Source organism: Pseudomonas sp. HMSC067G02 (genome assembly GCF_001813485.1).
In the GTDB taxonomy this organism is placed as follows: domain Bacteria; phylum Pseudomonadota; class Gammaproteobacteria; order Pseudomonadales; family Pseudomonadaceae; genus Pseudomonas; species Pseudomonas aeruginosa.
This window is the reverse complement of sequence record NZ_KV812728.1, coordinates 54,693-167,148: the sequence shown is the minus strand read 5'-3', so window position 1 is coordinate 167,148 and position 112,456 is coordinate 54,693. Positions and strand designations below refer to the sequence as shown.

The window sequence follows — 112,456 nt, the reverse complement described above, 5'->3', positions numbered from 1 at the left end:
AGGTGTCGGCGCACTCGGAGCCGGAACCGGTGAAGAACACGTGGTTCAGTTCGCCTGGCAGCAACCCGGCGATCTTCTCGGCCAACTGGAAGGACAGCGGATGGCCGTACTGGAAGCCCGGCGAGTAGTCGAGGGTACCGAGCTGGCGAGCCACCGCCTCCTGGATTTCCTTGCGCGAGTGGCCGGCGCCGCAGGTCCACAGGCCGGACAGGCTGTCGTAGACCTTGCGGCCCTTGTCGTCGGTCAGCCAGCTGCCTTCGGCGGCGACGATGATCCGCGGGTCCTTCTGGAAGTTGCGGTTGGCGGAGAAGGGCATCCAGTGGGCGCGCAGGTTGAGTTCGCTGGAAACCGGCGGGGCCACGTTGAGCGGCTGGTTCATCGTTCGATCCTCGGGCTTTCTTGTTGGAAGGTTCCGCGCACGCGGCGGCGGAGCGTTGGGATCAAGCTTGGCCCTGACGAAAGGTTAGATAAAGCTTATTCTTCTCACGTTTAGTTTCGACTGGGTAAAACAATAATGGCCAAATCCCGCAACCCGTCGCTCGGCCAGGTCAGCGATTTCGATATCCGCCTGCTGCGCATCTTCAAGACCATCGTCGAGTGCGGCAGTTTCTCCGCCGCCGAGAGCACTCTCGGCCTCAGCCGCTCGGCGATCAGCCTGCACATGGGCGACCTGGAGAAGCGCCTGGGCATGCGCCTGTGCCAGCGCGGCCGCGCCGGCTTCGCCCTGACCGACGAGGGCCGCGAGGTCTATCGCGCGACCCAGACCCTGCTGGCGGCGCTGGAGGGGTTCCGCGCCGAGGTCAACGACCTGCACCAGCACCTGCGCGGCGAACTCAACATCGGCATCATCAACAACCTGGTGACCCTGCCGCAGATGCGCATCACCCACGCCCTCAGCGCGCTCAAGGGGCAGGGACCGCAGGTGCGGATCAACATCGGCATGACCACCCCCAACGAGATCGAACTGGGCGTGCTCGACGGTCACCTGCATGTCGGCGTGGTGCCGTTGATCAGTCCGCTGTCGGGGCTCGAGTACCTGCCGCTGTATGACGAGCACGCGCAGCTCTATTGCAGCCGCGGCCACGCACTGTTCGAACGCGCCGACGGCGATATCGCGGTGGACGAGGTGCTCGCCGCGGACGCCGTGGCGCCCAGCTACCGCCTGCCCGCCGAAGCCCAGGCGCGCCACCAGGAGCTGAACAACAGTGCCAGCGCCTCGGACCGCGAGGGCATGGCGTTCCTGATCCTGACCGGCAACTTCATCGGCTACCTGCCGTCGCACTACGCCGCCGACTGGGTCGCCGCCGGGATGCTGCGGCCCCTGCTGCCGGAGCGTTTCCACTACGCCATCGCGCTGACCATCGTGACCCGCAAGGGACGCCGGCCGAACCTGGTGCTGGAACGGTTCCTGGAGGCGGTGGCGGTGTCGTGAGGGCGCGGATGGAGTGACGCGAGCTTCGGCTGCCCGCCGAACGGCGCCTTTTCTCTACGGCGCGAGGAGGTGGCATGCAGCGACGGGCCGAGCCAACGCGGGAAAGAGGCTCTCACCCCTTCGCATGGCGCCGCTCCCCCATCACCCAGGTCTCCGCCACCGCGCGGTCGTCGCCCAGGGTGTTCAGCACGAACAGGGTATCGGCCAGGCCGCGCGCATGCTCCATGCGCTGGGCGATCATCGGCGTGGCGGCCAGGTCGAGAGCGACGAAGTCGGCCTCGCGGCCGGGCAGGAAGTTACCGACCAGGCCGTCCAGGTCGAGCGCCCTGGCGCCGCCGAGGGTGGCCAGGTAGAGCGCCTGGAACGGATCGAGGCTGGTGCCGCGCAATTGCTGGATCTTGTAGGCGTCGGCGAGGTTGGCCAGCAGCGACAGGCTGGTGCCGCCGCCGACGTCGCTGCCGATGCCGACGCGGATGCCGTATTGCTGGGCGCGGCCAAGGTCGAACAGGCCGGAGCCGATGAACAGGTTGGAACTGGGACAGTGCGCCAGCGCTGCGTTCTTGTGCGCCAGGCAGCGGCATTCGCGTTCGGAGAGATGGATGCCATGGGCGAACACGCTGCGTTCGCCGACCAGGCCGGCGCGATGATAGACGTCCAGGTAGTCCTGCGCCTGGGGAAACAGCTCGCCGACCCAGGCGACTTCCTTGAGGTTCTCCGAAAGATGGGTGTGCAGGTAGACGCCGGGATACTCGTCCAGCAGGCGCGCCGCCGCGGCCAGTTGCTCGGGCGAGGAGGTCGGCGCGAAGCGCGGGGTGACCGCGTATTGCAGGCGCCCGTTGCCGTGCCAGCGCTCGATCAGCGCGCGGCTCTCGGCGTAGCCACTGGCCGCGGTATCGCACAGCGCCGGCGGCGCGTTGCGGTCCATCAGAACCTTGCCGGCGATCATCCGCAGGCGGCGCTTCTGCGCGGCCTGGAAGAATGCCTCGGCGGATACCGCATGGACCGTGCCGAACACCAGCGCGGTAGTGGTGCCGTGGCGCAGCAGTTCGTCGAGGAACAGCTCGGCCTGGGCGGCGGCGTAGCCGGCATCGGCAAAGCGCTGCTCGGCGGGAAAGGTGTGGGTTTCCAGCCAGTCCAGCAGTTGGGTGCCGTAGGAGGCGATCACTCCGAGTTGCGGGTAATGCACATGGCAGTCGACGAAGCCGGGCAGCAGCAGGCGCTGCGGATGTTCCTCCAGCGGCAGGTCGGCGGGCAGTTGCGGCAGCAGGTAGGCTGCGTGATCGAGCGCGCGCACGTGGCCGTGTTCGATCCACAGCAGGCCGTCCTCGAAATACTCCCAGGCCTTGTCGCCGAGCTTCGCCGGGTCGCCGAGGAAATGCAGGATCCGCCCGCGATGGGCTGAACTGCTCATCGCGCTCCCGCCGTGGTCGGAGTGCAGGATAAGTGGGGGGACGAAGTTGCCAGCAGGTACTGCATCGTTCATCTCCTCTGCTGCCGGAACGGCGCTTTCGCCTCTTTAGTCCGGGAAATCGACGGAAATATCCCGTCTTTGGCGCGTGATCTCGCTTCCGCCATTATGCACTGTGCGCATGCTGTGGATAAGTCTGTGTGTAGCGCGTGTGCGGAAAGATTGCACGAGCCATTGCGGAATGTGCCCATCTGGCTTCCGGCAGGCGATCCGCGGAAAGCGTTCCGGCACCTTGAATCCGCCGTGCGAAATGCCCGGTCGGCAACTGGCGCTTCTGTGGGTTTGTCTGTGGAAAAGCTGTTCGCATTCCCCGTTGAAAAAATGCCTTCGGCGGTCGGGGGAAAGGCATTGGACGGAGCCGCAGGATTTCTCCCGGTTGGCGAAAGAGCCAGGGAAAAGGTGCTGTGGAATGCGCCACGACGGTGCATCGCGAAACTGTGGACAGCGGATCCACCCATAGCGCCGCCGAGCATGCTTCCGTCGATCGCCGCGGACTTTACTGGAAAGCCGGAAAGCCCAGTATCCATGGGCATCATGGTGTCTAAAGGGGAAGTCCTGGAGACATTTTCACGGGCATTCCCGTTCCGCGGGTTTCCTGTGGAAAAGCTGTTGGCAAACTATGCCGGAAGCGGGCCGCCGGGGCTGCCCCAGGGATTCGGCCGAGCCATGGCTTGGCCGGGAGAGGTCGTTCTGCCGGGTTCCTCCGAACGGCTGTCGATATCTTGTGGATAAAGCTGTTGGCAAAGTGTTGGAAAAAATGCCTTGCCAGGTCGTGCTCATGACCTGCCGGGTTGGCTGTTTTCTGTCCAGCGCCGATGTTGCGAAAATTGCCGGGACGGTCGGCGCGGGAGGCTTCCCAAGGTCCCGGATGGGCTCCCGACACGCTGTGGATAACTCTGTGAGCAAGGTGGTGATGACTGTTTTGCGACAAATGCTCACGCGGGTGCGCCGCAGGGTTGCCCGCAAATGTGCCGCGGCGTCCCAGGCGTGCCCCGGCTTGGTGCCGCTCGGCGCGGCAGCCTGGCCCGTGGCTCCCGGCGCAAGCCGCGTTCCAGGGCTTTCCTGACCTCCTGGCCAGGTATTTGCACCGGCCGCGGCATCGTCGAGCAACCGACCGGGTCCGCCATGTCCGCACCTTCCTCCTTCGCGCCGCCGCGCCTCGAACTGCGCGGGATCAGCAAGCGCTATCCGGGTTGCCTGGCCAACGACCGCATCGACCTGTGCATCGACGCCGGCGAGATCCACGCCCTGCTCGGTGAGAACGGCGCCGGCAAGAGCACGCTGATGAAGATCATCTACGGCGTGACCCGTCCCGATGCCGGCGAGATCCGCTGGCAGGGCGAGCCGGTGCAGGTGCGCGACCCGGCTCGCGCCCGGGCGCTGGGGATCGGCATGGTGTTCCAGCATTTCTCCCTGTTCGAGACGCTCAGCGTGGCGGAGAACATCGCGCTCGCCCTCGGCGCCGAGGCGGGCAGCCCGCGCCGGTTGGAGGCGCGTATTCGCGAGGTGTCGCAGCGCTACGGCATGCCGCTGGAGCCTCGCCGGCTGGTCCATGGGCTGTCCATCGGCGAGCGCCAGCGGGTGGAAATCGTGCGCTGCCTGATGCAGGACATCCGCCTGCTGATCCTTGACGAGCCGACCTCGGTGCTGACCCCGCGCGAGGCCGAGGATCTCTTCGTCACCCTGCGCCGTCTTGCGGAGGAGGGCTGCAGTGTCCTCTTCATCAGCCACAAGCTGGCCGAGGTCCGTGCGCTCTGCCAGCGCGCCACGGTGCTGCGCGGCGGACGGGTGGCCGGACAGTGCGTGCCGGCGCAATGTTCCGATCTCGAGCTGGCGCGGCTGATGGTGGGCGACGCCGAGGGCCTGGCGGCGGAGTATCCGAAGGTCACCGGCGGCGCGCCTTTCCTCCAGGTGCGCGACCTGCACTGGCGCAACCCGGACCCCTTCGGCGTGTCCTTCGCCGGCCTCGACCTGGAGGTGCGCAGCGGCGAGATCCTCGGTATCGCCGGGGTCGCCGGCAACGGCCAGGACGAGTTGCTTGCCCTGCTCAGCGGCGAAGTGCGCCTGCCGCGCGCCCAGGCCGAGCGCATCCGCCTCGGCGGCTGCGCCGGCGCGCACCTGGCGCCGGATGCGCGGCGCCGCGCCGGCCAGGCCTTCGTGCCCGCCGAGCGGCTGGGGCACGGCGCGGTGCCGGAGATGAGCCTGGCGGACAATGCGCTGCTCACCGCCTTCCAGCAGGGCCTGGTGAGGCGCGGGTTGGTCCGGCGGCGCAAGGTGCTGGCGCTGGCCGAGGAGATCATCCGCCGTTTCGCCGTGAAGGCCCCGGGTGCCGGGGCGCCGGCACGCAGCCTTTCCGGCGGCAACCTGCAGAAGTTCATCCTCGGCCGCGAGATCCTCCAGGCCCCGCGCCTGCTGGTGGCGGCGCATCCCACCTGGGGCGTGGACGTCGGCGCGGCGGCGCTGATCCACCGCGCGCTGATCGCCTTGCGCGATACCGGTACGGCGATCCTGGTGGTCTCCGAGGACCTCGACGAGCTGTTCCTGCTCAGCGACCGCATCGCCGCGCTGTGTTCGGGTCGGCTGTGCCCGGCGGTCGCCACCGCGAGCGCTTCGCCGCAGCAGGTCGGCGGCTGGATGGCCGGTCAATTCGAGGCGCCGGCGGCGGTCGCCGGCGCCGTTGCCCAAGGGAGCCTGTGATGCTGTTGTCCCTGGAACCGCGCGGCCGGCAGTCGCGCTGGATGCTGCTGGCCTCTCCGCTGCTGGCGGGGTTGCTGACCCTGGTCTGCGGCGCGCTGCTGTTCGCCTGTCTCGGCCACGATCCCTGGCAGACCCTGCATACCGTGCTGGTACAGCCGCTCAGCGACCTCTATGGGCTCGGCGAGCTGCTGGTCAAGGCCATGCCGATCCTGCTCTGTGCCCTCGGCCTGGCACTGGCCTACCAGGCGCGCGTGTGGAACATCGGCGCGGAGGGCCAGTTGCTGGTCGGCGCCCTGGCCGGCAGCGCGGTGGCGATCCAGTTGCTCGACTGGCAGAGCCGCTGGGCGCTGGCCTGGGTGCTGCTCGCCGGCACCGCTGCCGGGGCGCTCTGGGCCGGGTTCGCCGCCTGGCTGCGAACGCGCTTCAACGCCAACGAGATCCTGACCACCATCATGCTCAACTACATCGCGCTGAACCTGCTGCTGTACGGCGTGCACGGGCCGTTGAAGGACCCGGATGGCTTCAACTTCCCGCAGTCGGCGCTGTTCGGCGAGGCCAGCCGCCTGCCGGTGCTGTTCGAGGACAGCCGGGTGCACCTTGGCGCATTGTTCGGCCTGCTGGCGCTGGCGGCGGTCTGGGTGCTGGCGCAGCGCAGCTTCCTCGGTTTCCAGGTCCGCGTGCTCGGCCTCGACCGCCGCGCCGCCGGTTTCGTCGGTTTCCGCGAGAAGCGCCTGGTCTGGTTCGTGCTGCTGTTCTCCGGCGCGCTGGCAGGCCTGGCCGGCGTCTGCGAGGTCGCCGGGCCGATCGGCCAACTGGTGCCGCAGGTCTCGCCGGGCTACGGCTATGCGGCGATCACCGTGGCCTTCCTCGGCCGTCTCAATCCCTTCGGCATCCTCTGCGCCAGCCTGCTGATGGCGTTGCTCTACCTCGGCGGCGAGGCCGCGCAGATGAGCCTCAACCTGCCGTTGGCGCTGACCGGGCTGTTCCAGGGGATGATGCTGTTCTTCCTCCTCGCCTGCGACGTGCTGATCCTCTACCGCCCACGTTTGCACGGACGCTGGCGCAAGCGCCCGGCGCTGCGCGACGCCCTGGCCTGAGCCGAACCGCCGAGGAACCACGATGGATATCGATCTGCTCGACAACCTGCTGTTCGCCATGGTCCGCACCGGTACTCCGCTGCTGCTGGTGGCGCTGGGCGAACTGGTCTGCGAGAGAAGCGGAGTGCTCAACCTGGGCCAGGAGGGGATGATGCTGTTCGGCGCGGTGATCGGCTTCATGGTCGCCTTCTCCAGCGGCAGCCTGTGGCTCGGCGTGCTCCTCGCGGTGCTCGCCGGCATGCTGCTGGCGGCGCTGTTCGCCGGGGTCGCCCTGTACCTGAACGCCAACCAGGTGGCCTGCGGCCTGGCGCTGACCATCTTCGGCGTCGGCCTGTCGTCGTTCGTCGGCGCCGCCTGGGTCGGCAAGCCGCTGCAAGGGTTCGCCCCGCTGGCGCTGCCGGTGCTGGGCGAGTTGCCGCTGCTCGGGCGCATGCTGTTCGCCCAGGACGCGCTGGTCTACCTGAGCCTGGCGCTGTTCGCCGCGGTCGCCTGGATGCTCCTGCGCAGCCGCGCCGGGCTGGTTCTCCAGGCGGTCGGCGAGAACCCCGACGCGGCCAGCGCGATGGGCCTACCGGTGCTGCGCGTGCGCACCCTGGCGGTGCTCTTCGGCGGCGCCATGGCCGGCCTGGCCGGTGCCTACCTGTCGCTGGCCTACACGCCGATGTGGGCGGAGAACATGACCGCCGGACGTGGCTGGATCGCCCTGGCGCTGGTGGTCTTCGCCAGTTGGCGGGTGTTCCGCGTGCTGCTCGGTGCCTGGTTGTTCGGCCTGGCCAGCATCCTGCACCTGGTGGCCCAGGGGATCGGGCTGTCGATTCCGGCCAACCTGCTGGCGATGCTGCCCTATGCGGCGACCATCCTGGTGCTGGTCCTGCTCTCCCGCGATGCCCTGCGCACCCGGCTGTATGCCCCGGTTTCCCTGGGCCAGCCGTGGAAGGCCGGGCACTGACGAGGGCAGGTTCTTCGATTAGTTGTTTTAACTATTTATATATTCTTCGATAGATTTAGATAATTTCACTGATGGCCTAAATCAATGGGGCATTTTTGCCGAACCCCGTTAAGATTCTCCCAGTCGATTTGAAACACCCCATTCAACTGAGAGAGGAACGACTGATGTCCCTGATCAACACTCAAGTCCAACCGTTCAAGGTCAACGCTTTCCACAACGGCAAGTTCATCGAGGTGACCGAGGAATCCCTGAAGGGCAAGTGGTCGGTCCTGATCTTCATGCCGGCTGCCTTCACCTTCAACTGCCCGACCGAGATCGAAGACGCCGCCAACAACTACGGCGAGTTCCAGAAAGCCGGTGCCGAGGTCTACATCGTGACCACCGACACCCACTTCTCGCACAAGGTCTGGCACGAAACCTCCCCGGCCGTCGGCAAGGCCCAGTTCCCGCTGATCGGCGACCCGACCCACCAGCTGACCAACGCCTTCGGCGTGCACATCCCGGAAGAAGGCCTGGCCCTGCGCGGTACCTTCGTGATCAACCCGGAAGGCGTGATCAAGACCGTCGAGATCCACTCCAACGAGATCGCTCGTGACGTCGGCGAGACCGTACGCAAGCTGAAGGCCGCCCAGTACACCGCCGCTCACCCGGGCGAAGTCTGCCCGGCCAAGTGGAAGGAAGGCGAGAAGACCCTCGCTCCGTCCCTGGACCTGGTCGGCAAGATCTAAGACCGCGCCGGCGGCATTCGCCGCCAGCCTCTCCGGCGGACGATCCCTCGCGGATCGTCCACCCTTCACCCAGCCAACGCGCCGTGCAGGGCGGATGTCCCATCCGCCGGGGATACGTTTGCCCGAATTTCGAGGAGCTGAACCATGTTGGACGCCAATCTTAAAACCCAGTTGAAGGCCTACCTGGAAAAGGTCAGCCAGCCGTTCGAGATCGTCGCGTCCCTCGATGACAGCGACAAATCCCGCGAGCTGCTGGGCCTGCTGCAAGACATCGTCGGCCTGACCGACAAGATCACCCTGAAGACCGACGGCAGCGATGCGCGCAAACCGTCGTTCTCGCTGAACCGCCCCGGTGCGGACATCGGCCTGCGCTTCGCCGGTATCCCCATGGGCCACGAATTCACCTCGCTGGTGCTGGCCTTGCTGCAGGTAGGCGGCCACCCCTCCAAGCTCGACGCGGACGTGATCGAGCAGGTCAAGGGCATCGAGGGCACCTTCGAGTTCGAAACCTACTTCTCGCTGTCCTGCCAGAACTGCCCGGACGTGGTCCAGGCGCTGAACCTGATGGCCGTGCTCAACCCGAACATCCGTCACGTCGCCATCGACGGCGCGCTGTTCCAGGATGAGGTCGAGACGCGCCAGATCATGTCGGTGCCGAGCATCTACCTCAACGGCGAAGTCTTCGGCCAGGGCCGCATGGGCGTGGAAGAGATCCTCGCCAAGATCGACACCGGCGCCGCCGCCCGCGACGCCGAGAAGCTGACCGCCCGCGACGCCTTCGACGTACTGGTGGTCGGCGGTGGTCCGGCCGGCGCCGCGGCGGCGATCTACGCCGCGCGCAAGGGCATTCGCACCGGCGTCGCCGCCGAGCGCTTCGGCGGCCAGGTGCTGGACACCATGGCCATCGAGAACTTCATCTCGGTGCAGGAGACCGAAGGGCCGAAGCTGGCGCGGGCGCTGGAAGAGCACGTGCGTCACTACGAGGTCGACATCATGAACCTGCAGCGCGCCAGCAAGCTGGTTCCGGCGAAGAACACCGGCGAGTTGCACGAGGTGCAGTTCGAGAGCGGCGGCAGCCTCAAGGCCAAGACCCTGATCCTCGCCACCGGCGCTCGCTGGCGCGAAATGGGCGTGCCCGGCGAGCAGGAGTACAAGGCCAAGGGCGTGTGCTTCTGCCCGCACTGCGACGGCCCGCTGTTCAAGGGCAAGCGCGTGGCGGTGATCGGCGGCGGCAACTCTGGCGTCGAGGCGGCCATCGACCTGGCCGGCATCGTCGCCCATGTGACCCTGCTGGAATTCGACAGCAAGTTGCGCGCCGATGCCGTGCTGCAACGCAAGCTCTACAGCCTGCCGAACGTCGAGGTGATCACCAGTGCCCTGACCAGCGAAGTGAAGGGCGACGGCCAGAAGGTCACCGGCCTGGTGTACAAGGACCGCAACTCCGAGGAGTTCAAGTCGATCGAGCTGGAAGGCATCTTCGTGCAGATCGGCCTGCTGCCCAACACCGAGTGGCTCAAGGGCAGCGTCGAGCTGTCGCCGCGTGGCGAGATCATCGTCGACGCCCGTGGCGAGACCTCGCTGCCCGGCATCTTCGCCGCCGGCGACGTGACCACGGTGCCGTACAAGCAGATCGTGATCGCCGTGGGCGAGGGCGCCAAGGCTTCGCTGAGCGCCTTCGACCACCTGATCCGGACCTCCGCGCCGGAGTGACCCGGCCAGCGACCGTCGAACCAGGGACGCCCGGAGCGCGAAAGCGCCCCGGGCGTTTTCGTTGGCGCGACCGCCCGCCTCAGGCCGGGATATCCAGGTTCGCGTGGCCCGGCGCGGCGGCCGCCTCGGCGTAGACCTTCTCGTCCTCCTCGATCACCCGCGAGGCCGGCCCCACCAGCAACGGGTCGGGCTCATGGGCGATGCGCCGGTCCTTGTCCGGGTAGTCCAGCGCGTGCAGGAAGTGGCGGATGCAGTTGAGTCGTGCGCGCTTCTTGTCGTCGGACTTGATGACCGTCCACGGCGCGTCGGCGGTGTCGGTATGGAAGAACATCGCCTGCTTGGCGGCGGTGTAGTCGTCCCATTTGTCCAGAGACTTGATGTCGATGGGCGACAGCTTCCAGTGCTTGAGCGGATCGTCGCGGCGCGAGATGAAGCGCCGCAGTTGCTCCTCGCGGCTCACCGAGAACCAGTACTTGAACAGCAGGATGCCGCTGTTGCTCAGCATGCGCTCCAGCTCGGGGGCCTGGCGCATGAACTCCAGGTATTGCAGTGGCGAACAGAAGCCCATGACCCGCTCGACGCCGGCGCGGTTGTACCAGGAGCGGTCGAAGAAGACCATCTCGCCGGCGGTGGGCAGGTGCTGGATGTAGCGCTGGAAATACCACTGGCCCTGCTCCTGGGAGGAGGGTTTCTCCAGGGCTACGATCCGCGCGCCGCGCGGGTTCAGGTGCTCCATGAAGCGCTTGATGGTACCGCCCTTGCCGGCGGCGTCGCGGCCTTCGAACAGGACCACCACGCGCTGGCCGGTCTCCTTCACCCAGCTCTGCACCTTGAGCAGTTCGATCTGCAGGTCGTGCTTGGCTTTCTCGTACTCGTTACGGCGCATCCGCGTGTGATAGGGATAGTTCGCCGGCAGGCTCGCCGAGGTGCTGTCCTCGCTGCTGCCGTGGGGCGCGCTGGCGACCTGCAGGGCCACCGGCTTCTGGCTGATCGCCTGGATCTCCTCGCGGGCTTTCTGCGCCGGGCTGGCCACCCGCGGGCGGCGGGTCGCCGGCTTGCGTGGGGCGCGGCGGGCGGCTGGCCGGGCCGGCTTGGCCGGCTGCGCGGCGGGTTGCTCGGGGGAGGGGGGAGTGACAGTGGGTTCTTCGCTCATGCGGGGCTCCTTCCGTTCTACGTTTTCAGCTATGCAGTCCCCCACTCTATGCCCCTGCCGGAGGTCGTCCGTTGACCCCCATCAAACCGCGCCCGGCTGCCGCCGGGAGGAAAGCCTTACACCTCTCCGACAATCCCTTGTAGGATATCGCCACGCGCGCGGCGTCCCGTCGCCCCGCGGACCTGGATCAGCAGACAGGGTGAACACTGAGCTGGCTCTCATCAACCGAGGGCCGGCAGCGTTCGCGCCGGCCCGCCGATCCGACGAAGGTCCGCACATGTCCCGCACCTGGATTCGCAACCCCCTCGCCATCTTCACCGCCAACGGTCTCGATGCCGCCGGCGGCCTGGTCGTCGAAGACGGCCGCATCGTCGAGCTGCTCGGCGCCGGCCAGCAGCCCGCGCAGCCCTGCGCCAGCCAGTTCGACGCCAGCCGGCACGTGGTCTTGCCGGGACTCATCAACACCCATCACCACTTCTACCAGACCCTTACCCGCGCCTGGGCGCCGGTGGTCAACCAGCCGCTGTTCCCCTGGCTGAAGACCCTCTATCCGGTCTGGGCGCGGCTGACCCCGGAGAAGCTCGAACTGGCCACCAAGGTGGCGCTGGCCGAGCTGCTGCTGTCCGGCTGCACCACTGCCGCCGACCACCACTACCTGTTCCCCGGCGGCCTCGAACAGGCCATCGACGTGCAGGCCGGGGTGGTCGAGGAACTGGGCATGCGCGCCATGCTCACCCGCGGCTCGATGAGCCTCGGCGAGAAGGACGGCGGCTTGCCGCCGCAGCAGACGGTGCAGGAAGCCGAGACCATCCTCGCCGACAGCGAGCGACTGATCGCTCGCTACCACCAGCGCGGCGAAGGCGCCCGGGTGCAGATCGCCCTGGCGCCCTGCTCGCCGTTCTCGGTGACTCCGGAGATCATGCGCGCCAGCGCCGAACTGGCGGCGCTCCACGACGTACGCCTGCACACCCACCTGGCGGAGACCCTCGACGAGGAAGACTTCTGCCTGCAGCGCTTCGGCCTGCGCACCGTGGACTACCTGGACAGCGTCGGCTGGCTCGGCCCGCGCACCTGGCTGGCCCACGGCATCCACTTCAACGCCGAGGAGATCCGTCGTCTCGGCGAGGCCGGCACCGGTATCTGCCACTGCCCGAGTTCGAACATGCGCCTGGCCTCGGGCATCTGCCCGACCGTGGAGCTGGAGGCGGCCGGCGCGCCGATCGGCCTGGGGGTCGATGGCTCGGCTTCCAACGACGCCTCGAACATGATCCTCGAGGCGCGCCAGGCACTCTACCTGCAACGCCTGCGCTACGGCGCCGAGCGGATCACCCCGGAACTCGCCTTGGGCTGGGCCACCCGTGGCTCGGCACGCCTGCTCGGACGCAGCGACATCGGCGAGCTGGCCCCCGGCAAGCAGGCCGACCTGGCCTTGTTCAAGCTCGACGAGCTGCGCTTCTCGGGGAGCCACGACCCGCTCTCGGCGCTGCTGCTGTGCGCTGCCGACCGTGCCGACCGGGTAATGATCGGCGGCGCCTGGCGAGTGGTCGACGGTGCCGTGGAAGGGCTCGACCTGGCCGCCCTGATCGCCCGCCACCGCGAGGCGGCGAGCGCCCTGATCGCCGGGTGAGGCGGGCGCCGACGGAGGAAGCGCCAGGCTTCCTCTGTCGGTTCGCATAGGTCGGCGCCTGGCCTGCAACCGGCTAGACTTCGGCATCCCCCACCAGGAGCCGACCATGTCCCGCGCCGCCCGCCCCCGCAATCGCTTTTGCAGCCTTCTGCTAGGACTCTCCCTGCTGATGCCCGCCAGCCTTCCTCTGTCCGCTGCCGAAACGGCGGCGGCGCAATCGCCGCGGACCCTGATCATCGACACCGACCCGGGCGCCGACGACGTGATCGCCCTGCTGTTCGCCATGGCCTCGCCGAAGGAGCTGAAGATCCAGGCGCTGACCACCGTCGCCGGCAACGTGCCGCTGGAAAAGACCGCGCGCAACGCCCGGCTGGCCCGCGAGTGGGGCAAGCGCCCGGATATCCCGGTCTACGCCGGCGCCCCGCGGCCGCTGCTGCGCACGCCGATCTACGCCGCCGACGTACACGGCAGCGAAGGCATCACCGGCGTCGAGGTGCATGAGCCGAAGCAGCCGCTGGCCGAAGGCAACGCGGTGGACTACCTGATCCGTACCCTGCGCGCGGCGCCGGAGAAGAGCGTGACCCTGGCCATGCTCGGCCCGGAGACCAACCTCGCGCTGGCCCTGACCCAGGCCCCGGACATCGTCAAGGGCATCCGCGAGATCGTGATCATGGGCGGCGCCCACTTCAACGGCGGCAACATCACCCCGGCCGCCGAATTCAATATCTTCGCCGACCCCCACGCGGCGGAAATCGTGCTCAAGAGCGGGGCGCCGATCACCATGCTGCCGCTCGACGTGACCCACAAGATCCTCACCAGCCCCGAGCGCATCGCCAAGCTGCGCAACCTCGGCAACCGAGCCGGCAAGACCGTCGCCGATATCCTCGACGCCTACGTCCAGTACGACATCAAGTACTACGGCCTGAAGGGCGGCCCGGTGCACGACGCCACGGTGGTCGCCTACCTGCTCAAGCCCTCGCTGTTCAAGGGCAAGCGGATCAACGTGCAGGTCGACAGCCGCGAGGGCATCACCTTCGGCCAGACCGTGGCCGACTGGTACGGCGGCCTCAAGCAGCCGGCCAACGTCGAGTGGATCAACGAGGGCGATGCCCAGGGGTTCTTCGACCTGCTCACCGAGCGTATCGCCCGCCTGCCCTGAGCGGGCTTCCCGCGGCGCCCGGCGTGGGCGCCGTGCTCAGAACGCGTAGCCGACGTTGAAGTAGTGGCCGATCCCGCTGGAGTCGGTGCGGCGTCCGTCCAGTTGCTCGCCGTCGCGCCACTGGGTCATGTTGCGGTAGACCTTGGCGCCGTAGCCGAACTTCCAGTGTTCGGTGTGATACCAGAGCCCGAGGTAGGCCTGGAAGCCGTTATCGGTACGGTATTCGCGCTCGAAGGCATCGTCCTTGTCGGGCAGCTTCGAGCCGAACTCGTAGTCGAAGAAGCCCTGGAAGGCGATGAAGCGCTTGCCGCCGAACTGCGCCAGCGGCTTGAACCAGTTCATGTGGGCGACGTAGCCGTCCCAGGCGTTCTCGTTGGACGCGCCGTAGTTCTTGTCGATGTAGCGCGCGTAGAGATTGAGCCCCACCGTACCCAGCCAGGGCAGCTCGGTGTTGGTGCCGATGCCCGACCACAGCACGTTCAGCCCCGGTCCCTGGCGCGCGTCGGCGTAGTAGTAGTCGAAGGCGACGAACCATTCGCGGATCGGGCCGATGGAGAAGTCGCGGCCGAGCAGGCGGTCGATGGAGAGACGCGGCTCGATGTCGACGAACCAGTTCTCGCCGTCGGGTACGTCCGAGCTGGCGTCGTCGAAGAGGTTCTTGTAGTCGATGTAGCCGTACAGGTCGAGCACCCCCTTGCGGCCGCCGAACTCCCATTCCAGGTAGCTGTCGTCGGTCAGGTAGGGGCCGCCGCGCTGGTTGAACGCGCGGTAGACGTGCAGGTTGTTCCAGAGCCCTTCGCGGGCGGCGTTCTCGTCGTTGTTTTCGGCGCCGAAGGCGGCGGCCGCGCACAGCGGGGCGGCACAGCACAGCAGGGCTTTGCGCATGGGAAGTCCTTGCCTGGAGTGGGACGGGTCGGACTCAGCCGCGGGATTGCCCGGCGAGTTGCCGGAGAGCCTGCTCGGCGTCGCCGACGACGATCCTGCCGGGCACCGCCAGCATCAGGTTGAGCGGCAGGCCGAACTCTTCCAGGGCCATGCCGTCGCGGTCGCGGGTCGGATCCTCGCCGACCAGCTCCGGGGCGTGCCGGCGGATCCGCTCGGCGTAGCTGCCGGCGTCGTCGACGTAGCCATAGACCGGCTTGCCGAGAGCGGTGGCGTAGCCGACCTCGAAGGCGGTGCCGCTGTCCGGCTCGGCGCCGCGGAAGAAGTTCAGGTTGGCCAGCACCGCGTCGGCGCGTTCGATCAGGCCGATGTTGGCGCGGTAGATCCAGGCCGCCTGTTCGCGCGGCTCGGCGAGCTGTTTCGGCAGCGCGTTGTCCAGCGGGTAGAGGCCTTCGAAGCCGTAGCGTGCGCACAGTGCCTTGAGCGCTTCGCCGTGGGCGACGGCGTCGGCGCGGAACACGTCGGGACCGGCCAGATAGAGTTTCCGCGGTCTGGCCGCGGCGCGTACGCCCGGCAGGCTGCCGAGCAGGGCGCCGGCGGGCAGCAGCAGGGCCGCCAGGCGCAAGAAGGTACGACGGCTGCTGGAACCGTTGGATCGGCTCATCGGATGCTCCCCCCAGGATGCCGGACGCCCCGCGCGGGGGCCGTTGTTGTCCGGGGATTATGGGCAGCAAGCGACATGCCAGGCGGCGCCTACCTGTCAGCAGATAGGCGGCGGCTCGCGTGCTTCTTCCGGCGCTCGGCGCGGGCGCTTCAGGCGTTCCCGCCGAGTTCCTCGGCGAGGCGTCGCAGGGCCTCGCGCGGGCCGCCGGCGACCAGCCGCGAAGGCACCGCCAGCATCAGGTTCAATGGCAGGCCGAAACCCTCCAGTTGCCAACCGTCGCGGTCCTCGCCGGGGTGCTCGCCGAGCCATTCCGGCGCCAGCCGGGCGAGGCGCTCGGCGTAGGCGCCGGCATCGCTGAGGTAGGCATATACCGGCTTGCCCAGGGCCAGGGCGTAACCCACTTCGAAGGCGGTGCCGCTGTCCGGCTCGCTGCCGCGGAACGGTTCGAGGTTGGCCAGCACGCAGTCGGCGCGCTCGATCAGGCCGACATTGGCGCGGTAGATCCAGGCGGCCTGTGCGGCTGGCTCGCGGATGTCGGCGGGCAGGGCGTGGTCGAGCGGGTAGAGGCCGAGGAAACCGAACTCGGCGCAGAGCGCCTTGAGGGTTTCGCCATGGGCTTCGGCGTCGGGGCGGAAGACGTCCGGCCCGGCCAGGTAGATCGCGGTCATCGCGTGCGTGCCTTGTTACGGAAAGCCAGCGCCCATGGTAGCGCCATCGTGGCGGCGCCGGCATGCACCAAGCGATGGCGCGCTGCACCGTCCTGCAGCCGCGCCGGCATGGCGCGGCACGCAGAAGCGCGGGCTTGAGCGGAGTTGTCCGGGTGGTCAGGTAATTGCATCGGCGGGCGGGCTGAACGCGAAGCCACGCCCGATGGCCAACCCTGCACTCACCGGAGCACGCCCATCCATGAAACACCGTCGCACGCAATCCCGCATGTCCGTCCTGCGCCGCCTTGCCGTCGTCCTCGGCCTCGGCGCCTGCGCTCTCGCCGCCGAGGCCGCCGAACCGCTGAAGATCGGCTTCGTCTATGTCGGCCCGGTCGGCGACCACGGCTGGACCTACCAGCACGAGCTGGGCCGCCGCGAACTGGTGGAGCACTTCGGCGACAAGGTGAAGACCAGCTTCGTCGAGAACGTCGCCGAGGGCGCCGACGCCGAGCGGGTCATCCGCAACCTGGCGAAAGACGGCTACGGCCTGGTCTTCACCACCTCCTTCGGCTACATGAACCCCACCGCCAAGGTGGCCCGGCAGTTTCCCAAGGTGACCTTCGAGCACGCCACCGGCTACAAGCGTGACAGGAACCTCGGCACCTACCTGTCGCGCTCCTACGAGGGACGCTACGTCGGCGGCTTCCTCGCGGCGAAGATGACCCGCAGCCACAAGATCGGCTACATCGCCTCGTTTCCGATTCCCGAGGTGATCCGCGACATCAACGCGATCCAGCTGGCGCTGGACAAATACGACCCGCAGGCCGAACTCAAGGTGATGTGGGTGAGCACCTGGTTCGATCCGGGCAAGGAGGCCGACGCGGCCAACGCGCTGATCGACCAGGGCGTCGACGTGGTGTTCCAGCACACCGATAGCCCGGCGCCGATCCAGGCCGCCGAGCGTCGCGGGGTGTACGCCGTGGGCTACGCCTCGGACATGCAGCACTTCGGTCCGAAGACCGTGCTCACCTCGATCGTCAACGACTGGGGCCCGCACTATATCCGCTCGGCCCAGGCGGTGATGGACGGCACCTGGAAATCCGAGGACTTCTGGGGCGGCTTGGCCGAGAGTACGGTGGTCCTGCCGCTGAACCAGGAGGTGCTGCCGGCGCCGGTGCGGGAAGAGGCGGGCAGGCTGATCGAGTCGATCCGCAGCGGAGCCTTCCACCCCTTCACCGGGCCGATCCGCGACCAGTCCGGCAAGGAGCGTTTCGCCGCCGGCGTCAGCGCGACCAATGCCGACCTGGCGTCGATGAACTATTACGTGGAAGGCATCAAGGCCGACCTGCCGAAGTGAGCCCTGGCCTTGTATGGAAAAAGTCGCCGAGCGCAGGCACTTTCCGTACAGGGCCCATCGAGGAGAGCGCGATTGGACCGTCTACCCATCATCGACATCGCCCCGCTCTACGGCGCCGACCGTGGCGCCTGGAACGACGTGGCGCGGCGGATCGACCAGGCCTGCCGCGAGTGGGGCTTCTTCTACATCGCCGGACACCCGTTGCCGGCCGCGCGCTTCGAAGCCCTGTTGGCGGCGGCGCGGGAGTTCTTCGCGCTGCCCGTCGAAGAGAAGCTGAAGATCGATATCACCCGTAGCCGCAACCATCGCGGCTATGGCGCGATCGCCACCGAGCAGCTCGACCCGGCGTTGCCCAGCGACTTCAAGGAGACCTTCGACATGGCCCTGCACCTGCCGGCGGAGCATCCCGACGTGCGCGCCGGCAAGTCCTTCTACGGGCCCAACCGACACCCCGACCTGCCCGGTTGGGAGGCCCTGCTGGAAGGACACTATGCCGACATGCTGGCGCTGGCCCGTACCGTGCTGCGCGCCCTGGCCATCGCCCTGGGGATCGAGGAGGACTTCTTCGACCGCCGCTTCGAGCAGCCGGTCAGCGTATTCCGCCTGATCCACTATCCGCCGGCCGCCGCCCGGCAGAGCGCCGACCAGCCCGGCGCCGGCGCGCACACCGACTACGGCTGCGTGACCCTGCTCTACCAGGACGCCGCCGGTGGCCTGCAAGTGCAGAACCGCCAGGGCGAATGGATCGACGCGCCGCCCATCGACGGCACCTTCGTGGTCAACATCGGCGACATGATGGCGCGCTGGAGCAACGACCGTTACCGCTCGACCCCGCACCGGGTGATCAGCCCGCGCGGGGTGCATCGCTACTCCATGCCGTTCTTCGCCGAACCGCACATGGACACCGAGATCCGCTGCCTGCCGGGCTGCTTCGACGCGGACAACCCGCCGAAGTATCCGCCGACCACCTGTGGCGAGTGGCTGACCTCGCGCTTCGCGCAGACCTATGCCTATCGGCGCGGCGAAACGGCCTGAGCCGCCCGTCGCGCGCGGGAGCGGCTCGCGGGTTTCCCTCGGGCCTGACTCCCGGGACAGGTTAAACTTGCCGGCAAAGACCAGCCTGATCGAGAACCCACCCCATGTACGAATGGCTCAACGCCTTGCCCAAGGCCGAACTGCACCTGCACCTGGAAGGTACCCTGGAGCCGGAGCTGCTGTTCGCCCTCGCCGAGCGCAACCGCATCGCCCTGCCCTGGAACGACGTCGAGACCCTGCGCAAGGCCTACGCCTTCAACAACCTGCAGGAATTCCTCGACCTCTACTACGCCGGCGCCGACGTGCTGCGCACCGAGCAGGACTTCTACGACCTGACCTGGGCCTACCTGCAGAAGTGCAAGGCGCAGAACGTCGTCCACGTCGAGCCGTTCTTCGACCCGCAGACCCACACCGATCGCGGCATTCCCTTCGAGGTGGTGCTCGCCGGCATCCGCGCCGCGCTGCAGGACGGCGAGAAGCTGCTGGGCATCCGCCATGGGCTGATCCTCAGCTTCCTCCGCCACCTCAGCGAGGAACAGGCGCAGAAAACCCTCGACCAGGCGCTGCCGTTCCGCGACGCCTTCATCGCCGTCGGCCTCGACAGCTCGGAAGTCGGGCATCCGCCGAGCAAGTTCCAGCGGGTCTTCGACCGCGCCCGCAGCGAAGGCTTCCTCACCGTCGCCCATGCCGGCGAAGAGGGGCCGCCCGAGTACATCTGGGAAGCCCTCGACCTGCTCAAGGTCGAGCGCATCGACCACGGCGTGCGCGCCTTCGAGGACGAGCGGCTGATGCGGCGGCTGATCGACGAACAGATCCCGCTGACCGTCTGCCCGCTGTCCAACACCAAGCTCTGCGTGTTCGACGACATGAGCCAGCACACCATCCTCGACATGCTCGAACGCGGCGTGAAGGTGACGGTGAACTCCGATGACCCGGCCTACTTCGGCGGCTATGTCACCGAGAACTTCCATGCCTTGCAGCAGAGCCTGGGAATGACCGAGGAGCAGGCCAGGCGCCTGGCGCAGAACAGCCTGGATGCGCGCCTGGTGAAGTGAGGGGCGGCGCGCCGGGCAACCCGGCGCGCGACCCGCAAGGCGTTTCGTCGTCGCCGGCTTCTCGGTATTGATGATAAGAATTATCATTTGCGGGCTGCTCAGCATTCCCATGGCGCCGCCCCGGCGCCGGCTTTCGTGCAGCCGTCCCTCACCGATGCCCGACCGCGACCTACCCTCCGGCCCGCGCCCGGATGCCTTGCCGGCAGACGGCGAGGCGGCGCGCCGCGCGGATCTGCTCAAGGCCTTCCTGGCCCAGCGCCAGCGCATGGAAAGCCTGGTCAGCCGCTGGGTCGGCTGCCGGGCGACCGCCGCCGACCTGGTCCAGGAACTGTTCCTGCGCTTCTGGCGGCGCCCGGCCGCCCCGGTGGAGGAGCTTGGCAGCTACCTCCTGCGCAGCGCGCGCAACCTGGCCATCGATCACTTGCGTGGCGAAGGATCGCGGCAGCGGCAACTGGACGACTGGCTGCCGGAGCAGCGCCAGGGCGAGCCGGTCGGTCCCGAGCAGGCGCTCGAGGCCGGCGACCAGTGGCGCCGGGTCGAGGCCGCCTTGCGCGGCCTGCCCGAGCGGACCCGGCGGATTTTCCTGCTCAATCGCATCCACGGCCGCACCTACGCGGAGATCGCCCAGGCCATGCAGCTTTCCCAAAGCGCCGTGGAAAAACATATGATGCGCGCCCTCGACGCCTGCAAGGCGAGCCTGGCCGGCCCGGCCGGCGAGCAGGCAAGGAGCGCCCAGCCATGACCCGACCCGATAGCGACGCCGCGCCCTACGATCCCGTCCTCGAGCAGACCGCCCAGGCCTGGCTGGTGCGCCTGCGCGGTACGCCGGATGCGGCGACCCGGCGGGCCTTCGAGGACTGGCTGGCGCAGCGGCCGGCGCATGCCGAGGCCTATGCCCGCGCCGAGGCGCTCTGGCGCCTGACGGAAATACCGGCGAGCCGCCTGGCCATCGAAGAGGCCGATGCCCTGGAAGCCTACCTGCGGCCGCGCCGAGCGTCGCGCAACCCGCGGCGCTGGGCCTACCCGCTGGCCAGCGTCGCCTGCCTGCTGGCGATGCTCTGGCTGGGCGGCTGGTGGCAGCCCGGCGACTGGCTGCAGGACTGGCGTGCCGACTATGTCGCCGCGCCGGGACAGGTCGCCGAATGGAAGCTGGCCGATGGCTCCTACCTGAGCCTGGACGCCGGCAGCGCGGTGCGCGTGCGTATCGACGGCGGCCAGCGGCGGGTCGAACTGCTGCGCGGCGCCGCCGCGTTGCGGGTGAAGCGCGACACGCTGCCATTCGTGGTCGAGGCCGGCGAAGGCCGGGCGCGGGTACTGGGCACCGAGTTCGAGGTCCGTCGCGGCGCCGGGGAGACCCGCGTCACCGTGCTGCAAGGGCGGGTCGCGGTGAGCGCCGGCACGGGCGCGGGCGCCGCCGAGGAAGTGCTGGGCGCCGGCCAGCAGGTCGGCTTCGCCGACGGCAGGCTGGGCCGGACCGTGGCCATCGACGCCGCCGCCGCGCTGGCCTGGCGCCAGGGCTGGCTGAGCTTCTACCGGCGGCCGCTGGCGGAAGTGCTCGACGAACTCGCTCGCTACTACCCCGGACGCATTCTCCTGCTCGACGACGCGCTCGGCCGCCAGCCGGTCAGCGGCAGCTTCCGCAGCGACGATCCCGAAGCCGCGCTGAAGTCGCTGCAGGCGGTGCTCGGCTATCGCCAGCAGATCCTGTTCGGACGCCTGGTGGTGATTCGCTGACGGCGGCCCCGCTCCGTTTGGCCGCAGGAATCTTTCCCGGCGAAGAATTTTTTTGCGCTGGGGGGTGAGGTAAATCCGGCGCCGCTTCGTGTAGTGCTCATGACCGCGATTGATTCGCATTAGAAAAGCGACCGACACGAGCAACCCATGACCCCCTTCCCGCGCTTCGCCCTGCGTACTCTCCCCGCCCTGTTCCTCAGCCTCGGCTGTCTCGCCGCCACCGTGCAGGCCGCCGAGGCGGTTCGCTACCGCTTCAGCCAGGCTGCCGCGCCGCTGGCACAGGCGCTCAACGCGTTCAGCCGGGCCAGCGGGCAGACGCTGCTCTACACCGCCGAGCTGCCGCCGCAGGCGACCGCCCCGGCATTGCACGGTTCGCTGGACGCGGAGGAGGCGCTGCAACGCCTGCTGCAGGGCAGCGGCCTGCGCGCGCGGCGGATCGACGAGCGCACCCTGACCCTGGAACCGATCCCCGCCAGCGGCGCGCTCGACCTCGATGCCACGACGGTGTCCGCCGCCGCCCCGGCGCAGGGCTACCGGCCGGCGGCCAACGCCTCGATCAGTCGCGGCGATGCGCCGCTACTGGAAATCCCCCAGGCGATCAGCGTGGTCCCGGCACAGGCGCTGCAGGACCAGCGCCCGCGCAACCTTGACGACGCGCTGGGCAACATCAGCGGCATCACCCAGGCCAACACCCTCGGCGGTACCCAGGACGCGGTGATGAAACGCGGCTTCGGCGACAACCGCGACGGCTCGATCATGCGCGACGGCATGCCCTCGGTGCAGGGCCGCAATTTCACCGCCACCGCCGACCACGTCGAGGTGCTGAAGGGGCCTGCATCCCTGCTCTATGGCATCCAGGACCCGGGCGGGGTGGTCAACGTGGTGAGCAAGAAGCCGCAACTGCAACAAGCCAACGCCCTGACCCTGCGTGGCTCGGCCTACGCCCACGGGCGCAACGGCAGCGGCGGCCAGCTCGACTCCACCGGCCCGCTGGGCGACAGCGGACTGGCCTACCGGATGATCCTCGATCATGAGGACGAGGATTACTGGCGCGACTTCGGCAAGAGTCGCGAGACGCTGGTGGCGCCCTCGCTGGCCTGGTACGGCGAGGACACGACGGTCAACCTGAGCTACGAGCACCGCGAGTTCACCACGCCGTTCGACCGTGGCACGGCCATCGACCCGCGTACCAACCGCCCGCTGGACATCCCGCGCAGCCGGCGCCTGGACGAGCCCTTCAACATCACCGAGGGCCGTTCCGAGCTGACCCGCCTGGATCTCGAACGGCAGCTCGACGACACCTGGAAGGCCCACTTCGGCTACGGCTACAGTCGCGAGACCTACGACGACAACCAGGCCCGGGTGATGGCCGTGAATGCCGACGGCACCCTGACCCGGCGCATGGACGGCACCCACGGCGCGGTCAGCAGCGACAGCTTCGCCACCCTCGGCCTGAGCGGAACGCTGCAACTGGCCGGGATGCAACATGACCTGCAATTCGGCATGGACCACGAGAAGCGCAAGATCTTCCGCGCCGACCTGCTGCGCGACAGCAAGACCAGCCGCTTCGACTACCTCGACCCGGTCTATGGCCAGGTGGTGCCGTCGACCCGGGTGGTCGCCGGCGACAGCGACCAGACCGACAAGCTGCGCAGCGACTCGCTGTATTTCCAGGACTCGATCCACCTGGACGAACGCTGGATCCTGGTCGGCGGCGCGCGCTACCAGATCTACGACCAGCTCGCCGGGCGCGGCCGGCCGTTCAACGCCAACACCGATATCAACGGGCAGAAATGGGTGCCGCGCGGCGGCCTGGTCTACCGCCTGAGCGACGAGGTTTCGCTGTACGGCAGCTACACGCGCTCGTTCAAGCCGAACTCGACCATCGCCCCGCTGAGCACCGGCGAGACCATCGATTCGGCGATCCTGCCGGAGGAGGCGACCTCCTGGGAGCTGGGCGCCAAGCTGGATCTGCCGGGGCGTCTCAGCGGCACCCTGGCGCTGTTCGACATCCGTAAGAAGAACGTGCTGGTCAACGAACTCGACGGTGCCGGCAACAGCAGCGTGCGCGCCGCCGGCCGGGTCCGCTCGCGCGGCCTGGAGCTGGACCTCACCGGCCAGCTCAGCGAACGCTGGAGCCTGATCGGCAGCTACGCCTGGCTCGCCGCGGAAGTCACCGAGGACCCGACCCTGGAGGGCAAGCGCCTGCAGAACGTGGCGCGCAACACCGCGTCGCTGTCGGCGGTCTACGAACTCGGCCAGCTCTTCGGCGGCGACCGCCTGCGCCTGGGCGGCGGCGCGCGCTACGTCGGCAAGCGCCCGGGCGACCCGGCCAATTCCTTCGACCTGCCGTCCTACACCGTGGCCGATGCCTTCGCCAGCTACGACACCCGCTTCGGCGGACACGGCGTGAAGTTCCAGCTCAACGTGAAGAACCTGTTCGACCGCACCTACTACCCGTCCAGTGCCAATCGCCTGTACGTGGCGATGGGCGAGCCTCGGCAGTTCCAGCTGTCGACGACGGTGGAGTTCTGAGTCGGCGCTCGTTCCTGGCGGGGTTCCTGGCGTCCTCCTGGACGATGGGAGGCCTCTCCCGCCCTCTGGCCAGGCAGGGAGAAGGGCCGCCGCGGTGCTGCCCGGCGCAGGATCGGTGAATCGTTCCGTTCGACGATGCTCCATCCAGTGCCTTCTCCCTTCAGGGAGAGGGACGCGGAGCAGCGCCAGGGCGCGATCTCATCGCACGCCACCTCGTCCCCAACCTGCCCGTTGGGTACCATGCCCGCACCACTCGCCGCCACGGCCACCCCATGAACCTCGACAACCGCATCAAGTTCCGCCACCTCGCCTGCTTCCTCGAAGTCGCCCGCCAGCGCAGCTTCGCCAAGGCGGCGGACGCCGTGGCGGTGTCGCAGCCGGCGATCTCCAAGACCCTCAAGGAACTGGAGGAAATCCTCGGCGCGCGGCTGTTCGAACGGAGCAAGGCCGGCGCCGAGCTGACCGAGGCGGGGGTGACCTTCCTGCGCTATGCCGGCCCCTGCGTGCAGGCCCTGCGCGACGGGGTGAACACCCTGCGCGGCCACGAGGCGCAGGTCGAGACGGTGCGGGTCGGCGTGCTGTCGACGGTGGAGAGCCTGGTGGTGCCCGAGGTGATCCGGCGCCTGCACCGGCGCCACGGTGCGCTGGTGGTCAGCGTCGCCACCGGCCCCAGCGCCTACCTGCTGGCGCAACTGAAGGTCGGCGAGCTGGACCTGGTGGTCGGGCGGATGACCGATAGCCCGGACATCCAGGGCCTGACCTTCGAGCACCTGTACAGCGAGTCGATGATGCTGGTGGTGCGTCCCGGCCACCCCTTGCTCGCCGCGCCCCTCGGCGACCTGCAGCGGCTGGCCGAATTCCCACTGGTGCTGCCGCTGGCCGGCACCACCATCCGCCGCCACGCCGACAGCCTGTTCGTGCAATGGGGCATCCCGCTCGCCGGACAGCGCCTGGAAACCCTCTCGCCGACCCTCAGCCGCAGCTATGTGTTGCGCAGCGAGGCGATCTGGGTGGCGCCGCGCGATGCCGTGCGCCTGGACGTCGGCAATGGCGAGCTGGCCGAGCTGGACCTGGGTATCCGCGAACCGGGCGGTTCGGTCGGGCTGTGCCACAACGCGGCCTTGCCGTTGCCACTGGGGGCGCAATGGTTCAGCGCGGTGTTGCGCGAGATGGCCGCCGAGTTGCACTGATGAAGCATAACCAAATGGTTATGTATAGGGCCGGATAATTCACTGTCCCCGCCCCGCCTCCTGCGCAAGACTTCGTTTTCCATGCCTGAATCCACAAGCCTGGCGACCGATAACGCGAATAACAGGAGCCCGACATGCACGACGCCGAAAGCCGTCGTTTCGTCATCCGTGACCGAAACTGGCACCCCAAAGCCCTGACCCCCGACTACAAGACCTCCGTGCCGCGCTCGCCGAGCCAGGCACTGGTGAGCATCCCGCAATCGCTCTCGGAAACCAGCGGGCCGGACTTCTCCCACCTCAGGCTCGGCCGCCACGACAACGACCTGCTGCTCAACTTCGACCACGGCGGCCTGCCCCAGGGCGAGCGCATCATCATGTTCGGCCGGGTCTTCGACCAGTACGGCAAGCCGGTCCCGCACACCCTGGTGGAGATGTGGCAGGCCAATGCCGGCGGGCGCTACCGGCACAAGAACGACCGCTACCTGGCGCCGCTCGACCCGAACTTCGGCGGCGTCGGCCGGACCCTCACCGACAGCGAGGGCCACTATTACTTCCGCACCATCAAGCCCGGGCCCTATCCCTGGCGCAACGGCCCCAACGACTGGCGTCCGGCGCACATCCACGTGTCCGTCAGCGGCCCGGCGATCGCCGCGCGGCTGGTCACCCAGATGTACTTCGAGGGCGACCCGCTGATCCCCAAGTGCCCGATCATCCGCACCCTTGCCGACCCGGAGGCGGCGCAGAGCCTGATCGGCCGGCTCGACATGAGCATGGCCAACCCGATGGATTGCCTGGCCTACCGCTTCGACATCGTCCTGCGCGGGCAGCGCAAGACCTTCTTCGAGAACGCCTGAGGAGCCGACCATGAGCCACGAACTGCTGCGGGAAACCCCTTCCCAGACCGCCGGTCCCTACGTCCACATCGGCCTGGCGCTGGCCGCCGCCGGCAACCCGACCCGCGACCTGGAGATCTGGAACCGCATGGCCCGCGAAGGCGCGCCGGGCCAGCACATCCTCCTGCTCGGCCACGTCTACGACGGCAACGGCCACCTGGTGCGCGACTCGTTCCTGGAGTTCTGGCAGGCCGACAGCGAAGGCCGCTACCAGGAGCGCTACGATCCGGAGCGACCGTTCAACAGCTTCGGCCGCACCGCCACCACCTTCGATGCCGGCGAGTGGACCCTGCACACGGTCAAGCCGGGGGTGGTGCGTAACGCCCAGGGCGTGCCGATGGCGCCGCACATCAACGTCTCGCTGTTCGCCCGCGGCATCAACATCCACTTGCAGACCCGGCTGTACTTCGATGACGAGGCCGAGGCCAACGCCGCCTGTCCGGTGCTCAACCTGATCGAGCAGGCGCCGCGTCGCGACACCCTGCTCGCGCGGCGCTGCGAAGTGGACGGACAGCTCGCCTACCGTTTCGACATCCGCATCCAGGGCGACAACGAGACGGTGTTCTTCGACTTCTAGGCGCATCGATCGCGCGGGACGCGCGGGAAGGAAGGGCGCCCTTGCCGGAGCGGCAAGGGCGTACCCAGAACCCGCCGATGGGTACCTGACATTACTCCCGGAGGGCGATGGGTAGCCCCGACAGTACTACAGTCGGAGGCGCTCCGGTCAATTGCGATGATCGAACGAGTGTCCGATAATCGGCGAGCCTTTCCGTGACCCGAGCCCGAACGTCCATGAGCGAACTCCCGGAACACCCCGCCACCCTGGCGCCGCCGACCGTCCTTTCGCCAGCCAAGCGCATCGAGGCCTTCACCGGCGATCCCAACTTCATGACCTCGCTGGCCCGTGGCCTGGCGGTGATCCATGCGTTCCAGGAGCGCAAGCGGCACCTGACCATCGCCCAGATCAGCCACCGCACCGAGATACCCCGCGCCGCCGTGCGTCGCTGCCTGCACACGCTGATGCAGCTTGGCTACGCCACCACCGACGGGCGCACCTACTCGCTGTTGCCGAAGGTGCTCACCCTCGGTCACGCCTACCTGTCGTCGACGCCGCTGGCGATCACTGCGCAGCCGATCCTCGACCGCCTCAGCGAACAGCTCCACGAAGCCTGTTCGATGGCCACCCTGGAGGGCGACGACGTGCTCTACATCGCCCGTTCGGCCACTCCCCAGCGGCTGATTTCGGTGGACCTCAACGTCGGCAGCCGGCTGCCCGCCTATTGCACCTCGATGGGCCGCATCCTCCTCGCCGCGCTGGACGACGACGCGCTGCACGCCTACTTCGGCGGAGTGGAGATGCAGGCCAAGACCAGCCGTACCCTGTATACCCCCGAGACCCTGCTGCCGTGCCTGGTGGAGATTCGTCGCCAGGGCTGGTGCATCGTCGACCAGGAGCTGGAAGTCGGCCTGCGCTCGCTGGCGGTGCCGGTACGCGACTCCGCCGGCCATGTGCTCGCCGCGCTGAACGTCGGCACCCATGCCGGGCGGGTCTCCCGCGCCGAACTGGAAAGTCGCTTCCTGCCGTTGCTGCTGGAGGCCAGCCGCGAGCTGAGCGCGCGCCTGTTCACCTGACGCCGGAGGCGATCCCCTCCACAAGTTTGGAAAAGGAACCCCCGCTTCCATCTGATAGTCGCAATCCTTGGGGACGCGGCTAGAATCCCTGCCAATTCTGGGAGTTTCCGGCCGTATCGGCCGGTATCTGTATGGATCGCGAAGGGGAAGGCATGTCAGACGCCAGAGGCGCTTTTCATTCCAAAGGTCGCTGGTCGCGGATGGCGCTGCCCGCCATCCTGTGCGCCAGCCTGCTTGTCGGTTGCGGCGCCGAGCCGCCCGCCGAGGAACACGTCCGTGTGCTGGCGCAGACGGTGAAGATGGCCGAGTTCGCCTCGGCCACCTCGATCACCGGCGACATCCAGGCACGGGTACAGGCCGACCAGTCGTTCCGTGTCGGCGGCAAGATCGTCGAGCGCCTGGTCGATGTCGGCGACCACGTCGCGGCTGGCCAGGTGCTGGCGCGGCTCGACCCGCAGGACCAGCGCAGCAACGTGGAGAACGCCCAGGCGGCGGTCGCCGCGCAGCAGGCGCAGTCGAAGCTCGCCGACCTCAACTACCAGCGGCAGAAGGCGCTGCTGCCCAAGGGCTACACCAGCCAGAGCGAGTACGACCAGGCGCTGGCCTCGGTGCGCAGCGCGCAGAGTTCGCTGAAGGCCGCCCAGGCGCAGTTGGCCAGCGCCCGCGACCTGCTTTCCTATACCGAGCTGCGTGCCTCCGACGCCGGGGTCATCACCGCCCGCCAGGCCGAGGTCGGCCAGGTGGTGCAGGCCACCGTGCCGATCTTCACCCTGGCCCGCGACGGCGAGCGCGACGCGGTGTTCAACGTCTACGAGTCGTTGTTCAGCCACGATGTCGACGGCCAGCGGATCACCGTCAGCCTGCTCGGCAAGCCGGAAGTCACCGCCAGCGGCAAGGTCCGCGAGATCACCCCGACGGTGGACGAGCGCAGCGGTACGCTGAAGGTCAAGGTCGGCCTCGACTCGGTGCCGGCGGAAATGAGCCTCGGCAGCGTGGTCAACGCCAGCGTCGCCGCGCCGGCCGCGCACAGCGTGGTGCTGCCCTGGTCGGCGCTGTCCAAGGTCGGCGAGCAGCCGGCGGTCTGGTTGCTCGACCAGCAAGGCAAGGCGCGCCTGCAACCGGTGCGGGTGGCACGCTACGCCAGCGAGAAGGTGGTCATCGACGGTGGCCTGGAGGCGGGCCAGACAGTGGTCACGGTGGGCGGCCAACTGCTCCATCCGGGCCAGGTGGTCGAGGTGGCCCAGCCGCCGCAGCCGACCCAGAGCACCGCCAGCCGCGACGCCGTGGGCGGAGGCCAGCCATGAAGCCGTTTTCCCTCGCCGGCCTGTTCGGCTTCGCCCTGCTCCTCTCCGGCTGCGGCGACGAGCCGCCGCCGGCACCGCCGCGGCCGGTGCTGACGGTGACCGTGAAGACCCTGAAGAACGACGACCTCGGTCGCTTCGCCGGGAGCATCCAGGCGCGCTACGAGAGCGTGCTCGGCTTCCGCACCAACGGACGGATCGCCTCGCGCCTGTTCGACGTCGGTGACTTCGTCGGCAAGGGCGCGCTGCTGGCAACCCTCGACCCCACCGACCAGCAGAACCAGTTGCGCGCCAGCCAGGGCGACCTGGCCAGCGCCGAGGCGCAGTTGATCGACGCCCAGGCCAATGCCCGGCGCCAGGAAGAACTGTTCGCCCGCAGCGTCACCGCCCAGGCGCGCCTGGACGATGCGCGGACCCGCCTGAAGACCAGCCAGGCCAGCTTCGACCAGGCCAAAGCGGCGGTGCAGCAGGCCAGGGACCAGCTTTCCTACACGCGCCTGGTGACCGATTTCGACGGCGTCATTACCACCTGGCACGCCGAGGCCGGGCAAGTGGTCAGCGCCGGCCAGGCGGTGGTCACCCTGGCCCGGCCCGAAGTGCGCGAGGCAGTCTTCGACCTGCCCACCGAGGTCGCCGAGAGCCTGCCGGCCGACGCGCGCTTCCTGGTCAGCGCCCAGCTCGACCCGCAGGCCAGGACCACCGGCAGCATCCGCGAGCTGGGTCCGCAGGCCGACGCCTCGACCCGCACCCGTCGCGTGCGCCTGAGCCTGGCGCAGACGCCGGAGGCGTTCCGCCTCGGCTCGACCATCCAGGTCCAGCTGAGCAGCGCCGGTAGCGTGCGCAGCGTGCTGCCGGCCAGCGTGCTGCTGGAACGCGACGGCAAGACCCAGGTCTGGGTCGTCGATGGGAAACAGTCCAGCGTGGCCCTGCGCGAGGTACAGGTGCTCAGCCGCGACGAACGCCAGGTGGTGATCGGACAGGGCCTGGCCGACGGCGACCGGGTGGTCCGCGCCGGAGTCAACAGCCTCAAGCCCGGCCAGAAGATCAAACTCGACGAGGATGCGCGATGAAGGGCGGTTTCAACCTGTCGGACTGGGCCCTGCGCCACCAGTCCCTGGTCTGGTACCTGATGGCGGTATCGCTGGTGATGGGCGTGTTCTCCTACCTCAACCTGGGGCGCGAGGAGGATCCCTCGTTCGCCATCAAGACCATGGTCATCCAGACCCGCTGGCCGGGCGCCACGGTGGACGACACCCTGGAGCAGGTCACCGACCGCATCGAGAAGAAGCTCGAGGAGCTGGACTCGCTGGATTACGTGAAGAGCTACACGCGACCCGGCGAATCGACGGTCTTCGTCTACCTCAAGGACACCACCAAGGCCGGCGACATCCCGGATATCTGGTACCAGGTGCGCAAGAAGATCTCCGACATCCAGGGGGAATTCCCCCAGGGCATCCAGGGACCGGGTTTCAACGACGAGTTCGGCGACGTGTTCGGCAGCGTCTACGCCTTCACCGCCGACGGCCTGGACTTCCGCCAGCTGCGCGACTACGTGGAGAAGGTGCGCCTGGACATCCGCTCGGTGAAAGACCTGGGCAAGGTGCAGATGATCGGTGCGCAGAACGAGGTCATCTACCTCAACTTCTCTACCCGCAAGCTGGCCGCCCTCGGTCTCGACCAGCGCCAGGTCGTGCAGAGCCTGCAGGCGCAGAACGCGGTGACTCCGTCGGGCGTGGTCGAGGCCGGCCCCGAGCGCATCTCGGTGCGCACCTCCGGCAACTTCCGTTCGGAAAAGGACCTGCAGGCGGTCAACCTGCGGGTCAACGATCGTTTCTACCGGCTGTCCGACCTGGCCAGCATCAGCCGCGATTTCGTCGACCCGCCGACCTCGCTGTTCCGCTACAAGGGCGAGCCGGCCATCGGCCTGGCGGTGGCGATGAAGGAGGGTGGCAATATCCTCGAGTTCGGCGAGGCGCTCAATGCGCGCATGCAGGAGATCACCGGCGAACTGCCGGTCGGGGTCGGCGTGCACCAGGTGTCGAACCAGGCCCAGGTGGTGAAGAAGGCGGTCGGCGGTTTCACCCAGGCGCTGTTCGAGGCGGTGGTGATCGTCCTCATCGTCAGCTTCGTCAGCCTCGGCCTGCGCGCCGGGCTGGTGGTGGCCTGCTCGATCCCGCTGGTGCTGGCGATGGTCTTCGTGTTCATGGAATACACCGACATCACCATGCAGCGGGTTTCCCTCGGCGCGCTGATCATCGCCCTCGGCCTGCTGGTGGACGATGCCATGATCACCGTGGAGATGATGATCACGCGCCTCGAACTGGGCGACTCGCTGCACGACTCGGCGACCTACGCCTACACCTCGACGGCCTTCCCGATGCTCACCGGGACCCTGGTGACGGTGGCCGGCTTCGTGCCCATCGGGCTCAACGCCAGCTCCGCCGGCGAGTACACCTTCACCCTGTTCGCGGTGATCGCCGTGGCCCTGCTGCTGTCGTGGATCGTCGCGGTGCTGTTCGCCCCGGTGATCGCCGTGCACATCCTGCCGAAGACTCTCAAGCACAAGTCGGAGCAGAAGAAGGGGCGCATCGCCGAGCGTTTCGACAGCCTGCTGCACCTGGCGATGCGCCGGCGCTGGACGACCATCTTCCTCACCGCGCTGCTGTTCGGCGTGTCGCTGTTCCTGATGAAGTTCGTCCAGCACCAGTTCTTCCCGTCTTCCGACCGTCCGGAACTGCTGGTCGACCTCAACCTGCCGCAGAACAGCAGCATCCACGAGACCAGGGCGGTGATGGACCGCCTGGAAGCGACGCTGAAGGACGACGAGGACATCGACCACTGGAGCGCCTACGTCGGCGAAGGCGCGATCCGCTTCTACCTGCCGCTGGACCAGCAGTTGCAGAACAACTTCTATGGCCAACTGGTGATCGTCACCAAGGACCTGGAGGCCCGCGAGCGCGTCGCCGCACGCCTGCGCGATCGCTTGCGCAAGGACTACGTCGGCATCAGCACCTACGTGCAGCCGCTGGAGATGGGGCCGCCGGTGGGACGGCCGATCCAGTACCGGGTCAGCGGACCGCAGATCGACAAGGTCCGCGAGTACGCCATGGGCCTGGCCGGCGTGCTCGACGGCAACCCGAACATCGGCGATATCGTCTACGACTGGAACGAGCCCGGGAAGATGCTCAAGATCGACATCGCCCAGGACAAGGCGCGCCAGCTCGGGCTGTCCTCCGAGGACGTGGCGCAGATCATGAACAGCGTGGTGACCGGCAGCGCGGTGACCCAGGTGCGCGACGACATCTACCTGGTGAACGTCATCGGCCGCGCCGAGGATAGCGAGCGCGGCTCGCTGGAGACCCTGGAGAGCCTGCAGATCGTCACGCCCAGCGGCACCTCGATCCCGCTCAAGGCGTTCGCCAAGGTCAGCTACGAGCTGGAGCAGCCGCTGGTGTGGCGCCGCGACCGCAAGCCGACGATCACGGTGAAGGCGTCGCTGCGCGGCGAGATCCAGCCCACCGACCTGGTCGCCCGGCTGGCGCCGGAGGTCAAGCGCTTCGCCGACGGCCTGCCGGCGAACTACCGGATCGAAGTGGGCGGCACGGTGGAGGAGAGCGGCAAGGCCGAGGGCCCGATCGCCAAGGTGGTGCCTCTGATGCTGTTCCTCATGGCGACCTTCCTGATGATCCAGTTGCAGAGCGTGCAGAAGCTGTTCCTGGTGGCCAGCGTCGCGCCGCTGGGGCTGATCGGGGTGGTCGCGGCGTTGCTGCCGACCGGCACGCCGATGGGCTTCGTGGCGATCCTCGGGATTCTCGCGCTGATCGGCATCATCATCCGCAACTCGGTGATCCTGGTGACCCAGATCGATGCCTTCGAGAAGGACGGCAAGACGCCCTGGGAGGCCGTGCTGGAAGCCACCCACCACCGCACCCGGCCGATCCTGCTGACGGCGGCGGCGGCCAGCCTGGGGATGATCCCCATCGCCCGCGAAGTGTTCTGGGGGCCGATGGCCTATGCGATGATCGGCGGCATCGTTGCCGCCACGCTGCTCACGCTGATCTTCCTGCCGGCGCTGTACGTCGCCTGGTACCGGATTCCGGAACCGGGACGCTGAGCGCGACGGAAGGGGAAGGGGGCGCCGCCGTAGCAGAGTCTGTGCGGGGGGGAAGGAGAGCGGACGGCGGGTGGGCCATCCGCCCCGACGCCGGGCAGGGTATGCCCGGCGTTGCTACGGCGACGGCGGCCAGTATAGGCAGCCCGGCGCCAGGGAAAATCCGACCAATTTACGAATCTGTTTTGCAACCGAGGTAATAGTGGACACATTGCAAGGCATGCGCGTGTTCGCCAGGGTGGTGGACAGCGGCAGCTTCACTTCCGCCGCCCAGGCCCTGGACCTGTCCACCGCGCAGGTATCGCGGCTGATCTCCGACCTGGAGGCGCACCTGCAGACGCGCCTGCTGCACCGCACCACCCGGCGCCTGGCCCTGACCGAGGCCGGCGAGCGCTACCTGGAGCGGTGCCGTGGGATCCTCGAGGACATCGAGGTCGCCGAGGCCGAAGCCGCCGGCGCGCACATCCGCCCCTGCGGCCGCTTGCGCGTGCAGTCGCTGATGGGCATGGGCCAGCATCACCTGGTGCCGATGATCGCCCGCTACGGCGCACTGTTCCCCGACGTGGTGATCGAGCTGACCCTGTCCCAGCGCAACCCGGACATGCTCGAGGAAGGCCAGGACGTGCTGATCACCGGCGAGCGCCAGTTGCCCGACTCGGAGTTCGTCGCCCAGCGCCTGGGCAGCATCCACAGCGTGCTCTGCGCCAGTCCCGGCTACCTGCAGCAGCACGGCGTGCCACGCTCGGTGGACGACCTGGAGCGCCACGTCTGTCTGCGCCTGCAGGACCCGGCCTACCCGGAGGGCTGGATCTTCGCCGACGAGCAGGGCGAGCGCACCGTCAGCCCGCAGAACACCTTCATGGTCAATGTCGCCGAGGTCATGGCCCAGGCGGCCAAGGCCGACCTCGGCATCGCCCTGCTGCCCAGCTACGTGGCGGCCGCGGCGCTGCGCAACGGCGAGCTGCTACGGGTGTTGCCCGGCCATGCCATGCACCAGCGGACCATCTATGCGCTGTATCCCTCGCGGCGTTACCTGGACGCGAAGATCCGCACCTGGGTCGATCTGTTGCAACAGGAACTTCCCCAGGCATTCGCCCGCGACGAAACCACCATGCAAAGTTCAAGTTACTGGGCACAGTGAAGGATTGTTGTTATTGAGGTAATACTCTCTCGTCTGTTTGGCTATTTTTCCGAGCATGGCGGTTAACTAATATGGCGCCTGTCCCAAGTGAACAGGGTGTCATCGGAGACCCGCCATGAATCGCCAGATCCTTGCTGCCGCCATACTCAGTTTGTTTTCCCTCGCATTTTCCCAGGCCGGTTTCGCCGAAGAGTCCTCGCTGATGACCGACCGCATGGTCGACGCCAACCAGCAGGCCATCGAGCACCAGCAGGAACTTTCCGCCTCCGCCGCGCAGGCCGGGGCCCGCAGCGACTCCTGATCTAGCGCATGGCGCCAGCCGCGCCATGGCTTCCCCCGGGTACTCGGGAAGCGTGAGCCTGGGTACCCTGTCCTTGCGCCGCATATGATATGCGGCGTTTTTTTTGCCTTCCTGACCGTTCGGACAATTCTTGCAGAATATGTAAAAGACTTTCGTTGGATATCGGGTTTTTCCGATAGTGGCAAAAAAATATAATCGCGCCAGCTCAATGGATAATTGTCGCTGGCTGTCGACGATATTCGTTCTGTCTTCATCGATCTCGCCATGCAAGAGCGGGACGTGGAAAGCCTAAAGCCCGATGAGTCGAAGAGACTTTCAATAGAAGAGTCCGACTGTGTTCCAGCCGGTTTCCAGTGTCCGGAAATACACTGGCAAGACTTCCCGACGCCGAACTTTGATTGCTCCTATTCGACGTCTTCTCAAGGCCGCTGATACCAGCGGCCTTTTTTTTCGGGTTGCGCCCGGCTGGGCGCCCCATGGGAGCGATCGCCCGCGCGACGCCAGCAGAAGCGTCGCCGGGAACGACACCACAACACGCTTTCCGGCCTTGCCGGATTTCACCACGCTGTAAGAAGGAGCAACCGCAATGAGGAATCTGTTCGCCTTGACGCCGATGGCGCTGGCGCTGTGCACCGCGTCCGCCGCCTGGGCCGATGAGGGGGAAGCCAAAGAAGGCTTCATCGAAGGCTCCAGCCTCCAATTGCTGACCCGCAACTACTACTTCAACCATGACCGCCGGCACGCTTCCGGGCACGACAGCAAGGAATGGGCGCAAGGCTTCATCGCCACCTTTCAGTCCGGCTACACGCCCGGCGTGGTCGGCTTCGGCGTCGACGCCTACGGCATGCTCGGGCTGAAGCTCGACGGCGGCGGCGGTACCGGCGGCACCAGCATCCTGCCGATCACCGCGCCGAGCAAGGAAGGCTACGAATCCGGCAAGGCACCCGATGAGTTCTCCAGTGGCGGGGCGGCGCTGAAGATCCGCGCCTTCGACACCGAGCTGAAGCTGGGCGACCAGTTCCTCAGCAACCCGGTGGTCGCCGGCGGCGAGTCGCGCATGCTGCCGCAGACCTTCCGCGGTGTGAGCCTGACCAACAACAGTTTCGAGGACCTGACCCTCACGGCTGGCCAGGTCAGTTTCACCAAGTACTACAACCAGAGTGGCCACCGTCGCCTCGGCTCGTACTACGGCGAACTGCCGGGCGACCGCGACAGCCATCATCTCAGCTGGCTGGGCGGCACCTGGGGCGGCATCGAGGGCTTCACCAGCAGCCTGTACGCCGCCGAACTGCAGAACGTCTGGAAGCAGTACTACGCCGACGTCGACTACACCTACGAGATCGACGACAACTGGTCGCTGAACCCCGGCGCGCACTACTACAAGACCGTCGACAGCGGCGACTCGTTGCTCGGCCGGATCGACAACAACACCTACAGCCTGCATTTCGCGGTCGGCTACAGGCAGCACACCGTCACCGCGGTGCTGCAGAAGGTCAACGGCAACACGCCGTTCGACTACATCAACCAGGGCGACAGCATCTTCCTCGACAACTCGCAGCAGTATTCCGACTTCAACGGTCCCAACGAGAAGTCCTGGAAGCTGCAATACGACTACGACTTCGTCGCCCTCGGCCTGCCCGGCCTGAGCGCCTCGGCCTCGTACTCGCGCGGCAAGCTGGACCTGACCCGGGTCGATCCGGACAGCCCCGGCTACGGCGGCTGGTACAGCGCCGACGGCAAGAACGCCAAGCACTGGGAACGCGACCTCGACCTGCAGTACGTGGTCCAGGGCGGTCCGGCCAAGGACCTCTCGCTGCGCCTGCGCTGGGCCACCCACCGCGGCACCGGCGGCTACAGCGCGGTGGACAACGACATCGACGAATACCGGGTGATCGTCGACTATCCCATCGACGTGTTCTGAGCCCCGCGCGCTGGGCCCTTCGCCGGGCTCAGCGCTGGCGGAACAGTTCGCCGGGAGTGAAGCCGAAGAGTCCCTTGAAGGCGGCGATGTAGGCCGAGGTCGAGTCGTAGCCGCTGTCCAGGGCGGCGCCGGTGACGCTGTCGCCGGCCTCCAGCGCGTTGAGCGAGGCGAGCAGGCGCTGGCGTTGGCGCCAGAGCCGGTAGTTCATCCCGGTCTCGCGCTGGAACAGGCGCGACAGGGTCTTTTCCGAGGTGCCCAGGCGCTGCGCCCAGTCGCCCATGGTCAGGCTCTGGGTCGGTTCGTCGATCAGTGCCTGGCACAGCCGCAGCAGGCGCGGCTCGCGCGGCATCGGCAGGGAGAAGGCGACCTCCGGCAGCAGGCGTAGCTGGTCCAGCAGCACCTGCACCAGTCGCGACTCGGCGCTGCCGCCCTCCGGGTAGTCCACCGGCAACTCGCAGAAACTCTTGATCAGCTCGCGCGCCAGCGGCGTCACCTCCAGCACCCGGCAACGCGTCGGCGCCCAGGCGCAGGCGTCGCCACGGATGTACAGGCTGCGCATCTCGGCGCGGGTGGAGGTGACCACCTCGTGTTCCAGTTGCGCCGGAATCCAGATCGCCCGCTGCGGCGGGGCGAAGAAGCTGCCCTCGGCGGTATGCACGCCGAGCACGCCGCTGATGGCGTAGGAAAGCTGCACCCAGGCGTGCCGGTGGCGCGAGGTCCAGGAGCCGGCGCGCAGGCTTTCGGCGCGCGCGTAGACCGGCCGTGGCAGGCGGGCGAGGGTGGGAATCGGGCGGTGCAGTTCCGCAGGCTGTCCGTTCATCGTCATGACTTGGCGTCGTGTCGCTAGTCGGCAGAGTCTGGCAGGGCTAACCTGCCGCCTCAAGTTTCCCGGAGCCCACGCCGATGCTCGACTTCTCCGCCCACGCGCTTCCCTACGCCTCGCAACGTTCGCCGGTCCATGCCCGCCGCGGCATGGTCGCCACCTCGCAGCCGCAGGCGGCGCAGGTCGGGTTGGAGATATTGCGCCGTGGCGGCAACGCCATCGACGCGGCGATCGCCACCGCCGCCGCGCTGACGGTGGTCGAGCCGACCGGCTGCGGGATCGGCGGCGACGCCTTCGCCCTGGTCTGGACCCGCGGCCGCCTGCACGGCCTGGACGCCAGCGGGCGCGCGCCGGGCCTGCTCGATCGCGAGCGGGTGCGCGCCGCCGGCCACGAGCGGATGCCGCTGTACGGCTGGACGCCGGTCACCGTGCCGGGCTGTCCGGCGGCCTGGGCCGAACTGTCGCGGCGCTTCGGCAAATTGCCGTTCGAACAACTGCTGCGGCCGGCGATCGAGCTGGCTCGCGATGGCTTTCCGGTCTCGCCGGTGATCGCCCGCCTGTGGCAGAGCGGCCTGGACAAGTTCCGTGCGGCGTTGCCGCAGCGGCCCGAGCTGCGGGCCTGGTTCGACGAGTTCCTCATCGACGGCCGGGCTCCGCGCGCCGGCGAGGTGTTCCGCCAGCCGGGCCAGGCCGACACCCTGGACGAGCTGGCGCGCAGCCAGTGCGAAAGCTTCTATCGCGGCGAGCTGGCCAGGGCCATCGTCGGCCACGCCGAGCGCAGCGGCGGCTACCTGCGCGCGGAGGACCTGGCCGGCTACCAGGCGAAGTGGGTCGAACCGATCTCGCTGAACTACCGTGGCTATGACGTCTGGGAGATTCCGCCGAGCGGCCAGGGCCTGATCGCCCTGATGACCCTGAACATCCTCAAGGGCTTCGAATTCGGCGAGCGCGACTGCGCGCGGACCTGGCATCGCCAACTGGAGGCGATGAAGCTGGCGTACGTCGACGGGCTGCACTACATCAGCCAGCCGCAGTCGATGCGGGTCTCGGTCGAGGAACTGCTGCACGAGGACTACGCCGCCAGCCGCCGTGCGCTGATCGGCGAGCGCGCGCTCGATCCCAGCCCCGGCCAGCCGAGGCCGGGCGGCACGGTGTACCTGGCCTGTGGCGACGAGGAGGGCAACCTGGTCTCGTTCATCCAGAGCAACTACCACGGCTTCGGCTCCGGCGTGGTGGTGCCCGGCACCGGCATCGCCTTGCAGAACCGCGGCGCCGAGTTCAGCCTCGATCCGGACCACGTGAATTGCCTGGAGCCGGGCAAGCAGACCTTCCACACCATCATTCCCGGTTTCCTCAGCAAGGACGGCGTGCCGCTCGGCCCGTTCGGCGTGATGGGCGCCTATATGCAGCCGCAGGGCCACGTGCAGATGGTGATGAACCTGGTGGACTTCGGCCTCAACCCCCAGGCTGCCCTCGACGCGCCGCGCTGGCAGTGGCTGGGCGGGCTGCGCGTCGGCATCGAACATGCCGCGCCGCGCGCGCTGGCGGCGGAGCTGGCGCAGCGTGGGCACCAGGTGGAGATCGCCTACGACTCGACCAGCTACGGGCGCGGCCAGATCGTCCTGCGCGACCCGGCCAGCGGCGTGCTCTGTGGCGGCACCGAGCCGCGCACCGATTCGCAGATCGCGGTGTGGTGAGGGGACCCATGTGGGTGAGGCGGGGAGACCTGTCCGGCGGATAATGCCCAAGGCGTATCCGCCCTGCGAATGGCGAAGCAAGAAGTCCCGGCAGGCATAGGCTGCCAGGCGACCCGTACTCGAGCGCGCTCCGCTACGCGACATCGAGAGCGCTTTCTGGATGTCATGCCACCGGAGTCTCCCAGGCCCTGGCGAATTTACGTCCGGGCGTCCTGAAACCCGACGAAAAACCCCATTCGGGGATGAATTCCGCCCGCCGTCTCTGGCATCATCCGCGCCGCTTCTCGCCCGAACGCCGGGGCGGTGATGTGTAGAAATACCACGCAGTGTTTTGTGTACAAAATCCTACTGATTCTTTTTGTCACAAAACGCTTTTGTGTATCCAGTTTTCTTCGCGCTGCCATCCCAAAGTCGAGCACGCCCCTCCCGACCATGCACCAGCGCAAGGCAGAAACTGTCCTTGGGGTCAGGTTTTTGCCGTCGTAGAGAGGTTGGAGGCATTTCGCCGCCTTTGTCCAGAACACTGAAAAAACAGGCGTTCCCTTCGCCGTTGGAAACCCGGCGAAGCGCCCGCGCCGTCTTGGCTTCGTTCTTGCTATCCATGGCGAGGCCTGACCGCTCGGACAGGTTCGCCCACTAGAAAAAAAGCTATTCACTCCAGGAGCGTTTCAATGAGCCGCACACTCGCCACCGTGATGCTAGCCGGGGGGCTGCTGGCCGCAGGCCAGGCTGTCGCCGAAGACCATGACATGACGCCGACCCACGAGACCGACTCGGGGCCGCTGCTCTGGCACAACGAGAGCCTGACCTACCTCTACGGCAAGAACTTCAAGATCAACCCGCCGATCCAGCAGACCTTCACCCTGGAACATGCCAGCGGCTGGACCTGGGGCGACCTGTTCATCTTCTTCGACCAGATCAACTACAACGGCAAGGAAGACGCCAGCAACGGCAAGAACACCTACTACGGCGAGATCACTCCGCGCCTGAGCTTCGGCAAGCTCACCGGAGCGGACCTCTCCTTCGGCCCGGTTAAGGACGTGCTGCTGGCCGGCACCTACGAGTTCGGCGAAGGCGATACCGAGGCCTACCTGCTCGGCCCGGGCTTCGACCTGGCGATCCCCGGCTTCGACTACTTCCAGCTCAACTTCTACTACCGCAAGCCCGACGGCAACCGCGTGCGCGCCGGCGCCTGGCAGATCACCCCGGTGTGGTCCTACACCATTCCGGTGGGCAACTCCGACATCCTCATCGACGGCTACATGGACTGGGTGATCAACAACAAGAGCGCCAGCACCAGCCGCCGCAACCAGAGCGACTACCACGCCAACCTGCACTTCAACCCACAGGTCAAGTACGACCTGGGCAAGGCCCTCGGCTACGAGGCGAAGCACCTGTACGTGGGCCTGGAGTACGACTACTGGTCCGACAAGTACGGCGTGAAGGACTCGCAGTACTTCACCACCGACCAGAACACCGCCAGCTTCCTGGTCAAGTACCACTTCTGAGTCCGTCGCGCGGGGCTGCCGGCCGGGCCCCGCCAGCGCGCCCCGTCATTGCGCGCCGTGCATCGGCACGGTGCGCGACGGTCGCCTCCGTGGTCCTTGCGTTTGCCTCCCGTTGTTCGCTCGACCCACGCCGGGCGCGCCCTGCAGCCTGAGCGGCAGGAATAAGCTGATCACCTGGACAGCTTTTTGCAGAAGCCGTGCATCCTCCTCCTGTCCGAGGAGCGCCACTTGAGACGGCCCGATGCATAGCGAAGACCAACGCCCCAACGACCTCATCTACGGCCTCGACGACCGGCCGCGCCCGCTTCCCGCCTTCCTTGCCGCGCTACAGCACGTGCTGGCCAGCTTCGTCGGTATCGTCACTCCGCCGCTGGTGATCGGCTCGCTGCTCGGCCTCGGCGAGCACCTGCCGTACCTGATCAGCATGGCGCTGATGGTTTCCGGCGCCGGCACCCTGATCCAGGCGCGCCGGCCGTTCGGCATCGGCGCCGGAATGATCTGCCTGCAAGGCACCAGCTTCGCCTTCCTCGGCGCCGTGCTGGCCGCCGGGATGCTGGTGAAGCAGCGCGGCGGCGGTCCCGAGGAGATCCTCGCGATGATCTTCGGCGTGTGCTTCTTCGGCGCCTTCGTGCAGATCGTCCTCAGTCGTTTCCTCGGCCATCTTCGCCGGGTGATCACGCCGCTGGTCACCGGCATCGTCATCACCCTGATCGGCGTCAGCCTGATCAAGGTCGGCATCACCGACCTCGGCGGCGGAGCCGGGGCCACGGACTTCGGCGCACCGGCCAATCTCGCGCTGGGCGCGCTGGTGCTGCTGAGCATCGTCCTGCTGAACCGCTCGCGCCTGCCCTGGCTGCGCCTGGCCGCCATCGTCATCGGCCTGGCGCTGGGTACCTTGGCGGCCTGGGCGACCGGCCTGTTCGTTCCGCGGGCGCTGCCCGAGCTGCCGCTGGTCAGCCTGCCGCAGCCGTTCCGCTTCGGCTTCGCCTTCGACTGGATGGCCTTCCTGCCGGTGGCGCTGATCTACCTGATCAGCAGCATCGAGACGGTCGGCGACCTGACCGCCAACTGCATGCTCTCGCGGCAACCCCTGGAGGGGCCGGCGTACCTGCAGCGGTTGCGCGGCGGGGTGCTCGGCGACGGCGTCAGTTGCCTGCTGGCAGCCACCTTCAGCGCCTTCCCGAACACCACCTTCGCGCAGAACAACGGGGTGATCCAGCTCACCGGGGTGGCCAGCCGGCACGTCGGGATCTATATCGGCGGCGTGTTGCTGGCGCTCGGCCTGTTCCCCTGGGTCGGCGCGATCCTCCAGCAGATCCCCAAGCCGGTGCTCGGCGGCGCCACCCTGGTGATGTTCGGCAGCGTCGCCGCCGCCGGCATCCGCATTCTCGGCCAGACCGCGATGGACCGCCGCAGCGTGCTGATCATCGCCGCCTCGTTCGGCGTCGGCCTCGGCGTGGCCGCGCAGCCGACCCTGCTCGACCAGATGCCGGCGGTGGTGAAGACCCTGTTCGACTCGGCGATCACCAGCGGCGGCATCACCGCCATCCTGCTCAATCTGCTGCTGCCCGAGGAGCGCGTTGCCGAAGCGGCGCAGGCCAGCGCGAAGGGCGGCGCCCTGGCGCGCTGGCGCAAGCCGCTGGGTTGATACGGGCGTTTGCAAATTTTTCCGCGCCTGGCTTGTGTCCCGCGGCCGGGCTGGGGTATCAACGCGGGGATCACGCCGATGGAAACCTGCGCATGACCCTGACAGTGCCCGCCCACGACCCGGCCGCCCGCGACAAGCCGGCCGGGCGCATCCGCCAGAAGAACGAGGAGGCGATCCTCGCCGCGGCCGAGGAGGAGTTCGCCCGCCACGGCTTCAAGGGCACCAGCATGAACACCATCGCGCAGAACGTCGGCCTGCCCAAGGCCAACCTGCACTACTACTTCGGCAACAAGCTGGGCCTCTACACGGCGGTGCTGAGCAACATCCTCGAACTCTGGGACAGTACCTTCAACACCCTCGGCGTCGACGACGATCCGGCCGAGGCGCTGGCCCGCTACATCCGCGCCAAGATGGAGTTCTCCCGCCGCTACCCGCTGGCCTCGCGGATCTTCGCCATGGAGATCATCAGCGGCGGCGAGTGCCTCACCGCGCATTTCAACCAGGACTACCGCAGCTGGTTCCGCGGCCGCGCCGCGGTATTCGAGGCCTGGATCGCCGCCGGCCGGATGGACCCGGTGGATCCCGTGCACCTGATCTTCCTGCTCTGGGGCAGCACCCAGCACTACGCCGACTTCGCCAGCCAGATCGGCCTGGTCACCGGCCGCAAGCGCATGTCCAGGCAGGACTTCGCCGCCGCCGCCGACAACCTGGTGCGGATCATCCTCAAGGGCTGCGGACTGACCCCGCCGGCGGCCTGAACGCGATGCCGAGCACCCTGCAAGGCCTCGCCGAATACCGCGAGGAAATCCGCAAGAGCCGCTTCCACACCATCGCCGCGCCGGTGGCCGACGAGGACGAGGCGCAGGCGTTCATCGCCGCCCACCGCGACGCTTCCGCCGGACACAACTGCTGGGCCTGGAAGTGCGGCGCGCAGTACCGCTTCAGCGACGACGGCGAACCCGGCGGCAGCGCCGGGCGGCCGATCCTGGCGGCCATCGAGGGACAGGACATGGACTGCGTGGCGGTGCTGGTCAGCCGCTGGTTCGGTGGCATCAAGCTCGGCACCGGCGGCCTCGCCCGCGCCTATGGCGGCGGCGCAGCCAAGTGCCTGCAGCAGGCGCCGCGCAGCGAGCTGGTCGAGCGCTGCCGGGCGCGCTTCGCCTGTGCCTTCGCCGACCACGCGCTGCTCAAGGCGCGCAGCCTGGCGCTGGGCGCCAGCGTGGCGGCGGAAGACTACGGCGCCGACGGCGTCGTCCTGACCCTGGAGTTGCCGGTGGCGCGCTTCGAGGCGCTTCAGGCGCTGCTGGTGGACCTCAGCCGAGGCCAGGTGCGGCCGCAGCGGCTGGACGCCTGAGGAGGCTCAGCGCGCTGGAGCCGGGCGGGAAGGGGCAGGAAGCGGCGGGAGCGCGGCGAACACGCATTTGTCGCGGCCGCTGCGCTTGGCGTCGAGCAGTGCGGCGTCGGCGCGATTGACGGTCTGCGAATAGGTTTCGCCGATGCGGTGTTCGGTGACGCCGACGCTGGCGGTGACGCTCAGCGCCTCGGTGCCGACGCGTACCGCCAGGGTCCGTACGCTGTCGCGCACCCGCTCGAGTACCGGGCCGGCATCCTGCAGGCGGGTCTGCGGCAGCAGCAGGAGGAATTCCTCGCCGCCCCAGCGGCCGCAGAGGTCGTATTCGCGCAGCTCGGACTCCATGGCCCGGGCGATTTCCACCAGCACCCGGTCGCCGCTGTCGTGGCCCCAGGTATCGTTGACCTGCTTGAAGAAGTCCACGTCGAGCATCGCCAGCACGTAGCTCTGGCCGTGGCGCTGGGAGCGTTCGTTCTCCTCCCTGAGGCGCTCCAGCAGCATGCGTCGGTTGGGCAGGCCGGTCAGCGGGTCGCGGATCGAGGCTTCCTTCAGCGCCAGGTTGAGGTCGCGCATCATCTGCTGGTAGCGGTCGGAGATCCGCGCCACCTTTTCCAGGCGCCGCAGTTGCTTGTGGTAGCGCTCGGACAGCGACAGGTTCTGCTCCCGCGCCATCGACTGGAAACCGTCGGAGATCCGGGCGATGCGCTCCAGCCGCACCAGTTGCTCCAGCGATTGCTGGCGCAGGCGGGCCAGCGCCTGGTGCAGCGGATGCCCGTGGAACTGCGGATCGGCCAGCAGGCCGTCGATCCAGGCGTCCAGTTCGCGTTCGCGGCTCATCGTCGGCTACTCGTCGTGGGCCTGGATGGCGAAGGGGAAGCTGCAATCCTCGCGGAACTCCTCGGCCAGCTCGGCGACCCGTTCGTTGCGCCGGTCGTAGTGCCAGCGCAGGCTGACCGGGCGACCGCCCTGGTGGGCCTCTTCGAGCAGGTCGAGGATGTCCATCATGGCCTTGATCGAACTGGTGTTCAGGTACAGCAGGCGCAGGTCCAGTTCCAGCGGCCGCTGCCCGTCGGCGAGGAAGCGCTCGACCCAGTCGATCACCTGGCCGAACAGTTCATAGGAGTTTTCCGGGTAGGAATCGCCTTGCATGGACAGGCGTCCGGCCTGCCAGTCGCCCTGGATGGCGGGCGTGGACTGGGTGCCGGGTATGTGCAGGTCACTCATGATGGTGTTCTTCCTAAAACACGGGGTCAGATCACGGCGCGCAGGCTGAAGAAGGCGCGCCCGTCGGGCTGTTCCTTCAGCGATGCGGCCAGTGGTTCGCTGGACTTGCGGGCGATGTCCAGCAGGCCGAGACCGGCTCCGCTGGCGCAGCCGCTGTCGCGCGGGCGGCGTAGCTGCTCCTTGTAGGCGGCCTTGAGGGCGGCCTTGTCGAGGTTGGCGATGGCCTGGATGCTGCGCACCAGGCTCTGGCCGTCGTCGCGCTCCACCAGGTTGCCGGCGGACACCACGTAGTGGCCGTCCTCGTTGCGGGCGATGGCTACCGTGGCCGCCGCCTCGTGTTCGCCGTAGCCCTTGAGATTGGCGTAGTGGCGGATGTTCTGGGTCATCTCGATGTACACCGCGAAGACGTCCATCGCTTCGCTCGGCTTGGCCTGTTCGGCGTGCAGGTAGTTGCGCAGCGCGTGGCCTATCTCCTCGATCAGGCTGCGCGAGATCGGTCCGTTGAAGCAGAGCAGGATGCGTTGGCGGGTGTAGCTTTCACGCATGGCCAGCAGGTCTAGCGTTTCCATGGGTGCCCCTAGTCGAATCGGAAGGACAGGATGGTGATGTCGTCGCGTTGCGGGTGCTCGCCCTGGTACTCGGCGAGCGTCGCCACGAAGGCCTCGGCCTGCTCGGGGAGCGGCTGCCGTGCGTGGTCGCGGAGCATGTCGGCGAAGCGCCGGCTGCCGAAGCCGAAGCCGTGTTCGCCGCCGGCCTGGTCGAGGAAACCGTCGGTGCTCAGGTAGAAGGTCCAGCCCGGCGCCAGCGGTACCTCGATGTTGCGGTAGTCGCCACGGCGCTTGTCGCCGATCGCCCGGCGCGCGCCCTTGAGTTCCTGGACCTCCTCGCCGTCGCTGGCGTACAGCGAGATCTTCGCCCCGGCGAAGGCCAGCTGGCGGCGCCGGCGGTCGACCCAGACCAGCCCGGCATCCATGTTGGTGGCCAGCGCCTGGGGGATCTGCTCCTGGCTGAGCATGCTGCGCATCGCCTGGTCGGTCTCGCCGAGGATCGCCGCCGGGTCGCGGCTGCCCACCGCCTCGATGGCGTGGTCGATGGCGGCGCGGGCGAGCATGGTCATCAGCGCGCCGGGCACGCCGTGACCGGCGCAGTCGACCACGCCGATCAGGTAGCCGTCGGCCTGCTCGCGGTACACGTAGAAGTCGCCGCCGACCACGTCGCGCGGTTTCCACAGGATGAAGTGATGCTCGCCGAGGGTGGCGCTGAGCTGGCGGTCGGGGAGGATCGCGCGCTGGATCAGGCTGGCATAGTCGAGGCTGTCGCCGATCTTCTTCTGCGCGGCGGCCATCTCGCGGTTGGCTTCCTCCAGCGCCTGGGTGCGCTCCTGGACCTTGTCTTCCAGCTCGGCGGTGTGCCGGCGGACCTGGTCGGCCATGCTGGCGAAGGCCTTCGACAGCGAGCCGATCTCGTCCTGGCGCGCCAGCGGCAGCGGCGTGTCGTAGCGTCCGGCGGCGATCGCCTTGGCCGAGCGCTTGAGGCTGCGCAGGGGGCGCAACAGCAGGCGCTCGACGGCATAGGCGAAGCCCAGCAGCAGGGCCACCAGCAACAGCAGGAACGTGCCCGCCAGCGGCCATAGCCAGCGGTTGTCGAGGACCTGGGCGGCGTGCAGGTCGACGGCGGTGAGCACGTACCAGCGCAGTTGGGGAATGTAGGCCACGGCGAAGAGTTGCTGGCGGCCGTCGAGGCCGGCCCACAGGCAGTGCACCGAGCCGGCCTTGGCGCGGGCCAGGCGCATGGCCTCGCGCAGGGCGTCGCGCTGTTCCGGCTGGTCGAGTAGGTCGAACACCCGGTGGCGTTCGCTGGCGCCGCCGGCGGCGGAGCTGTAGGCGATCAGGCGGCGGTCCGGGTGGGCCTGGATGGCGCCGTCGTCGCCGACGATCATCGGCGTCACGCCCGGCTCGCGGGCGATGATGAAGTCGTCGAGGAAGCCGCTCAGGTCCAGGCCGCTGCCGGCCAGGCCGATGGGCCGGCCCTGGTCGCGGATCACCAGGTTGAACCAGACCTTGGTCAGGTTCAACTTGCTGTCGACATTGACGTTGATGTTGTAGGCGGCGCTGTTGCGCAGGGTATTGAAGTACCAGGCGTCTTCCGGGTCGCCGGCCTCCAGGGTGTAGCGCGGCCGTTCGCTGTAGGGTTGGCTGCCGTCGTTGAAGTAGTAGTGCTGGGAGCCGCTGGCGATGATGAAGTAGGCGTGGTCGCGGAAGTCGCCGCGGTAGCCCTCGGCCTCGCGGAAGAACAGCGCGCGGCGCGCCGGGTCGTCTTCCTTCAGCAGCCAGTCGCGGGTCACCACCGATTCGGCGAAACGGCGCGACAACGCCAGTTCGCGGGAGACCGGGGCGAGGATCTTCTGCCGGTGCAGCAGGGTGAAGTTCTTCGCGTAGGCCAGGCCGAAGTGCGTACGGATGTCGTCCATCGCGCGCCAGCCCAGCAGCACCGCCGGGACCAGTGCCAGGGCACAGGCCAGCAACAGCGCCACCACCGATTTGCCGCGCAACCCCCAGTTCGCCGCCATGGCTATCCCTATCAGTTTCTCGCCCGGCCCGCGGCCGAAATCATGGATCGAAAGCGTGTGTCGAACTTTTGGCGAAAGGGCCAATTGTGCAGATGTGCATTATTTCAGGCAACGTAATTTGGTTTTATTTCGCCATTAATTTGACGTCACAATGATGGCGAGCAGGCAAAGGCCCGTGGTTCGGGCCTGTCGTCGGCGGGGTCTCGGCGGGGGAGGTTGCGGGGGGCGGCGAAAAAGCGCAGCGGGCCGGCCAGGATCCCGCTCAGAGGCGGTTGCCGCTGCCGCGCCGGGCGGCTTGCTGGAGCAGCGCGGCGGCGATCCGTTCGAGCGGCAGCACGTCTTCCGCGGCGCCCAGTTCCACCGCTTCGCGGGGCATGCCGTAGACCACGCAGGTAGCCTCGTCCTGGGCCAGGGTGTAGCCGCCGGCCTGGCGGATCGCCAGGAGCCCGCGCGCGCCGTCCTTGCCCATGCCGGTGAGCAGGCCGGCGAGCAGGTTGCGCCCGGCGCAGCGAGCCAGCGACTCGAACATCACGTCCACTGCCGGGCGGTGGCCGTTGACCTGCGCCTGGCGGTTCAAACGCACCACGTAGTTGGCGCCGGAGCGCTGCACCTCCATGTGGTGGTCGCCCGGCGCGACCAGGGCGTGGCCGGGCAGTATGCGGTCGCCGTCGCGCGCTTCGCTGACGCTGAGCCGGGTCAGGCGATCCAGGCGCTCGGCGAAGCTGCGGGTGAAGCCGGGAGGCATGTGCTGGGTGATGACCACCCCGGGACTGTGCGCCGGCAGGCCGAGCAGCACTTCCTTGAGCGCCTCGGTGCCGCCGGTGGAGGCGCCGAGGGCGATGATCTTCTCGGTGCTGAGCAGCGGCGCTGCGCTTTCCGGCGGCGCCGGCGCGTCCGCCGCACGGCGGCGCAGGCGGGCGCGGGCGACGGTCTTGAGCTTGGCGCGGATTTCCTCGGCATAGGCCTGCATGCCTTCGGCGATGCCCAGCCGGGGCTTGGCGATGAAGTCCACCGCGCCCAGTTCCAGCGCGCGCAGGGTGGCTTCGGAGCCGCGCTCGGTGAGCGAGGAGATCATCAGCACCGGGGTCGGCCGCGCCTTCATCAGCTTGTCGAGGAAGGTCAGGCCGTCCATCCGCGGCATTTCCACGTCGAGGCTGATCACGTCCGGCGCGTGCTGCTTGATCAGGTCGCGGGCGACGAAGGCGTCCGGCGCACAGCCGACCAGGCGTAGCTCCGGGTCGGCCTGGATGATCTCCTTGAGCAGGCTGCGGATCAGGGCGGAATCGTCGACGACCAGGACACTGATGGGCATGGCGGGCTCTCCCGGAGAGTCAGAACAGGTCGATGGGGCCGCCGTCCGCGTTGCGATCGATACGGCGGCGGTAGTCGCGTTCACGCTGCAGCACGGTGTCGTTCTTCAGCTCCACCAGGGACTTCACCAGGACCCGGCCATTGCGCGGGAAGAAGTAGATCTTGCGCGGGAAGGCCTCCAGCACGTCGCTGGCGAGCAGCGGGATACGCTCGGTGGCCAGGTAGTCGAGGGTGAACTCGACGTTGCGCTGGCCGATGGCGGCGCTGATCTGGCGCAGTACCGAGCCGCCGCCGAAGACCTTGGCCTGCAGGCGCTCGCGGCTGGCGCCGAGGGCCAGCATGCGGTTGATCAGCAGTTCCATGGCGTGGCTGCCGTAGCGCGCCGACGGCGAGGCCGGGTCGCCGCCGAGGCCGCGCTCGGGGAGCATGAAGTGGTTCATCCCGGCGATGCCGTTGAGCGGGTCGCGCAGGCACACCGAGACGCAGGAGCCGAGCACGGTGACGATCACCAGGTCTTCGCCGCTGGCGAAGTACTCGCCGGGCAACAGCTTCACCGCATCGCAGGCGAAGTACGGATCGTAGTAGCGGTTCAGCGGCGCGCCTTCCCGGGCCTGGAGATTCATCGCGATCAGGCCGGGCTGTAGACGGTCTGGCCGACGGGCCGCACCAGGTGGCTGGCGTGGACGAAGTTCTCCGAATGCCCGGCGAAGAACAGGCCCTCCGGCCGCAGCAGGGCCACCATGCGTTCCAGCAGGCGGGTCTGGGTCGGCTTGTCGAAGTAGATCATCACGTTGCGGCAGAAGATCGCGTCGAGTTCCCCGGCGATCGACCAGTCCGCTTCCAGCAGGTTGATCTGGCGGAACTCCACCAGTTGCCGCAGTTCCTCCACCACCCGCGCCTTGCCGGCGTTGGGCCCGGTGCCACGGAGGAAGAAGCGTTTCTTCAGCGGCGCCGGCATCTGCTCCAGGCGTTCCAGCGGATAGACGCCCAGGCGGGCGCAGTCGAGCACCCCGGTGTCGATATCCGAGGCGACGATCTTCACCGGCGGATCGAAGCTGCCCAGCGCCTCCACCAGGGTAATGGCGATCGAATAGGGTTCCTCGCCGGTGCTCGCCGCCGCCGACCAGATGCGCAGCGGGCGATGCCGCTGCAACTGGCGGCGGGCGAGGTCGGCGAGCAGGGGGAAGTGGTGGCGTTCGCGGAAGAATGCGGTGAGGTTGGTGGTCAGCGCGTTGACGAACAACTGCTGCTCGCCCGGCTCGCGGTCGAGGTGGGTGAAATATTCGGCGAAGCTGCCGAGCCGCAGCAGGCGCAGGCGCCGCGAGAGGCGGCTATAGACCAGTTGCGCCTTGCTCTCGGCCAGGCTGATGCCGGTCAGCCGGTAGAGCCGCTCGCGTACTTGCTGGAAGTCCTCGCGGGTGTAGTGGAACTCCTGGTTGCCGAACACCGGCGAAGGCGTGGAGGTGGGCATTGGCGTCGGGTTTCCCTGGTCGACCCTAAGGGCTTGCCGTCCTCCGCCTGGCGGAGGCGCGGCGTGGTCTCAGAACTCTTCCCAGCCGTCTTCCTTGCGCGCCTTGCTGGCCCGCGCCATGCCGCTGCGGGCCAGCGGCGCCGGCGCGCTGGGGCGTGGCGCGGACGGCCGCGCGCTGGCGAGCTGGACCACGCTCGGCGGAGTGTCCAGCCTGAACACCGCCACCGACTGGTTGAGCAGGCCCGCCTGCTCCTGCATGGCCTCGGCGGCGGCCGCGGCTTCCTCCACCAGCGCGGCGTTCTGCTGGGTCATGTCGTCCATCTGCGAGACCGCGCTGTTCACCTCTTCGATGCCGGTGCTCTGCTCGGCGGAGGCGGCGGCGATCTCCGACATGATGTCGGTGACCCGGCGGATCGCTACCACGATGTCGCTCATGGTCTGTCCGGCCTGGGCCACCAGGGTGTTGCCGTTCTCCACCTTGTCCACCGAGTCGGAGATCAGCGTCTTGATCTCCTTGGCCGCGGCGGCGGAACGCTGGGCGAGGGTGCGCACTTCCCCGGCGACCACCGCGAAGCCGCGGCCCTGCTCGCCGGCGCGGGCTGCCTCGACCGCGGCGTTGAGGGCGAGGATGTTGGTCTGGAAGGCGATGCCGTCGATCACCCCGATGATGTCGGCGATCTTGCGCGCCGACTCGTTGATCGAGGACATGGTGCTGACCACCTTCTGCACCACGGTGCCGCCCTGGGTCGCCACTTCCGAGGCATTGGCCGCCAGCGAGTTGGCCTGGCGGGCATTCTCGGCGTTGAGCTTCACCGTGCTGGTCAGTTCTTCCATGCTCGAGGCGGTTTCCTCCAGGCTCGACGCCTGCTGCTCGGTGCGCGCCGACAGTTCGGCGTTGCCGCTGGCGATCTCGCTGGCGGCGGTGTTGATGGTGTCGGCGGCCTCGCGAATCTGCCCGAGCATCCGCGACAGGCTCAGCGCGGTCTCGTTGGAGAAGTCCTTGAGCTGGCCGAAGGTGCCCTGGTAGTCGGCCTCGATGCGCTGGGTGAGGTCGCCCTGGGCCAGCGCCCCGAGCATCCGCGAGACGTCGCGCAAGCCGCGGTCGGCGGTATCCACCAGGCTGTTCAGGTCCTTCGCCAGCCTGAGGAAGAAGCCTTCCTTGCCGGCCTCCTCGACGCGCTTGCTGAAGTCGCCGGCGGCCGCCGCCTGCACCAGTTGCGAGACTTCCTGCTCGGCGCGGTGTTCCTCGGTGCGGTCGGTCCATTGCACGGCGGAGCCGAGGCGTTCGTTGGCGTCGTTGAACACTGGCACCACGTCGAGGGAGAAGCGCCGGCCGCCGAGGTTGAGCTCGGCCTTGTGCACGCCGGTGAGGTTGGCCAGCAGGTGCCGCTGGTGCGCCGGGTTCTTGTGGAACACGTCGATGTTGGCGCCCATCAGGCGGCCGGCGTCGAAGTTCGGCAGTTGCTTGCGGATATCCGCTTCGGCGCGGCCGAGCATCTCGCTGACGGTGCGGTTCATGTAGATGATGTTGAGGTCGTTGTCGGCGATCATCACGTTGGCCGAGACGTTGTCCAGCGCGCTCTTGATCCGCGCGTTGTAGGCCGCCGTGGCCAGTTGCGCCGAGGTCGCCTCGGCGGCCCCGCGCAGGCGCTCGCGAACGCCGTCGATGGCTTCGGTGATCTGCGCCTTCTTGCCCGGCAGGCGGTCCATCAGCGGCTCGAAGTTGCCCTGGCCGTAGGCGGTGACCACGCTGACCACCTTCATCTTCACCGCGATGTGCGCGGCCACCAGTTCGTTGACGCCCTTGGCGATGCGCGCCGCGCGACCTTCCAGGCGTTCGGCGGGAATCGTCTGGTCGATCCAGCCGGCTTCGTGCTGGCGGCTCATCTCCGCCAGCCCCGCCTCCAGGCTTTCCACCTGCTGGAGTTCGGCGCGTTGTTCGCGCAGTTGCCGCTGCAGCGCCCGCAGGCTGTCGTAGAGACGCTCGTAGCCGGGCGCCGGGGCCTCGCCGACGGCGGTGTCGAGCTGGCCGTCGGCGAACGACTGGAGGAGCGTGGCGATCCGGTCGGCGCGTTGCTGCGCCACCGCATGTGCATTGAACAGACCCATTTCGATATCCCCTGCCTATCCCTCGTTGGCGCCGCTCAGGCCGCGGCTTCGTCGACCAGCGCCATTTCGCGGCTGGTCATCAGTCTTTCGATGTCCACCAGGATCAACATGCGCTCGCCCGCGGTGGCCAGGCCGAGCAGGTATTCGGTGTCGAAGCTGGCGCCGAACTCCGGCGGCGGCCTGATCGCGTCGCCGCCCAGGGCGATCACGTCGGATACCGAGTCCACCACCACGCCGACGATGCGCCGGCCGATGTTGAGGATGATCACCACGGTGAACGGGTCGTAGGTGACCTCGGCGAGGTGGAACTTGATGCGCAGGTCGACGATCGGCACGATCGCCCCGCGCAGGTTGATCACGCCCTTGATGAAGGGCGGCGCGTTGGCGATCGCGGTGACCTGGTCGTAGCCGCGGATCTCCTGCACGCGGAGGATGTCGATGGCGTACTCCTCGCGGCCCAGGGTGAAGGTCAGGTATTCCTGCGCCGGGCCGTTCGCCTGGCTTGCCTCAGTGCCGTTCATCGGCGGTGTCCTCCCGCGCCGCCAGGCGTGGCAGCGCATCGACGTCGAGAATCAGGGCGACGCTGCCGTCGCCCATGATGGTGGCGCCGGCGATACCCTCCACGCGGCGGAAATTCTGTTCCAGGCTCTTGATCACCACTTGCTGCTGGCCGACCAGTTCGTCCACCTGCAGGGCGAAGCTGCGCCCCTCGGACTCGAGGATCACCACGATGCCCTGCTCCGGCGCCGGCGCTTCGCCGCCGATGCGCAACAGCTCGTGCAGGCTGAACAGTGGCAGGTACTCGCCGCGTACGCGGATCATCGCGTTGTCTTCGCCGCCGAGGCCGCGCACGTCGTCGCTGCGCGCCTGCAACGACTCGACGATGTAGGTCAGCGGAATCACGTAGTTGACCGCTTCGACGGCGACGATCAGGCCGTCGAGGATCGCCAGGGTCAGCGGCAGGCGGATGCCGATGCGAGTGCCCATGCCGGGCGCCGAGTCGATGTCGATGCGCCCGCCCATGGCACCGATGTTGCGCTTCACCACGTCCATGCCGACGCCGCGTCCGGACAGCTCGGTAACCGTCTCGGCGGTGGAGAAGCCGGGCATGAACACCAGTTGCCAGACCTCGGCGTCGCTCATCCCGTCATGCACCGGCAGGTTGCGCTCGCGGGCCTTGGCGAGGATGCGCGGACGCGACAGGCCGCGACCGTCGTCGGAAACCTCCACCACCACGCTGCCGCCCTGGTGGCTGGCGGCGAGCTTCACCGTGCCGCTCGCCGGCTTGCCGGCGGCGAGGCGTTCGGCGGGTGTTTCGATGCCGTGGTCGATGCTGTTGCGGACGATGTGGGTGAGCGGATCGCTGAGTTTCTCGATCACGCTCTTGTCCAGTTCGGTGTGCTCGCCGTGCAGGTGCAGCTCGACCTGCTTGCCCAGGCGCGTGGCGGTGTCGCGCACCAGCCTGGGGAAGCGGCTGAAGATGAAGTTGATCGGCAGCATGCGGATCGACATCACCGATTCCTGCAGGTCGCGGGTGTTGTGTTCGAGCTGGGCCAGGGCGTGCTGCAAGCGCTCGTGGTGGCTCGGATCGAGCTGCTCGCCGAGCTGGCCGAGCATGGCCTGGGTGATCACCAGTTCGCCGACCAGGTTGATCAGGCTGTCGATCTTTTCCACGCTGACCCGGATCGAGCCGGACTCGCCGTCGCCACGCACCGGCGCGACTGCGCCCCTGGCCGGCGCGGCGACGGCTTGCGCGGGCGCGCTGGGCGCGGCGGGGCTGCCGGGGGCGCCGTCGAACAGGCCGAAGGCGCGTTCCTCCGTAGGCGGGGAGCCCGGCGCGTCATCGAAGAGGCCGAACGCTTCGCTCGCGGCCGGTGCGCCGGGCGCCTCGTCGAAGAGCCCGAACGCTTCCGGCGCGGCCGCTCGTTCCGGAGCGCCCGGGCCTTCGTCGAAGAAGCCGAAGGCATCGTCGTCCGCGGTTTCCCTGGCGGGACTGGTGGGCGCGTCGTCGAACAGGCCGAAGCCTTCCTCCGCCGCTTCCTGCTCCGGCGCCCGCAGCCAGCCGCGCAGCCGCTCGACCGTCTCCAGCAACGGCACCCCGGGGTCGGGACGACCGCTGCGATGGGCGTCGAGCAGGCGCTGCAGTACGTCGCGGGCTTCGAGGAAGGAGCTGATCATGTCCGGCCGCAGGCCCATCTGGCCGCAGCGGATGCGGTCGAGCAGGGTCTCCAGTTCGTGGGTGACGGCGGTGATGTCGTCGAAACCGAACATTCCGCTGGAACCCTTGATCGAATGCGCGGCGCGGAAGATGCCGTGCAGCGTCTCGCTGTCCGGCCGGTCCAGGTCGAGACCGATCAGGAGGAGTTCGAGGGTGGCCAGGTGTTCCTCGGTTTCCTCGAAGAACACCTGGAGAAACTGGCTCATATCCTGGGGCATGGGACCTCCCCCGCGGGGGAACGGGAATCAGGGCAGGACCTTGCGCGTCACTTCGAGCAGTTTCGGCGGGTCGAACGGCTTCACCAGCCAGCCGGTGGCGCCGGCGCTGCGTCCCTGCTGCTTCATCGCGTCGCTCGATTCGGTGGTCAGCATGAGGATCGGCACGCTGCGGTAGCCGGCCAGGTTACGCAGGCTGCGGATCAGCGATAGGCCGTCCATGTTCGGCATGTTCTGGTCGGTGAACACCAGGCTGTAGCTCTTGCTCTGGGCCTTGCCGAGGCCTTCCTTGCCGTCCGCGGCCTCGTCTACCTCGTAGCCGGCGGACTTCAGGGTGAAGCTCAGCATCTGGCGGATAGACGCCGAGTCGTCGACGATCAGAATCGGTTTGCCCATGGTCTTGCGTCCTCACGGTGTCCCTACCGCAGCGCCAAGTTCGGCGGCGAAGGTGGTGTGTGCCAGGTGGCTGTGACGGAGGGCTCTGATGGCCCTTTGCTAGTTCCAGTAAAGACAATGTCCGGTGGATTTCAATTATTGGCGCCGGTTTCTCGTCGGATAGTTATCCGGTTAGACGGATTGGCTATCGATACCCCTCAGAACAATTCCACTTCGCCCACGTTGACGCTGTTCTGGCTCACCGGGCTGGGCAAGGGCCGGCGCAGTTCCTCGACCTCCCGTGCGACCCGTTCGGGCCATTCCTGGCGCGGCCGCGCCTCCAGCGCGCCGAGGCCGAGGGCGAAGGCGCCAAGACGCGCATGGTGCTTGCGCATCTGGCCGAGCAACTGGCTGCCCATGTCCTGGAATTGCAGGGCGGTGACCGCCGCATCGACGCCCTGGCCGACTTCCAGCGAGAGCCGGTCCAGTTCGTGGATGACCTTCAGGGTGTGCCGGTTCATCGCCTCCAGGTCATCGAGCATGCCCTGGATCTTCTGCTTGGAATCGAGGGCGAAGGACATGTCCTTGTCGGCCAGTTGCGAGATCGCGCTCTCGGCGTCCTGGATCTCGTGGTGGACCACGTCGACGTGCTTGCGGATGGCGGCGGAAAACTCCGTGGAGCGGGTCGACAGCGCGCGCACCTCATCGGCGACCACGGCGAAGCCGCGGCCGCTCTCGCCGGCTCGGGCGGCCTCGATGGCGGCGTTGAGGGCGAGCAGGTTGGTCTGCTTGGCGATGGCGTCCATGTCCTGGGTCGACTGCAGGATCTCGGTGATCTTCAGGCGCACCTGGTCCATGCGTTCCACCAGTTGCTGCGAGGTCCGGCTGGTTTCCAGGGTAGCCTCGACGAACAGGCTGAGGGTCTGCTGGGTGGTCCTGACGAAGTCCTGGAAGTTGATGCCTTCGTCGACCTGGCCGCGCCCGTCGTAGCGCTCGATCAGTGAATGGGACAGGCCGCGCTGGGTATCGATGCGTTCGGCGAGGCCGTGGAAGCTGTCGCTGAGCTGGCGGATCGCCGAATGCAGCAGTTCGTCGATCTGCCGGGCGTGGCCGTCCAGTTGCGCGGTTTCGTCGGCGAGCGCCCGTTGCGCCGCGCTCCAGGCCGGCGAAGCGGCATCCGCCTGCGGGCTGGCATTCGCTACCGCTTGCCGAGGGTCGCGCAGGAGGAGGAAGAGCATGGCCAGGCTGGCGAACCAACCGAGCGCCAGGGCCAGCCAGACGCCGAGGCCGACGGCATGCAGCCCGGCGCACAACGCCCAGGGTAGGGAAAGCAGGCCCAGCTTCAGCAGCAGGGGCCGGGATGGTAACGAAACACCGAGGGACTCGCGCATGCTGCACTCCATGTGCCGGATCGGAGCAGGGCTTCCAGGTGGTCCCGGGACCGTGCGGAAGACACCTTCCAAGCTCGTCGGCGGCGTTTTCTAAAACTAGAGTCCCAATCGGTAATGTCAAACTGCCGTTTTTCCGGCGAGGCCGGTGCCAGGGCCTTTTCCCGGTTGCCGAAGCGACGGATGGCTGGCGCTAGCCGGTTGGGAAGGCGGAGAAGCGCCGGGCCAGGTCCTGGCGGCGGAAGTAGTCGACGACGAAGTCGACGAAGACCCGGGTCTTGGCCGGTAGCAGCTTGTTCGCCGCGTAGTAGAGGCTGGTGTTGCCGGCGTCGACGTACCAGTCCGGCAGGACCCGCACCAGGGCGCCGGACTCCAGGTAGGCATAGGCGTGCTGCATGCATACCAGGGTGATGCCCAGGCCCATGGCGGCGACCTCGCAGGTGGCTTCCGGGTCGCTCATGGTCATGCGTTCGCGCAGCTCGATCGGCGCCTCCTCGCCGTTGCGCCGGCGCAGCGGCCAGGAGCGCACGCGGCCGGTCTGCGGCGAGCGGATGCGGATCCCGTCGAAGCCGCCCAGGTCGCCTGGATGGCGGATCGGCGGCTTGTCGCGGAGGTAGGCGGGCGAGGCGAGGAGGATCAGGTGGCCCGGCGTCAGGTTGCGCGCCACCACCCCGGGAGGCAGTTCGAAACCGCCGCCGATGGCGGCGTCGAAGCCTTCGCCGATGAGGTCGACCTGGCGATTGTCGAAATGCCAGTCGGGCACGATGTCGGGATAGCGTTCGAGGAACTCGCCGAGCAGCGGCAGGATGTAGTCGCGGCCGAAGGCCAGCCCCATGCTGACCTTCAACGTGCCGCTGGGTTGGTTGCCGACGCTGGAGACGTTGGCGAGAGCGGTCTGGATGCCCTCCAGGCTGCCGCCGACCTCTTGCAGGAAACGCTCCCCGGCTTCGGTCAGGGTCAGGCGCCGGGTGCTGCGCTGGAACAGGCGCACGCCGAGGTTGCTTTCCAGGCGGGCGACGTTCTTGCCCACCCCGGCCGGCGTCAGGCCCAGGCGCCTGGCGGCCTCGGCGAAGCTGCCGGCCTCGGCGCTGCGGACGAAGCACTGGATATTGCTGAGGGTTTCCATGGGAAAGGGCCCGCATAAACCATTGGTATCGGCTGAATATAGCGATTACCCGCTACCAGGTCTGCAATGGACGGCGGAAACTCGGGGCCTGTCTATCCACTCCGATGGAGATTTCCATGTCCGTATCCTCTGCATCCCTCGCCGGCAAAGTCGCCTTCGTCCAGGGCGGTTCCCGCGGCATCGGCGCCGCCATCGTTCGCCGGCTGGCCGCCGAAGGCGCCAGCGTCGCCTTCACCTACGTCAGCTCGGCGGACAAGTCCCGGGCCCTGGCGGCCGAACTCGAAGGCGCCGGAGCCAGCATCCTGGCCCTGCATGCCGATAGCGCCGACGCGGCGGCGCTCGTCGCCGCCGTCGACGAAGCGGCGGCTCGCTTCGGACGCATCGACATCCTGGTCAACAACGCCGCTGTCCTCGCCCTCGGTTCGGTGGAAGAGCTGCCGCTGGCCGACTTCGAGCGGACCCTGGCGATCAACGTGCGCAGCGTCTTCGTCGCCACCCAGGCGGCGGTCAAGCACATGGGCGACGGCGGGCGGGTGATCAGCATCGGCAGCACCAATGCCGAACGCATGCCGTTCGCCGGCGGCGCCACCTACGCGATGAGCAAGTCGGCGCTGGTCGGCCTGACCAAGGGCCTGGCCCGCGACCTCGGCCCGCGCGGGATCACGGTGAACAACGTGCAGCCGGGTCCGGTGGATACCGACATGAACCCGGACGACGGCGACTTCGCCGAGACCCTCAAGGGCCTGATGGCGCTGCCGCGCTACGCCCGCAGCGAGGAAATCGCCAGCTTCGTCGCCTACCTGGCCGGGCCGGAAGCGGCCTACATCACCGGGGCCAGCCTGACCATCGATGGCGGTTTCTCGGCCTGACCCGGGGCGCCTCGTTCCGCCCGGCGAAGTAGCCCCTCTCCCCGACCTTATGGCCAGACGTTCCCTCCTGAAGGGAGAGGGCGAGGGGAGAGGTTCCGCTTATCGCACCAGGAAAGGCGAAGCCCCCTCTACGACACCGGTCTCGCTGACGTAGCGCTTCCAATGCTCGATCAGCTCCGCCAGCTTGCCCGGCTGGCTGTCAGCGAGGTCGTGGATCTCGCCCGGGTCGCGGGCCAGGTCGTAGAGCTGCCAGGTGGCCGGGCCCACCGGGGCCGGCAGGTACACCGCCTTCCAGTCGCCCTGGCGGATCGCACGCATGCCGAACAGCTCCCAGCCGGTCACGGTGTTCTCGTCGTGGGCCGCCTCGGTCTCGCCGGAAAGCCAGCCCAGCCACGACCTGCCGCGCGGTTCGGCGATCTCGCGGCCGCGCCAGCGCTTGCCTGGGTGGCGGACACCGGCGAGGTCGAGGAGGGTCGGGGTGACGTCCATCACCGTGGCGAAGGCATGGCTGATCGCGCCCTGCCGGCTTAGCCGCGGGTAGCGCACCAGCGCTGGCACGCGAATGCCGCCCTGGGTGGTGAACGCCTTGTACAGGCGCGACGGCGCGGTGGCCGCCTGGGCCCAGCGCGGGCCATACCAGACGTAGGAATTGGCGCGGCCGATGTTTTCCAGGCTGTTGTCGTAGTGCCGGTCGAGAAAGCCCAGCAGGTCCGGGCCGAATTTCGGGAACGCCTCCAGCAGGGCGCCTTCGGCGCCGTTGTCGGACATGAACAGGACGAAGGTGTTGTCCAGCTCGCCCTGCCGGCGCAGGTAGTCCACGACCCTGCCGATGTTCCAGTCCATGCGCTCGACCATCGCCGCGTAGACCTCCATCGCCCGCGCCGACTTAGCCCGTTCCTCGTCGTCCAGGGCCTCCCACTCGCGGCTCAGGGCGAGCACCGGATGGGCTTCGACGTCCGCTTCCACCAGGCCCAGCTCCTTGAGCCGGGCCAGGCGTTCCTGGCGCAGCGCCTCTGGGCCGGCGTCATAGCGGCCGCGGTACTTCTCGACGATCTCCCGCGGCGCTTGCAGCGGCCAGTGCGGCGCGGAGAACGGCAGGTAGGCGAAGAACGGCCGGCTCTGGTCGCGCTCCTTGAGGTAGTGCAGCAGCTTGTCGCCGAAGGCATCGGAGGAATAGAAACCCTCCGGCAGCGTGTCGAGGTAGCGCTCGTCTTCCACGTAGAGCGCCGGCGTGCCCTTGAGGATGCGCGGAGTGCTTTCGTCGTAGGGAGGCTCGAAGCCGTAGTGGTTGGCGGCGCCCGGCAGCAGCGAGAAGGAACGCTCGAAACCGCGTGCATGGGGCGTCTGTTCCGGCTTCAGACCGAGGTGCCACTTGCCGGCCATGAGGGTCTGGTAGCCGGCCTCGCGGAGCAGCTCCGGCAGCGCCACCACGCGCTCGTTGAGATGCCCTTCGTAACCCGGCTTGCCTGCCAGTTCCGGGGTCAGCGCCTCGGCCATGGTGCCGATCCCGGCGATGTGGTGGTCGGTGCCGGTGAGCAGCATCGAGCGGGTCGGCGAGCAGGTCGAGGCGGTGTGGAAGTCGGTCAGGCGCAGGCCGGCGATGGCCAGGGCGTCGAGGTTCGGCGTGGCGATCTCGCCGCCGAAGGCGCCGATATCGGAGAAGCCCAGGTCGTCGGCGACGATCACCAGGAAGTTGGGGCGTTTGCTCATGCGCGGGTCTCGTCTGGATGGGAGGAGAGGGTGGGGCCCTCGCCCCCGCCCTTCCCGCAGGGGGAAAGGGCCAGGGCAAGGGGCTTTTCAGCAAGCGAGGAATTCGAAGGGCAGGTTTTCCACCCGTCGCGGCGGCGGCGCGACGTACTCGCCGTCGGCGGTCAGTTCGTGCAGCAGCGCTTCGCGCTGGCGCAGGAAGTCGAAGCCACCGCGCTCGCGCGGGTGCGCCAGGTCCACCTCGACCACCCGCCTGATCCGCCCCGGGCGCGGCTCCATCACCACCACCCGGTCGGCCAGGTAGAGCGCCTCCTCGACGTCGTGGGTGACCAGCAGGGTGGTGATGCGGGTGCGCCGACGGATCGCCAGCAACTCTTCCTGCAACTGCTGGCGGGTCAGTGCGTCGAGGGCGCTGAACGGCTCGTCGAGCAGCAGCAGGCGCGGGCTGGCCACCAGGCCGCGGGCGATCGCCACGCGCTGGGCCATGCCGCCCGACAACTGGTGCGGGTAGGCACGCTCGAAGCCGTGCAGGCCGACCAGGCGGATGTATTCGTCGATCCGCGCCGCCTTGTCGGTTTCGCCAAGGGCTTCGTTGACCAGGCCGAGGGCGACGTTCTGCTGCACCGTCAGCCAGGGGAACAGGCGGTGCTCCTGGAACACGATGCCGCGTTCGCCGCCGATGCCGGCGATTGGCCGGCCGTCGACGCGGATCTCGCCGTCGTAGTCGCGGTCCAGGCCGATCAGCAGGCGCAGCAGGGTCGACTTGCCGCAGCCGCTGGCGCCGACGATGGCGATGAACTCGCCCTCGCCGATCTCCAGGTCGAACTGCTGGATCGCTTCCAGTCGCCGGCCGTCCACGGCGAAGTGCTTGCGCACCTGGCGGAAGCTGACCAGCGGGGTGCCCGTGGCGGGTGCGGTGAATGCGTTCATGCGTGTCTCCAGCGCGTGGCGCGCGCTTCGATGCGTTGGCCGAGAGCATTGAGCAGGGCGCCGGTGAGGCCGACCAGGAGCATGCCGGCACCGATCAGGTCCATGCGGAACAGTTGCTGGGCGCCGATCATCAGGCTGCCGATGCCGCCGTCGGAGGGCATGAAGTACTCGGCGCCGATGGTTCCCAGCCAGGCGTAGATCAGCGCCAGGCGCAGGCCGGCGAACACCGACGGGGCGGCACCCGGCAGGACCAGCCGGAGCAGCCGTCGCCAGGGACCCAGGCGCAGCACCCGGGCCGCCTCGCCGAGGCTCGGCGGCAGGCTGGCGATGCCGCGCTGGGTGGCCAGCAGCAGCGGGAAGAAGGCGGCGATTGCGACGAACGTCAGCTTGGCCGGTTCGCCCAGGCCGAACCAGGCGGTGAGCAGCGGCACCCAGGCGAAGATCGCCACCTGCCGCAGTGCCGCGAAAGTGGGGCCGAAGAAGCGTTCCGCCGGGCGCCACAGGCCGAGCAGCAGGCCGCCGAGGAAACCCAGGCCGCCGCCCAGCAGGAGGCCGCCGAGCGTGCGCTTCAGGCTGTCGAACAGGGCGCCCGGCAGGCTGCCGTCGAGCGCTCCGCTCCAGGTCGCCCGCGCCACTTCCAGAGGGCTGGCGAGGATCGCCGGATCGACCCATTCGGCGCTGCTCGCCGACTGCCACAGGAGCAGCAGCGCCAGCGGCGGCAGCCAGACCTGCAGGCGCTGCCAGCCGCGTCCCGGCGGGCGCCGGCGGAATTCGCCGGTGGCGGCTTGCGGCCAGTGCAGCAGGCGGCGGTCGAGCCACTGGATGGCGCGGTCCATGCCCACCCCGACCAGGCCGATGACGAGGATGCAGACGAACACGATGTCGAGCATGAACAGTTGCCGGCCCTGCACCATCAGGTAGCCGATGCCCTCGCTGGAAGCCAGCAGCTCGACCGCCAGCAGCGAGGTCCAACCCTGCGCCAGGGCCAGGCGCAGCCCGGTGAGGAAGGCCGGCAGCGCCGCCGGCAGGATCAGCCGCCAGACCAGCAGGCGTGGCGGCAGGCGCAGCACCGCGGCGGCTTCGCGCAGCTTGGGCTGGGCGTCGCGCACGCCGACCAGGGTATGGATGGTCACCGGCACCACGACCGCTTTCACCAGCACCACCAGCTTGAGCAGTTCGCCGATGCCGAAGAACAGCATGAACAGCGGGATCCAGGCCAGCGTGGGGATCTGCGCGAGGGCGCTGAAGGTGGGGAAGACCAGGCGCTCGGCACGCGGACTGAAGCCCAGCCAGGCGCCTAGCGCGGCGCCGCTGGCGACCCCGGCGAGCAGGCCCCAGGCCAGGCGCCGCAGGCTGATCGCCAATTCGCTCCAGAGTTCGCCGGCGAGCAACTCGCGGGCGCTCTGCCAGACCAGCTCGGGAGTCGGCAGCACCTGGGCCGACATCCAGTGGCGATGGCTGGCGACCCACCACAGCAGCGCCAGCCCGAGCGGCAGCAACCAGGGCAGCAGGCTGTCCCCCAGGCGCCGGGCGAAAGCCGCGGAGGGCGGCGGCGCCAGGCGCGGCAGGGGCCGGCTCCAGGCGGGCGAAAGGGTTTTATCGATATTCTTCATGGGAATATAAATCGCCACATCAATGCGTTTTTTCGCTAAGAAGGGTCATTTAAAGAAAGGCGCCAGGCAGCGGCAAATGCATTTGGAGAATATTTTCCATGCTCTGGCTGCATATGACGCGGAGAGGCCCGTGCGGCCTGTCATACTGCTTATGGTTATAAAAAAATGAATTTTTATTATTTATTTTCGAGGCGCCGCTGTGCATAGCTAGCCGCTCACCCGCTCCCGGCGGGAATCCCTCTCTTCCCGTTCCAAGGAGCCGCCCCATGAAAGCGCTTACGTCTTCCCTGCTCGGTCTGTTCGCCGTGCCTGTCCTCGCCGGCCTGCTCGGTGCCTACGTGCCGCTGGCGAGCGCCGCTCCGCCGAAGGAAATCCGCATCGCGGTGCCGGACGTCAGCGCCGGCAGCTCGCACTCGGGTGGCGGCGTGGTCGACGTGCTCTACACCCGGCAGTTGCTGGAGAAGGAGTTCGCCAACGACGGCATCGCGGTGAAATGGAGCTTCTTCAAGGGCGCCGGTCCGGTGGTCAACGAAGCGTTCGCCAATGGCCAGGTGGACTTCGCCTACCTCGGCGACCTGGCGGCGATCATCGGCAAGTCCGGAGGCCTGGACAGCCGTCTGCTGGCCGCTACCGCGCGAGGGGTCAACCACTATCTCGGCGTGCAGCCGGGGTCCGGGATCAAGACCCTGGAGGATCTCAAGGGCAAGCGCGTAGGCATCTTTCGAGGCACCGCCAGCCAGTTGTCGTTCGACAATGCCCTGGCCAGCGTCGGTCTCAGCGAGAAGGACCTGAAGGTGATCAACCTCGACTTCAGCGCCGCCCTGTCCGCCCTCGCAGCCAGGCAGATCGATGCCACCTGGGGCCTGGCCGGGCTGTTCGCCCTGCGCGACCGCGGGCTCGCGGAAATTCCGCTGAGCACCCGCGACCTGAACGGCGCCGGCACCCTGCAGGCGCTGCTGGTCGGCTCCGGAGCGTTCGTCGATGCCCATCCGGACATCACCGAGCGGCTGCTCAAGGTGCAGTTGCAGGCCCAGGACTGGCTGGCCCGCGAGGAGAACCGCGACGCCTACATCGAACTGGTGTCGAAGCAGGCCAGCTACCCGGTGGTGATCCTGCAGAGCGAGTACCGTGGCCGCAAGCTGGGCGACGCCCTGTCGCCGCGCCTGGACGCCGATTTCCTTGGCCGGCTGGATGCTTCGATCCAGGCGGCCAAGCGTTTCGGCCTGATCCGTCGCGAATTCAGCGCCGAGCAGTGGGCCGCGCCGGAACTGCTGGAGGCGGCCGGCAAGCTGGCGAAGGCCAAGGCCGTGGCGCAGGCGGCGGAGTGACGCCGAGCCGGGGACGGCCGAGGCGGCGCCGTTTCGTAGCAATTTGTAATATGTTTCGAAATTCTTGCACCGACCCAACCAATGACTGGATCGAGCGAAGTATCCAGCCGTTGGTCGGGGATTCTGCGTATATCGCGTCATGAAAGTTTCACGCGGGTAATCCGCAGGTTATTCCGCGATCATTTCGTTCGTTAATCGCCCCATATATTCAGATACAAAATCGGCACTGCCAATTCTTCCAGTTTTCCCTTCCGACAATTCTCCCGACCCTCCCCGGAAACAACTCCAAGTATCTCGCGGCGAACCGCCGCGTCCCGCATCTAGCCTGCCCATCACTACGACAGCGCGGCGCCAGCGCCGGGCCTCGCCCTGCGCGTCGGCGGCATTCCTGATTTTCTTTCGGAGGAGAGCGGTCATATGAATCTCGATAGCAAATTGTTCGACGCGACACTCGATCTCGAACGCGTGAAAGTTTCGGTGAGAACGCTGGTGAAGTTATCCCGCCAGGAACAATCGGCGATCATCCGGACCCTCAACGAGTTTGGTTTCCTGCTGTTGCGCAGCGAACAGGGCGAAGACAGGCAGGAACTTCTCGCGCTCAAGGAGTTGTTCGGCCGCGCCGCCCCCCACCCGCGCGCCGACGCCGACGGCATCGTGCCGATCAGCAATGCGCGGTATGTCAGCGGCTACCTCGGCTCCACGCCGCTGGAGCACAAGCTGCACACCGACGGCGCTTTCCTCGACACCCCGGAGCAATTGTGCAGCCTGCAATGCGTGCGCAACGCCCGGGAGGGCGGGGAGACTCTGCTGGCCAGCGCCGGACTGGCCTTCGAGCGCCTGCGCCGGCGCATGCCGACCAAGCATCTCGGCCTGCTGCGCGGCGACGCCCTGACCATCGTGCGCAAGCACCAGAGCAGCACCCAGCCGGTGTTCCGCCTGAACGGCGAGGCGCTGGGCATCAAGTTCCGGCAGAACGACGGGGCGGCCGAGGTGGTCGAGCACCCTGTGGCGGTGGAGGCCTTCGCCGAACTGGTGGCGGCGCTCGAGGATCCGGCCTGCCAACTGCGGATCAAGCTCGAGCCGGGGGAAATCCTGGTGCTCGACAACACCGCGGTGTTGCACGGGCGCACTGCCTTCTGCGCCAACGAACTGCGCGAGATGCGCCGGCTCAACTTCGACGGCCACGGCCGCCTGCGAGCGGAGCTGGAACTGGGCTTCAAGGTGGGGTTGTGATCGCACAGTTCGTCGCGGTGGTGCTGCCGATCCTGATCTGCACCGGCATCGGTTTCGCCTGGAGCCGTTCCGCCGGGCCGGTGGATACCCGCGCGCTGGTGTTCCTGGTGGCCAACGTCGGCTTTCCCTGCCTGCTGCTGTCGTCGCTGGACCGCCCCGGCCTGTCCATTGGCATGGTGGCCGGGGTGTTCCTCGCCACCGCGCTGGCGGTGCTGGCGTTCGCCCTGCTGGGCCTGGTCTCCCTGCGCCTGCTGCGGATGCCGGTGCGGCGCTACCTGCCGTCGATCATGCTGCCGAACTCCGGGAACATGGGCATCCCCATCGCCTACCTGGCCTTCGGCGAGGAGGCGCTGGTGTATGCGGTGGCGTTCTCCACCCTGATCCAGGTGGGTCACGCGACGCTCGGCGTCTGGTTCGCTTCGGGCGATATCACCCCGGCGAGCATCCTGCGCAACCCGATGATCTATGCCCTGGCCGTGGCGCTGGGCCTGATCGCCCTGGGCTGGAGCCTGCCGCCGCCGTTGCGCGATGTGACCCGCCTGCTGGGCGGGATTACCGTGCCGCTGATGCTGGTGATGCTCGGCCTGTCGCTGGCCGGTCTGCGCCTGCACGAGACCTGGCGGCCGTTGCTGCTGTCTCTGGTGCGGGTCTGGGGCGGTTTCGCGGTCGGCTATGGGATCGCTGCCGGCCTGGGCATGGAGGCGGTGGCGGCGGGCACCTTCGCCATCCAGTGCGGGATGCCGACCGCGGTGCTCACCTACCTGTTGGCCAAGCGTTACGACGGCCCGGTGAACGAAGTGGCAGGCATGGTGCTGATCACCACGCTGCTGGTGCTGCTCTCCACGCCTTTGTTCATCCAGTTGCTGCCGCGCGCGTGAGGACGATCCGGGCCGCCTCGCGGGGCGGCCCGGGGCGTCACCAGATCGAGCGGGAGTAATCGACGACCAGCCGGGTTTCGTCGATGTCGCCGTCGAGATAGCTCGCGTTGCCCCGGTGCCAGGCCTGCGAGGCGCGCAGCGCGAGGCCGGCGAGGGGGCCCGCCTTGACCCGATAGGCGAAGCCGAGGTCGCTTTCCCGGTGCCGCCCGTCACGCCCGTAGAGTCCGGCGTAGATGCTCTTGGCGGCACTGCTGGCGCTGGCCCCGGCACGGCCGCGGGCATGCAACGCATGCAGGCTGAGCCCAGGCAGGCCGAGCGCGCCGAGGTCCAGGTCATAGCGTAATTGCCAGGAACGCTCGCCCGGTCCGTTGAAGTCGGAGTAGCCCACCGAGTTGGCCAGTACCATGGACGCGCTGGAGCGCCCGTCGCCGAAGGCCATGTAGTCGAACGGCTGCTCGCCATGGACACGCTGGTAGGCCAGGGTGATGCGCTGCGGCCCCTGTTCGTAGCCCAGGGCCAGGGAGCTGGCCAGGGTGTCGATGCGGCCGAAGCGGCTCTGGCCGCTGTCGCGGGTGCGGTAGGTGTCGAGGTCGACCCGCAGCGCGCGCTCCCCGCCCAGCGGCTGGCGATGGCTGGCGCCGAAATAGGCCTGCTGCCAGATGTCGTCGAAGCGCGAGGCGTAGAGCGACAGTTGCAGCCGCTCCGTGGCCTGCCATTGACCGCCGAGGAAGCCGACCGCGTCGAGGCGCACCGGATAGGCGCCGAGGCGTCCGTAGACGGTGCTGATGTCGCCACGGACCTTGGATTCGCCGGGGCCGGAGGCGGCGGTGAAGCGCCCGCCCTCGAGCAGCAGCCCGTCGAACGAGCGGTCCTCCAGCAGCAGGCCGTAGGCCATGCCGGCCAGCGTGCGGTTGCTGCTGGCGGCGAACACCGGCGCGCTGGTGGTGGTCTGGCCGTACTTCAGGCGGGTTTCGCCGTGGCGTAGCCTGAGGGCGCCGCCGACCTTGCCGTAGCGATGGTCGGGATGGCCGTCGGCGCCGACCGGCAGGTTGCCGGTGCCGGTGCGGCCGCCGCCGCTGTCCAGTTGCAGGCCGAGCATGGCATGGGCGTCGAGGCCGAAGCCGAGGCTGCCCGGCGTGTAGCCGGAGGCGAACTGGAGGCGCAGGCCCTGGGTGGTTTCCTCGCGGTAGCCGTTGCGCTCGCTCCTGGGCTTGAAGCGGTTGCGCCCGGCGTTGTTCGGGCTGTCGCGGTAGTCGCGGTTGAAGTAGTAGGTGCGGGCGAGGAACTGCAGTTCGCTGTCCTCGACGAAGCCCCCATCCCCGGCCGTCGCGGCCGCCCCTTCGGAAAGCGTGCCGGCGACCAGGCCGGCGAATACAGCGCGTCTGAGATTTTGCATTTATTGTTTTCTCCCACCTGAGTGCCAGGTGGGCGCAGTCTCGGAAGTCGCTCCGCAGGCCGCTTGTGTTTCCCTGCCTCGGCTTTTGCCGGGGCCTGCCATTGGCAGGGGCTGGCATGTGCAACGGCAGGCCGGGTCAAGCATTTCGGAAGTCACCGACGGAGAGTGTGGCGTCGGCCGTCATCCGCAACGGCCGTGGGTGGGAGCCTCGGCTCCCGATGCAACCTCGCCTCAGGGAATACGCTTCATGAACAACAAGACCCTATGCCCTTCGCTCTTGCTCTGCCTTTCGCTGCTCGCACCGCTGTCTTGTCTCGGGGAGACCGCCGCCGCGCCCTATCCGCTGGCCCACCCACCGCGCCTGGCCGACTACCTCCCGCCGCCGCCGGCGGCGGACTCGGCTGCGGCCGTCGCCGATCTCGGCGCGGTGCTGGAGGCGCAACGCCTGCGCACGCCCGAACAGGTACGCCGGGTACGCGCCCACGACCAGTGGGAGGACAACGTCTTCCCCTTCGCCGGCGACCTGCTGGGCGCGTCGTTCGACAAGGAACGCCTGCCGCTGACCCGGAGCTTCTTCAACCGCGCCCAGGAAAACCTGGTCGAGGTGCTGATGCCGGCGAAGAAGCACTTCGCCCGCCCGCGTCCCTACGAAGTGACATCGAAGGTGAAGCCGGTGCTGCCGCCGCCGGAGGGGGAGTCCTATCCCAGCGGCCACACCATGGACAGCTACTTCAAGGCCTCGCTGCTGAGCATGCTGGTGCCGGAGCATCACGATGCGTTCTTCGCCCGCGCCGAGGAGCATGCGCAGAGCCGGGTGCTGGCCGGCGTGCACTTCCCCAGCGACCTGGAAGGCGGGCAGACCGCCGCCGCGGCGCTGGTGGCGAGCCTGCTGGCCGATCCGGCGGTGGCCGCCGACTTTGCCGCGGTGCGCGAGGAGCTGCGCGGCGCGCTGGGGTTGCCGAAACTCCAGTAGAGGAAGGGAAACCGCGCGGCGGCTCAGGCCGCCGCGTGTTGCGCCTGGTCCAGTTCCACCAGCGTCTCGATCATCGCCTTGGCCGCCGCCGAAAGCCGGTAGCCGCTGCGGCTGATGATGCCGCAGCGGGCGCTGAGGCTATCCAGGTTCTGCGGCAGGTTGCGCCACTGTAGCGGTTGCAGTTCGCCGCGCTGCAGGTAGGGGCGCAGGGTCTCGTCGCTGGCGATGCCGATGGCGTCGGTCTGGCGAACGATGCGGATCAGCGCGTGCATGTTCTCGCAGCGGATGTTGGCGGCGAAGTCGATCTTGCCGCTGAGGTTCGCCAGCAGCTTGCGGATGCCCGGGGGAATCAGGGTCGAGGCCAGCGGGTAGTTGAACAGGTCGTTGGTGGACAGGCTGTCCTTGCCCAGCAGCGGATGTTGCGGACGGCAGAAGAACTGGCCGCGGCGCGGGGTCAGCGGGCGCGTCTGGAAGTTCGGGTCGGCCTCGAAGTCGCGGATGTCGGCGACGAAGAATTCGATCTCTTCGCGGAGCAGGGAGCGGCTGAGCTTTTCCCAGTTGTCCACGTCCAGGCTGATCTGCACCCGCGGGTGGCGGTTGATGAAGTCGGCCACCGCGTCCGGCACCAGTTGCTGGGCCGGCGCCGGCCCGCTGCCGAAGCGCAGCTCGCCGGCATCCAGCTTGTTCAACTGGGCGATCTCGTGGATCAGGTTGGCCGACCCCTGCACCAGGCTCAGCGCGTGTTGCAGCACCACCTGGCCTTCCGGCGTCGGGCGCAGGTCCTTGCTGCCACGGTCCACCAACTGGCAGCCAAGCTCCTGCTCCAGGCCCTGGATGCTGCGGCTGAAGGCCGGCTGGGTGATGCCCATGGCGTCCGCCGCGCGGACGAAACTGCGGTGTTCGGCGAGGGCGATGAAGTAACGCAGTTGGCGCAGATCCATGATGCTTTACCGGCATTGGAAATATTGGACAAAGGCATTTGCCGTTCGGGATGTGCTGGTTTTAAATGCAAGCTCTTATTCCGTCAACAAAGAACAAATTAGAAAAATATGCGATTTAGTAATAAGCATAGATAGACCCCAGGAGCTGAACATGGTCCACCGTGCCTTTGCCGCGCCACCTCCGCCGTTCCGAATGCCCTTCCGCGTCGCCGGCGGCTGTCGTCCCTGACAGTCGCCCGGGGCTGAGCCGTCCGCCGGCCCCCCTTCGAACCTTTCGCCAGATCGCTGCCTTGCGCGGCATGGCCGCCTGCTGCCTGCGTCCGGCTGTGCCGGAACCGAGGACATTCACGATGAAGTATCACTACCGCTTGCCGCTCCGCCGAACGCCGCCCGGCGGCTCCGACTACGCCCTGGCCCTGCTGCTCGCCCTCGGCGGTGCGTTGCCGGCCAGTGCCGCCGATGCTCCCGCGCCCGCCGAGGAGGCGCCGCCGCTGGCCGGCAGCGCACCGGCCAAGGCCGATACGGCCCTGGGCAAGGTTACCGTCACCGCGCGTCGCCGCGAGGAGGATTCGCAGAAGGTACCGACGCCGATCACCGTGCTCGGCGGCGAGACTCTCGAGGCCCAGCGCATCTCCCGGGTGCAGGACCTGCAGCAGGTGCTGCCCAGCGTCAATGTCGCCTACATCCATGCGCGGCAGTCGAGCGTCGCCGTGCGCGGCATCGGCAACAACCCCGCCAGCGACGGCCTGGAAGGCAGCGCCGGGATCTACCTCGACAACGTCTACCTGGGGCGGCCGGGAATGGCCGTGTTCGACCTGCTGGACATCGAGCAACTGGAGCTGCTGCGCGGTCCGCAGGGCACTCTGTTCGGCAAGAACACCACCGCCGGGGTGCTGAACATCAGCACCCGCGCGCCGACCTTCACTACCGAACGCACCGTCGAGGTCTCCGGCGGGCAGGACGGCTACTTCCAGGGCCGCGGCACGGTTTCCGGGCCGCTCGGCGAAACCCTCGCCGGACGCCTCTCGGCCTATCGCACCCGCGACGACGGCTACATCAAGAACATCCACGACGACAACTATCTCAACGGCGGCGAGCGCCAGGGCGCGCGTGGGCAATTGCTGTTCGAGCCGAACGAGGACTTCAGCCTGCGCTGGATCGCCGACTACAACGAGGAGGATTCGAGCAACGGCAGCATGGTGGTCTACGGCGCCGCCGAGCGTTTCTGGCAGCGCGCCGCGCTGGTCGGCGCTTCGCCGTTGCGCGATCCGCAGCGCAAGAAGGTCAACATCAACGGCCGCCAGCACGTCAGCGTGCACCAGGGCGGCAGCTCTCTGGAGGCCAACTGGAACCTCGCCGGCGGCTACCGCCTGACCTCCATCAGCGCCTACCGCTACTGGCACTTCTCCCCGGCCAACGACGAGCAACTGAACGTCTCGGCGATCAACGACACCGGGGTGGAAGTGCACGACCGGCAGTTCTCCCAGGAGATCCGCCTGGCCTCGCCCACCGGCGGTGCCTTCGACTACGTGGTGGGCGCCTACGCGTTCAGGCAGAACCTCGGCAACAAGACCTTCACCTCCTACGGACCGTTGGCCGACCTGTACCTGCTCGGCGCCAATCTCGGCGCGCTGAACGACACCTACTCGAAGGCCAACGGCAAGATCGAGACCGACAGCTTCGCGCTGTTCGCCCAGGGCACCTGGCACCTCAGCGAACGCCTGGACTTCACCGCCGGCCTGCGCGGTACCTACGAGGAGAAGAACGCCAAGGTCGAGCGCTTCGCTCCGCTGGGCGGCGCGGCGGTCGGCGGGGTCGGCGCGGCGGTGCGCAACGGCCAGCTCGGCGCCTACGATTCCGGCGATCTCAGCCAGTACAACTTCGCCCCTTCGGCGTTGCTCAGCCTCAGCTACCAGTTCAGCGACGACCTGCTCGGCTACGCCAGCCTGTCCCACGGCGAGAAGTCCGGCGGGGTCAACCTGGCGGTGGGCAGCGCGCCGAGCGCCGGCGCCGATTCGCTGCTGGTCGGACCGGAGCGCGCCAACGACGCCGAGCTGGGCCTGAAGAGCACGCTCTTCGACCGGCGCCTGCTGCTCAACGCCAACCTGTTCTGGACCGGCATCCACGGCTACCAGGCCACCACCCTGTACCAGGCGCCGGGCTCGACGCAGTTGGTGCAGGTGCTGGCCAACGCCGGCAGCGTGCGCTCGCGCGGCCTGGAATTCGAGGCCACCGCGCTGCCGTTGCGCGGCCTGACCCTGAACTTCAACGGCTCTTACAACGACGTCACCTACCTGTCGTTCAAGGATGCCCCGTGCCCTGCGGAAGTCAGCACCCGGCCCGGCGCGCCGAGCAGTTGCGACCTCAGCGGGCAGCGCGTGGTCGGCGCCTCGAAATGGATCGCCAACCTCAATGGCGAATACCAGTGGCGCCTCGACGACCGCTTCCAACCCTACGTCAGCGCCAGCTACGCCTACCGCTCCGCGGCCGAGGGCACGCTGGACAACTCCGACCTTTCGAAGATCGACGGCTACGCCCTGGTGAACCTCGCCGCCGGCCTGCGCAGCGATCTCGGCGACGGCCAACTGGACACCTCGGTATGGCTGAAGAACGCCTTCGACAAGGACTACTACCTGAGCGCCTTCGCCAGCATCAACGGCTCCTACACCGCATCGGTGGGACAGCCGCGCACGCTCGGCGTATCGCTGCGCTACGACTTCTGAGCCTTCACCCACGCAGTACCCCACGCATGAGGAACATGACATGAGCAATGCAGCACAAGCCCTCGCCACGCCGGTACGGCTCGACGTCCGGCCGGTCGCCGGACGGATCGGCGCGGAGATTCGCGGCGTGACCCTGTCCGGCGAACTGGACGCCGCCACCGTCGAGGCGATCCAGGCCGCCCTGGTACGCCACAAGGTGATCTTCTTCCGGGACCAGAGCCATCTCGACGACCAGACCCAGGAGGCCTTCGCCCACTTGCTCGGCGAACCGGTCGCCCACCCCACAGTGCCGTCCCGCGAAGGCACCCGCTTCCTCCTCGAGCTGGATGGCGCCGAAGGCCGCCGGGCCAACTCCTGGCATACCGACGTGACCTTCGTCGAGGCCTACCCGAAGGCCTCGATCCTGCGCAGCGTGGTGGCCCCGGAGTCCGGCGGCGACACCGTCTGGGCCAACACGGCGAGCGCCTACGCCGACCTGCCGGCGGAGCTGCGCGAGCTGGCCGACCGGCTCTGGGCGGTGCACAGCAACGAGTACGACTACGCCGGGGTCAAGCCCAGCGCCTCGCTGGAGCAGTTGGAGAACTACCGCAAGGTGTTCACCTCGACCGTCTACGAGACCGAGCACCCGGTGGTCCGCGTGCATCCGCAAAGCGGCGAGCGGACGCTGCTCCTTGGCCACTTCGTGAAACGCCTGAAGGGTCTTTCGCAGCATGACTCGGCGCACCTCTTCGCGGTGCTGCAGGGACACGTCACGCGCCTGGAGAACACCGTGCGCTGGCGCTGGCAGGCCGGCGACGTGGCGATCTGGGACAACCGCGCGACCCAGCACTACGCGATCGACGACTACGGCGACCAGCCGCGCGTGGTGCGCCGGGTGACCCTTGGCGGCGACGTGCCGGTAGGCATCGACGGACAACGCAGCCGGACGATCCGGAAGGCATGACGGACCCGGCCCTCTCCTCGCCGGGGAGGGCGACCACAGGCAGAACGAACCCGCGAGGACCCCTTACATGAGCCAATCCGCCACCGCCCGGCAACCCGAACCCGAGGTCGCCGAGGCATTCCGCATCACCCCCCTGGAGGCGCCGCTGGGCGCCGAAGTCCGTGGCCTCGACGCGCGTCGCCCGCTGGCGCCGGAGCAGGTCCTGGCGCTCAAGCAGGCGCTGCGCGAGCACCACGTCCTGGTGTTCCGCCAGCAGCACCTCGACGATGAGCAGTACTTGCGCTTCGCCACCCTGTTCGGCTCGGTGTTCCAGCCGCCGGCGGACATCCCGGTGCTGTCCTCGGGTGGCGACGGCAAGGTGCCGGACATCGTCAAGGTGGCCAACACCGGCGACGGCGAACTGGGCAACTTCGCCCTGCCGGCACACATCGACCACCAATGGACGCCGGTGCCGTCCTCCGGCTCGTTGCTCTACGCGCTGGAGGTGCCGTCCAGTGGCGGCGAGACGCGCTTCACCAACCTGGCGCGCGCCTACGAGAGCCTCGACGAGGCGACCCGGCGCGAGATCGATGGCCTGCGCCTGATCAACTACAACCCCTTCATCCGCCTGCGCGAGGGCGGCTACGGCGGCGGTTTCGCCACCTACCGCACGCCGGACATCGAACCGATCCAGGGCAGCGAGCACCCACTGGTACGCACCCACCCGGAAAGCGGCCGGCGCGTACTGTTCCTCAGCGCCCACACCGAGGTGGAGATTCCCGGCTACGACCCCGCGCGGGGCCAGGCGCTGATCGGTCGCCTGCGCGAACATCTGGCGCGCCCGGAACTGAGCTACAGCCACGCCTGGTCGGTGGGCGACATCGTCTGGTGGGACAACCAGGCCGTGCTGCATGCGCGCAACGCCTTCCCGGCCAGCGAGCGGCGGCGCCTGAAGCGCATCAGCCTGGCGGGCAGCCGTCCGTTCTGAACCGGCATCCCCCAGCGTGCGCCGGCTCCTCCGTTGCCGACCGACGCCGGTCGCTGCGCACCGCTCTGGCGAGCCCCTTCCGTTCCGGCGAATAGCTAGCAGAACTGCGACATGCTGTCGCAGTTCTGCCATTTCTCCGCGTCTATCCTGCCCATAGGGCAATTCGCCTTTGGTCTAACGAGCTGGCCTGCAGCGCCCATGGAAAGGCGATCCTGACTTTGTAGTCAAAGTTTTGCTTTGCTACTTTGGCCAGGCATCAGGGATTGCTGATACAGCGTATTAAAAACATTAATTACCCCGGCATTCCGCGGCGCTGGCAGGATATTTTCCCGTTGAAGCCGTAGCGGCTTGACCTGATAGCCGGTCATTCACGGCAGGGATGTCATATTCTCGCGCGGGCTTCCCCGGATAGGCTGCACGCCAGTCAGGACGCGCCCGGCGGCGATGGGCGGGAATTGTTGGTCGGTTTATGACTTGTAGTTTCTCTGTCGTATGCCTTCAGAACTTGTTGAAGGCTTTTCGGCTCGATTGCACAATGCCGCGCCAAGGTTCGTTCGCGAATCGCGGTATGTGAGCTAGACCTCCGCAGCCGGTGCGCCATCCGCAGTGCCCCGGACTACTCGACAATCACGCAGGAGATTCGTGAGTGCAGATCGGTGTCCCCCTCGAGACCCATGCCGGTGAGACGCGGGTTTCCGCCACCCCGGAAACCGTCAAGAAGCTGATCGGCCAAGGCCACCAGGTGATCGTCCAGAGCGGCGCCGGCGTCAACGCCAGCCAGCCGGACAGTGCCTATGAAGCCGCCGGCGCGACGATCGGCAGCGCCGCCGAGGCCTTCGGCGCCGACCTGGTGCTGAAGGTGGTCGCGCCCAGCGCCGCCGAGCTGGCCCAGATGAAAAGCGGCGCCGTGCTGGTCGGCATGCTCAACCCCTTCGACAACGAGAACATCGCCCGCATGGCCGAGCGCGGCATCACCGCCTTCGCCCTCGAGGCCGCGCCGCGTACCTCGCGGGCGCAGAGCCTGGACGTGCTCTCCTCGCAGGCCAACATCGCCGGCTACAAGGCGGTGATGCTCGCCGCCAACCACTATCCGCGCTTCATGCCGATGCTGATGACCGCCGCCGGCACCGTGAAGGCCGCCCGCGTGCTGATCCTCGGCGCCGGCGTCGCCGGCCTGCAGGCGATCGCCACGGCCAAGCGCCTGGGTGCGGTGATCGAGGCTTCCGACGTGCGTCCGGCGGTGAAGGAGCAGATCGAGTCGCTCGGCGCCAAGTTCGTCGACGTGCCCTACGAGACCGACGAAGAGCGCGAGTGCGCCGAAGGCGTCGGCGGCTATGCGCGGCCGATGCCGGCCTCGTGGATGGAGCGCCAGGCCAAGGCCGTGCACGAGCGCGCCAAGCAGTCGGACATCGTCATCACTACCGCGCTGATCCCCGGCCGCAAGGCGCCGACGCTGCTGCACGAGGCGACCGTGGCGGAGATGAAGCCGGGCTCGGTGGTCATCGACCTGGCCGCCGCCCAGGGCGGCAACTGCCCGCTGACCGAGGCCGACCAGGTCGTGGTCCGGCACGGCGTGACCATCGTCGGCCACAGCAACCTGGCCGCGCTGGTACCGGCGGACGCCTCGGCGCTATACGCGCGCAACATCCTCGACTTCCTCAAGCTCACCCTGAACGCCGAAGGCTTCAGCGTGAACCTCGAGGACGACATCGTCGCCGCCTGCCTGATGTGCCGCGACGGGCAGGCGGTGCGCAAGAACGGCTGAGCCGCTGCGTCGGGAAGCTTCGATAACGATAAATGCGCACGCCTCGCGCCTGCGCCCTGAAGACCGGTGAAAACGATGGATATCATTTCTGACGGGATCTACAACCTGATCATCTTCGTGCTGGCCGTGTACGTCGGCTACCACGTGGTATGGAACGTCACCCCTGCCTTGCACACCCCGCTGATGGCGGTGACCAACGCGATTTCCGCGATCGTCATCGTCGGCGCCATGCTCGCCGCCGCCCTGACCGTGACCCCGCTGGGCAAGGCCATGGGCACCCTCGCCGTGGCCCTGGCCGCGGTCAATGTGTTCGGTGGCTTCCTGGTCACCCGGCGCATGCTGGAAATGTTCAAGAAGAAAGCGCCGAAGGCGGGGGGCCACTGATGAGCATGAACCTGGTCACCCTCCTGTACCTCATCGCCTCGGTCTGCTTCATCCAGGCCCTGAAAGGCCTGTCGCACCCGACCACCTCGCGCCGCGGCAACCTCTTCGGCATGGTCGGCATGGCCATCGCCGTGGCCACCACCGTCGGCCTGGTGTTCAAGCTGGGCGCGGAGATCGCCACCACCGGCGTCGGCTACATCGTCGTCGGCCTGCTGGTCGGCGGCACCGCCGGCTCGATCATGGCCAAGCGCGTCGAGATGACCAAGATGCCCGAGCTGGTCGCCTTCATGCACAGCATGATCGGCCTGGCCGCGGTGTTCATCGCCATCGCCGCGGTGGTCGAGCCGCAGTCGCTGGGGATCGTCGCGCACCTGGGCGACACCATTCCCACCGGCAACCGCCTGGAGCTGTTCCTCGGCGCGGCCATCGGCGCCATCACCTTCTCCGGTTCGGTGATCGCCTTCGGCAAGCTCTCCGGCAAGTACAAGTTCCGCCTGTTCCAGGGCACCCCGGTGCAGTTCTCCGGGCAGCACCTGCTGAACCTGGTGCTCGGCCTGGCGACCCTCGGCCTGGGCCTGGTGTTCATGTTCACCGGCAACCTCACCGCCTTCGCCGTGATGCTGGCGCTGGCCTTCGTCCTCGGCGTGCTGATCATCATCCCCATCGGCGGCGCCGACATGCCGGTGGTGGTGTCGATGCTCAACTCCTATTCCGGCTGGGCCGCGGCGGGGATCGGCTTCTCGCTGAACAACTCGATGCTGATCATCGCCGGCTCGCTGGTCGGCTCTTCGGGCGCGATCCTCTCCTACATCATGTGCAAGGCGATGAACCGCTCGTTCTTCAACGTCATCCTCGGCGGCTTCGGCGCCGAAGCCGACGCCGGCGGCCCGGCGGGCTCCAAGGAGCAGCGTCCGGTGAAGTCCGGTTCGGCCGACGATGCCTCGTTCCTGCTGACCAACGCCGACAGCGTGATCATCGTCCCCGGCTACGGCCTGGCGGTGGCCCGCGCCCAGCACGCGCTGATGGAACTGGCGGAGAAGCTGACCCATCGCGGGGTCACCGTGAAGTTCGCCATCCACCCGGTCGCCGGGCGCATGCCGGGGCACATGAACGTGCTGCTGGCCGAGGCCGAGGTGCCCTACGAGCAGGTGTTTGAGATGGAGGACATCAACTCCGAGTTCGGCCAGACCGACGTGGTCCTGGTGCTCGGTGCCAACGACGTGGTCAACCCGGCGGCGAAGAACGATCCGAAGTCGCCCATCGCCGGCATGCCGATCCTCGAGGCCTACAAGGCCAAGACCGTGATCGTCAACAAGCGCTCCATGGCCAGCGGCTACGCCGGCCTGGACAACGAGCTGTTCTACCTGGACAAGACCATGATGGTGTTCGGCGACGCCAAGAAAGTCATCGAAGACATGGTCAAGGCGGTGGAGTGATTCCCCGCTGAGTCCACCAGAACCCCGGCCCAGGCCGGGGTTTTTCGTTTTCGCGGGTTGTCCGCGCAGCGTTCTCCGCCGCTTCCAACGGCGAAAACACCAGCCTTTCAGGAATATTTTTCATGCCCGCAAGGCATGGGTTTTTCGTCGGATCGCTGTAGCCCGCCAACCACGCGGCCTGTGGCGACAGGGGCGAAACCCATAGCTCCAGAAGTTATTTCCATAACAAAAATAATTACTTCAGGCGCTAAGCCTCCTTGCCAATCATGCAACTCCCTGCGCCGCTAGGACTCCAGCACGGACCTGAGCGGCCATCGAGTTCGTCAGTGCAAGGAGCTTTTCATGGCAACACCCCAGCCCGTCGATGCCCGCACGCAGCCCTGGCGCGAGACGCCCGGCGGCGACCTGGTGGCGCTCGGTCGGCCGGTTCGCCAGGCGTTGCACCTGGTTCGCCACAACCCGGCACAGGGTCGGGTGCTCAGCCGGCGCGAGACGATCCTGCTGGTCCTGTTCGCCCTGACCCTGCACGGAGCGGTGATCCATTGGCTGAGCCAGCAGAGAACCCCGGCGCTGCCCGAGGTGCCGCCACAGGTGCCGCCGATGACCATCGAGTTCACCGCCCCGGCGCCGCCGGTGGTGGAACCGCCGCCGCCCGAGCCGTTGCCGCCGGTGGTCGAGGAACCGCCACCGCCGGTGGTCGACGAGAACGCGGTGAAGCCGCCGCCGCCGAAGCCGGTGCCCAAGCCGAAACCCAAGCCCAAGCCGCAACCCCGGCCGAAGCCGGCGCCGAAGGCCGTCGAGCCGGCTCCGCCCGCGCCGCCGCAACCCGCCGCGCCACCCGCCCCGCCGGCGCCGGTCGCTGCTCCGGCGCCGTTGACGCCGCCGTCGGCGAACGCCGGCTACCTGCACAACCCGGCGCCGGAATACCCCGCCCTGGCCATGCGCCGCGGCTGGGAGGGCACCGTGCTGTTGCGGGTGCATGTCCTCGCCAGCGGCAGTCCGAGCGAGATCCAGGTGCAGAAGTCGAGCGGACGCGAAGCCCTCGACCAGGCCGCGGTGAAAGCGGTCAAGCGCTGGTCCTTCGTTCCCGCCAAGCGCGGCGACAAGGCCGAGGACGGCTGGGTCAGCGTACCGATCGATTTCAAGTTGAACTGAATCTGCAGCGTCACGAGGAGCATCCGTCATGAGTCTGTTAACCACCCCGCTCGAATCCGTCGAAGGCGCCGTCATCTGGCTGCTGGTCGGCTTTTCCGTGGTCACCTGGGGCCTGGCCCTGGTCAAGGGCGTGCAGTTCGCCCGGCAGAAGCGCCAGGACCGCCAGTTCCAGAAGCAGTTCTGGAGCGCCACCAGCCTCGACTCCGCCGGCGAGCAGGCGCAGGACAAGCAGGGCGCCGGCGCCCGCGTGGCCCAGGCCGGCTTCGCCGCGATCCAGGTGCAGGACAACGGCCAGCCCGACCTGGCCCAGTCGATCAACCACCAGGACCGTCTCGAACGCGCCCTGCGCCAGCAGATCCAGCGCGAGCGGCGTTCCCTGGAGTCGGGCCTGGCGGTGCTCGCCTCGATCGGCTCGACCTCGCCCTTCATCGGTCTGTTCGGCACCGTCTGGGGCATCATGGAGGCGCTCAAGGGGATCAGCGCGGCCGGCTCGGCGAGCCTGGAGACCGTGGCCGGGCCGATCGGCAGCGCGCTGATCGCCACCGGCGTGGGAATCGCCGTCGCGGTGCCGGCGGTGCTGGTCTACAACTACTTCCTGCGGCGCCTGAAGCTGACCGCCGCCGACCTCGACGACTTCGCCCACGACTTCTACAGCCTGGCGCAGAAGAGCGCGTTCCGCGTCATCGTCCATCCCTCCGCCGCGCGCCAGGCCGGCAACCCCTCGCGCAACGTGAAGGAGGCGTCCTGACATGGCCTTCTCGACCCAGGACAGCGACGAAGTCCTTTCCGAAATCAACGTCACCCCGCTGGTCGACGTGATGCTGGTGCTGCTGGTGGTGTTCATCGTCACCGCGCCGCTGCTGACCAACTCGATCCCGATCAACCTGCCGAAGACCGAATCGGTGGCCCCGCCGGAGCAGAAGGATCCCCTGGTGGTGAGCATCGATGGCGCCGGCAAGCTGTTCGTCAACAAGGACGAGATCCAGCCGGAGCTGCTGGAGAGCAACCTGGCCGCGGCCAAGGCGAAGGACGCCGAGGTCCGCGTGCAGTTGCAGGCCGACGAAGGGGTGAACTACGGCCAGGTGGCGAAGGCCATGGCTTCCATCGAGCGCGCCGGGATCACCAGGCTGGCAGTGATCACCGCACGCTGAAGCGAATCCACGCCGTCCGGCGCAGGCCGGGCGGGCAACGGTTTCGACCGCTCCGATCCGGGCAGGGGAGAGCGGTCTTTTTTATTCCGGATGGACGCTCCTCGGGTGTGTCCGCCGAGGCCGGGCTTCCGAATGCGTCGCGCATCGTGCCCGTCGCTTGCACGCCCCACGCCTGGGCGCTCAGGCCTGGCGTGCCGGCGCCTCCTGCTCCTTGGCGTCCTCCGTTCCTTCGACTTCCCATTCACCGGCCCAGTCCTCGCCGAACAGTTCGCTGGGATGCTGGGTGCGGCTGGCGCCGTTGCCGCAGCCCATAGATTCCGCCGAGCAATAGCGGTCGCAACCCCAGCAGATGCGCTCCGGGTGGCTGGGATGGAGGGGAAATTTCTTGGCCATGATCCTGTCCCGATACCTGATGCCTGCGCTCAGGTATACCGCCGATGGCATGCGTCGCCCAGGCGTTGCCGCGGAAAAGTGGCTTCGGCTTGCGCTGGATCAACTCGATTGGCTCATATGAATTCATAGAATATTAAAATTGCTTTTTATTCCTTAGAGAAAAAAGACTGCGCCCTTACACTTCCCTGGTGATGAATTTTTCTGGAGGGATCTCCATGCACAGCGAACGCGTCCGTTATGTGTTGGTGCCCGGTTGGTACGGCTCGGAAGACGCCCATTGGCAAAGTCACTGGCAGCGCGCGCTGCCCAATGCCTCACGGGTCGAGCAACAGGACTGGATCACCCCGCTGCGCGCCGACTGGATCGCCGAGCTGGACGCCGAGATCCGCCGCCAGCCCGGGCCGGTGGTGCTGATCGCGCACAGCCTGGGTTGTGTGACAGTGGCGCTGTGGGCGGCCCAGGCCGAGCGCCGGGTGCGCGACCAGGTACGCGGCGCCCTGCTGGTGGCGCCGGCCGACGTCGAGCGCGAGAGCTGCGCCGAGGCGCTGCGCAACTTCGCGCCGATCAGCCGCGAGCCGTTGCCGTTCCCCAGCGTGCTGGTGGGTTCCGACAACGACCAGGCCTGCAGCCCGCAGCGCGCCATGCACCTGGCCCGCGCCTGGGGCGCGGAGACGGTGATCCTGCCCGAGGCCGGGCACATCAACGTGAAGTCCGGCCACGGCGCCTGGGAGGCCGGCTACCGTCACCTGTTCCGCTTGCAGTACCTGATCGACAGCCAGGCCCGTCGCCGCGCCTGATCCTCCAGATCGTTAACCTTGGCGTAACGGTTCGTCGCCCGGCTTGATTGAACAGGCCTGGCGGCCTGCCTAACGTGGCTCCTCACGACAGCGTGAAACCTGGAGCCGACATGACGACACCGATCTCTCCCCCGCCGCAGTGGTCGCGGCGCCGCCAGGAAAAGCAGCGGCGCCTCGAGCGCGTGCGCGGCTTGGCCGACGGCGCGGTGCTGCCGCGCGAACGCCTGGTCGCCGCGCTGGAGGCGCTGATCGCGCCGGGCGATCGGGTGGTGCTGGAAGGCAACAACCAGAAGCAGGCGGACTTCCTCTCCCGTTCGCTGGCGCGGGTCGATCCCGGCAAGCTGCACGACCTGCACATGATCATGCCCAGCGTCGGCCGCCCGGAGCATCTCGACCTGTTCGAACTGGGCATCGCGCGCAAGCTCGACTTCTCCTTCTCCGGCCCGCAGAGCCTGCGCATCGGCCAGTTGCTCGAAGACGGCCTGCTGGAGATCGGCGCGATCCACACCTACATCGAGCTGTACGCGCGGCTGGTGGTCGACCTGATCCCCAACGTCGCACTGGTCGCCGGTTTCGTCGCCGACCGCGAAGGCAACGTGTACACCGGGCCGAGCACCGAAGACACCCCGGCGCTGGTGGAGCCCACCGCGTTCAGCGACGGCATCGTCATCGTCCAGGTCAACCGTATCGTCGACGACCCGCGCGACCTGCCGCGAGTGGACATCCCGGCGTCCTGGGTGGACTTCGTGGTCGAGGCCGACCAGCCGTTCTACATCGAGCCGCTGTTCACCCGCGACCCGCGCCACATCAAGCCGGTCCACGTGCTGATGGCGATGATGGCGATCCGCGGCATCTACCAGCGGCACAACGTGCAGTCGCTGAACCACGGCATCGGCTTCAACACCGCGGCCATCGAGCTGATCCTGCCGACCTACGGCGAGTCCCTCGGCCTGAAGGGCAAGATCTGCCGGCACTGGACCCTCAACCCGCACCCGACCCTGATCCCCGCCATCGAGAGCGGCTGGGTCGAGAGCGTGCACTGCTTCGGCACCGAGCTGGGCATGGAGGGCTACATCGCCCAGCGTCCCGACGTGTTCTTCACCGGTCGCGACGGCTCGCTGCGTTCCAATCGGATGTTCTGCCAACTGGCAGGACAATACGCCGTCGACCTGTTCATCGGCGCTACCCTCCAGGTCGACGGCGACGGCCATTCCTCCACCGTCACCCGCGGACGCCTGGCCGGCTTCGGCGGCGCCCCGAACATGGGCCACGACCCGCGCGGCCGGCGCCACTCGACGCCGGCCTGGCTGGACATGCGGGGCGAACCCGAGGCCTTGCTGGAGCGCGGCAGGAAGCTGGTGGTGCAGATGGTCGAGACCTTCCAGGACGGCGGCAAGCCGACCTTCGTCGAGCGTCTCGACGCGCTGGAGGTGGCGCGCCAGACCGGCATGCCGCTGGCGCCGGTGATGATCTATGGCGACGACGTCACCCATGTGCTCACCGAGGAAGGCATCGCCTACCTGTACAAGGCGCGCTCGCTGGAGGAACGCCAGGCGATGATCGCCGCGGTGGCGGGGATCAGTCCGATCGGCCTGCGCCACGATCCGCGCGAGACCCTGCGGATGCGCCGCGAAGGGCTGATCGCGCTGCCCGAGGACCTCGGCATCCGCCGCACCGACGCCTCGCGCGAGCTGCTGGCGGCGAAGAGCATCGCCGAGCTGGTCGAGTGGTCCGGCGGGCTGTACCAGCCGCCGGCGCGTTTCAGGAGCTGGTGATGAACGCCATCGCGAACCTCGCGGCGACGCTGCGCGCCGACCTCGGCGAATGCCTGGCCGACCTGGCGGTGGACGCCCTCATCGACGAAGCCGAACTGTCGCCCAAGCCGGCCCTGGTGGACTGCCGCGGCAATGGCGCGCATGCCGACCTGCACCTGGGCCTGATGCAGGCCTCGGCGCTGAGCCTGTGGCCGTGTTTCAAGGAAATGGCCGACGCCGCCCAGCGGCATGGGCGCATCGATGCGCGCCTGCGCGGCGTCCTTGGCCAACTGGGGCGCGACGGCGAGGCGGCGATGCTGCGTACCACCGAAGGCGTGAACACCCATCGCGGAGCGATCTGGGCGCTCGGCCTGCTGGTCGCGGCCGCCGCTCTCGAACCGCGCTGCACGCAGGCCGGCGAAGTGGCCGCGCGCGCAGGACGCATCGCCCTGCTCGACGATCCGGCGGCCGCCATCGGCGACAGCCACGGCGAGCGCGTCCGTCTGCGCTACGGCGTCGGCGGCGCCCGCGAGGAGGCGCGTCTCGGCTTCCCCCGCGCAGTGCGCCACGGCCTGCCGCAGCTATGGCGCAGCCGCGAAGGCGGCGCTGGCGAGCAGAACGCCAGGCTCGATGCGCTGCTGGCGATCATGAGCGTCCTCGACGATACCTGCGTGCTGCACCGCGCCGGCCGCGTCGGCCTCGCCGCGATGCAGGATGGCGCCCGCGCGGTGCTCGCCGCCGGCGGCAGCGCCAGTCTCGCCGGGCGTCGCCGCCTGTGCGAGCTGGACCGCCGCCTGCTGGCGCTGAACGCTTCGCCCGGCGGCGCCGCCGACCTGCTGGCCGCCTGTCTTTTCCTCGATCGCCTGCCCGCCGTGTCCGGTGGGTGGGCTGGGAGTCTCTGAGATGGAAACCCTGACCTTCGAATTTCCCGCCGGCGCTCCGGCGCGCGGTCGCGCCCTGGCCGGCTGCGTCGGCTCCGGCGACCTGGAGGTGCTGCTCGAGCCGGCCGCCGGAGGCGCGCTGAGCATCCAGGTGGTGACCTCGGTGAACGGCAGCGGCCCGCGCTGGCAACAACTCTTCGCGCGGGTCTTCGCGGCGTCCACGGCGCCGGCCGCGTCGATCCGCATCCACGATTTCGGCGCCACTCCCGGGGTGGTCCGCCTGCGCCTGGAGCAGGCACTGGAGGAGGCTGGCCATGACTGACGTCGCCCGCCTGCTGGCGCTGCGCAGCTTCACCGAACTGGGAGCGCGCCAACGCGCCCGTGCCCTGCTCGACGCGGGCAGCTTCCGCGAGTTGCTCGATCCCTTCGCCGGCGTGCAGTCACCCTGGCTGGAACGACAGGGCATCGTGCCCCAGGCCGACGATGGGGTAGTGGTCGCCCGTGGCCTGCTCGACGGCCAGCCGGCGGTGCTCGCCGCCATCGAAGGGGCCTTCCAGGGCGGCAGCCTTGGCGAAGTCAGCGGAGCGAAGATCGCCGGCGCGCTGGAGCTGGCCGCCGAGGACAACCGCAACGGCGTTCCGACCCGGGCCCTGCTGTTGCTGGAAACCGGTGGCGTGCGCCTGCAGGAAGCCAACCTCGGACTGGCGGCGATCGCCGAGATCCAGGCGGCCATCGTCGATCTGCAGCGCTACCAGCCGGTGGTGGCGGTGATCGCCGGGCCGGTCGGCTGCTTCGGCGGTATGTCCATCGCCGCCGGGCTGTGCAGCTACGTGCTGGTGACCCGCGAGGCGCGCCTCGGATTGAACGGTCCGCAGGTGATCGAACAGGAGGCCGGCATCGCTGAATACGACTCGCGCGACCGGCCGTTCATCTGGAGCCTCACCGGCGGCGAGCAGCGCTTCGCCAGCGGTCTCGCCGACGCCTACCTGGCCGACGACCTCGATGAGGTACGCACCTCGGTACTCGCGTATTTCGCCAAGGGCCTGCCGGCACGGCCGCGCTGCCGCCGCGCCGAGGATTACCTGCGGCGGCTGGGCGACCTCGATACCGCCGAGCAACCGGATGCCGCCGGCGTGCGCCGGCTGTACCAGGGGCTGGGCCAAGGAGATGCAACATGAGCCAACCGTTCACTTCCCGTGGCCTGGCCTGGTTCCAGGCGCTGGCCGGTAGCCTCGCGCCGCGTCCCGGCGATCCTGCTTCGTTGCGCGTCGCCGATGCCGAGCTGGACGGCTACCCGGTGCGTTTCCTAGCCGTCGTGCCCGATCCCGACAATCCGTTCCCGCGCGCTCGCCAGGGCGAGGTCGGGCTGCTCGAGGGCTGGGGCCTGGCCGCCGCCGTCGACGAGGCGCTGGAGGCCGACCGCGAGGCGCCGCGCAAGCGCGCGCTGCTGGCCATCGTCGACGTGCCGAGCCAGGCCTACGGCCGCCGCGAGGAGGCCCTGGGTATCCACCAGGCGCTGGCCGGGGCGGTGGATGCCTACGCCCGCGCCCGACTCGCCGGGCATCCGCTGATCGGCCTGCTGGTGGGCAAGGCGATGTCCGGTGCGTTCCTCGCCCACGGCTACCAGGCCAACCGCCTGATCGCCTTGCACGATCCGGGGGTGATGGTCCACGCCATGGGCAAGGCCGCCGCCGCGCGGATCACCCTGCGCAGCGTCGAGGAACTGGAGGCGTTGGCGGCGAAGGTGCCGCCGATGGCCTACGACATCGACAGCTACGCGTCGCTCGGCCTGCTCTGGAGGACCCTTCCGGTGGAGACCGTCGAGGTGCCGTCGACGGCGGACCTGGTGCGGGTCCGCACCTGCCTGGGCGAGGCCCTGGCCGATATCCTCGGCGGCCCGCGCGACCTCGGCGGCCGCCTCGGCGCGGCCAACCGCGAGGCGTCGGCGCGGGTGCGCCGGCTGCTGCGCGAGCAGTGGTGAATTCAGGAGCGAGCCGTGGTCATCGCGAACAGCTCACAGCGGGGCTCCAGCCGGCGACGGCTCGCTCCTGATCCGATGCGCCGCTGGGCAGCGCCGGAGCCCCACGACCTGCTCCTGGGCATGGCGCCGGCGCATCTGCCGGAGAATGCTCCGGCCTGGGTCTGCGCGGCACTGAAGGCCGGCTGGCCGGTGGTGGTGCGCCGTGCGCCGGCAGATCCTGCGCGGGTGGCCATCGGCGTGCGCGGCCTGGCGCGGGAGCAGCGCTGGGCCGGCTGGATGCCGTTGGCGGCAATCACCCGGCGCTTGTGCCCGGAAGCGCTGGGCCAGCGCGAGCCGGCGATGCTGCGCGATCTGCCGGCCTGGCGTGCCTTGCGCGACCTGCGTGCGCCGCTGAACGCGCTGGGACTGGCCTGGGGCGTGACCGGCGGCGCCGGTTTCGAGCTGGCCAGCGGGGTCGCCGTGTTGCATCCGGACAGTGACCTCGACCTGCTGCTGCGCACCCCGCGCCCGTTCCCGCGCGATGACGCGCTACGCCTGCTGCAACGCTTCGAGCAGTGTCCCTGCCGGATCGACCTGCAACTGCAGACCCCGGCGGGTGGCGTGGCCCTGCGCGAATGGGCCGAGGGTCGGCCCAGGGTGCTGGCGAAAGGCAGCGAGGCGCCGCTGTTGCTGGAAGACCCCTGGCGGGTCGCGGAGGTCGAGGCATGAGCGTGCTGTTCGCCTATCCCGGCCAGGGCGCCCAACGTCCCGGCATGCTCGCGGCCTTGCCCGACGAACCGCCGGTGCGCGCCTGCCTGGAGCAGGCGGCGGACTGTCTCGGCCAGGCGCCGGCCGAACTGGAGAGCGCCGAGGCCTTGCGCGGCACCCGCGCGGTGCAGTTGTGCCTGCTGATCGCCGGGGTCGCCGCCAGCCGCCTGCTGGAGACGCGCGGGCATCGGCCGGGGCTGGTCGCCGGGCTGTCCATCGGCGCCTATCCGGCGGCGGTGGTGGCCGGCGCGCTGGACTTCGACGACGCGCTGCGTCTGGTGGCGCTGCGCGGCGAACTGATGCAGGCCGCCTGGCCCGAGGGCTACGGGATGAGCGCCATCCTCGGTCTCGACCAGGCGCAACTGGATGCGCTGATCCTGATGGTGCGGCGCGAGCACCCGCCGCTCTACCTGGCCAACGTCAACGCCGAGCGGCAACTGGTGGTGGCCGGCAGCGAAGCGGCGCTGGCCGCCCTCGCCGAACGCGCGCGTGCCGCCGGCGCCAGCGCGGCGAAGCGCCTGGCGGTGAGCGTACCGTCGCACTGTGCGCTGCTCGACGAACCGGCCGCGCGCCTGGCCGAAGCCTTCGCCGGCATCCACCTGCATCGGCCGCGCGTGCCCTACCTGAGCAGCAGCCGGGCGCGCCTGGTCGCCGAACCGGCCGCGCTGGCCGACGATCTCGCCGGCAACATGGCGCGCCGCGTCGAGTGGCTGGCGACATTGCGCAGCGCCTACGAGCGCGGTGCCCGCCTGCATCTCGAGCTGCCGCCGGGACGGATCCTCAGCGGGCTGGCGCGGCCTCTGTTCGGCTGCGCCACGCCGGCCTTCGAAGGCTCCCGGGCGGATACCCTGGACGCGCTGTTGCGCGAGGAGGAAAAGAGAACCCGATAAGCGTTCGTTCGAGGCATAAAAACAACAACATCGATCCGCAACCGAGGACAACAATAATGATTATCTACGGTGTCGCACTGCTGTCTCTGTGTACCCTCGCCGGGCTGTTCATCGGCGAGATCCTTGGCGTGCTGCTCGGCGTGCCGGCCAACGTCGGTGGCGTCGGCATCGCCATGCTGCTGCTGATCTTCGTCGGCAGCTACCTGGGCAAGCGTGGCCTGCTCTCGGCGAAAACCGAGCAGGGCGTGGAGTTCTGGAGCGCGGTCTACATTCCCATCGTGGTCGCCATGGCCGCCCAGCAGAATGTCCTCGGCGCGCTGAGCGGCGGGCCGGCCGCTATCCTCGCCGGCATCGCCGCGGTCGCCGTGGCCTTCGCCCTGGTTCCGCTGCTCGACCGCTTCGGCCGGAAGAAAGCCGAAGGCGCCCCGCCATTGAAACCGCGCACCAGCGTGCAGGGGTGAGCGCCATGTTCGAGTCCCTGAACAAAGTCATCAATGGCTACGGCCTGATCAGCGGCTTCGCCATCATCGGCGTGACCATGGCGGTGTCCTACTGGTTGTCGGCGCGCCTCACCCGCGGGCGCCTGCACGGCTCGGCGATCGCGATCTTCCTCGGCCTGGTGCTGTCCTACGTCGGCGGCGTCGCCACCGGCGGGCAGAAAGGATTGGTGGACGTGCCCCTGATGTCCGGTATCGGCCTGCTGGGCGGCGCCATGCTGCGCGACTTCGCCATCGTCGCCACGGCCTTCGGGGTGAATGTCGAGGAACTGCGTCGGGCAGGGGTTTCCGGGGTGGTGTCGCTGTTCCTCGGGGTCGGTTCGTCGTTCGTCGCCGGGGTCGCGGTGGCCATGGCCTTCGGCTACACCGATGCGGTCAGCCTGACCACCATCGGCGCCGGCGCGGTCACCTACATCGTCGGACCGGTGACCGGCGCCGCCCTGGGGGCCAGTTCCGAGGTGATGGCGCTGAGCATCGCCGCCGGGTTGGTGAAGGCGATCCTGGTGATGGTCCTGACGCCTTTCGTCGCGCCCTACATCGGCCTGAACAATCCACGTACGGCGGTGATCTTCGGTGGTCTCATGGGCACCTCCAGCGGCGTTGCCGGCGGCCTCGCCGCCACCGACCCGAAGCTGGTGCCCTACGGTTGCCTGACCGCGGCGTTCTATACCGCCATCGGTTGCCTGCTGGGGCCGTCGCTGCTGTATTTCAGCGTGCGCGGCCTGGTTGGGTGAGCGGGCTGGTCCGGGCTCCCTCTCCCTGAAGGGCGAGGGTTGGGGAGAGGTCAGCGGGCCAGCGGCAATGTGGACTTCCGTCCGCTATCCCGCCGCCTCCTGCTCCAGGCGCAGGCTGTACATCCGGCACTCCGCGAGCAACGCCAGCAGGTTCGGGTCGCGCTCCTTGGCCTTGAGGAACACCACGCCGATGTGCTGCTGCAGGCGATAGCGCGGTTGCAGCGGGATCAGCCGCACGCGGTTCTCGTAGACCGCCTCGATGCGTTTGGGCAGCAGCGCATGGCCGACCCCCGAGCTGACCATGCTGAGGAGGGTGAAGATGTCGTTCACCTGCATGGCGATCTGCGGTTCGAAGCCGGCCTGCTGGAACACCCGGGTGCCGTCCTGATGGGTGGCGAAGCCCTGGGTGAGCGTGACGAAGGGCGTGTCGCGCAGGGTGCTGAGATCGATCTCGGCGAGCCTGGCGTAGGGCGAGTCCACCGGCACGGCGAGGAAGATGTCATCGGAGAACAGCGGCAACTGCTCGCAGTCGGGATCGCTGACGCTGTCGTTGAGCGACACCAGGATGGCGTCCAGCTCCATGTTCTTCAGCTGGTAGAACAGGTCGACGTTGGAGCCGAGGATCAGGTCGATGTTCAGCGCGCTGCGTCGCAGCTTGAGGCCCATGATCAGTTGCGGCACGGTCTTCACCGTCAGCGAATAGAGCGCGCCGAGCTTGAAGCGCTCGGCGGAGAAGCCGGCCGCCTCGCGGGTCAGGCGCACCGTGTCGAGTACCTCCTGGACCAGCTTCTGCGCGCGCTCCTCGAGCACGTAGGCGCTTTCCAGCGGGGTCAGGTTGCGTCCCTCGTGCTTGAACAGCGGGCAGCGCAGGGCGCTTTCCAGCGAGTGGATGGCGCGGTGCACGCTGACGTTGCTGGTGCCCAGTTCCGCCGCCGCGCGCGCCAGGTTGCCGGTGCGCATGAAGGCGAGGAAGGTTTCCAGCTTCTTGAGGGTGATTTCTTCGTCGATCAGCATCCGCGTTCCCCTGGCCGGTGGCGTCGGGGGATTGTGCCTGAGGCGGCGCGGGAGGGGTAAAAAGGGCCGTCATGTCCTAGCGCGTGGCGGAGCATGACGGCCTGGAAACGCCTTGGGGAAGGCGGAGTTGCACTGACCGGATGGAATCCCGCTTCGGCAGCCTGAGCCGCCGATAGGCTAACGGAACTCAGCGGATGGAGCGGATGGTGCGCCGGACCGGGGTGGTCCGGAGCGCCGGCCACCCTAGCAACGGAGGCTTTTTGCCACAGTCATCGGATTCGTCTTTGTCAGAAAGAAAGTTCCTCTTGGAATGTCGGAAAGCTGAGGGTCAGTGCCGGCGCTCGGCAAGCTTGCCCAGTTGCTCCCGGCAGTAGTCGACGAACAATCGTGCCGGCTTGGTCAGTTGCGCGCGTTTCAGCCAGGCGGCGGCGAGCCCGGAGGTGGACACCGGCTCGGCGAGGTCGACCATGACCACCTTCTTGCCGTCGTAGGTGCATTCCGAATGCGGGCGGGTGACCAGCAGGGAGAAGCCGAAGCCCTGGCCGACCATGCCGCGCACCATCTCGATGGACGGCGAGCTGAAGGCGATGTTCGGCGTCAGGCCGAGTTCCTCGAACAGGCTGACGAAATAGGTGCGGCTGGGCTGCACGTCGAGCAGGATCATCGGTTCCAGGCACAGGTCGCGCAGCGACACTTGCGCCTGCCCGGCGAAGCGGTGGCCTTCGGGGAGCAGCGCGTGGGGTCGTTGCGGCGGCATCAGCGGCTCGGTCTCGATGGTCGAGTCGAGGTCGTGCTCGTAGAGGAAGGCCAGGTCGAAGCGCCCCGAGGTGAGGCCTTGCACCAGTTCCTGCTGCTCGCCGTCGCGGATGCGGATCTCCACCCCCGGATAGGCCTGGCGAAAGCCGGCGATCAGGCCCGGCAGGTAGAGCGGGGCGACCGTCTCGAAGCAGCCGATGTCGATCTGCCCGGCGATCACGTCGTTGTCGGCCAGGGCGTTCTGCTCGAACTCGTGGGCCATCCGCAGCAGCTCCTGGGCCTTGCGGTAGAAGCGCGCGCCGGCGGGGGTCAGCGACACGCCCTGGGCGTGGTGGCGGATGAACAGCTGCACGCCGAAGCTTTCCTCCAGACCCTTCACCGCCGTGGAGATCGACGGCTGGGCGATGTACAGCTTGCGCGAGGCCTCGGCCACGCTGCCGCATTCCACGGTGGTCACGAAATACTTGAGTTGCCGCAAGGTATAGGACGCCACTGCAAGACCTCATCGGCGCATCATCCTCCCCGGGCCGGGCGTGCGCGCCTCGATTGTTGTGTCCGCCGCGCTGCAAGCAAGTTGCAGGCCGCCGCCGAGCGTCGCGGCGCTGGCCGCGACGACGATTGCCCGCCTGCACGATAACCCAGCACGACGCACTTTGCCGGGGCACGCCTGGCCAGCTTTTTCTTATGTCCCGAGGACATTTTTAATAATTTTCCTTCGCCGCGGCTTGCGCGACCATCCTTCCCCATCGACCCCATGGACAGCGGTCCGCCTCCCGGCGGTCCGGGCCATGCGTGCAGAACCACGACCGGCGCAGACCGGCGAGATAACAAGGAGAAGGTGGGGTGTTCGAACTCAGCGATTGGCAACGGCGCGCCGCGACACAGCGCTTCATCGACCAGGCCCTGATCGGCGGCCGCCAGCGTCCGGCCGCCAGCGGCGCTACCTTCGACGCCCTCGATCCGGCGAGCAATCGCCTGCTGGCGCGGGTCGCGGCCTGCGATGCGGCCGACGTCGACGCGGCAGTGGCCGCCGCCCGCCGCGCCTTCGACGAAGGCCCCTGGACGCGTCTCGCCCCGGTCGAGCGCAAGCGCGTGCTGCTGCGCCTGGCCGAGCTGATGCTGGCCCATCGCGAAGAGCTGGCGCTGCTCGACTCGCTGAACATGGGCAAGCCGGTGATGGACGCCTGGAACATCGATGTGCCCGGCGCCGCCCACGTCTTCGCCTGGTATGCGGAAAGCCTCGACAAGCTCTACGACCAGGTCGCGCCGACCGCCCAGCAGGCCCTGGCCACCATTACCCGCGTGCCGCTGGGGGTGATCGGCGCGGTGGTGCCGTGGAACTTCCCGCTCGACATGGCCGCCTGGAAGCTCGCCCCGGCCCTGGCCGCCGGCAACTCGGTGGTGCTCAAGCCGGCCGAGCAGTCGCCGTTCTCCGCCCTGCGCCTGGCCGAGCTGGCCCTGGAGGCGGGGGTGCCGGAAGGCGTGCTGAACGTGGTGCCGGGCCTCGGCGAGCAGGCCGGCAAGGCCCTCGGCCTGCACCCGGAGGTGGACGCACTGGTGTTCACCGGCTCCACCGAGGTCGGCAAGTACTTCATGCAGTATTCCGCGCAATCCAACCTCAAGCAGGTCTGGCTGGAGTGCGGCGGCAAGAGTCCGAACCTGGTGTTCGCCGATTGCCGCGATCTCGACCTGGCGGCGGAAAAGGCCGCCTTCGGCATTTTCTTCAACCAGGGCGAGGTCTGTTCGGCGAACTCGCGCTTGCTGGTGGAGCGTTCGATCCACGACGAGTTCGTCGAGCGCCTGCTGGCCAAGGCCCGCGACTGGCAGCCGGGCGATCCGCTGGACCCGGCCAGCCGCGCCGGCGCCATCGTCGACCGCCGGCAGACCGCCGGGATTCTCGCCGCCATCGAGCGGGCGCAAGGCGAGGGCGCGACCCTGCTCGGCGGTGGCCGCCAGTTGACGATCAACGGTTCGGACAACTTCATCGAACCGACCCTGTTCGGCGACGTACGCCCGGACATGCAGCTGGCCCGCGAGGAAATCTTCGGTCCGGTGCTGGCGATCAGCGCCTTCGACTCCGAGGACGAGGCCATCCGCCTGGCCAACGACAGCCGCTACGGCCTCGCCGCCTCGCTGTGGAGCGACGACCTGCACCGTGCGCACCGGGTGGCGCGGCGCTTGAATGCCGGAACGGTGTCGGTGAATACCGTGGACGCGCTGGACGTCGCGGTGCCTTTCGGCGGCGGTAAGCAGTCCGGCTTCGGTCGCGACCTGTCGCTGCATTCCTTCGACAAGTACACCCAGTTGAAGACGACCTGGTTCCAGTTGCGCTGAAGACGCGACGGACGCGACACGACTCGATGCCGATAACGACAACAAGAGGACGATCGAATGAACGACACGCCGAACGTGCGTGAGCCGGCCCTGCGCCGCGTGCTCGGGCTGGGACCGCTGCTGGCGGTGGCCATCGGCCTGGTGGTTTCCCAGGGCGTGATGGTACTGATGCTGCAAGGTGCCGGGACGGCCGGCCTGGGCTTCATCGTGCCGCTGGGAGTGGCCTACCTGCTGGCGCTGAGCTACGCCTTTTCCTTTTCCGAACTGGCCCTGATGATTCCCCGCGCCGGTAGCCTTAGCAGCTACACCGAGGTGGCCATCGGGCATTTCCCGGCGATCCTGGCGACCTTTTCCGGCTACGTGGTGGTGGCGATGTTCGCCCTCTCGGCGGAACTGCTGCTGCTCGACCTGATCATCGGCAAGGTCTACCCCGGCGCGCTGCCGCCGATGCTGGTGGCCTACGGCGTGCTCGGCCTGTTCACCCTGCTCAACCTGCTCGGCATCGACATCTTCGCGCGCCTGCAGAGCGCCCTGGCGCTGCTGATGATGATCGTCCTGCTGGTGCTCGGCCTGGGTGCGGTGAGCAGTGACCACGCTTCCGCGCAGACCGCCCTGGCGAGCGGCTGGAACCCGCTAGGGGTAAGCGCCCTGGCGCTCACCGCGATGGCCGTGTGGGGCTTCGTCGGTGCCGAGTTCGTCTGCCCGCTGGTGGAGGAGACGCGGCGTCCGGAGCGCAACATCCCGCGTTCGATGATCCTCGGCCTGAGCATCATCTTCCTGACCATCGCCCTCTACTGCTTCGGTGCGCTGCTGTGCATCCCGCAGGCGGAACTGGCCGGCGACCCGCTGCCACACTTCCTCTTCGCCAACCGCGTGTTCGGCGAGTACGGCCAGCTGTTCCTGGTGATCGCCGCGATCACCGCCACCTGCAGCACCCTCAACTCGTCGCTGGCGGCGATCCCGCGGATGCTCTACGGGATGGCGCAGAACGGCCAGGCCTTCCCGCAATTCAAGCAGCTCAGCCGGCGGGCGCGCACGCCCTGGGTGGCGGTGCTGTTCGTCGCCGCGATCACCGGCCTGCCGATCCTGATCCTCGGCCAGGACCCGGACTCGATCAACCTGCTGCTGCTCGCCGCCGCGCTGGCCTGGCTGCTGGCCTACATCATCGCCCACGTCGACGTGCTGGCCCTGCGCCGTCGCTATCCGCACATCGCCCGTCCGTTCCGCACGCCGTTCTACCCGCTGCCGCAACTGTTCGGCATCGCCGGGATGATCTACGCGGTGGTCCACGTCTCGCCGACCCCGGAAATGACCGGACGGATCTTCGCCAGCGCCGGCGTGGTGCTGGGCGTGGTCTCGCTGGTGGCGGTGGTGTGGATCAAGGGCGTGATGCGCAAGCCTCTCTTCGTACCCGAACCGCTCGAGACGGCCGGTGAGACTGCCCAGGGCAAGTCCGTCGCCCTCGATCCCCTGCAATCCCCTTCGGCCTGACGCGCCAAGGGAACAAGGAGAACACAGACGATGACCGCTCAGCTCAACCCGCAGCGCGACACCCGCGACTACCAGCAACTGGACGCCGCGCACCACATCCACGCCTTCCTCGACCAGAAGGCGCTGAACCGCGAAGGCCCGCGGGTGATGGTCCGCGGCGATGGCCTGCAGCTCTGGGACAACGACGGCAAGCGCTACCTGGACGGCATGTCCGGCCTCTGGTGCACCAACCTCGGCTACGGCCGCCAGGACCTCGCCGCCGCCGCCAGCCGCCAGCTGGAACAACTGCCGTACTACAACATGTTCTTCCACACCACCCACCCGGCGGTGGTGGAGCTTTCCGAGATGCTCTTCAGCCTGCTGCCGGACCACTACAGCCACGCGATCTACACCAACTCCGGCTCCGAGGCCAACGAGGTGCTGATCCGTACCGTGCGGCGCTACTGGCAGATCCTCGGCAAGCCGCAGAAGAAGATCATGATCGGCCGGTGGAACGGCTACCACGGCTCGACCCTGGGCAGCACCGCGCTCGGCGGGATGAAGTTCATGCACGAGATGGGCGGCATGCTGCCGGACTTCGCCCACATCGACGAACCCTACTGGTACGCCAACGGCGGCGAGCTGAGCCCGGCCGAGTTCGGTCGCCGCGCGGCGCTGCAACTGGAGGAGAAGATCCTCGAACTGGGCGCGGAGAACGTCGCCGCCTTCGTCGCCGAGCCCTTCCAGGGCGCCGGCGGCATGATCTTCCCGCCGCAAAGCTATTGGCCGGAGATCCAGCGCATCTGCCGGCAGTACGACGTGCTGCTGTGCGCCGACGAAGTGATCGGCGGCTTCGGCCGCACCGGCGAATGGTTCGCCCACGAACACTTCGGCTTCCAGCCGGACACCCTGTCCATCGCCAAGGGCCTGACGTCCGGCTACATCCCCATGGGCGGCCTGGTTCTCGGCAAGCGCATCGCCGAGGTGCTGGTGGAGCAGGGCGGGGTGTTCGCCCACGGCCTGACCTATTCCGGCCACCCGGTGGCGGCGGCGGTGGCCATCGCCAACCTCAAGGCGCTGCGCGACGAGGGCGTGGTCACGCGGGTCAGGGAGGAGACCGGTCCCTACCTGCAACGCTGCCTGCGCGAGGTCTTCGGCGACCATCCGCTGGTCGGCGAGGTCCAGGGCGCCGGCTTCGTCGCCGCGCTGCAGTTCGCCGAGGACAAGGCGACCCGCAAGCGCTTCGCCAACGAGAACGACCTGGCCTGGCGCTGCCGCACCATCGGCTTCGAGGAGGGCGTGATCATCCGCTCCACCCTCGGCCGCATGATCATGGCCCCGGCGCTGGTGGCCGGGCGTGCCGAGATCGACGAACTGATCGACAAGACCCGTATCGCGGTGGATCGCACCGCGCGCGAGATCGGCGTGCTCTGACGCGCCCCGGTGGCCCGGCCTCGGCCGGGTCGCCGGCGACACGGAGCGTCCCCCCATAACGACGACGCGGCGCCTGGCGACCGCGCGCGGAACCGTTTCGGCCTCTGGCCGGCAACTGCCTCAGCAACATCACAACAATGCCAATCGGCTGTGGGAGTGTTCCATGTACAAGTCCTTGCACCAGTACGCACACGTGTTTTCCCGGTTGTCCCTGTTCGGCCTGGCGTTCGCCGCGGCGGCCCAGGCGCAGAGCCAGAGCCTGACGGTGATCTCCTTCGGCGGCGCGACCAAGGCCGCCCAGGAACAGGCCTATTTCAAACCCTTCGAGCGAAGCGGCGGCGGGCAGGTGGTCGCCGGCGAATACAACGGCGAAATGGCCAAGGTGAAGGCCATGGTCGACGTCGGCAAGGTCAGCTGGGACGTGGTCGAGGTGGAGAGCCCCGAACTGCTCCGCGGCTGCGACGAGGGGTTGTTCGAACGCCTCGACCCGGCGCGCTTCGGCGACCCCGCGCAGTTCGTCCCCGGCACTTTCAGCGAGTGCGGGGTGGCCACCTACGTCTGGTCGATGGTGATGGCCTACGACTCGACGAAGCTGGCCAGGGCGCCGCAGTCCTGGGCGGATTTCTGGAACGTCCGCGAGTTCCCCGGCAAGCGTGGCCTGCGCAAGGGCGCCAAGTACACACTGGAAGTGGCGTTGCTGGCCGACGGGGTGAAGGCGGAGGACCTCTACAAGGTACTCGCCACCCCGGAGGGGGTCGGCCGCGCCTTCGCCAAGCTCGACCAGCTCAAGCCGAACATCCAGTGGTGGGAGGCCGGCGCCCAGCCGCCGCAATGGCTGGCGGCCGGCGACGTGGTGATGAGCGCGGCCTACAACGGGCGCATCGCCGCTGCGCAGAAGGAGGGGGTGAAACTGGCCATCGTCTGGCCCGGCAGTCTCTACGATCCGGAGTACTGGGCGGTGGTGAAGGGCACGCCGAACAAGGCGCTGGCGGAGAAATTCATCGCCTTCGCCAGCCAGCCGCAGACGCAGAAGGTGTTCTCCGAGCAGATCCCCTACGGGCCGGTACACAAGGGCACCCTGGCGTTGCTGCCGAAGACGGTGCAGGAGGCGCTGCCGACCGCGCCGGCCAACCTCGAAGGCGCGCGGGCGGTGGATGCCGAGTTCTGGGTGGACCACGGCGAGGAGCTGGAACAGCGTTTCAATGCCTGGGCGGCGCGCTGAACGCGCTGCGCGTCGGCAAAAAAAACGACGGGCCCCAAGTCGTCCGGGCCCGTCGGGTCAAAGCGCTGACGGGGTGATCAGCGCAGCTCTTCCAACAACCCCTGCAGATACCGACAGCCCTCGGTATCCAGCGCCTGCACCGGAAGGCGCGGCGCCCCCACCTCCAGGCCGGAGAGGCCCAGGCCGGCCTTGATGGTGGTCGGCAGGCCCCGGCGGAGGATGAAGTCGAGCAGCGGCAACTGCCGGTAGAACAGCGTGCGGGCCTTCTCCAGGTCGCCGTCGAGCACCGCCTGGTAGAGCTGGCCGTTGAGCGTCGGGATCAGGTTCGGCGCGGCGCTGCACCAGCCTTTCGCGCCGGCCACGAAGGCCTCCAGCGCCAGCGGGTTGCAGCCGTTGTAGAAGGGCACCCGGCCTTCGCCGAGCAGGCGCAGCTTGTGCATGCGCTGGATGTCGCCGGTGCTCTCCTTGACCATGGTCACGTTGTCCACTTCGCGGACGATGCGCAGGATCAGTTCCACCGACATGTCGATGCCGCTGGTGCCCGGGTTGTTGTAGAGCATCACCGGCACGCCGATGGCTTCGCCCACCGCGCGGTAGTGCTGGAACACTTCCGCCTCGTTGAGCTTCCAGTAGGAGATCGGCAGGACCATCACCGCCTCGGCGCCGAGGGATTCGGCGAACTGCGCGCGGCGCACGGTCTTGGCGGTGGTCAGGTCGGAGACGCTGACGATGGTCGGCACGCGATGGGCGACGGTCTTCAGGGTGAAGTCGACCACCTCGTCCCATTCCGGATCGCTCAGGTAGGCGCCTTCGCCGGTGCTGCCGAGCGGGGCGATGGCGTGCACGCCGCCGTCGATCAGGCGCTCGATGGAGCGGCCGAGGGCCGGCAGGTCGAGACCGCCGTCGGCGGCGAAGGGGGTGATGGTGTAGCCGATGATGCCGTGGATGGATGCGGACATTGGATGTACCCGTGACATTGAGTGGGAAATGCCAGGACGGACCTGGTGGGAAAGGTCGTTCAGCTCAGGCAGTCGCTGTTGCGCGGCAGGCAGCGCCGGGCGTAGTAGTTGAATGCGGCGCCGTGGCGCTTCGGGGTGGAGATCCAGTCGTGGGCCTCGCGCGCCAGGGCCGGCGGGATCGGCTTGATCTCTCCGGCGGCCATCGCCAGCAACTGCATCTTCGCCGCGCGCTCGAGCAGCACCGCGATCACGCAGGCCTCCTCGATGCTCGCACCGGTGGCCAGCAGGCCGTGGTGGGAGAGCAGGATGGCGCGCTTGTCGCCGAGGGCGGCGGAGATGATCTCGCCTTCCTCGTTGCCTACCGGCACGCCCGGCCAGTCCTTGAGGAAGGCGCAGTCGTCGTATAGCGGGCAAAGGTCCATGTGCGAGACCTGCAGCGGTACTTCCAGGGTCGACAGCGCGGCGATGTGCAGCGGGTGGGTATGGATGATGCAGTTGACGTCCGGGCGGGCGCGATAGACCCAGCTGTGGAAGCGATTGGCCGGATTCGCCATGCCGTGCCCGTGGAGGACGTTGAGGTCTTCGTCGACCAGCAGCAGGTTGCCGGCGCTGATCTCGTCGAAGCCCAGGCCCAGTTGCTGAGTGTAGTAGGTCCCCGCCTCCGGGCCGCGCGAGGTGATCTGCCCGGCGAGCCCGGAGTCGTGGCCGGCCTCGAAGAGAATCCGGCAGGTCAGGGCCAGCTTTTGCCGGTCAGTCCACGTATTATCGCCGAGGCTGCTTTTCATCTGCTTCAGCGCGTGCTGGATCAGTTGATCCTTGGGTAATTCCAGTGTCGTAGCCATGCGAGGTTCCTTTGACGGAGCGAGTCGGGGGAAACGCCAGGCAGTTGCGCGCCACGCAACGACCCGGCTGTAAATGACACGGATCAAGTTATATGACACAAAGTGTCATTAGCAAGAGAAAAGTTTCATCGCCATCGGGAGAAGGCTGTCCTCAATGTCCATGCGCTTGAAATTGCTGAGAAAAAAACTCGGGGTCACGCTGGAGACCCTGGCCGAGAAGACCGGCCTGACCAAGAGCTACCTGTCCAAGGTCGAGCGCGGGCTGAACACGCCGTCCATTGCCGCCGCGCTGAAGCTGGCGAAGGCGTTGAACGTGCAGGTGGAGGAGCTGTTCTCCGAGGAAAGCGACGGTGTCGACGGCTACAGCATCGTTCGTCGCGACCAGCGCAAGTCGCTGTCCAGCGGCGACGACGGCCCGGCCTACGCCTCCCTCGCGCAGCAGATCGGCGCCCGTGCGTTGTTGCCGTTCATCGTCCACCCGCCGCGCGATTTCAGTCACTCGACGTTCAAGGAGCACCTCGGTGAAGAGTTCATCTTCGTCCATGAGGGCCAGGTCGAGGTCGACTTCATGAACCAGCGGATCATCCTCGAGCGCGGCGACGCCCTGCATTTCAACGCACAGAAGCCGCACCGCATCCGCTCCCTGGGGGAGACCCAGGCGGAATTGCTGGTGGTGATCCACAGCGACGAATGAGGCGACGGCTTCGGTCGATCGGATGCTTGCTAACGTTCTGTTCGATTATCGAACTGTTAATCGATTATCGGATTGTGAGCCCTCGGACCCCGGCGTAAGGTTCTCGTCACGTGCCGTCCAGGCAGCGCACAACAAGACGAGACCCGACCGATGGCTGAAATCCTCTCCCTGCGCGAAGCGGTGCGACGCTTCGTCCACGATGGCGACAGCGTCGCCCTCGAAGGCTTCACTCACCTGATCCCGACGGCCGCCGGCCACGAGCTGATCCGCCAGGGCAGGAAAGACCTGACGCTGATCCGCATGACTCCCGACCTGGTCTACGACCTGCTGATCGGTGCAGGCTGCGCGAAGAAGCTGGTGTTCTCCTGGGGCGGCAACCCCGGTGTCGGTTCGCTGCACCGCCTGCGCGACGCGGTGGAGAAGGGCTGGCCGCAACCGCTGGAGATCGAGGAACACAGCCACGCCGACCTCGCCAACGCCTATGTCGCCGGCGCCTCCGGGCTGCCCTTCGCGGTGCTGCGCGCCTACGCCGGCTCCGACCTGCCGAAGGTCAACCCGCTGATCCGCAGCGTCACCTGCCCGTTCACCGGCGAAGTGCTGGCGGCGGTGCCCTCGGTGCGCCCGGACGTCAGCGTGATCCACGCGCAGAAGGCCGACCGCAAGGGCAACGTGCTGCTCTGGGGCATCCTCGGCGTGCAGAAGGAAGCGGCCCTGGCGGCGAAGCGCTGCATCGTCACCGTCGAGGAGATCGTCGACGAACTGGACGCCCCGATGAACGCCTGCGTCCTGCCGAGCTGGGCGCTCAGCGCCGTGTGCCTGGTGCCCGGCGGCGCGCATCCGTCCTATGCCCACGGCTACTACGAGCGCGACAACCGCTTCTACCAGGACTGGGACCCGATCGCCCGCGACCGCGAAAGCTTCACCGCGTGGATCGACGAATACATCCGGGGGACCGAGGATTTCGGCGCCTTCCAGGCCAAGCTCGCGGAGGGCAAGCGATGAGCAGCTACAGCACCAACGAGATGATGACCGTGGCCGCCGCCCGCCGCCTGCACAACGGCGCGGTGTGCTTCGTCGGCATCGGCCTGCCGTCGAAGGCCGCCAACCTGGCGCGCCTGACTTCCTCGCCGGACGTCGTGCTGATCTACGAGTCCGGCCCGATCGGCGCCAAGCCCAGCGTCCTGCCACTGTCCATCGGCGACGGCGAGTTGGCCGAGACCGCCGATACCGTGGTCCCCACCGGCGAGATCTTCCGCTACTGGCTGCAGGGCGGACGGATCGACGTCGGCTTCCTCGGCGCGGCCCAGGTCGACCGCTTCGGCAACATCAACACCACCGTGATCGGCGACTACCGCCAGCCCAAGGTGCGCCTGCCGGGAGCCGGCGGCGCGCCGGAAATCGCCGGCAGCGCCAAGGAAGTGCTGATCATCCTCAAGCAGTCGCACCGCACCTTCGTCGACAAGCTGGCCTTCGTCACCTCGGTCGGCCATGGCGAGGGCGGCGACTCGCGCCAGCGCCTCGGCCTGCCGGGCAAGGGGCCGGTGGCGATCATCACCGACCTGTGCATCATGGAGCCGGAAGCCGGCAGCAACGAGTTCGTGGTCACTTCGCTGCATCCGGGCGTGACCCGCGAGCAGGTGGTCGAGGCCACCGGCTGGGCGATCCGCTTCGCCGAGCGGGTCGCCGAGACGCCCGCGCCGAGCGAGGTCGAACTCGCCGCGCTGCGCGACCTCGAGGCGCGCACCGCGGCCGCCCATGGACAGAAGGGGAGCGACGAATGAGCCGCGAGGTATTCATCTGCGATGCCGTGCGCACGCCGATCGGCCGTTTCGGCGGCAGTCTTTCCGCGGTGCGCGCCGACGACCTCGCGGCGGTGCCGCTGAAGGCCCTGGTCGAGCGCAACCCGGGGGTCGACTGGTCGGCGCTGGACGAGGTGTTCCTCGGCTGCGCCAACCAGGCCGGCGAGGACAACCGTAACGTGGCGCGCATGGCGCTGCTGCTGGCCGGTTTGCCGGAGAGCGTGCCCGGCGTCACCCTCAACCGCCTCTGCGCCTCGGGGATGGACGCCATCGGCACGGCGTTCCGCGCCATCGCCTGCGGCGAGATGGAGCTGGCCATCGCCGGCGGCGTCGAGTCGATGTCGCGCGCGCCGTACGTGATGGGCAAGGCCGATAGCGCCTTCGGGCGCGGCCAGAAGATCGAGGACACCACCATCGGCTGGCGCTTCGTCAATCCGCTGATGAAGGAGCAGTACGGCATCGACCCGATGCCGCAGACCGCCGACAACGTCGCCGACGACTATCGCGTGTCGCGTGCCGACCAGGATGCCTTCGCCCTGCGCAGCCAGCAGCGCGCCGGCAGGGCGCAGGCGGCCGGTTTCTTCGCCGAGGAAATCGTCCCGGTGACGATTCGCGGGCGCAAGGGCGACACCCTGGTCGAGTACGACGAGCATCCGCGTCCCGACACCACCCTGGAGGCGCTGGCCCGGCTCAAGCCGGTCAACGGGCCGGAGAAGACCGTCACCGCCGGCAACGCGTCCGGGGTCAACGACGGCGCCGCCGCGCTGGTCCTGGCCTCCGCCGAGGCAGTGGAGAAGCACGGCCTGACTCCGCGCGCGCGGGTGCTGGGCATGGCCAGCGCCGGCGTCGCCCCGCGGATCATGGGCATCGGCCCGGTGCCGGCGGTGCGCAAGCTGCTGCGGCGCCTGGACCTGGCGATCGACGCCTTCGACGTGATCGAACTCAACGAAGCCTTCGCCAGCCAGGGCCTGGCCTGCCTGCGCGAACTGGGCGTGGCCGACGACAGTGAGAAGGTCAACCCGAACGGCGGTGCCATCGCCCTCGGCCATCCGCTGGGGATGAGCGGTGCGCGGCTGGTCCTCACCGCGCTCCATCAACTTGAGAAGAGCGGCGGCCGGCGCGGCCTGGCGACCATGTGCGTGGGCGTCGGCCAAGGCCTGGCGCTGGCCATCGAGCGGGTCTGACTGGCACAACCGGGTCGCCCGCCCGGTATCAAGAGCGCGCGTCGCGCGGCGCTGCCCATGGTTCGGCGGCGGCGCGGCGCGTGTGCAGCGGAACAGGACGCTCCGTCGCACGGTCAGGATGAAACGGACCCTGTCGAGAGAACAACAGCATGACTGCCCCTGTTCACCAGTACAGCAACGAAGAACGCCGCAAGCGCATCTTCGCCATCGTCGGCGCCTCCTCCGGCAACCTCGTGGAATGGTTCGACTTCTACGTCTACGCCTTCTGCGCGATCTACTTCGCACCGGCCTTCTTCCCCTCCGACAACCCCACGGTGCAGTTGCTGAACACCGCCGGGGTCTTCGCCGCCGGCTTCCTCATGCGCCCCATCGGCGGCTGGATGTTCGGCCGCATCGCCGACAAGCACGGGCGCAAGACCGCCATGCTGATCTCGGTGGTGATGATGTGCGCCGGCTCCCTGGCGATCGCCTGCATGCCCACCTACGCCAGCATCGGCACCCTGGCGCCGGCGCTGCTGTTGCTGGCGCGGATGTTCCAGGGCCTGTCGGTGGGCGGCGAGTACGGCACCAGCGCGACCTACATGAGCGAGGTGGCGCTCAAGGGCCAGCGCGGCTTCTTCGCCTCGTTCCAGTACGTCACCCTGATCGGCGGACAGTTGCTGGCGGTGCTGGTGGTGGTGATCCTGCAGCAGTTGCTGAGCGAAGACGAACTGCGTGCCTGGGGCTGGCGGATTCCCTTCGTGATCGGCGCGATCACCGCGGTGATCGCCCTCTGGTTGCGGCGCTCGCTGAACGAGACCGCTTCGAAGTCGACCCTGGAGCGCAAGGAATCCGGCACCTTCGCCGAGCTGTTCAAGCACAAGCGGGCCTTCTTCACCGTGCTCGGTTTCACCGCCGGCGGCTCGCTGATCTTCTACACCTTCACCACCTACATGCAGAAGTACCTGGTCAACACCGCCGGGATGAGCGCCAAGACCGCCAGCGCGGTGATGACCTTCGCCCTGTTCGCGTACATGCTGATGCAACCGCTGTTCGGCATGCTTTCCGATCGCATCGGGCGCAAGACCTCGATGCTCTGGTTCGGCACCCTGGGCACACTCTGCACCTTGCCGATCCTGCTCGCGCTGAAGACCGTGAGCAGTCCCTACATGGCCTTCTTCCTGATCATCCTGGCGCTGGCCATCGTCAGCCTGTACACCTCCATCAGCGGCCTGATCAAGGCCGAGATGTTCCCGCCGGAGGTGCGCGCCCTCGGCGTCGGAGTGTCCTACGCGGTGGGCAACGCGATCTTCGGCGGCTCGGCCGAGTACGTCGCCCTGGGGCTGAAGTCGGTAGGGATGGAGAACGTCTTCTACTGGTATGTTTCAGCCATGTGCCTGCTGGCGCTGCTGGTCTGCGTGAGCCTGCCGGACCTGCGCAAGGTCAGCTACCTGAACGACGAGCCCTGACGGGCCGGGAAAAGGAAAACCGATGAGCGACGTACCCGCCAACCAGTTGTTCGATGCCTATTTCACGGCGGCGCCGATGCGCGCGGTGTTCTCCGACCGCGGCCGCCTGCAAGGCATGCTCGACTTCGAGGCCGCCCTGGCCCGCGCCGAGGCGCGCACCGGGGTGGTTCCCGCGACGGCGGTGGCGCCGATCGAGGCGGCCTGCCGCGCCGAACTGTACGACCCGCTGGCGCTGGCCGACGCGGTCGCCACTGCCGGCAACTCGGCGATCCCGCTGGTCAAGGCGCTGGGCCGCCAGGTGGCGGCTGGCGACGCCGAGGCCGAGCGCTACGTGCATCTCGGCGCCACCAGCCAGGACGCCATGGACAGCGGCCTGGTGCTGCAACTGCGCCGCGCGCTGGCCTTGCTCGAGCAGGATCTGCAACGTCTTGCCGAGGTCCTGGCGGACCAGGCCGAACGGCATGCCGACACGCCGCTGGCCGGGCGCACCTGGTTGCAGCACGCCACCCCGGTGACCCTGGGCATGAAGCTCGCCGGCCTGCTCGGCGCCTTGACCCGGCACCGCCAGCGCCTGCGCGAGTTGCGCCCGCGCCTGCTGGTGCTGCAATTCGGCGGCGCCTCTGGGACGCTCGCCGCGCTCGGCGAGCAGGCCCTGCCGGTGGCCGCGGCGCTGGCCGAGGAGCTGGGCCTGGCTTTGCCCGAACAACCCTGGCACACCCAGCGTGACCGCCTGGTGGAGTTCGCCAGCGTGCTCGGCCTGGTGGCCGGTAGCCTCGGCAAGTTCGGGCGCGATGTCAGCCTGCTGATGCAGACCGAGGCCGGCGAGGTCTTCGAGCCGGCCGGCGCCGGGCGCGGCGGTTCCTCGACCATGCCACACAAGCGCAACCCGGTGAGCAGCGCGGTGCTGATCGCCGCCGCCACCCGTGCGCCGGGGCTGGTCTCGACCCTGTTCGCGGCGATGCCGCAGGAACACGAGCGCAGCCTCGGTCTCTGGCACGCCGAGTGGGAAACCCTGCCGGAACTCTGTTGCCTGGTTTCCGGCGCGTTGCAACAGGCGATCGGCCTGCTCGAAGGCCTGGAGGTGGACGCCGAGCGGATGCGCCACAACCTCGGCCTGACCCACGGCCTGGTGCTCGCCGAGGCGGTGAGCATCGCCCTGGCCCGCCGTATCGGCCGCGAAGCCGCGCACCACCTGGTGGAACAGTGCTGCCGCCGCGCCGTCGAGCAGCGCCGCGAGTTGCGCGCGGTGCTCGGCGAAGAGGCGCGAGTGAGCGCCGAGCTGTCCGGCGACGAACTGGACCGCCTGCTCGATCCCGCCCATTACCTCGGCCAGGCCCGCGCCTGGGTCGAGCGCGCGCTCGCCGAACACCATGCCCTGGGCTTCGAACCCCATCCCGCCTGACTGGAGAACCCTTCGTGCCAACCGTACGCCTCGCCGACGGCGACCTGAACTACTCCCTGGAAGGACCGGCCGGCGCGCCGGTCCTGCTGTTGTCAAACTCGCTGGGCACCGACCTGGGCATGTGGGACACGCAGATCCCCGCACTCACCGCCCATTTCCGCGTGCTGCGCTACGACACCCGCGGCCACGGCGCCTCGCTGGTCACCCCCGGACCGTACGCCATCGGCCAGCTCGGCGCCGACGTGCTTGCCCTGCTCGATGCCCTCGAGCTGCCGCGCGTGCATTTCTGCGGGCTGTCCATGGGCGGCCTGATCGGCCAGTGGCTGGGCATCCACGCCGGCGAGCGGCTCGGCCGGCTGGTGCTGTGCAACACCGCGGCGAAGATTGCCAGCGACGAGGTCTGGAACACCCGCATCGATACCGTCCTGAAAGGCGGCGAGCAGGCCATGCGCGACCTGCGCGACGCCTCGGTGGCGCGCTGGTTCACCGCGGGCTTCGCCGAGCGCGAACCGGCGCAGGTCGAGCGCATCGTCGCGATGCTCGCGGCCACCTCGCCGCAGGGCTACGCGGCCAACTGCGCTGCGGTACGCGACGCCGATTTCCGCGAGCAGCTCGGGCTGGTCCAGGCGCCGACGCTGATCGTCGCCGGCAGCCACGATGCCGTGACCACTCCGGACAACGCCCGCTTCATGCAGGCGCGCATCGCCGACGCGCAGTTGGTCGAGTTCGCCGCCGCGCACCTGTCCAACGTCGAAGCGGGCGACGCCTTCAGCCGCCGCCTGGTCGATTTCCTGCTGTCCGCCTGAGGAGCCGCCGATGGACGAGAAACAACGCTACGAAGCCGGCATGCAAGTGCGCCGCGCGGTGCTCGGCGACGCCCATGTCGAGCGCAGCCTGGCCAACCTGACGCCGTTCAACGAAGAGTTCCAGGAGATGATCACCCGCCACGCCTGGGGCGACATCTGGACCCGTCCGGGGCTGCCGCGACACACCCGCAGCCTGGTCACCATCGCCATGCTGATCGGCATGAACCGCAACGAGGAACTCAAGCTGCATCTGCGCGCGGCGAAGAACAACGGGGTGAGCCGCGACGAGATCAAGGAAGTGATCATGCAGAGCGCCATCTACTGCGGCATTCCCGCGGCCAACGCGACCTTCCACCTGGCCGAATCGGTGTGGGACGAGCTTGGCGTGGAGTCGCAGCAGGCGTCCCGGTAGGCCGCCGGGCGGGGCTATCGGTAGGGCGAATGGCGTCGCAGGCGTTATCCGCCGAGGCGGCGCTTCCCCTTGCCATTCGCCGGTGTTTCCCGGAAGGTCGACAGCTCCGTCATCCCTTCGGTCCGCCATGAGCCGCAAGCTGCATATCCACGCGCCCGCGATCCACTACTTCGACATGGTGCGCCGCTGCCATTCGATCCGCGAAGCCGCGCGACGCCTGAACGTCGCCTCGTCGGCGGTGAACCGGCAGATCCTCAAGCTGGAGGACGAGATCGGCGCGCCGCTGTTCGACCGCCTGCCCGGGGGCCTGCGCCTGACCGGAGCCGGGGAGATCTTCGCGCGCCACGTCACCGTGGTCCTGCAGGACATGGAGCGCGTGCGTTCCGAACTGGACGCGCTGCAAGGCCTGCGCACCGGCCATGTGGAGATCGCCACCATCGAGGCGGTGACCAGCGACCTGCTGCCCTGCGTGCTCAAGGCGATGCGCGAACGCTACCCGGACATCACCGTCGGCGTCACCCTGCTCGGTTCCCAGGCGATACCCGAGGCGGTGAGCAGCGGCGCGGTCGACCTCGGCCTGGCCTTCGCCCTGCCGCGCAGCGCCGACCTGCAACAGGTCAGCGTCGGCCATTTCCGCCTCGGTGCCATCGTCTCCCCGCAGCACCCGTTGGCGCGACACCAGGCCATCGCCTTCGCCGATTGCGTCGAACATGGCCTGATCATGGCCAAGAGCGAGCTGTCCATCCATCACCTGCTGGCGCCGCTCCAGCGCCGTTTGCGCGAACCGCGCCGGGCGGTGCTGGAGAGCAGCTCCCTGGAGCTGTCGCGACAACTGGCGCGGCGCGGGCTCGGCGTCGCCTTCCAGACCCGCCTGGGGATCGAAGCCGACATCGCCCAGGGCGAGTTGCGCTTCCTGCCGCTGAAAGACAATGGCGGCATCCACAGCGACCTCGGCCTCTACGTGCGCACCGGCCGCTACCTGCCGGTGGCGGTGGACGCCCTGGCCCGGCAGATCGCCGAGGAAGTGCGCCTGCGCGAGCGCGAGGAAGCGCGCCTGAACGAGGCCTGAGCGGCGCTCGCGCCGATGCCAGACGGCTTGCCCGAGCTTGCTCGTTCGCTGATGCCGTTTCGGCATCGGTATGTTCGATATTCTGTTCTTTGGTCAGCGCGGCGAAGTGCCGATACTGCCCCGCGACCCCGGCGCGAAACCGGGGGCTGAGTCGCCACAAGAACAACAAGCAACCAGCAGGACACACAGCATGAAGAAGATGATGCAGGGCGCCGCCGCCCTTATCGCGCTCGTCGGCGCCGGGGAGAGCATGGCGCTGGAATGGATGAGCAACAGCGTCGGTTTCCGCTACGGCCAGCAATTCACCAACCCGAACAACCCGGACAAGTTCGCCAAGCGCATCTACAGCTTCACCCACGCCGACGGCTATCGCTACGGCAGCAATTTCTTCAATCTCGATGTGTTCCTTTCCGACAGCCGCGACCCGCGCAAGGGCACCGACCACGGTGGCAGCGAGGTCTATGCGGTCTACCGCCACCAGCTCTACGCCTCGCGGGTGTTCGACCGGCCGCTGGGCACCGGCCTGGTCAAGGACTACGCCTTCACCCTGGGCTTCGACGCCAGCCGCAACAACAACCTGGCTTCGGCCAAGAAGCGCGCCCTGGTGTTCGGCCCGACCCTCAAGTTCAACGGTCCCGGCGTGCTCGACCTGAGCCTGCTCTACTACCGCGAGAAGAACCACTTCGGCGTGCCCGGCGCGCGCCATCCCGACCACACCTTCGACACCACCTACATGCTCAACCTGACCTGGATGCGGCCGTTCAAGGTCGGCAACCGTGCGGCGAAGTTCCAGGGCTTCGTCAACTACGTGGGAGAGAAGGGCGAGGACTACAACGACAAGGACACCGCGGCGGAAACCCTGGTCCGCACCGCCCTGATGGTCGCCGCCCTGCCAGGCGACAAGCGCCAGCCGAACCTGTGGCTCGGCGTCGGCTACGAGTATTGGCACAACAAGTTCGGCGTCGACGGCGGCACCGGCAGCCGCACCTCGACGCCGACGTTGAACATGGAATTCACCTTCTGAGGCGATGCGCCGCCGCCCTACGCGATGCCGCCAACCCTGGGGTGGGGCGGATAACGCCACCGGCGTTATCCGCCGATACACCGAAGCCCGGCGGCGGATAACCGCGAGCGGTTATGCGCCCTACGCGATGCCCACCCCTGGGGTAGGGCGAATAACGCCACCGGCGTTATCCGCCGATACACCGAAGCCCGGCGGCGGATAACCGCAAGCGGTTATGCGCCCTACGCGATGGGGCAGTTTCACCCCGCATCCGCGTGACTGACCAAGCCCTTCAGCAGCACCGCGGCGGTGGCCAGTGCAGCCGGCAGCACCAGGGCGGTCAGCACCTGTTCGAAGTTCCAGCCAAGGCCCAGCAGGGTGGCGCCGATCCAGGCGCCGAGGATGGCGCCGAAGCGGCCGATACCGAGCATCCAGGAGACCCCCGTGGCCCGCCCCTGGGTCGGATAGAAGCGCGCCGCCAGCGACGGCATCGCCGACTGCGCGCCGTTGATGCACATGCCGGCCAGCAGCACCAGGGTCGCCAGCAGGGTGACCTGGCCGAGGCTCTGGCCGACGCACCAGGCGAACACCCCCGCCAGCAGGTAGAACAGGCCGATCACCTTGTGCGGGTTGAAGCGATCCATCGCCCAGCCCACCGCTACGGCGCTGAGCACCCCGCCGAACTGGAACAGCGCGCCGATGAACGCCGCCTGCTCCAGGCTCGCCCCGCTATCGCGCATCAGGGTCGGCAGCCAGCTGGTGAGCAGGTAGACGATCACCAGGCCCATGAAGTAGGTCAGCCAGAGCAGCAGGGTGCCGGCGCTGTAGGTACCGGAAAAGATCACCGCGAACACGTTGCGGGCCTGCACCGTCTGCTGCTCGGGGACGTGGAAACTCCGTGCCAGCGCCACCTGCGCCGGGGCGATGGGGGCCAGCACCTGGCGTACCCGCTCGCTGCCGCGGTTGCGGACCACCAGGTAGCGCGCCGATTCCGGCAGGCGGAACAGCAGGACTACCGCCAGGACCAGCGGTAGCAGGCCGCCGAGCAGCAGCAGGCTGTGCCAGCCGAACAGCGGGATCAGCTTCGCCGAGACGAATCCGCCGCAGGCCATGCCCAGGTTGAAGCCACAGAACATGCTGGTCACCAGCAGCGACTTGAGGCGCTCGGGGGTGTATTCGGAAAGCAGGGTGGTGGCGTTGGGCATCGCCGCGCCGAGGCCGAGGCCGGTGAGGAAGCGCAGCGCCAGCAGTTGCTCGACGTTGGTGCTATAGGCCGAGGCCAGGCTGAACAGGCCGAAGAGGAAGACCGCCGCGACCAATACCAGCTTGCGTCCGTAGCGGTCGGCCAGCGGTCCGGAACCGAGGGCGCCGAAGACCATGCCGATCAGCGCGGCGCTCATTACCGGACCGAGGCTGGCGCGGTCGATGCCCCAGTCCTGGGTCAGCGCCGGCGCGATGAAGCCCATCGCGGCGGTGTCGAGGCCATCGAGGAAGACGATCAGGAAGCACAGCAGGACGATCCGCCATTGGTACGGCGAAAGCGGCTGGGCATTGATGAAGGCTTGCACGTCGAGTCGTTCGACGGCGGGCAGGCTGGGGCTGTTCATGGGACGGGTTCCGCGGCGAGAGTGAGGGCGTGGGACGAGGGTCGGACGCGTGGCTCAGGTGCAGGCGGCGGAAGGCAAGGCGTGCTGCGGCATGTCGGGATTCCCCTGTTGTTTTTGTAGCGGAGGCGCTCGGCCTGCCGGGGTGCAGACACATTACGGAGGGCCATGGGGAGTGGCAATCCGATAATCGTTTATCGGTTCGCTGATCGAACGGAACCCTGTGAAATCTCGACCTTCGCCAGGCTGTGAAAATCCGGAACCAGATTCTAGAATCCTGCCTTCCCTCGACTCAGGAACGTCCTTCCATGGCCGGTAGCCTCATCGAACGCGCCCTCGGCTTGCTCGAACTCCTCGCCAGCGATGCCCGCGGCCTGCCCCTGCAACAACTGGCGGACCGCCTGGATATCCCCAAGAGCGCCGCGCACCGCATGCTCGCCGAGCTGATCCGGCTCGGCTACGTGCGCCAGGACCACGACACCAGCCGCTACCGCCTCAGCACCCGCCTGGCCGCGCTGGGCTTCCGCTTCCTCGCGTCCAGCGGGGTGGTCGATCTGGTCCAGCCGGTGCTCGACGGGCTCGCCCGGGAGACCGGCGAACTGGTGCGCCTGGGGGTGATCGAAGGCGATCGCCAGACCTGGATCGCCAAGTCCCAGGGCGCCACCTCCGGGCTACGCTACGACCCCGACATGGGGCGCGAGGCGCCGCTGTTCTACACCGCATCCGGGCACGCCTGGCTGGCCAGCCTGAGCGACAAGGCGGCGCTGGCGCTGGTGGAGCGCCAGGGCGTAGGGGCGGCGCGGGACTTCGGTCCCAACGCGCCGCGCTCCAGGAGCGAGCTGCTGCGTTACCTGAAGCGCGCCCGCGAGCACGGCTATGCCTGGCAGATCGAATGCTCGGCGCCGGGCATGGCGGCGATGGCCGCACTAGTGCGCCACCCCGAGGACGGACGGGCTCTCGGCGTGCTCAGCGTGGCCGGGCCGAGCGCACGCTTCGGCGAGGCGCGCATGCACGAACTGGCGCCCCTGCTCCTGGCCGCGGCGCAGGACCTGTCCCACGCCAGCCAGGCGTCCGAGCTGTTCCGCTGAGCCATCCGGCCCGGCCCCAGTCCTTTCCCGACATCGGCGTTCGAATAGCGAACGCTTTCTTGCCTGCCACGGAGCCCGCATGCAGCGGGCCTTTCCGCACTTCCATGGAGGTCCTGGCGGCGCTGCCGTCTCGAAGCGCTCTTGCGCGGGGCCAACTCCTCGTTCAAATAATCTCCTTCGTTAAATCTGGAACGACGTTCTGGAATCCAGAGACGAACAAGAAAACAACGATTGGGGACCGTCTTGGACGCACCGCTTCGCATCGCCCTCATCGGCGCCGGCAACATGGGCCGCCAGCATTACCATCGCTTGCAGCGAATCGCCGGCGCGCGCCTGTGTGCGGTGGCCGATCCCCAGGGCCAGGCGTTCGCCGCGGACGCCGGCGTGCCCTGGTTCGGCGATCATCGGAGGTTACTGGAAGAAGCCCGGCCGCAAGCGGCGATCGTCGCCAATCCGAACAACCTGCATGTCGCCACCGCCCTCGACTGCCTCGCCGCCGGGGTGCCGCTGCTGCTGGAAAAACCGGTCGGCGTGCAGCTCGACGAAGTGAGCGAGCTGGTCGCCGTCGCCCGGCGATCTGGCGTTCCGCTGCTGGTCGGTCACCATCGTCGGCACAATCCGCTGGTCGTGCGGGCGCGCCAATTGATCGCCGAGGGCGCGCTCGGTCGGTTGCTGTCGGTCACCGCGCTCTGGCAGTTGAAGAAGCCCGACAGTTATTTCGAGGTGGCCTGGCGTCGCGAGCCCGGCGCGGGAATGTTGCTGACCAACCTGATCCATGACCTCGACCTGCTCCGCCACTTGTGCGGGGAAGTGCGGGAGGTGCAGGCGCTGGCCGGCAACGCTATCCGTGGCCTGCCCAACGAAGACAACGTCGCGCTGCTCCTGCGCTTCGCCAATGGCGCGCTGGGCAGCCTGACCGGTTGCGACGCTGCGGCGGCGCCCTGGAGCTGGGAGCTGGCCGCCGGGGAGAACCCGGTCTATCCGCGCCAGGCCGAGCAACCCTGCTACCTGCTGGCCGGCACCGAGGGTGCCCTGAGCCTGCCCCAGCTCCGCCGCTGGCGCTACGCCGAGGCCCGGCAGGGCTGGCACGACCCGCTGGCGGCCAGCGTGGAGGCCGTGGCGGCAGGCGACCCCCTGCAACGCCAGCTAGAGCACTTCGTCCGGGTCGCGCGGGGCGAGGAAGCGCCATTGATGGATGCCACCGACGCCGCTCGCACCCTGGCGCTGGTCGAGGCGGTTCGCGAGGCCGCGCGCAGTGGCCGGGCCTGCGCGCCGGCCAGTTTCTGAACCGCTGACGATGAGGTAGTGCATGGAATCGAGGATTCTTTCCCTGGCGGCGCTCACCGTGCTCGAGCTGTCGCCCCCGGACATGGTCGAGGCTGCCGCCCGCGCCGGCTA

General features: G+C 68.1%; 102 protein-coding genes (2 of these 102 only partly in view). 70 read left to right on the top strand and 32 right to left on the bottom strand.

Annotation, left to right across the window (positions count from 1 at the left end; genetic code table 11):
- Positions 1–379: the start of a beta-alanine--pyruvate aminotransferase gene (gene bauA, locus HMPREF2914_RS28810; RefSeq protein WP_022580839.1), read on the bottom strand. Its footprint begins 968 nt before the window's first position; 379 of the gene's 1,347 nt are visible here — the first part of the coding sequence; the start codon lies at positions 377–379; its stop codon lies beyond the left edge, outside the window.
- A gap of 135 nt (positions 380–514) precedes the next feature.
- On the opposite strand from bauA, the gene bauR reads away from it, so the two are divergent.
- Positions 515–1,432, top strand: a complete 918-nt coding sequence (gene bauR / locus HMPREF2914_RS28805) for an HTH-type transcriptional activator BauR (RefSeq protein WP_003083805.1) — start codon at positions 515–517, stop codon at positions 1,430–1,432.
- Between the two features lie 112 nt (positions 1,433–1,544).
- Here the strand turns inward: bauR and guaD are convergent, their stop codons facing one another.
- The gene (gene guaD / locus HMPREF2914_RS28800; RefSeq protein ID WP_003128340.1) at positions 1,545–2,915 is read right to left on the bottom strand and encodes a guanine deaminase; all 1,371 of its coding nucleotides are present in this window, start codon (positions 2,913–2,915) and stop codon (positions 1,545–1,547) included.
- Between the two features lie 1,110 nt (positions 2,916–4,025).
- Here guaD and HMPREF2914_RS28790 point away from each other — a divergent pair.
- From HMPREF2914_RS28790 to ahpF, 5 genes are all read left to right on the top strand, one after another.
- A complete protein-coding gene (locus HMPREF2914_RS28790; protein ID WP_023092261.1) occupies positions 4,026–5,597 on the top strand; it encodes an ABC transporter ATP-binding protein in 1,572 nt (523 codons plus the stop codon).
- Positions 5,597–6,694, top strand: a complete 1,098-nt coding sequence (locus HMPREF2914_RS28785) for an ABC transporter permease (protein ID WP_023092262.1) — start codon at positions 5,597–5,599, stop codon at positions 6,692–6,694. The genes HMPREF2914_RS28790 and HMPREF2914_RS28785 overlap by 1 nt, the downstream gene beginning before the upstream one ends.
- A 22-nt stretch (positions 6,695–6,716) precedes the next feature.
- The gene (locus HMPREF2914_RS28780) at positions 6,717–7,643 is read left to right on the top strand and encodes an ABC transporter permease (RefSeq protein WP_003083821.1); all 927 of its coding nucleotides are present in this window, start codon (positions 6,717–6,719) and stop codon (positions 7,641–7,643) included.
- A 164-nt stretch (positions 7,644–7,807) separates the two neighbouring features.
- Positions 7,808–8,371: an alkyl hydroperoxide reductase subunit C gene (gene ahpC / locus HMPREF2914_RS28775; RefSeq protein WP_003083828.1), complete on the top strand. Its 564-nt coding sequence runs from the start codon at positions 7,808–7,810 to the stop codon at positions 8,369–8,371.
- 144 nt (positions 8,372–8,515) lie between these two features.
- Positions 8,516–10,081 carry an alkyl hydroperoxide reductase subunit F gene (gene ahpF, locus HMPREF2914_RS28770; protein WP_023092263.1) on the top strand — a complete coding sequence of 522 codons (1,566 nt, stop codon included), beginning with the start codon at positions 8,516–8,518 and terminating at the stop codon, positions 10,079–10,081.
- A 79-nt stretch (positions 10,082–10,160) separates the two neighbouring features.
- Here ahpF and ppk2 read toward each other — a convergent pair whose 3' ends face one another.
- Positions 10,161–11,057 (bottom strand): polyphosphate kinase 2, encoded by an 897-nt coding sequence (ppk2, locus tag HMPREF2914_RS28765; RefSeq protein ID WP_003137024.1) that lies wholly within the window; start codon positions 11,055–11,057, stop codon positions 10,161–10,163.
- A 454-nt stretch (positions 11,058–11,511) separates the two neighbouring features.
- On the opposite strand from ppk2, the gene HMPREF2914_RS28760 reads away from it, so the two are divergent.
- Entirely contained in the window at positions 11,512–12,861 is a 1,350-nt protein-coding gene (locus tag HMPREF2914_RS28760) for an 8-oxoguanine deaminase (protein WP_023092264.1), read from the top strand.
- A gap of 106 nt (positions 12,862–12,967) precedes the next feature.
- The gene (locus HMPREF2914_RS28755; protein WP_003137027.1) at positions 12,968–14,020 is read left to right on the top strand and encodes a nucleoside hydrolase; all 1,053 of its coding nucleotides are present in this window, start codon (positions 12,968–12,970) and stop codon (positions 14,018–14,020) included.
- A gap of 36 nt (positions 14,021–14,056) precedes the next feature.
- Here the strand turns inward: HMPREF2914_RS28755 and HMPREF2914_RS28750 are convergent, their stop codons facing one another.
- From HMPREF2914_RS28750 to HMPREF2914_RS28740, 3 genes are all read right to left on the bottom strand, one after another.
- Entirely contained in the window at positions 14,057–14,905 is an 849-nt protein-coding gene (locus tag HMPREF2914_RS28750) for a nucleoside-specific channel-forming Tsx family protein (RefSeq protein ID WP_003083838.1), read from the bottom strand.
- A gap of 34 nt (positions 14,906–14,939) precedes the next feature.
- Complete coding sequence (locus HMPREF2914_RS28745) at positions 14,940–15,566, bottom strand: nucleoside 2-deoxyribosyltransferase (RefSeq protein ID WP_003083840.1); 627 nt, start codon at positions 15,564–15,566, stop codon at positions 14,940–14,942.
- 149 nt (positions 15,567–15,715) lie between these two features.
- The gene (locus tag HMPREF2914_RS28740) at positions 15,716–16,234 is read right to left on the bottom strand and encodes a nucleoside 2-deoxyribosyltransferase (protein WP_003083842.1); all 519 of its coding nucleotides are present in this window, start codon (positions 16,232–16,234) and stop codon (positions 15,716–15,718) included.
- Positions 16,235–16,472: 238 nt separating this feature from the next.
- Here HMPREF2914_RS28740 and HMPREF2914_RS28735 point away from each other — a divergent pair, with 238 nt between their 5' ends.
- The 16 genes from HMPREF2914_RS28735 (at position 16,473) to HMPREF2914_RS28655 (ending at position 36,419) form a co-directional block, all read left to right on the top strand.
- The gene (locus HMPREF2914_RS28735; RefSeq protein WP_009314963.1) at positions 16,473–17,570 is read left to right on the top strand and encodes a BMP family ABC transporter substrate-binding protein; all 1,098 of its coding nucleotides are present in this window, start codon (positions 16,473–16,475) and stop codon (positions 17,568–17,570) included.
- Between the two features lie 72 nt (positions 17,571–17,642).
- Positions 17,643–18,605, top strand: coding sequence for an isopenicillin N synthase family dioxygenase (locus HMPREF2914_RS28730; protein ID WP_003128351.1), 963 nt, complete (start codon positions 17,643–17,645; stop codon positions 18,603–18,605).
- 104 nt (positions 18,606–18,709) lie between these two features.
- Positions 18,710–19,660 carry an adenosine deaminase gene (locus HMPREF2914_RS28725; protein WP_003083850.1) on the top strand — a complete coding sequence of 317 codons (951 nt, stop codon included), beginning with the start codon at positions 18,710–18,712 and terminating at the stop codon, positions 19,658–19,660.
- A 196-nt stretch (positions 19,661–19,856) separates the two neighbouring features.
- The gene (locus tag HMPREF2914_RS28720) at positions 19,857–20,402 is read left to right on the top strand and encodes an RNA polymerase sigma factor (RefSeq protein WP_003112642.1); all 546 of its coding nucleotides are present in this window, start codon (positions 19,857–19,859) and stop codon (positions 20,400–20,402) included.
- Complete coding sequence (locus HMPREF2914_RS28715; RefSeq protein WP_023092265.1) at positions 20,399–21,394, top strand: FecR family protein; 996 nt, start codon at positions 20,399–20,401, stop codon at positions 21,392–21,394. The genes HMPREF2914_RS28720 and HMPREF2914_RS28715 overlap by 4 nt, the downstream gene beginning before the upstream one ends.
- Positions 21,395–21,541: 147 nt before the next feature.
- Positions 21,542–23,929: a TonB-dependent siderophore receptor gene (locus HMPREF2914_RS28710; RefSeq protein WP_009877357.1), complete on the top strand. Its 2,388-nt coding sequence runs from the start codon at positions 21,542–21,544 to the stop codon at positions 23,927–23,929.
- Between the two features lie 272 nt (positions 23,930–24,201).
- On the top strand, positions 24,202–25,119 hold the full coding sequence (gene pcaQ, locus HMPREF2914_RS28705; RefSeq protein WP_023092266.1) for a pca operon transcription factor PcaQ: 918 nt from the start codon (positions 24,202–24,204) through the stop codon (positions 25,117–25,119).
- Between the two features lie 134 nt (positions 25,120–25,253).
- On the top strand, positions 25,254–25,973 hold the full coding sequence (pcaH, locus tag HMPREF2914_RS28700) for a protocatechuate 3,4-dioxygenase subunit beta (RefSeq protein WP_003102187.1): 720 nt from the start codon (positions 25,254–25,256) through the stop codon (positions 25,971–25,973).
- Between the two features lie 10 nt (positions 25,974–25,983).
- A complete protein-coding gene (pcaG, locus tag HMPREF2914_RS28695) occupies positions 25,984–26,589 on the top strand; it encodes a protocatechuate 3,4-dioxygenase subunit alpha (protein ID WP_003111471.1) in 606 nt (201 codons plus the stop codon).
- A gap of 215 nt (positions 26,590–26,804) precedes the next feature.
- Positions 26,805–27,644, top strand: coding sequence for an IclR family transcriptional regulator domain-containing protein (locus HMPREF2914_RS28690; RefSeq protein WP_003083866.1), 840 nt, complete (start codon positions 26,805–26,807; stop codon positions 27,642–27,644).
- Between the two features lie 152 nt (positions 27,645–27,796).
- On the top strand, positions 27,797–28,948 hold the full coding sequence (gene triA, locus HMPREF2914_RS28685) for a triclosan efflux RND transporter adaptor protein TriA (RefSeq protein WP_031276749.1): 1,152 nt from the start codon (positions 27,797–27,799) through the stop codon (positions 28,946–28,948).
- On the top strand, positions 28,945–30,015 hold the full coding sequence (gene triB / locus HMPREF2914_RS28680; protein WP_003083872.1) for a triclosan efflux RND transporter adaptor protein TriB: 1,071 nt from the start codon (positions 28,945–28,947) through the stop codon (positions 30,013–30,015). Before triA ends, triB begins: the two co-directional genes overlap by 4 nt.
- Entirely contained in the window at positions 30,012–33,059 is a 3,048-nt protein-coding gene (gene triC / locus HMPREF2914_RS28675) for a triclosan efflux RND transporter permease subunit TriC (RefSeq protein ID WP_003083874.1), read from the top strand. Before triB ends, triC begins: the two co-directional genes overlap by 4 nt.
- 199 nt (positions 33,060–33,258) lie before the next feature.
- A complete protein-coding gene (locus HMPREF2914_RS28670; protein WP_003121631.1) occupies positions 33,259–34,197 on the top strand; it encodes a LysR family transcriptional regulator in 939 nt (312 codons plus the stop codon).
- Between the two features lie 115 nt (positions 34,198–34,312).
- A complete protein-coding gene (locus HMPREF2914_RS28665) occupies positions 34,313–34,498 on the top strand; it encodes a hypothetical protein (protein ID WP_019485230.1) in 186 nt (61 codons plus the stop codon).
- Between the two features lie 586 nt (positions 34,499–35,084).
- Complete coding sequence (locus HMPREF2914_RS28655; protein WP_003102204.1) at positions 35,085–36,419, top strand: OprD family porin; 1,335 nt, start codon at positions 35,085–35,087, stop codon at positions 36,417–36,419.
- A 28-nt stretch (positions 36,420–36,447) separates the two neighbouring features.
- Here HMPREF2914_RS28655 and HMPREF2914_RS28650 read toward each other — a convergent pair whose 3' ends face one another.
- Positions 36,448–37,245: an AraC family transcriptional regulator gene (locus HMPREF2914_RS28650; RefSeq protein ID WP_023980080.1), complete on the bottom strand. Its 798-nt coding sequence runs from the start codon at positions 37,243–37,245 to the stop codon at positions 36,448–36,450.
- A 77-nt stretch (positions 37,246–37,322) separates the two neighbouring features.
- Between HMPREF2914_RS28650 and HMPREF2914_RS28645 the strand changes: the two genes are divergently transcribed.
- Positions 37,323–38,939 carry a gamma-glutamyltransferase family protein gene (locus HMPREF2914_RS28645; protein WP_003128380.1) on the top strand — a complete coding sequence of 539 codons (1,617 nt, stop codon included), beginning with the start codon at positions 37,323–37,325 and terminating at the stop codon, positions 38,937–38,939.
- A 345-nt stretch (positions 38,940–39,284) separates the two neighbouring features.
- Here HMPREF2914_RS28645 and HMPREF2914_RS32565 read toward each other — a convergent pair whose 3' ends face one another.
- Complete coding sequence (locus HMPREF2914_RS32565; protein ID WP_123903201.1) at positions 39,285–39,542, bottom strand: hypothetical protein; 258 nt, start codon at positions 39,540–39,542, stop codon at positions 39,285–39,287.
- Between the two features lie 68 nt (positions 39,543–39,610).
- Between HMPREF2914_RS32565 and HMPREF2914_RS28635 the strand changes: the two genes are divergently transcribed.
- The 4 genes from HMPREF2914_RS28635 (at position 39,611) to HMPREF2914_RS28620 (ending at position 43,449) form a co-directional block, all read left to right on the top strand.
- The gene (locus tag HMPREF2914_RS28635; protein WP_003083898.1) at positions 39,611–40,447 is read left to right on the top strand and encodes an outer membrane protein OmpK; all 837 of its coding nucleotides are present in this window, start codon (positions 39,611–39,613) and stop codon (positions 40,445–40,447) included.
- Between the two features lie 241 nt (positions 40,448–40,688).
- Complete coding sequence (locus HMPREF2914_RS28630) at positions 40,689–42,095, top strand: uracil-xanthine permease family protein (protein WP_003102211.1); 1,407 nt, start codon at positions 40,689–40,691, stop codon at positions 42,093–42,095.
- 92 nt (positions 42,096–42,187) lie between these two features.
- Positions 42,188–42,853, top strand: coding sequence for a TetR/AcrR family transcriptional regulator (locus HMPREF2914_RS28625; RefSeq protein ID WP_003083903.1), 666 nt, complete (start codon positions 42,188–42,190; stop codon positions 42,851–42,853).
- A 5-nt stretch (positions 42,854–42,858) separates the two neighbouring features.
- Positions 42,859–43,449, top strand: a complete 591-nt coding sequence (locus tag HMPREF2914_RS28620) for an IMPACT family protein (protein ID WP_061181473.1) — start codon at positions 42,859–42,861, stop codon at positions 43,447–43,449.
- A 6-nt stretch (positions 43,450–43,455) separates the two neighbouring features.
- On the opposite strand, the gene siaD is transcribed toward HMPREF2914_RS28620, so the two are convergent.
- From siaD to HMPREF2914_RS28555, 13 genes are all read right to left on the bottom strand, one after another.
- A complete protein-coding gene (siaD, locus tag HMPREF2914_RS28615; RefSeq protein WP_003083910.1) occupies positions 43,456–44,283 on the bottom strand; it encodes a biofilm formation regulator diguanylate cyclase SiaD in 828 nt (275 codons plus the stop codon).
- A 6-nt stretch (positions 44,284–44,289) separates the two neighbouring features.
- Complete coding sequence (siaC, locus tag HMPREF2914_RS28610) at positions 44,290–44,670, bottom strand: biofilm formation regulator SiaD modulator protein SiaC (RefSeq protein ID WP_003083913.1); 381 nt, start codon at positions 44,668–44,670, stop codon at positions 44,290–44,292.
- Positions 44,671–44,696: 26 nt separating this feature from the next.
- The gene (siaB, locus tag HMPREF2914_RS28605) at positions 44,697–45,239 is read right to left on the bottom strand and encodes a biofilm formation regulator kinase SiaB (RefSeq protein WP_003083916.1); all 543 of its coding nucleotides are present in this window, start codon (positions 45,237–45,239) and stop codon (positions 44,697–44,699) included.
- Between the two features lie 8 nt (positions 45,240–45,247).
- The gene (siaA, locus tag HMPREF2914_RS28600; RefSeq protein WP_003083920.1) at positions 45,248–47,239 is read right to left on the bottom strand and encodes a biofilm regulation protein phosphatase SiaA; all 1,992 of its coding nucleotides are present in this window, start codon (positions 47,237–47,239) and stop codon (positions 45,248–45,250) included.
- 262 nt (positions 47,240–47,501) lie between these two features.
- Positions 47,502–48,551, bottom strand: coding sequence for a protein-glutamate methylesterase/protein-glutamine glutaminase (locus tag HMPREF2914_RS28595; protein WP_003083922.1), 1,050 nt, complete (start codon positions 48,549–48,551; stop codon positions 47,502–47,504).
- A gap of 19 nt (positions 48,552–48,570) precedes the next feature.
- The gene (cheD, locus tag HMPREF2914_RS28590) at positions 48,571–49,173 is read right to left on the bottom strand and encodes a chemoreceptor glutamine deamidase CheD (RefSeq protein ID WP_003102220.1); all 603 of its coding nucleotides are present in this window, start codon (positions 49,171–49,173) and stop codon (positions 48,571–48,573) included.
- Positions 49,174–49,178: 5 nt separating this feature from the next.
- Positions 49,179–50,021, bottom strand: a complete 843-nt coding sequence (locus HMPREF2914_RS28585) for a CheR family methyltransferase (RefSeq protein ID WP_003083930.1) — start codon at positions 50,019–50,021, stop codon at positions 49,179–49,181.
- Between the two features lie 69 nt (positions 50,022–50,090).
- Positions 50,091–52,130 carry an aerotaxis transducer Aer2 gene (gene aer2, locus HMPREF2914_RS28580; RefSeq protein ID WP_003123817.1) on the bottom strand — a complete coding sequence of 680 codons (2,040 nt, stop codon included), beginning with the start codon at positions 52,128–52,130 and terminating at the stop codon, positions 50,091–50,093.
- Positions 52,131–52,165: 35 nt separating this feature from the next.
- A complete protein-coding gene (locus HMPREF2914_RS28575; protein WP_003083938.1) occupies positions 52,166–52,651 on the bottom strand; it encodes a chemotaxis protein CheW in 486 nt (161 codons plus the stop codon).
- Positions 52,638–54,566 (bottom strand): chemotaxis protein CheA, encoded by a 1,929-nt coding sequence (locus tag HMPREF2914_RS28570; protein ID WP_014603476.1) that lies wholly within the window; start codon positions 54,564–54,566, stop codon positions 52,638–52,640. The genes HMPREF2914_RS28575 and HMPREF2914_RS28570 overlap by 14 nt, the downstream gene beginning before the upstream one ends.
- Before the next feature lie 27 nt (positions 54,567–54,593).
- The gene (locus HMPREF2914_RS28565; protein WP_003083943.1) at positions 54,594–54,959 is read right to left on the bottom strand and encodes a response regulator; all 366 of its coding nucleotides are present in this window, start codon (positions 54,957–54,959) and stop codon (positions 54,594–54,596) included.
- A gap of 197 nt (positions 54,960–55,156) precedes the next feature.
- On the bottom strand, positions 55,157–56,329 hold the full coding sequence (gene cttP / locus HMPREF2914_RS28560; RefSeq protein WP_003083946.1) for a trichloroethylene chemotactic transducer CttP: 1,173 nt from the start codon (positions 56,327–56,329) through the stop codon (positions 55,157–55,159).
- A 190-nt stretch (positions 56,330–56,519) separates the two neighbouring features.
- Positions 56,520–57,452, bottom strand: a complete 933-nt coding sequence (locus tag HMPREF2914_RS28555; RefSeq protein ID WP_003083951.1) for a LysR family transcriptional regulator — start codon at positions 57,450–57,452, stop codon at positions 56,520–56,522.
- Between the two features lie 116 nt (positions 57,453–57,568).
- On the opposite strand from HMPREF2914_RS28555, the gene HMPREF2914_RS28550 reads away from it, so the two are divergent.
- Positions 57,569–58,321 (top strand): 3-oxoacyl-ACP reductase family protein, encoded by a 753-nt coding sequence (locus HMPREF2914_RS28550; protein ID WP_003083953.1) that lies wholly within the window; start codon positions 57,569–57,571, stop codon positions 58,319–58,321.
- 99 nt (positions 58,322–58,420) lie between these two features.
- Here the strand turns inward: HMPREF2914_RS28550 and atsA are convergent, their stop codons facing one another.
- The 3 genes from atsA to HMPREF2914_RS28535 form a co-directional block, all read right to left on the bottom strand.
- Positions 58,421–60,031 (bottom strand): arylsulfatase AtsA, encoded by a 1,611-nt coding sequence (gene atsA, locus HMPREF2914_RS28545; protein ID WP_003128393.1) that lies wholly within the window; start codon positions 60,029–60,031, stop codon positions 58,421–58,423.
- Between the two features lie 87 nt (positions 60,032–60,118).
- Positions 60,119–60,958, bottom strand: coding sequence for an ABC transporter ATP-binding protein (locus HMPREF2914_RS28540; RefSeq protein WP_003137062.1), 840 nt, complete (start codon positions 60,956–60,958; stop codon positions 60,119–60,121).
- Entirely contained in the window at positions 60,955–62,571 is a 1,617-nt protein-coding gene (locus HMPREF2914_RS28535) for an ABC transporter permease (RefSeq protein WP_003110981.1), read from the bottom strand. The genes HMPREF2914_RS28540 and HMPREF2914_RS28535 overlap by 4 nt, the downstream gene beginning before the upstream one ends.
- Positions 62,572–62,837: 266 nt before the next feature.
- Here HMPREF2914_RS28535 and HMPREF2914_RS28530 point away from each other — a divergent pair, with 266 nt between their 5' ends.
- The 3 genes from HMPREF2914_RS28530 to HMPREF2914_RS28520 all read left to right on the top strand — a co-directional run bounded on the left by HMPREF2914_RS28530 (position 62,838) and on the right by HMPREF2914_RS28520 (position 66,010).
- Positions 62,838–63,899, top strand: a complete 1,062-nt coding sequence (locus HMPREF2914_RS28530) for an ABC transporter substrate-binding protein (protein WP_003128395.1) — start codon at positions 62,838–62,840, stop codon at positions 63,897–63,899.
- Between the two features lie 417 nt (positions 63,900–64,316).
- The gene (locus tag HMPREF2914_RS28525) at positions 64,317–65,132 is read left to right on the top strand and encodes a TauD/TfdA family dioxygenase (RefSeq protein ID WP_003107194.1); all 816 of its coding nucleotides are present in this window, start codon (positions 64,317–64,319) and stop codon (positions 65,130–65,132) included.
- The gene (locus HMPREF2914_RS28520; RefSeq protein ID WP_003083960.1) at positions 65,129–66,010 is read left to right on the top strand and encodes an AEC family transporter; all 882 of its coding nucleotides are present in this window, start codon (positions 65,129–65,131) and stop codon (positions 66,008–66,010) included. The genes HMPREF2914_RS28525 and HMPREF2914_RS28520 overlap by 4 nt, the downstream gene beginning before the upstream one ends.
- Positions 66,011–66,047: 37 nt before the next feature.
- Here HMPREF2914_RS28520 and HMPREF2914_RS28515 read toward each other — a convergent pair whose 3' ends face one another.
- Positions 66,048–67,406, bottom strand: coding sequence for an OprD family porin (locus HMPREF2914_RS28515; protein ID WP_023092270.1), 1,359 nt, complete (start codon positions 67,404–67,406; stop codon positions 66,048–66,050).
- Between the two features lie 247 nt (positions 67,407–67,653).
- On the opposite strand from HMPREF2914_RS28515, the gene HMPREF2914_RS28510 reads away from it, so the two are divergent.
- The gene (locus HMPREF2914_RS28510) at positions 67,654–68,379 is read left to right on the top strand and encodes an acid phosphatase (protein ID WP_019485358.1); all 726 of its coding nucleotides are present in this window, start codon (positions 67,654–67,656) and stop codon (positions 68,377–68,379) included.
- Positions 68,380–68,402: 23 nt separating this feature from the next.
- Here the strand turns inward: HMPREF2914_RS28510 and HMPREF2914_RS28505 are convergent, their stop codons facing one another.
- Positions 68,403–69,320, bottom strand: coding sequence for a LysR family transcriptional regulator (locus tag HMPREF2914_RS28505; RefSeq protein ID WP_003117232.1), 918 nt, complete (start codon positions 69,318–69,320; stop codon positions 68,403–68,405).
- A gap of 350 nt (positions 69,321–69,670) precedes the next feature.
- Here HMPREF2914_RS28505 and HMPREF2914_RS28500 point away from each other — a divergent pair, with 350 nt between their 5' ends.
- The 9 genes from HMPREF2914_RS28500 (at position 69,671) to HMPREF2914_RS28460 (ending at position 79,844) form a co-directional block, all read left to right on the top strand.
- On the top strand, positions 69,671–72,043 hold the full coding sequence (locus HMPREF2914_RS28500; protein ID WP_023092271.1) for a TonB-dependent receptor: 2,373 nt from the start codon (positions 69,671–69,673) through the stop codon (positions 72,041–72,043).
- Between the two features lie 40 nt (positions 72,044–72,083).
- Complete coding sequence (locus HMPREF2914_RS28495; protein WP_003110976.1) at positions 72,084–72,986, top strand: TauD/TfdA dioxygenase family protein; 903 nt, start codon at positions 72,084–72,086, stop codon at positions 72,984–72,986.
- A gap of 67 nt (positions 72,987–73,053) precedes the next feature.
- Complete coding sequence (locus HMPREF2914_RS28490; RefSeq protein ID WP_023092272.1) at positions 73,054–73,953, top strand: TauD/TfdA dioxygenase family protein; 900 nt, start codon at positions 73,054–73,056, stop codon at positions 73,951–73,953.
- A gap of 646 nt (positions 73,954–74,599) precedes the next feature.
- A complete protein-coding gene (locus HMPREF2914_RS28485; RefSeq protein ID WP_003083972.1) occupies positions 74,600–75,718 on the top strand; it encodes a Re/Si-specific NAD(P)(+) transhydrogenase subunit alpha in 1,119 nt (372 codons plus the stop codon).
- A 75-nt stretch (positions 75,719–75,793) separates the two neighbouring features.
- Positions 75,794–76,102 (top strand): NAD(P) transhydrogenase subunit alpha part 2, encoded by a 309-nt coding sequence (locus HMPREF2914_RS28480; protein WP_003083974.1) that lies wholly within the window; start codon positions 75,794–75,796, stop codon positions 76,100–76,102.
- A complete protein-coding gene (locus tag HMPREF2914_RS28475; protein ID WP_003083975.1) occupies positions 76,102–77,538 on the top strand; it encodes an NAD(P)(+) transhydrogenase (Re/Si-specific) subunit beta in 1,437 nt (478 codons plus the stop codon). Before HMPREF2914_RS28480 ends, HMPREF2914_RS28475 begins: the two co-directional genes overlap by 1 nt.
- Positions 77,539–77,880: 342 nt before the next feature.
- Positions 77,881–78,693: an energy transducer TonB gene (locus HMPREF2914_RS28470; RefSeq protein ID WP_009877363.1), complete on the top strand. Its 813-nt coding sequence runs from the start codon at positions 77,881–77,883 to the stop codon at positions 78,691–78,693.
- 28 nt (positions 78,694–78,721) lie between these two features.
- Positions 78,722–79,441, top strand: a complete 720-nt coding sequence (locus tag HMPREF2914_RS28465; RefSeq protein WP_003083979.1) for a MotA/TolQ/ExbB proton channel family protein — start codon at positions 78,722–78,724, stop codon at positions 79,439–79,441.
- Between the two features lies 1 nt (position 79,442).
- A complete protein-coding gene (locus tag HMPREF2914_RS28460) occupies positions 79,443–79,844 on the top strand; it encodes an ExbD/TolR family protein (RefSeq protein ID WP_003106175.1) in 402 nt (133 codons plus the stop codon).
- Between the two features lie 180 nt (positions 79,845–80,024).
- Here the strand turns inward: HMPREF2914_RS28460 and HMPREF2914_RS28455 are convergent, their stop codons facing one another.
- Positions 80,025–80,237, bottom strand: a complete 213-nt coding sequence (locus HMPREF2914_RS28455; protein WP_003111981.1) for a DUF3079 domain-containing protein — start codon at positions 80,235–80,237, stop codon at positions 80,025–80,027.
- A 215-nt stretch (positions 80,238–80,452) separates the two neighbouring features.
- On the opposite strand from HMPREF2914_RS28455, the gene HMPREF2914_RS28450 reads away from it, so the two are divergent.
- From HMPREF2914_RS28450 to madM, 10 genes are all read left to right on the top strand, one after another.
- Positions 80,453–81,034 carry an alpha/beta hydrolase gene (locus HMPREF2914_RS28450; RefSeq protein ID WP_003106176.1) on the top strand — a complete coding sequence of 194 codons (582 nt, stop codon included), beginning with the start codon at positions 80,453–80,455 and terminating at the stop codon, positions 81,032–81,034.
- A gap of 110 nt (positions 81,035–81,144) precedes the next feature.
- Entirely contained in the window at positions 81,145–82,809 is a 1,665-nt protein-coding gene (mdcA, locus tag HMPREF2914_RS28445) for a malonate decarboxylase subunit alpha (RefSeq protein WP_003111980.1), read from the top strand.
- A complete protein-coding gene (locus HMPREF2914_RS28440; RefSeq protein ID WP_023092273.1) occupies positions 82,809–83,690 on the top strand; it encodes a triphosphoribosyl-dephospho-CoA synthase in 882 nt (293 codons plus the stop codon). The genes mdcA and HMPREF2914_RS28440 overlap by 1 nt, the downstream gene beginning before the upstream one ends.
- A 1-nt stretch (position 83,691) precedes the next feature.
- A complete protein-coding gene (locus tag HMPREF2914_RS28435; protein ID WP_003084001.1) occupies positions 83,692–83,991 on the top strand; it encodes a malonate decarboxylase subunit delta in 300 nt (99 codons plus the stop codon).
- Positions 83,984–84,847, top strand: a complete 864-nt coding sequence (locus tag HMPREF2914_RS28430) for a biotin-independent malonate decarboxylase subunit beta (RefSeq protein ID WP_003084003.1) — start codon at positions 83,984–83,986, stop codon at positions 84,845–84,847. The genes HMPREF2914_RS28435 and HMPREF2914_RS28430 overlap by 8 nt, the downstream gene beginning before the upstream one ends.
- Positions 84,844–85,650, top strand: coding sequence for a biotin-independent malonate decarboxylase subunit gamma (gene mdcE, locus HMPREF2914_RS28425; protein WP_003133103.1), 807 nt, complete (start codon positions 84,844–84,846; stop codon positions 85,648–85,650). Before HMPREF2914_RS28430 ends, mdcE begins: the two co-directional genes overlap by 4 nt.
- Positions 85,651–85,665: 15 nt before the next feature.
- Positions 85,666–86,358, top strand: coding sequence for a malonate decarboxylase holo-ACP synthase (locus HMPREF2914_RS28420; protein ID WP_023092274.1), 693 nt, complete (start codon positions 85,666–85,668; stop codon positions 86,356–86,358).
- On the top strand, positions 86,355–87,287 hold the full coding sequence (gene mdcH / locus HMPREF2914_RS28415) for a malonate decarboxylase subunit epsilon (RefSeq protein ID WP_023092275.1): 933 nt from the start codon (positions 86,355–86,357) through the stop codon (positions 87,285–87,287). Before HMPREF2914_RS28420 ends, mdcH begins: the two co-directional genes overlap by 4 nt.
- Positions 87,288–87,343: 56 nt before the next feature.
- Entirely contained in the window at positions 87,344–87,748 is a 405-nt protein-coding gene (gene madL / locus HMPREF2914_RS28410) for a malonate transporter subunit MadL (protein ID WP_003084010.1), read from the top strand.
- Between the two features lie 5 nt (positions 87,749–87,753).
- Complete coding sequence (madM, locus tag HMPREF2914_RS28405) at positions 87,754–88,518, top strand: malonate transporter subunit MadM (protein ID WP_003084016.1); 765 nt, start codon at positions 87,754–87,756, stop codon at positions 88,516–88,518.
- An 84-nt stretch (positions 88,519–88,602) separates the two neighbouring features.
- On the opposite strand, the gene HMPREF2914_RS28400 is transcribed toward madM, so the two are convergent.
- Together HMPREF2914_RS28400 and HMPREF2914_RS28395 are read right to left on the bottom strand one after the other, a co-directional pair.
- On the bottom strand, positions 88,603–89,532 hold the full coding sequence (locus tag HMPREF2914_RS28400; protein ID WP_009314998.1) for a LysR family transcriptional regulator: 930 nt from the start codon (positions 89,530–89,532) through the stop codon (positions 88,603–88,605).
- A 328-nt stretch (positions 89,533–89,860) separates the two neighbouring features.
- Positions 89,861–90,781, bottom strand: coding sequence for a LysR substrate-binding domain-containing protein (locus HMPREF2914_RS28395; RefSeq protein WP_003084035.1), 921 nt, complete (start codon positions 90,779–90,781; stop codon positions 89,861–89,863).
- 350 nt (positions 90,782–91,131) lie between these two features.
- Here HMPREF2914_RS28395 and HMPREF2914_RS28390 point away from each other — a divergent pair, with 350 nt between their 5' ends.
- The 4 genes from HMPREF2914_RS28390 (at position 91,132) to HMPREF2914_RS28375 (ending at position 96,748) form a co-directional block, all read left to right on the top strand.
- The gene (locus tag HMPREF2914_RS28390; RefSeq protein ID WP_023092276.1) at positions 91,132–92,622 is read left to right on the top strand and encodes an aldehyde dehydrogenase; all 1,491 of its coding nucleotides are present in this window, start codon (positions 91,132–91,134) and stop codon (positions 92,620–92,622) included.
- Between the two features lie 57 nt (positions 92,623–92,679).
- Positions 92,680–94,113, top strand: coding sequence for an APC family permease (locus HMPREF2914_RS28385; RefSeq protein WP_003084045.1), 1,434 nt, complete (start codon positions 92,680–92,682; stop codon positions 94,111–94,113).
- A gap of 30 nt (positions 94,114–94,143) precedes the next feature.
- A complete protein-coding gene (locus tag HMPREF2914_RS28380; RefSeq protein WP_003101901.1) occupies positions 94,144–95,526 on the top strand; it encodes an aspartate aminotransferase family protein in 1,383 nt (460 codons plus the stop codon).
- A gap of 163 nt (positions 95,527–95,689) precedes the next feature.
- On the top strand, positions 95,690–96,748 hold the full coding sequence (locus HMPREF2914_RS28375; RefSeq protein ID WP_003110236.1) for an ABC transporter substrate-binding protein: 1,059 nt from the start codon (positions 95,690–95,692) through the stop codon (positions 96,746–96,748).
- 77 nt (positions 96,749–96,825) lie between these two features.
- Here the strand turns inward: HMPREF2914_RS28375 and HMPREF2914_RS28370 are convergent, their stop codons facing one another.
- Together HMPREF2914_RS28370 and HMPREF2914_RS28365 are read right to left on the bottom strand one after the other, a co-directional pair.
- On the bottom strand, positions 96,826–97,707 hold the full coding sequence (locus HMPREF2914_RS28370; RefSeq protein WP_003110235.1) for a dihydrodipicolinate synthase family protein: 882 nt from the start codon (positions 97,705–97,707) through the stop codon (positions 96,826–96,828).
- Positions 97,708–97,766: 59 nt separating this feature from the next.
- The gene (locus HMPREF2914_RS28365; protein ID WP_003084054.1) at positions 97,767–98,549 is read right to left on the bottom strand and encodes an aldolase; all 783 of its coding nucleotides are present in this window, start codon (positions 98,547–98,549) and stop codon (positions 97,767–97,769) included.
- A 154-nt stretch (positions 98,550–98,703) separates the two neighbouring features.
- Here HMPREF2914_RS28365 and HMPREF2914_RS28360 point away from each other — a divergent pair, with 154 nt between their 5' ends.
- The 10 genes from HMPREF2914_RS28360 to HMPREF2914_RS28315 all read left to right on the top strand — a co-directional run bounded on the left by HMPREF2914_RS28360 (position 98,704) and on the right by HMPREF2914_RS28315 (position 108,387).
- A complete protein-coding gene (locus tag HMPREF2914_RS28360; protein ID WP_003112674.1) occupies positions 98,704–99,243 on the top strand; it encodes a helix-turn-helix domain-containing protein in 540 nt (179 codons plus the stop codon).
- Between the two features lie 150 nt (positions 99,244–99,393).
- Positions 99,394–100,245 (top strand): CoA transferase subunit A, encoded by an 852-nt coding sequence (locus tag HMPREF2914_RS28355; RefSeq protein WP_003084060.1) that lies wholly within the window; start codon positions 99,394–99,396, stop codon positions 100,243–100,245.
- The gene (locus tag HMPREF2914_RS28350; RefSeq protein WP_003084062.1) at positions 100,242–101,024 is read left to right on the top strand and encodes a CoA-transferase subunit beta; all 783 of its coding nucleotides are present in this window, start codon (positions 100,242–100,244) and stop codon (positions 101,022–101,024) included. Before HMPREF2914_RS28355 ends, HMPREF2914_RS28350 begins: the two co-directional genes overlap by 4 nt.
- Positions 101,021–102,226, top strand: coding sequence for a 3-oxoadipyl-CoA thiolase (gene pcaF / locus HMPREF2914_RS28345; RefSeq protein ID WP_003110233.1), 1,206 nt, complete (start codon positions 101,021–101,023; stop codon positions 102,224–102,226). Before HMPREF2914_RS28350 ends, pcaF begins: the two co-directional genes overlap by 4 nt.
- Before the next feature lie 149 nt (positions 102,227–102,375).
- Positions 102,376–103,674, top strand: coding sequence for an MFS family transporter (locus HMPREF2914_RS28340; RefSeq protein WP_003133088.1), 1,299 nt, complete (start codon positions 102,376–102,378; stop codon positions 103,672–103,674).
- Between the two features lie 22 nt (positions 103,675–103,696).
- Positions 103,697–105,076 (top strand): 3-carboxy-cis,cis-muconate cycloisomerase, encoded by a 1,380-nt coding sequence (locus HMPREF2914_RS28335; RefSeq protein ID WP_023092277.1) that lies wholly within the window; start codon positions 103,697–103,699, stop codon positions 105,074–105,076.
- Between the two features lie 14 nt (positions 105,077–105,090).
- Positions 105,091–105,882: a 3-oxoadipate enol-lactonase gene (gene pcaD / locus HMPREF2914_RS28330; protein ID WP_003084070.1), complete on the top strand. Its 792-nt coding sequence runs from the start codon at positions 105,091–105,093 to the stop codon at positions 105,880–105,882.
- 10 nt (positions 105,883–105,892) lie between these two features.
- Positions 105,893–106,294, top strand: coding sequence for a 4-carboxymuconolactone decarboxylase (gene pcaC / locus HMPREF2914_RS28325; RefSeq protein ID WP_003084072.1), 402 nt, complete (start codon positions 105,893–105,895; stop codon positions 106,292–106,294).
- 127 nt (positions 106,295–106,421) lie between these two features.
- A complete protein-coding gene (locus tag HMPREF2914_RS28320) occupies positions 106,422–107,363 on the top strand; it encodes a LysR family transcriptional regulator (RefSeq protein ID WP_003084073.1) in 942 nt (313 codons plus the stop codon).
- A 190-nt stretch (positions 107,364–107,553) separates the two neighbouring features.
- A complete protein-coding gene (locus HMPREF2914_RS28315; RefSeq protein WP_003137110.1) occupies positions 107,554–108,387 on the top strand; it encodes a hypothetical protein in 834 nt (277 codons plus the stop codon).
- 239 nt (positions 108,388–108,626) lie between these two features.
- Here HMPREF2914_RS28315 and HMPREF2914_RS28310 read toward each other — a convergent pair whose 3' ends face one another.
- Positions 108,627–109,973 carry a 4-hydroxybenzoate transporter PcaK gene (locus tag HMPREF2914_RS28310; RefSeq protein ID WP_003101875.1) on the bottom strand — a complete coding sequence of 449 codons (1,347 nt, stop codon included), beginning with the start codon at positions 109,971–109,973 and terminating at the stop codon, positions 108,627–108,629.
- A gap of 305 nt (positions 109,974–110,278) precedes the next feature.
- Between HMPREF2914_RS28310 and HMPREF2914_RS28305 the strand changes: the two genes are divergently transcribed.
- From HMPREF2914_RS28305 to HMPREF2914_RS28295, 3 genes are all read left to right on the top strand, one after another.
- Positions 110,279–111,058, top strand: a complete 780-nt coding sequence (locus tag HMPREF2914_RS28305; RefSeq protein WP_003110229.1) for an IclR family transcriptional regulator — start codon at positions 110,279–110,281, stop codon at positions 111,056–111,058.
- A 243-nt stretch (positions 111,059–111,301) separates the two neighbouring features.
- Positions 111,302–112,345, top strand: a complete 1,044-nt coding sequence (locus HMPREF2914_RS28300; RefSeq protein ID WP_003121655.1) for a Gfo/Idh/MocA family protein — start codon at positions 111,302–111,304, stop codon at positions 112,343–112,345.
- A 22-nt stretch (positions 112,346–112,367) separates the two neighbouring features.
- A protein-coding gene (locus HMPREF2914_RS28295; RefSeq protein WP_003101868.1) for a sugar phosphate isomerase/epimerase family protein crosses the window boundary here: on the top strand, positions 112,368–112,456 show its start. 727 nt of this gene lie beyond the right edge of the window; 89 of the gene's 816 nt are visible here — the first part of the coding sequence; it begins with the start codon at positions 112,368–112,370; its stop codon lies off the right edge, out of view.

Bases quoted from the DNA above. Each gene is read 5' to 3' on its own strand.
- HMPREF2914_RS28735 (WP_009314963.1), top strand. From the start codon at position 16,473: ATGAAACACCGTCGCACGCAATCCCGCATGTCCGTCCTGCGCCGCCTT.
- mdcH (WP_023092275.1), top strand. From the start codon at position 86,355: ATGAGCGTGCTGTTCGCCTATCCCGGCCAGGGCGCCCAACGTCCCGGC.
- HMPREF2914_RS28540 (WP_003137062.1), bottom strand. From the start codon at position 60,958: ATGAACGCATTCACCGCACCCGCCACGGGCACCCCGCTGGTCAGCTTC.
- HMPREF2914_RS28315 (WP_003137110.1), top strand. From the start codon at position 107,554: ATGAAGAAGATGATGCAGGGCGCCGCCGCCCTTATCGCGCTCGTCGGC.
- bauR (WP_003083805.1), top strand. From the start codon at position 515: ATGGCCAAATCCCGCAACCCGTCGCTCGGCCAGGTCAGCGATTTCGAT.
- HMPREF2914_RS28340 (WP_003133088.1), top strand. From the start codon at position 102,376: ATGACTGCCCCTGTTCACCAGTACAGCAACGAAGAACGCCGCAAGCGC.
- cttP (WP_003083946.1), bottom strand. From the start codon at position 56,329: ATGCGCGAGTCCCTCGGTGTTTCGTTACCATCCCGGCCCCTGCTGCTG.
- HMPREF2914_RS28375 (WP_003110236.1), top strand. From the start codon at position 95,690: ATGTACAAGTCCTTGCACCAGTACGCACACGTGTTTTCCCGGTTGTCC.
- HMPREF2914_RS28505 (WP_003117232.1), bottom strand. From the start codon at position 69,320: ATGGATCTGCGCCAACTGCGTTACTTCATCGCCCTCGCCGAACACCGC.
- triC (WP_003083874.1), top strand. From the start codon at position 30,012: ATGAAGGGCGGTTTCAACCTGTCGGACTGGGCCCTGCGCCACCAGTCC.
- guaD (WP_003128340.1), bottom strand. From the start codon at position 2,915: ATGAACGATGCAGTACCTGCTGGCAACTTCGTCCCCCCACTTATCCTG.
- madL (WP_003084010.1), top strand. From the start codon at position 87,344: ATGATTATCTACGGTGTCGCACTGCTGTCTCTGTGTACCCTCGCCGGG.
- HMPREF2914_RS28435 (WP_003084001.1), top strand. From the start codon at position 83,692: ATGGAAACCCTGACCTTCGAATTTCCCGCCGGCGCTCCGGCGCGCGGT.
- pcaQ (WP_023092266.1), top strand. From the start codon at position 24,202: ATGAACCTCGACAACCGCATCAAGTTCCGCCACCTCGCCTGCTTCCTC.
- HMPREF2914_RS28625 (WP_003083903.1), top strand. From the start codon at position 42,188: ATGACCCTGACAGTGCCCGCCCACGACCCGGCCGCCCGCGACAAGCCG.
- HMPREF2914_RS28620 (WP_061181473.1), top strand. From the start codon at position 42,859: ATGCCGAGCACCCTGCAAGGCCTCGCCGAATACCGCGAGGAAATCCGC.
- HMPREF2914_RS28575 (WP_003083938.1), bottom strand. From the start codon at position 52,651: ATGAACGGCACTGAGGCAAGCCAGGCGAACGGCCCGGCGCAGGAATAC.
- HMPREF2914_RS28745 (WP_003083840.1), bottom strand. From the start codon at position 15,566: ATGAGCCGATCCAACGGTTCCAGCAGCCGTCGTACCTTCTTGCGCCTG.
- HMPREF2914_RS28595 (WP_003083922.1), bottom strand. From the start codon at position 48,551: ATGCCCATCAGTGTCCTGGTCGTCGACGATTCCGCCCTGATCCGCAGC.
- triB (WP_003083872.1), top strand. From the start codon at position 28,945: ATGAAGCCGTTTTCCCTCGCCGGCCTGTTCGGCTTCGCCCTGCTCCTC.
- HMPREF2914_RS28320 (WP_003084073.1), top strand. From the start codon at position 106,422: ATGAGCCGCAAGCTGCATATCCACGCGCCCGCGATCCACTACTTCGAC.
- siaD (WP_003083910.1), bottom strand. From the start codon at position 44,283: ATGAGCCGCGAACGCGAACTGGACGCCTGGATCGACGGCCTGCTGGCC.
- mdcE (WP_003133103.1), top strand. From the start codon at position 84,844: ATGAGCCAACCGTTCACTTCCCGTGGCCTGGCCTGGTTCCAGGCGCTG.
- HMPREF2914_RS28725 (WP_003083850.1), top strand. From the start codon at position 18,710: ATGTACGAATGGCTCAACGCCTTGCCCAAGGCCGAACTGCACCTGCAC.
- HMPREF2914_RS28490 (WP_023092272.1), top strand. From the start codon at position 73,054: ATGAGCCAATCCGCCACCGCCCGGCAACCCGAACCCGAGGTCGCCGAG.
- HMPREF2914_RS28755 (WP_003137027.1), top strand. From the start codon at position 12,968: ATGTCCCGCGCCGCCCGCCCCCGCAATCGCTTTTGCAGCCTTCTGCTA.
- siaB (WP_003083916.1), bottom strand. From the start codon at position 45,239: ATGGAAACGCTAGACCTGCTGGCCATGCGTGAAAGCTACACCCGCCAA.
- HMPREF2914_RS28450 (WP_003106176.1), top strand. From the start codon at position 80,453: ATGCACAGCGAACGCGTCCGTTATGTGTTGGTGCCCGGTTGGTACGGC.
- HMPREF2914_RS28430 (WP_003084003.1), top strand. From the start codon at position 83,984: ATGACTGACGTCGCCCGCCTGCTGGCGCTGCGCAGCTTCACCGAACTG.
- pcaC (WP_003084072.1), top strand. From the start codon at position 105,893: ATGGACGAGAAACAACGCTACGAAGCCGGCATGCAAGTGCGCCGCGCG.
- HMPREF2914_RS28665 (WP_019485230.1), top strand. From the start codon at position 34,313: ATGAATCGCCAGATCCTTGCTGCCGCCATACTCAGTTTGTTTTCCCTC.
- HMPREF2914_RS28530 (WP_003128395.1), top strand. From the start codon at position 62,838: ATGAAAGCGCTTACGTCTTCCCTGCTCGGTCTGTTCGCCGTGCCTGTC.
- HMPREF2914_RS28360 (WP_003112674.1), top strand. From the start codon at position 98,704: ATGTCCATGCGCTTGAAATTGCTGAGAAAAAAACTCGGGGTCACGCTG.
- triA (WP_031276749.1), top strand. From the start codon at position 27,797: ATGTCAGACGCCAGAGGCGCTTTTCATTCCAAAGGTCGCTGGTCGCGG.
- atsA (WP_003128393.1), bottom strand. From the start codon at position 60,031: ATGAGCAAACGCCCCAACTTCCTGGTGATCGTCGCCGACGACCTGGGC.
- HMPREF2914_RS28555 (WP_003083951.1), bottom strand. From the start codon at position 57,452: ATGGAAACCCTCAGCAATATCCAGTGCTTCGTCCGCAGCGCCGAGGCC.
- HMPREF2914_RS28495 (WP_003110976.1), top strand. From the start codon at position 72,084: ATGAGCAATGCAGCACAAGCCCTCGCCACGCCGGTACGGCTCGACGTC.
- HMPREF2914_RS28400 (WP_009314998.1), bottom strand. From the start codon at position 89,532: ATGCTGATCGACGAAGAAATCACCCTCAAGAAGCTGGAAACCTTCCTC.
- HMPREF2914_RS28455 (WP_003111981.1), bottom strand. From the start codon at position 80,237: ATGGCCAAGAAATTTCCCCTCCATCCCAGCCACCCGGAGCGCATCTGC.
- HMPREF2914_RS28385 (WP_003084045.1), top strand. From the start codon at position 92,680: ATGAACGACACGCCGAACGTGCGTGAGCCGGCCCTGCGCCGCGTGCTC.
- HMPREF2914_RS28470 (WP_009877363.1), top strand. From the start codon at position 77,881: ATGGCAACACCCCAGCCCGTCGATGCCCGCACGCAGCCCTGGCGCGAG.
- HMPREF2914_RS28645 (WP_003128380.1), top strand. From the start codon at position 37,323: ATGCTCGACTTCTCCGCCCACGCGCTTCCCTACGCCTCGCAACGTTCG.
- HMPREF2914_RS28750 (WP_003083838.1), bottom strand. From the start codon at position 14,905: ATGCGCAAAGCCCTGCTGTGCTGTGCCGCCCCGCTGTGCGCGGCCGCC.
- HMPREF2914_RS28790 (WP_023092261.1), top strand. From the start codon at position 4,026: ATGTCCGCACCTTCCTCCTTCGCGCCGCCGCGCCTCGAACTGCGCGGG.
- HMPREF2914_RS28440 (WP_023092273.1), top strand. From the start codon at position 82,809: ATGAACGCCATCGCGAACCTCGCGGCGACGCTGCGCGCCGACCTCGGC.
- pcaG (WP_003111471.1), top strand. From the start codon at position 25,984: ATGAGCCACGAACTGCTGCGGGAAACCCCTTCCCAGACCGCCGGTCCC.
- HMPREF2914_RS28760 (WP_023092264.1), top strand. From the start codon at position 11,512: ATGTCCCGCACCTGGATTCGCAACCCCCTCGCCATCTTCACCGCCAAC.
- HMPREF2914_RS28460 (WP_003106175.1), top strand. From the start codon at position 79,443: ATGGCCTTCTCGACCCAGGACAGCGACGAAGTCCTTTCCGAAATCAAC.
- HMPREF2914_RS28655 (WP_003102204.1), top strand. From the start codon at position 35,085: ATGAGGAATCTGTTCGCCTTGACGCCGATGGCGCTGGCGCTGTGCACC.
- HMPREF2914_RS28710 (WP_009877357.1), top strand. From the start codon at position 21,542: ATGACCCCCTTCCCGCGCTTCGCCCTGCGTACTCTCCCCGCCCTGTTC.
- HMPREF2914_RS28465 (WP_003083979.1), top strand. From the start codon at position 78,722: ATGAGTCTGTTAACCACCCCGCTCGAATCCGTCGAAGGCGCCGTCATC.
- HMPREF2914_RS28785 (WP_023092262.1), top strand. From the start codon at position 5,597: ATGCTGTTGTCCCTGGAACCGCGCGGCCGGCAGTCGCGCTGGATGCTG.
- HMPREF2914_RS28570 (WP_014603476.1), bottom strand. From the start codon at position 54,566: ATGCCCCAGGATATGAGCCAGTTTCTCCAGGTGTTCTTCGAGGAAACC.
- HMPREF2914_RS28510 (WP_019485358.1), top strand. From the start codon at position 67,654: ATGAACAACAAGACCCTATGCCCTTCGCTCTTGCTCTGCCTTTCGCTG.
- HMPREF2914_RS28500 (WP_023092271.1), top strand. From the start codon at position 69,671: ATGAAGTATCACTACCGCTTGCCGCTCCGCCGAACGCCGCCCGGCGGC.
- HMPREF2914_RS28355 (WP_003084060.1), top strand. From the start codon at position 99,394: ATGGCTGAAATCCTCTCCCTGCGCGAAGCGGTGCGACGCTTCGTCCAC.
- HMPREF2914_RS28585 (WP_003083930.1), bottom strand. From the start codon at position 50,021: ATGCCCACCTCCACGCCTTCGCCGGTGTTCGGCAACCAGGAGTTCCAC.
- HMPREF2914_RS28480 (WP_003083974.1), top strand. From the start codon at position 75,794: ATGGATATCATTTCTGACGGGATCTACAACCTGATCATCTTCGTGCTG.
- HMPREF2914_RS28305 (WP_003110229.1), top strand. From the start codon at position 110,279: ATGGCCGGTAGCCTCATCGAACGCGCCCTCGGCTTGCTCGAACTCCTC.
- HMPREF2914_RS28635 (WP_003083898.1), top strand. From the start codon at position 39,611: ATGAGCCGCACACTCGCCACCGTGATGCTAGCCGGGGGGCTGCTGGCC.
- HMPREF2914_RS28780 (WP_003083821.1), top strand. From the start codon at position 6,717: ATGGATATCGATCTGCTCGACAACCTGCTGTTCGCCATGGTCCGCACC.
- HMPREF2914_RS28525 (WP_003107194.1), top strand. From the start codon at position 64,317: ATGAATCTCGATAGCAAATTGTTCGACGCGACACTCGATCTCGAACGC.
- HMPREF2914_RS28740 (WP_003083842.1), bottom strand. From the start codon at position 16,234: ATGACCGCGATCTACCTGGCCGGGCCGGACGTCTTCCGCCCCGACGCC.
- HMPREF2914_RS28335 (WP_023092277.1), top strand. From the start codon at position 103,697: ATGAGCGACGTACCCGCCAACCAGTTGTTCGATGCCTATTTCACGGCG.
- HMPREF2914_RS28550 (WP_003083953.1), top strand. From the start codon at position 57,569: ATGTCCGTATCCTCTGCATCCCTCGCCGGCAAAGTCGCCTTCGTCCAG.
- HMPREF2914_RS28565 (WP_003083943.1), bottom strand. From the start codon at position 54,959: ATGGGCAAACCGATTCTGATCGTCGACGACTCGGCGTCTATCCGCCAG.
- HMPREF2914_RS28715 (WP_023092265.1), top strand. From the start codon at position 20,399: ATGACCCGACCCGATAGCGACGCCGCGCCCTACGATCCCGTCCTCGAG.
- HMPREF2914_RS28535 (WP_003110981.1), bottom strand. From the start codon at position 62,571: ATGAAGAATATCGATAAAACCCTTTCGCCCGCCTGGAGCCGGCCCCTG.
- aer2 (WP_003123817.1), bottom strand. From the start codon at position 52,130: ATGGGTCTGTTCAATGCACATGCGGTGGCGCAGCAACGCGCCGACCGG.
- HMPREF2914_RS28515 (WP_023092270.1), bottom strand. From the start codon at position 67,406: ATGCAAAATCTCAGACGCGCTGTATTCGCCGGCCTGGTCGCCGGCACG.
- siaC (WP_003083913.1), bottom strand. From the start codon at position 44,670: ATGAGTGACCTGCACATACCCGGCACCCAGTCCACGCCCGCCATCCAG.
- HMPREF2914_RS28475 (WP_003083975.1), top strand. From the start codon at position 76,102: ATGAGCATGAACCTGGTCACCCTCCTGTACCTCATCGCCTCGGTCTGC.
- madM (WP_003084016.1), top strand. From the start codon at position 87,754: ATGTTCGAGTCCCTGAACAAAGTCATCAATGGCTACGGCCTGATCAGC.
- cheD (WP_003102220.1), bottom strand. From the start codon at position 49,173: ATGAATCTCCAGGCCCGGGAAGGCGCGCCGCTGAACCGCTACTACGAT.
- pcaF (WP_003110233.1), top strand. From the start codon at position 101,021: ATGAGCCGCGAGGTATTCATCTGCGATGCCGTGCGCACGCCGATCGGC.
- siaA (WP_003083920.1), bottom strand. From the start codon at position 47,239: ATGGCGGCGAACTGGGGGTTGCGCGGCAAATCGGTGGTGGCGCTGTTG.
- HMPREF2914_RS32565 (WP_123903201.1), bottom strand. From the start codon at position 39,542: ATGGATAGCAAGAACGAAGCCAAGACGGCGCGGGCGCTTCGCCGGGTT.
- HMPREF2914_RS28650 (WP_023980080.1), bottom strand. From the start codon at position 37,245: ATGACGATGAACGGACAGCCTGCGGAACTGCACCGCCCGATTCCCACC.
- HMPREF2914_RS28310 (WP_003101875.1), bottom strand. From the start codon at position 109,973: ATGAACAGCCCCAGCCTGCCCGCCGTCGAACGACTCGACGTGCAAGCC.
- ahpF (WP_023092263.1), top strand. From the start codon at position 8,516: ATGTTGGACGCCAATCTTAAAACCCAGTTGAAGGCCTACCTGGAAAAG.
- HMPREF2914_RS28370 (WP_003110235.1), bottom strand. From the start codon at position 97,707: ATGTCCGCATCCATCCACGGCATCATCGGCTACACCATCACCCCCTTC.
- pcaH (WP_003102187.1), top strand. From the start codon at position 25,254: ATGCACGACGCCGAAAGCCGTCGTTTCGTCATCCGTGACCGAAACTGG.
- mdcA (WP_003111980.1), top strand. From the start codon at position 81,145: ATGACGACACCGATCTCTCCCCCGCCGCAGTGGTCGCGGCGCCGCCAG.
- HMPREF2914_RS28380 (WP_003101901.1), top strand. From the start codon at position 94,144: ATGACCGCTCAGCTCAACCCGCAGCGCGACACCCGCGACTACCAGCAA.
- HMPREF2914_RS28350 (WP_003084062.1), top strand. From the start codon at position 100,242: ATGAGCAGCTACAGCACCAACGAGATGATGACCGTGGCCGCCGCCCGC.
- ahpC (WP_003083828.1), top strand. From the start codon at position 7,808: ATGTCCCTGATCAACACTCAAGTCCAACCGTTCAAGGTCAACGCTTTC.
- HMPREF2914_RS28630 (WP_003102211.1), top strand. From the start codon at position 40,689: ATGCATAGCGAAGACCAACGCCCCAACGACCTCATCTACGGCCTCGAC.
- HMPREF2914_RS28365 (WP_003084054.1), bottom strand. From the start codon at position 98,549: ATGGCTACGACACTGGAATTACCCAAGGATCAACTGATCCAGCACGCG.
- HMPREF2914_RS28690 (WP_003083866.1), top strand. From the start codon at position 26,805: ATGAGCGAACTCCCGGAACACCCCGCCACCCTGGCGCCGCCGACCGTC.